We start from the raw sequence: 115,343 nt of genomic DNA, 5'->3' as shown, positions 1-115,343 counted from the left end.
TGTTAATAGCCTATGCTCATCAGGAAAGCTCAAGCTATCAACTAAAAGCTTGTTAATTTCACTACTCATAAACATTTTACCTTCCGAGATTTGGTGGATAGCCGAAATCAATTCCTTATGAGTATCCTTCTTAAGAATATATCCTTGTACACCTTCCTTTAGGATTTCTTTCACCAGATGTACCTCATCATGCTGACTTAAAACGATTATCTTTATTTTTGGAATGACTTTTTTAACAGCTCTTACTAAATCGAGCCCATCCATACCAGGGAGGTTATAGTCAGTTACCAGAATGTCAATATCCTGTTGTTTAAGATATAAAAGGGCATCTTCTGCGGTATTTTTCGTGGCTACTACTTCAAATTCTTCAACCCCTTCTAATAATGATTTTATGCCATCCATTAATATGACATGATCGTCCACTAATAGTATTTTCATCGGTGTCAGCTTATTTTCACCCGATAATATACGCCACTTTTTGAGAAATTGCATGACATAAAATTATCTTTCAGCACTATTAAATCACATCCCTTCTTCTGGGTATTTTTAGCTGACCTTTACGGTATCAACTTTTTGCTCAGCCTTTACAAAAGTGCTTATCGGTGATGTTAGAATGAAACTGGTACCTGTTCTGGTTGGGTTACTATCTATTTCTATTTGACCCTTCACCAAGTTTACTCTTGTTTGAATATTTCGCCAGCCATTTCCGTTACTGTTATATAGGTTGTTTGTGTCGAAACCGCGCCCATCGTCTTCAATTATTAAGACAAGCTCATCTTCATATTGATCTATTTGAAGGGTTATTTTATTGGCACTGGCGTACTTAAGTACATTATTCACCCATTCCTGAACTATTCTGTAAATAGCTACTTCAAATACCTCCGTAAATCTATTGCTGAGTTCGAAGCTGCTAACTTCTATTTTCACTTGGTTAGTTTTGTTGATACGTGAAGCAAATTCTTTAATTGCCGCTAATAAGCCTTCTTGAATAAGTGTCGCAGGCATAAGGTTGAAAGCAATTGATCGGATTTCCTTGTGCATTTCATCCAGTATATTCTCTGAGTGCTCATAGGTAGCGAGGTTATTAGCCGGGTTGTTTTTGTTAAACTGAGCAATATTTAATCGTAAAGCACTTATTAACTGGCCAAAGCCATCGTGCAAATCTTCCGCAAATCTTTTCCTTTCTGTTTCCTGAGAGCTGAGTGTAGCCTCAATTTGGGCTTCTTTAACTTTCAAATCTTTTTCTTTTATCAGTAATTGCTGCTTTCGTTTAGCTCTATTTCTAAAGAGTAGAAAAATGACCATCAATAAAACCAGAATAGCTACCAAGGCAATAATCATCAGTACCTTTCTTTGATTCTCTGCAGTTTGTTTAGCTATTTCTGCAGTCTGAAGCACTATTTGTTGCTCTTTTTTTTCAGTTTCGTATTTAGTTTCTATGTCTGCAATTGTTTCAATTTTTTCTGAATTGAGGATGGAGTCCGATAATATCATGGACTCTTTAAGTAGTTCATAAGCTTTTAGGCCATCCTTTTGCATAAAAAGTACTTTTGCATATCCTTCTTTTGCATCTCTTAACACCTGTAATGCACCTACCTCTGTTGAAATATCAATTGCTTGTTGAAAATGTATGGCTGCACTGTCTAGCTTATCTAATTTGCGATACTCCACACCAATGTTGTACTCGCATTCACTCATGAAACGGCTATCACCTATTTTTTTATAAATCGCATTTGCCTTTTTATAATTCTTTAAAGCTAATTCTGAGTTACCTATTTTAGAATTTAGCGAACCTAGGTTTTCATACGATTGACCTAAATTATTGAAGTTTCCCAATTTTTCTTTTAGTCTTACGGCCTCATCAAAATAGTAGATGGCAGAGTCATACCCTTTTCTTTCTGAGAAAACTGAACCTATATTATTATAACCACTTGCTATTTCTGAAGAGTCGCTAGTTGCTTGAGCGTTTTTTAAATATTGCTTAAAGTAGGTAAGGGCTTTATCATAATTTTTTTGACGAAAATGAACTATGCCTAGAAGGTTTACCGCCCTGCCGATGCCTGCGTAATCATTCAATTGCTCAAAATATTTCAAAGCAATTACTGCATTTTTAGTGGTGCTATCATATGAAGCTGCGGCTGAATAAGTAGTAGCTATATTCAAATAGCCTTTACCTGTATTTAATGAGTCGTTTAATTCTTTAAAAATTCTAAGAGATTGTCGGTGGTTATTAACGGAGCTATCGAATTCACTGGTAAAGTAGTGGTAAATACCTTTGAACTTATAGGCATTGCCTAAGCCTTCTTTATAATTTATTTTTTTAGCTAAAAGTATGGCAGAATCTGCTTTTTCCTTCATCTCTGGAGGGTTTCTCATACTTTTGTTCGCAAGCTCATTAAGTTGATCTACCTTATCTTTTGTATTTGATTGAGCGATTAAAGCAAGAGATAAAGTATTCATTAAAAATAGAAGGATGACTTTTTTCATATAAGCATGGATTTGGTTACTTCTGATAAGCATTATCATGAAATGCAAACCATTAAAATAGAAAAAGCACAGCATTAAATGCTGTGCTTCAATAATTTATTTTTTATTTTCTTTTAGAGCCTGCTACTTATATATATCCCATCTTGTCTATTGTTAATTAGTATCTCATCATTTTGAGTAAATGAAATTTCACTATTGCTGTAACTTTGACTACTATCAAAAGGTGGCTGTACTTTTATTGTTTTACAAGTAGTCTTGTTATTTTCGCAAATTTCTATGTAAAGCAATCCATCTGAAGATTCGAAATAAGCGTTCACAAATCGCCCATTTCTAGTTTCATAATCAAATATCTTGTAGGAGGCTGGTTCAGTTCCTTGTTCCATACTTTCGTACGTCACTCCATAGTCCTTGCTATAATTAAGGTAGTAAACCGCATTACCCAAAGGATTGAAGTTCTCAGTATAGCCTGTTGATCCGTCAGACATAATAGCCGAAGGGCCGTTTCCATTTCTTCCTGTTTTTTCATCTATCAATTGCCAATTAATTCCGTCCGTTGAAGTATAAGCCGATTGATTAAATTGAGGAATTCCAAAACCTGTACCTCCCAGGTTATAGATATAACCCTGAACGCCTAAGCCGTGAAATGTTCCATTACCATCTTTCACAATTAAGCCGGGTCTAGGTTGGTCTTCAGATTGTAGGGTCCAGTTAAGATAATCTGTACTAGTAAAGGTGCCTTTTTCAGTGTAAGCAATCACATGATTATCGTCTTGGTACATATTATTTATTTTCCCTAAATCAGTAGAATAGAATTTTTTGGCATCTATATCGTACCTCTTGTTATCTACATAGAGGTAGTTTCCTACTTTAAAAACGGTATTAGGGGATGATTTATTAATAGAGAAATCCAGGTAGGTAGAAACATTATTTTCTATTAAAATTAGTCCTCCTTCTTGTCTATTGCCGCCTTCTATAAAACCTTGGGTATATATGCCTTTGTCTGAAATGGCCATTGGATAATTTAGCTCAGATTGTACCATTTCTGCTCCATCCTGCCCACTTGTTTCGTAAAATGCTGGTTCTCCATAATAGGCATAAACCTGCACATATACTTTATCTCTGTCCATTATGATAGGACCCCTTGTTTGCAAATAAAACTGATACTCCTGAGGATAATATGAATAAGTTACCTGATTTGAAGGGCCTATCACCAAAAGCCCGCGTTGCCAGGCATAGGCAAAGTAGCCTTCACTATAGGCCTTTTTAATGTCCAGGCTATTATTAGAATTGCCTTTTAAAATTGAAAAATTAATCCCATCAGTTGACCTTTCAGTATATTCTTTGCTGGAAACATCAAATTCAGCTACTTTATTATTTCCAAGAAAGCCTATTTTTTCTCCGGAAATCCCTGCAAAACTACTGGCAGGGTCTAACACATTTTGTAAACCCGTGCTTATATAGGAGCCACCTTCAAAGATGTGGTAAGTAGCCTCGCCAATATTTGCATCATACTGGTAGGAAACCACCTTGCCAGAAGCAGTTAAGGCAAAAGCATTATCAGCATAAATACTGTTGGTAATGCCACCAGCAGGATCGAGCTCATATACTATTTTGCTATTTTGATCCCCATATAAAAATTTACCATCATTACTTATAAATGTATTAATTGGGTTTTGGTCTCCAATTGCACTGTATTTACCTGAAAGTAGCTCAAAACTCTGCCCACCATTTATTGAATAATAATGCGTAAAAAATGTAGTTTCCCCCTGATAACTGAAAATAATATATTGGCCATTTTCACTTGCTGTTATATGATCGGCCTCTCCAAAAGGACTAGCAGGCATTATTTGGGTGAGTTTGAGATTTTCTGCTCCACCGCTCAATTCATCGAACTTGTCTTTACATGAAGTAAATAGCACGGCTATAGTTAATAGTATCGTAAGTCTATTGGCGACTTTATAGTAAAATTTTTTCATTTGTCTACGCTTAATTTTTAACATAATAGTACCAGCTGTTATCCTTATATTTAGAAGTAGATTCTACAAAGAAGGCAAATCTACCCACAGAGGCTCCATTTTTAACTGTCTCAAGTGGGGCTAGTTTGTAGGGTAAATACTCATCATCTTCTTCCACCTTATTAAAGGTATTTCCATCAGTAAGAATGCTTCTTCCATTTTGGGCTCCCAGTATTTTGCCGTCCATTTCAACAAAGCCCGGAGAGAATTTTTCTGAAACGTTGAAGTTTTGATTACCCTTTTCCCAGGAGTCGGTTGTAGGATCGTAAATGTAATCCCCGAAGAATATTTTTCCTTCATAGCTAAAACCATGATTATAGAAACCTGGCCTTTCAGGATATTGCGCTTTTTCGGTCCACTCCTTTGTTGAGGGGTCATATTCCCAGAGGTAAAACATGTCACCAAGACCGAAGTAGCCTTTACCCGACATTGAAAGTCCTAAAACAGTTTTATTATATTCTTCTCTGAAGTCATAAGCACCTAAATTTAATACCTGAGCCACATTGAAAGGTGTATTGCCTATTTCAGACCAGCTATCTGTAGCAGGGCTATATTCATAAAGTATGGAGTTGTTCCCTACCAAATAACCTTTGTCTTGAATAGAGAAGCCAGCAAAGGCATTGAAATCTACCAAATTAGGAATATGGTTTCTTTCAGTCCAGGTGAAAGTGGCTGTGTCTAGCTCAAACCAATCGTTGTTCATTCCAAAGCCACTGAAAATCCTGCCGCCTATATTCAATATAACTCTGTGATGAGTAAAAGGAGAAGGAAATTCATCGGCATATGCTTTCCATACATTATTTTTAATGAAGTTTATTTCCTGACATACCTGCTCAGACCTATTTCCTGAAGCACTTACCACTACGCATATAGAGCCGCCAGAAAGGGCTTCCAAAGTGCCTAAATTACCGTTTACACTTTCAGTGCTACCTTCTCCGGTAAAACTCCACTCTGTTGAGTAGTCACCAATGTAACAATCACCGGGCTGATAAAATACTTCTACACCTCTTCGGCCTCGAAAAACAAAGGTGTTATTGAAAGCCGCTACATTGGCATTATTATCTCTGCTAACTATACTTTCCTTGCTAAGTGGCTCACTTAATAATGTACAGCTGTCTTCCTCCTTAAGAAAGGAACAGGCACTTAGTAGTAATATCGATAGTATGGTAAAAAGTGATTTCATAGATGTCTTAATTAAAAGGATTGCAGCTTGAATTAATTTGCCCTTGCTTGTCAAATACAAATTTTCCATTGCTGTAACTTTGGATTACGCCTATATCGCTGTTCTCAGCTTTTAGCTCAAAAGTGCCGGATACACATTCAGGATAGTCAAAGTTTATAAAGCTGATATAGCCTTCGGTAAAAGGATCAGCTCCTGCCAATTTCCCACTATTAAGCGGGTAATTGGTGTTTAAGGCAATGCCACTTATAGGGATAGTAAATTCTGCTTCTATTTCCGGAACTCCTACCTGGCTTGTGCTGCCTGCAGTAAATACTATATGTGCGCTGGAAGTATTAGGTGACCAATAAGAAATGGCCATTTGCCCGAGGCAAACATTTTCAGCATTTTTGTCAGCGCTGGCCCACCTTCCAACTGTGCAAGGTTTTTGGGTCTCAAGTTCTTCTTCGCAAGAAAGGAGGCTTATGAAGAGAATTGCAAGTAGGCTAAATTTTCTTAGAGTATCCATTTCAAATTATTTTAAAGTGTTGCAAAAGAAAGTGTCTACTCTAAAACCATATTGGACCCTGTTATAGCCAGAAACAAGTTTCACCCCTTCTTCAGTATAGTCACCGAAGGCTACTATATCTATTTCTGCATGAATTGATTGTGTAGGTTCACCATTTGAAAAAGAAGGATTGATCCCAAAATCGAGATAACATAATTTTTGAGCACTTGATACTAAAGGGATTTCAGCATAGGGTGTACTGCCTCTCGATGTATTAAATTTGGCTTCAGTGCCACTGGCATAAAATGCAAAATAATCTGTCGAGTAATTTCGGTATACTTCTTTACCCATGCTGTAACCTCTACTTCCATATTGTCCATATACCTTACTTAGGAATAGTTGATCAGGATTTTGCTGATAAGCAAAGGAAGCTTTTATGTGAGCATCAGACGTGGTAGATCGTTGTGGAACAGTCTCTAAAGCATTTACAGTAATACCAATTCCTACTTCTCCAATGAGACTATTCTCATCCTGTAGCTGTATGAGCCTTACATCCTGAGGAGTTTTAGGATTTTGAATGTCTACAATCAAAATGCCATTCTCAATACTTACACTAGCTTCAGGATTATTAATTTCTACCGTCCAGGTTTTAATGCATTCTTCTTCAGGATCTAAAGGAGCTAGTTCTCCTCCGCAGGAGTATAGTACTAGTGCTAAGCAGGCTATTATAAAAGAGTGTGTTCTCATGAGTCTAAAAATTATGACTCAAATTTCAGCAGACTTCTTATTATATATAATCCCTTTTCATTGGCATTTCTGTATACCCAGAAGTGGGTATAAATATTAGAGTTGGTAGCTAATCTTACTTGCTGGTTAATGCAGTAAGTAATGATCAATTATCACAGCTTTTATCTATTTAAACTTATTTCTGTTAGTGAATTTATTGCTTCTCTTTTTTACCCATTTTAAAAAGAGAAGGGACAATCCGCCAAGTAACACCGTGTAACTCCAATACTGATTTTCATCTAATTCAATAATTCCAAAGCGTGTTAGGAAAACGAGTATTATGCCTGCTAGTGAAACTAAAATACCAATGCCATTATCAAACTTAAGGTCTTTTTTTGATCGTATCGGTTTTGTTTTTTCTTCTAAAATTCGATCATCAACCTTTCTTACAATATATCTGATATCCTCTTCGGGTATAGATTTACTCTCTAAACTCTTCCTTATTTGATCGAATTCTAATTCTCCTTTTTGGATAGCATCAAAATAGCTGACAATTAATGCTTCTAAATTTCCCATTTCTATTATTGATCATGTTTTGGATACCTTATTTCAGCTTTGACCCTAATGTCATCAAGTAGCTCTATAAGGTCAAGACTATTTTGCCAGCTCCAAAGATCACTTTGGGTTTTACCTGCATGCAAACAATTGACTACTTCCTGTGCTTCGTAATTATAGCCATTGATACTTTGATCAAAAGTGAAATGTTCTTTATGTCCATTATCTAATAATAAGGTGAAATTGCTAGGAGCATGCCAGGGACTTTCAAAAATGATTTTTCCTTTGTCACCTTCTATGATAGCATTTACACCATTGGCACTTTTCATGGATGAATATAGTACAGCTAGCTTTTCATCATCATAACCAAAACTAATGCTGCAGTTTTCATCTACACCCGTCTTGCCAAAGCCGGCAAGTGCCTGAATTTTTGAAGGCTTCCCTAAAACATGATAAGCAAGAAAAACAGGATAAATGCCAATATCCATGAGTGAACCACCAATTAAATCTTTGTTGAATAACCTGCTGTCAGGATCAAACTTTGGCTTCATACAAAAATCTGAAGTGAGTAATTTAACATCACCAATAATGCCGTCATTAATAAGTTCCTTTGCTTTAATAATGTGTGGCATAAAGCGCGACCACAAGGCCTCCATCAGAAAAAGATTCTTCTCATTCGCTAGTTTAATCATTGCATTAACCTCTTTTGCATTTACAGCGAAAGGTTTTTCACAAATTACATGCTTGTTTTGGTTAAGACAGAGGATAGTATTTTCATAATGCAAGTTGTGCGGAGTGGCAATGTATATAATATCCACCTCGGTGTCTTTGGCTAAATCTTCGTAGCTGACGTAATACTTAGGTACTTTATGTTTTTCAGCAAATGCAGTGGCTGATTCTTGTGTTCTTGACCCAATAGCATATAGTTCTGCCTCATCAACTGCACTTAATCCAACCGCAAATTTACCAGCGATTTTGCCTGTGCCGAGTATCCCGAATTTGATTTTCTTAGCCATATTTTAAATTAACAAAAAAAGTCCGAGTAGTTACTACCCGGACTTTCAATCAATTGTTTGAGTATATCTTATTTCTGAAACTCTGCAATTGTCTTTTCAATGATGTCACAGCAATCGTGCAGTTGCTCTTCAGTCATTACCAAAGGAGGAGCGAATCTGATGATATTACCATGAGTTGGTTTCGCTAATAAGCCGTTTTCCTTCAAAGCAACACATAAATCCCAGGCAGTAGAACTATCTTCAGAATCGTTAATAACTATTGCATTTAATAAACCTTTTCCTCTTACCAATTTAACCAAATCAGTAGTTTCAATAAACTTATTTAAGCGCTCACGGAAAAGTTCGCCAAGTTTTCTGGCATTTTGAGCAAGATTTTCGTCCTTAATAACGTCTAGAGCGGTCACAGCTACTCTTGCACCTAAAGGGTTACCTCCAAAGGTTGAACCGTGAGTTCCCGGAGTAATTACCTCCATGATATGGTCATTAGCTAAAACGGCAGATACAGGATAGAATCCTCCTGAAAGTGCTTTACCTAATATTAATATGTCTGGCTCAACATAAGATGACTGCTTTTCACAATGTCCCTGGCAAGTACAATCTCCGCAAACCGCAAGCAAGCTTCCGGTTCTGGCAATACCAGTTTGAATTTCATCAGCCATAAAAAGAACATTATGCTCTTTACATAGCTCCTGACATTTCCTCATATAATCATTGTCAGGTCTGTAAACACCAGCCTCACCTTGAATGGGCTCTACTAAGAAGCCTACAATATTGTCTTCACCTTCTAAAGCATTCTTTAATGCTTCAGTATCGTTATAAGGTACTTTGATAAAACCAGGAGTAAATGGTCCGAAATTCTTTTTAGCTGTATCGTCACTTGAGAAAGATATTACTGTAGTTGTTCTACCGTGGAAGTTTTGCTCAGCAACAATTATTTTACCGCTGTTTTCCATGATACCATTTTTCTCATATGCCCATTTTCTGGCAATTTTAATGGCCGTTTCTACAGCTTCAGCTCCAGTGTTCATGGCTAGTACTTTGTCAAAACCAAAATACTCTGTCATGTATTTCTCGAATGGGCCTAATACATCATTATAGAATGCTCTTGACGTAAGTGTAAGGGTTGAGGCCTGTTCTTTAATTGTTTCTAAAATTCTTGGATGACAATGCCCTTGATTTACGGCACTATAAGCAGAAAGAAAATCATAATACTTTTTGCCTTCAACATCCCATAAGAAAACGCCTTCACCTTTCGACAATACAACAGGTAGCGGATGATAATTGTGCGCTCCGTGCTTGTCTTCCAGATCAATAGCTTCTTGGCTTTTCGTAATTTCTTGAATCATAAGTGTAAAATTTTAATTATCTTTGTGCTCTTCAATGCTTTCGAATGGTTCAAAACTAAGAAAAGCAGCTGTATTTTCTCATTTATTGAAAAAATAGTGTGCTATTTTCTTTGGTAGTTTTGTGATTGTCAAAATATTACCGATATTTGCAGACCAATTTCGAAAATCAGTTAAAAAAGCGACAACTAATTAATTATAGATAGATATGGCACGAGTTTGTCAACTAACCGGTAAAAGACCTCAGGTAGGAAACAACGTTTCTCACTCTAATAACAAGACTAAAAGAAGATTTTTACCAAATCTTCAGAAGAAGAGATTTTATATTCCTGAGGAAGATAAGTGGGTTACTTTGAAAGTGTCTGCTAGTGCAATCAGAACCATTAATAAGAATGGTATTACTTCTGTTTTGAAGAAGGCACGTGAAAATGGTAATGTAATATTATAATTTGCCGATAGTTTAACTAAGGGAAAAATTTAAGCACAATGGCTAAAAAAGGTAATAGAGTTCAAGTGATTATGGAGTGTACTGAGCATAAAGAAAGCGGTATGCCAGGAACTTCTCGTTATATCACCACTAAAAACAGAAAGAACACCACAGAAAGATTGGAACTTAAGAAGTACAATCCGGTGTTGAAAAAATATACTGTTCACAAAGAAATTAAATAACCATGGCAAAGAAAGTAGTTGCAACACTTAAGAATAAAGAAGCTAAAGGTTTCGCTAAAGTAATCAAAGCTGTGAAGTCGGAGAAAACAGGCGCTTACACTTTCCGTGAAGAGATCGTTCCTGTTGACGATGTAAAAGAGGCGATGAAGAAATAAGAAGCTTCATGGTTTTATGAATGAAATTATTAAGTCCCTCTATTAGTGGGACTTTTTTCATTTATAATAGCTGACAAGAATAACCACAACCATTATTAACCGTTTAAATGTGCTTGCAAGTGTACATTTAACTTTTTCAATCATATACTATGGGCATCTTAAATTTTTTCTCAAAAGATAAAAAGGAATCTCTCGATAAAGGGCTTGAGAAAACTAAAGAGAATTTTTTCACTAAGCTTGGTCGTACTGTTGTAGGTAAGTCCGAAGTTGATGAAGAGGTGCTTGATGAGTTAGAAGAAGTACTGATAAGCTCTGATCTTGGAGTGGGTACTACGGTAAAAATTATTGAAAGAATTGAAGAAAGAGTAGCCAGAGATAAATATTTAGGAACTCAGGAATTAGATAAAATTCTTCGAGAAGAAATTGCCGCTCTACTCTCAGAAAATAATACTGAAGACTTAAAAGATTTCGGTATTCCTTCAGGGGTTAAAAGGCCGTATGTATTATTGGTGGTAGGTGTTAATGGAGTGGGTAAAACAACCACTATTGGTAAGCTATCCGCTCAGTTTAAAAATAAGGGTTTGAATGTAGTGCTTGGTGCGGCAGATACTTTTAGAGCAGCAGCTGTAGATCAATTGATCATGTGGGGTGAGCGTGTTGGCGTACCTGTTGTTTCTCACGGAATGAATACAGATCCTGCTTCAGTGGCTTTTGATACCGTTAAAAAAGGTGTAGAAGAAAATGCCGATGTGGTTATTATTGATACTGCCGGAAGGTTGCATACTAAAGTAAATCTGATGAATGAACTTTCTAAAATTAAGAGGGTAATTCAGAAGTTTGTTCCTGAAGCACCACATGAAGTTTTGTTAGTTTTAGATGGCTCTACTGGTCAAAATGCCCTTATACAAGCTAGGGAATTTACCAAAGCGACAGATGTTACGGCTTTAGCTATTACCAAGCTAGATGGTACCGCCAAAGGTGGAGTAGTAATTGGTATCTCTGATGAATTTAAAATACCTGTTAAATATATTGGAGTAGGTGAAAAAGTAGAAGATTTACAAGTATTCAATAAAATGGAATTTGTAGACTCTCTCTTTAACCGAGCTAATTAAAGTGCCCTTAACGAGTCCTTTTCATAACACCTTTTTCTTTCCAGGCAATTCTGTACATCAGGTAGTAATTGAAAGTCCATCTGTTATTAAATTCTGCCTTACCAAATCCGGGAATGTCGTATGATCTGAATTCATCGGCATTGAAAATCTTTCTATTGATCTGTATTCTAAAGGTATATCCGGTATAAAAATTATTGAAAATATTTACGCGTAAGCCTGTAGTAAGTTCAAACCACCTGGCTCTTACATTGTCGTTAGTAAAGCTTTCAGTGTAATCTCCAAACACCCCGTCTGTACTATTTACGTTTAATTGTTCACTAAAATTAGCTGTGGCATATCTTATCCCTACAGTAAAAGTATTGTAGTCGGGGTCATATTTTAAGAAGTTGGCATCAAGTCCAATTCTGTAGAAGTTACCTTCATGGCTGTAGTCAAATCCTTCGCCAGTAGAACGATAGGCTGAGGTTCCGAAACTACCAGCAACGTAAACCCTGTGAATATCGATGTCTGCCTGAAACTCATAGCGCTCTCTTTTGCCACCAAATGCATCAATACCAAGGGCTACCAAGTCAGTACCTATCCTGATTCCGGTAGGGATGAAGAACTCCTTGGGAACTTTAGGTTTATACTCATTTACTTTAGTGGTATCTGGAGCTTGTTCCTGATTGTTTTGCTTCGAATTAGCGTTGTTCGATGAAGCATTCCTGGATTGAAGCTGAGCAAAAGAACTGCCACTAAATAAAAGACTACTGATTAATGTAAAACTTAATATTAGGCGCATTGATTGTTCTTCTTAAAGTGTCGTTAACGATAATCATGGAATCATAGGTTTGAAATATGGTGTCCAAGCCTACAAACTCAAAGTCAATCCCACATTCCGGTGAATCTACTCTTGTCCTTTTTCCATAGGTGAAACTTATGGTGTCACCACCTTCATTGTAATAGAAATAAAAATCAGTCTGACTACTTCCTGGATCAAGCGGTAAAATGAGATTAGCAGTTGTACTGTCTTTTATAAATACACTATCAGTTTGTGGGCTAATAATGGAGTCATAAGTTATCTCTGCCAGACTTTCTTCCTGGTTAAGGTTAGTTGTATAGGAGGAAAGCGTAACATAATTCACGGCTATGCTCCCACAGTTAGAGTCAACATCGCAGGCTATGACTGCGGCTATGAGTAAAATAATGATAAAATTTCGTATCAAATTCATTGGCTGCAAAGATATTACATATTCCGACAAGCAAAACTCAATCCAAAATATTTGAAGACAATTAAAAAGTGATGGAACGTTTCCTGCTTAATTTTGATTACCTTTGCAGCCCGAAATAATTTGAGCTTAAGCAATTGATTATAAGGTAATTTAAGGCTCATCTCTTTAGGCATAGAAAATAATTTACATGAAGACTAAAGGACTAAAAAAAGATAAGGTAAATGTTGTAACACTAGGTTGTTCTAAAAACCTGGTAGACTCTGAGGTGATGATTACTCAATTAAAGGGTAATGAGATTGATGTCACTCATGAGTCTGAAGAAGATGATAGCAACATAATCATAGTGAATACTTGTGGATTCATTGATAATGCCAAGCAAGAATCTATCGATACTATTCTGCGCTATGCTGATGCCAAAGGTGAAGGGATGATTGATAAATTATATGTAACTGGCTGCTTATCTCAACGCTACAAGGATGATCTTGAAAAAGAAATCCCAGCAGTAGATGCTTACTTTGGTACAATGGAATTGCCTTTGCTATTAAAGAAGTTCAATGCGGATTATAAGCATGAATTAGTAGGTGAGCGTGTAACAACTACAGCTAGTCATTTTGCTTACATGAAAATTGCTGAGGGATGTGACAGACCATGCTCTTTTTGCGCCATTCCGTTAATGCGTGGCAAACATGTTTCTCGTCCTATTGAAGAACTTGTAAAGGAAGCTAAGAATCTTGCTAGAAATGGTGTGAAAGAATTGCTGCTTATTGCCCAAGATTCAACCTATTATGGACTTGATATCTATAAGAAAAGAAATTTAGCAGAATTGCTTCGTCAACTATCCGATGTTGAGGGAATAGAATGGATTAGGCTGCACTATGCTTTCCCGACAGGTTTCCCTGAAGATATTCTAGATGTAATTGCTGAAAGAGATAATATTTGCAATTATTTAGATATGCCACTTCAACATGGTTCTACCCGCTTATTAAAAGAAATGAGGAGAGGTACAACCAGAGAAAAGCAGGAGGCTCTCATAAAGAAAATCAGAGAAAAAGTACCGGGCATAGCTTTAAGAACCACACTTATCGCAGGCTATCCGGGAGAAACAGTAGAGGATTTTCAGGAGATGCTGGATTTCGTGAAAGAAACTCGCTTTGATAGATTGGGTGTATTCCCTTATTCGCATGAAGAAAATACCCATGCTTATAATGCCGAAGATGATGTGCCTGATGAAGTGAAGCAAGAACGTGTTGATACCATCATGGAAGTTCAGGCGGCTATTTCTGATGAACTCAATCAGGAAAAAATAGGTAAGACTTTTAAAGTACTTATTGATAGAAAAGAAGGTGGTTATTTTATAGGTAGAACTGAGTTTGATTCACCTGAAGTAGATAATGAAGTGTTAATTGATGCCGAGAAACAATATGCCCGCATTGGTGATTTTGTTCAGGCTGAAGTAATTGATGCTACAGAGTTTGACCTATACGCAGAAATTAAATAAGGAATAACTAAACACTTTCTTCTAGATTACGATTTTATATATTTGAACATGAATCCAGCTAATTAAATGGCTTCATGAAAAAATATATTTATGAAGGTATCTTGTTTAGATTTTTCTGAGACGGGGCAGTTTGCCCCAATTTTTATTGACTTCATCCAGAAAAAAGAACCCCTAAAACCATTCTATCATCGCTATCCGGCAATCGCAGAATTTGAAGATCAGATAAAGGATAAAGCGCACGAAAGTATTAATAGAAATTTGTTGGTGGAGGTATTAAAGGAACAGTATACTTCCATTGAACACCTCGATGAATTAACAACTACACAAATAGAATCACTGGCTGATGAGCAGACTTTCACAGTTACCACTGGGCATCAGCTGAATATTTTTACCGGCCCTTTGTATTTTCATTACAAGATCATAACTGTTATTAATGCTTGTAAAAAGTTAAAGGCTCAATATCCTGCTTACAACTTTATTCCTATTTATTGGATGGCTTCTGAAGATCATGATATTGACGAGATAAGAAGTTTTCAGGTAAATGGAGAGAAATTTAAATGGGGAACTGAGCAAACCGGTGCAGTCGGAAGAATGCAAACGGAAGGCCTGTCTGAAATTGCTAAAAAGATAGATGCTGGTGATAAGCTTTTTCAAAAGGCTTATGCCAATGCCAGAAACTTAGCTGAAGCAACAAGAGCTTATGTACATCAACTTTATGGCAGTGAAGGTTTACTTGTACTTGATGCTGACCATAAAGCATTAAAAGCTGAGTTTAAGCAAGTCATTAAGGAGGATGTAACCAAGCATACAGCTAACGAACTAGTAGAAAAGCAATCTGATAAGCTTGATCGAATGGGCTATAAAAGCCAAACCTTTCCGCGAGAGATTAACTTTTTTTACTTGAAAGATAATTTAAGAAGTAGGATTGTTAAAGAAGGCGAAGGATATCAAGTATTAGATAGTGTTATCAAATTTTCTGAAGCGGAACTTTTACAAGAAATTGATGAGCATCCTGAAAGGTTTAGTCCTAATGTGATTTTAAGACCTCTCTATCAGGAAATGATTTTACCCAATTTAGCCTACACAGGTGGCCCAGCAGAGGTTGCCTACTGGCTTCAGCTTAAACCTGTATTCGATCATTTCAAAACAGCCTTCCCTATATTATTACCTCGAAATTTTGGGATGATCATACCTAATAAAATCCAGCATAAGCTTAAGAAGCTTAAAATGGCTGAGGGCGAAATTTTCATTGAAAAGGAAAGCCTAAAGAAGAACATCACTAAAAAGATCAGTGGTCAAAAACTTCATTTAAATGAAGAAAAGCAGGCACTTAATCAATTATTAGATGAGGTAAAGCAATATGCAGGTGAGATAGATTTCAGCCTTGATGAGATGACTGCGGCAGAGACTCAAAAAATGATCAATGGTCTTGATAAGATTGAGAAGAAAATGCTGTCAGCAGAGAAAAGAAAGCATACTGAAAAAATGAGGCAGATTGATGAAGTAAAAGATTTCCTCTACCCGGGAGGGGCACCTCAAGAGCGGAAAGAAAACTTCCTGTCATTCTATAGGTCAGACAAAAATTTTATCAAATCATTGTTACAGGCTTTGGAGCCTTTTAATTTGCAGTTTCACATCATGAGGTGGAATGGTTAATTATGGATAAGGAAACACTTAGGAGAGTTTATCTCGAAAAAAGAAAGACACTTACCAAAAAAGAGTATGATTTTAGAAATGGACTAATCACCAATCGACTGATAAGCTTTATCACCGAAAACCAATTTCATGCTATTCATGTGTTTCTACCGATTTCAAAAAACAGAGAAATAGATTTACGTCCCTTCATAAAGCAATTGCATAATGAGCTTCCTTCAGTTGATGTTGTTACCAGCATTTCTGATTTATCACAAGCCTCAATGTCTCACTACAAACTAGAAGCTGATACTCAATTGAAACTTAATAAATGGGGAATTCCAGAACCAGTTAATGCTGAGCCCTATGATATGGAAAAGATTGATTGTGTTTTGGTGCCTATGGTTATTGGGAGCAAAACAGGTCATAGAATAGGTTATGGTAAGGGTTATTACGACCAGTTTTTAAATAATTGTTCTGAAAATACAATCTTTGTAGGCTTAAACATTGGGCCACTTTTGGAAGGCGATATGTATGCAGAAGAACATGATATTGCCATGGGTTATATGATTACACCATTTCAGCTTTTTAAGATAAATAGCTAATTTATTCCACTCATCATTTAATACTTTGCTTCGTAGCAAATTACTTTCGAGCTTTGTGTACTCACTTTTTTGTATGCAAAATTCACCTAATTACGATTTATGAATAAAACCATAGCAATATGGTTTTTAAGTAGCTATGCTATTTTACTCTCTGGAAGCTTGCTCTCCATAGGGCATGATTTTTTGCATGCTACATCATCAGTTACAGGTATACATGAGCATGAAACTAAGTCGGTACAGTCTTCACACCATCATCACGGCCATGGTCATCATCACCATGTGAGCGACCATGGGAATCTTTTCAAAGAGCTGTTTACTATAACTGAAGAAGGAAAGGATGTCTTTACCAATATGGTTTTTGTTTCATTCTTTTATGAGCCCGTTTATAAGTATGTCTTTCTACTTGATTATCAAGAGCTGATTAAGTCAACTATTTACAGTAGAATCTATTTAAACCATTCAATACTTCCTTCAACACCTCCCCCAGATTTATAGTAGTTACTCATTCAATAAAGTATAGTTGATCACCTTAAGACCATTTCTGGTAGCTAAGGGAAGATTTGCTATGCACTTCAACTAATTAGATTATTAAAGATTGGCTATTCAAACTAAATCAGTTTAGCACAGAATAGCTATGCAAAAAAATATAAATGAATTATTTAAAGATAACTATACTACTGATAGGCATCTGTCTGCTTCCAGATGCGCTTCAGGCTCAAAATATAGAATTGTCAGGTTTTATTCAATCAGATAGTGGGGAGCCACTCTCAGATGTAAATATTCTTTTAAACGATGAAATTGGGACATCTACCAATAAATTCGGAGCTTATAAGATAGAACTTGAACCAGGTAATTACCAGATCAAACTATCTCATGTGGGTTTTGAATCGGTAAGCAAAGAGATAATGCTTACTGCTGATACTAAAGAGAACTTTACGTTGTCTGAATGCAGCATTCAATTGAAAGATGTAATGGTTTCTGTAGATGAGAAAAAGAACCTTCAAAAAATATCGAAAATTGATATTAATCTTAGGCCTATACAAAGTAGCCAGGAAGTACTCAGAATAATTCCCGGCTTATTTATAGCCCAACATGCGGGTGGAGGAAAAGCTGAGCAAATATTTTTACGAGGCTTTGATATTGATCACGGAACAGATATAACACTATCAGTAGATGGAATGCCGGTTAATATGGTTTCGCATGCCCATGGCCAGGGTTATTCAGATTTACACTTTTTGATTCCTGAAACTATTGAACAGGTTGATTTTAACAAAGGGCCTTACTATGCCGATCAAGGTAATTTTAATACGGCTGGTTACGCAGGCTTTAAAACCAAATCGTATTTAGATAAAAGCAGTGTAAAACTTGAAGGTGGACAATTCGGTACACTTCGAACTGTAAGTATGATTGATTTACTGGACAAGAAGGAAAAGCAGGATTTGTATTTTGCATCTGAGTTTTACTTGACCGATGGGTATTTTGAAAGTGATCAGAACTTTTCAAGAATAAACTTTATGGGAAAGTATTCTACTCGTTTAGCAGACAATAGTTTGATAGAAGCTTCTGCCTCAACTTTTACCAGCTCATGGGATGCATCAGGTCAAATACCTGTAAGAGCTGTCGAAAGTGGAATGATCAGCAGATTTGGAAGTATAGATGATACTGAAGGTGGTGAAACAAGCCGTACAAATCTCAATCTGCAATATTTGAAACCGATTGACGACCAAAGTAGTCTCAGCCATCAACTTTATTTGATCGATTATAAATTCAATCTGGTATCGAACTTTACTTTTTTCTTGGAGGATCCTATAAATGGAGATCAAATAACCCAAAGTGAAGCGCGGAAAATATATGGCTATAAAGGTTCATATGAGAGAGATGATCGCCTAGCGGGTGTTGATGTATTCACTACGGTTGGTGGCGGAATCAGGTATGACGATGTTAATGACATAAGACTTTCCAAAACAATAAACAGAAAGGAAGTACTATTTGATTATGCACGTGGAGACGTTGATGAACTAAATTTTAATGCCTATGTCTCTGAGAATATGCAGTTCAATTCAAGGTTCTCAGCCACTGCTTCGCTTAGATACGATTATTTTGTTTTCAACTATGTGGATAAACTTCAAACAAATTATGAAACACAAAGTGAAGAGAGAGGTATTTTGAGTCCTAAGTTGAATCTTAATTATAAGCTTAATCAAAGTGTGAATCTTTTTGCAAAAGGAGGAATTGGCTTTCATTCGAATGATACAAGAGTTGTAGTAGCTCAAAATGGTGAAGATATTTTACCAAAAGCCTATAGCAGCGATATTGGGAGCACGTTTAAGCCTTTTCCTAATATGACAGTAAATGCAGCTCTATGGTATTTATTTTTAGAGCAAGAATTTGTTTACGTAGGAGATGCAGGAATTGTAGAGCCGAGTGGACGTACCGAGCGAAAAGGAATTGGCGTATCTGTAAGGTATCAGCTACTTGATTGGCTCTATTTTGATACTGATGTCAACCTAACCGACCCAGTAGCACTTGATGAGGATGAAGGCAATAATAATATCCCATTAGCTCCAACTTTTACAAGCATTGGAGGTCTTAGTTTTGATTTTAAGAACGGTATCAATGGAAGCTTGCGTTATCGTTATCTTGATGACAGACCAGCTAATGAGGATAATAGCATCACAGCTGAAGGTTATTTCTTATTAGATGCTGTATTGAATTACACAAGACCTAGTTTCCAGATAGGTTTGTCGGTTGAAAATATACTTGATGAAGAATGGAAAGAAGCGCAGTTTGAGACGGAGTCGCGTCTTAGAAATGAATTAGAGCCAACTTCAGAAATACACTTTACACCTGGCACTCCATTTTTTGCCAGAGCAAGTCTGACCTATTTCTTCTAAACTTAAAGGGGCATTGTGGAGTGCCCCTTTTTTAATTCTTGCAGGCACATTTTTGAGCCATCTTTTTTTCGGCCTTATTAAAGGCGGTATTAAATGTACCACTTAATGTTGCTGGATTGATGTATTCATTGAGATCTGAGGCGCCATCTTGTTCAACAGATTGATAATTACTATTCGATGATTCAGATGGTATAGCCAAGGGGATAGATCTTGAGGAGATATTGAAAAAATATCTGGTAGAATTAGTATTAAGATCAATTAATGTAAAAGCCATTTTAAGCTGATCTTCTGTTTCATCTCGTAAATGAGGATAATTGTCCTCTTCATAATTGCTGAGGCTGTTATAGAACATTCCTGTTTGAGCATCTATCAAATCTACTTTCAGCAAATAACGAATACCTAATTCATCCCTCATTACAAGTTCATCTGTAGCTTCTTCTGAATAAAGTATTCTTGCCTTTTTCAAATCATATTCAAGCATTGGCTTGAATAGAACCGTACTACCACAATCACTTAGCCGGGCATTCAAATTTTCTGTAAAGGATATAAGACTACTATTTTTGATTAGAGAATTTTCTGAAACTACAATTTTGCTTTGCTGGATATTGGCCAAACAACCTAAACTTTCTTTGTATTTGGCACTTTGACATCCGAGGATGGAGAGTATTAAAATGTGCAAGGCTAATAGTTGTTTCATAAAGGTTCATTTTTCATTGAACTATCAATTATCATACCTGATGTGTTAAACGGATTAAACTTTATAAAACATGATGGGTTAGCAAAATCGTTTTTATCTTCGGACTAAGAATAGGAAAATATGCGAGCAATAATTATTGGAGCAGGAATTGGCGGTATAGCTACAGCAATCCGCTTAGCCAAGAAAGGCTATCAGGTGGATGTTTATGAGCAGAACACATACCCTGGCGGAAAGCTGACAGCTTTTGTACAAGACGGCTTTAGATTTGATGCTGGTCCCTCCCTATTTACTTTGCCGGAATTAGTAGATGAGCTTGTTTCGTTACAAGCACCCAATGTTGAGATAAGCTTTGATTATAAAAAACTGGATGAATCATGCAGGTATTTTTGGGATGATGGAGCGGAGCTTACAGCTTATACCAATCCTGAAAGATTTGGTAAGGAAGTAGAAGCCAAATTTGATATTCCGGCAAAAAAAATTGTTGAGTATATAGCGTCTGCTGAATTTAAGTTTGAAAAAACAGCTCGTATTTTTCTGGAAAAGTCCTTACACAAAAGCAGCACTTTCCTTTCGCCTCAAGTCATTCCCGCTGTTCTCAATATTTACAAAATGGGCCTTTTTGAGAGTATGCATCAACTCAATGAAAGGAAATTTAAAGATGAAAAGCTCACACAACTTTTTGATAGGTTTGCCACCTACAATGGCTCTAGTCCTTTTAAAGCGCCCGGCATATTAACGTCAATTGCTAACTTAGAATTGAACAGAGGTACTTTCTATCCAGAAGGAGGTATGCACGAAATCACCATGAAATTAGTTAAGGTGGCAGAAAGTCTGGAAGTGAAATTTCATTATAGCAGCAGAATTGATGAAATATTAATTAAGCAGCATCAGGCAGTTGGTGTTAGTTTAAATGGCGAGCAGCAACTTGCTGATTTGGTTGTAAGCAATATGGATGTTTATCCTACCTACAAAGAACTCATGGCAGATCAGCCTCAGCCAGAGAAGGTGTTAAATCAGGAAAGAAGTAGCTCAGCTGTTATCTTCTATTGGGGAGTTAATAGAAATTTTAAAGAGCTTGGCTTACACAATATATTCTTCAGCAATAATTACAAAGAAGAGTTCAAGCACATTTTTGACAGTAAAGATGTTTATGAAGATCCCACTGTTTACGTAAACATCAGCTCAAAACTTACTAAAACTGATGCCCCAGAAGGAATGGAAAACTGGTTTGTAATGGTAAATGTACCGGCAAATTCAGGTCAGGATTGGGACAAGCTGATTGATCAAATAAGAAAAAATGTAATTGAGAAGCTAAGTAAGCGTCTCAAGCTTGATATAGCTGAACATATCATTACAGAGCATATCTTGGAGCCAAGAACCATAGAAAGCAAAACCTCTTCTTCTGGTGGAGCCCTTTATGGTACAAGTTCAAATAGTAAGTTTGCTGCTTTTTTAAGACATCCTAACTTTCATCGGAAGATTAAAAATTTGTACTTTTCAGGAGGAAGTGTACATCCTGGGGGAGGCATTCCGCTTTGTTTACTTTCAGCTAAAATCATCGATGATTTAACACCTCATGCAAGCACTTAAAAATTGGCATAATTATTTGTGGACAAGGCCTTCAATTGGTGTGTGGATTATTTCTGCATTTTACTTTTTCGGAGCATTTGGTATTATGCTGGGTTTTGAGGAGTGGTTCGTTGCAAAAACGGCCTTTAATCTATTGCTATCCTTCCTATTGCTTTTAATATACCAGCGTGATTTGGATTTCCGATTGGTGATTTGCCTGGCAGCATGTTACATTATTGGTTTTGGAGCGGAGTTTTTGGGCGTTCAATACGGTCTTATCTTTGGCAGCTACCATTATCCTGATACATTAGGTCCTCAATTATTCAATGTGCCAATAATTATAGGTATTAACTGGTTTATAATAACTTTTTGTATTTGGAGCTTATTAAGTTCAATGAGGGTGAAAAACTTTAGCCGAGTAATACTTGCTACTGTTTTAACGGTAGCCATTGATGTTATTATTGAGCCTATTGCTGTTGCTTTAAATTTCTGGCAGTGGGAAAATAACCAGATACCGCTGCAGAATTACTTGGGTTGGGCCATCATTGCTTTTCTTATTTTCTGTATTTATTACTTTGTTCAAATACCAACCAAGAATAAACTAGCCAGTATGCTGTTAGTCTGGCAGCTTATCTTTTTCATTTCACTTAATTTTTGGTTTAGTTTTTAATAATTCTGGAAAAGATGCAACCATAAATTTTTTTTAGCATCTATAACTAAAAGAAACTAAACATTTACGCCCATTATGAAAAAGTTATTATTAGTTGTAGCCCTTTTTGTGCCTGTAATATTGATGGCACAAGATTCAGAAACCAGAAAATTAAACTCCTTTACAGAAGTACATGCCAGCCAGAGCATCAAAGTAACTTTGAAGAAAGGAAGCTCCAATTCAGCAGAAGTTATTACTAACGGAGATTTAGAGGATGTAATTACCGAAGTTTCAGGAGGAACATTAAAAATTGAGAAAGATCAGAACTGGAATATTGGTAGCAGTGACAGAGTTAGGGTTATCGTTACTTACACTGAAGAATTAAGTGAATTGAAAGCAACAAGCTCTTCCAGTATTTTGGTAGAGGACAGGCTTAAGTCAGATGATTTAGAATTAAAAGCTAGCAGCTCTGCAAGCATAAAAGTAGCTGCTGATGCAGCAGATGTAGAAATAGCAGTATCAAGCTCTGCTGATATTGAAGCAGACATTAATGCCCGCAAAGTTGATGCACGTGTAAGTAGCTCTGGCAGTTTAGAAATGAAAGGACAATGTGAAGACCTGAAAGCAGCTGTAAGTAGTTCAGGAGATATAAATGCTGAAGATTTTAATTGCAAAATTGCTGATTTAGCTACTAGTTCTTCTGGAAGAATTGAGGTGCATGTTGAAGAGCAAATGAGTGCTTCTGCCAGCTCATCAGGAAGAATTACCTATGGTGGCCAACCAAAAATTAAAAATATGAATTCAAGCTCTGGTGGTCGAATCCGCTCAGCTGATTAAGAAGTTTTCAAGTTGAACATGGAAACAGCTAAGCCTTATTTATAGGCATAGATTAATTTGTCATTCTGAACTTGATTCAGAATCTACTCAGGTAGAGACTACCTTTTAGAGCAGATTCCAAATCGAGTTTGGAATGGCATTTTTATTTAAAGTTGGTGTTATAAAGTTCTATACTTTCTTTGATTACTTTCAGCGCTTCAGCTTTATCAAAGAAGTCTTCTACTACAACTTCCTTATTCTCTAATTTTTTATAGTCTTCAAAGAAGCGTTGCATTTCTTTAGAAGTATGAGGAGGTAAATCACTAATATCATTCATGTGGTTTACAGCCATGTCATTTGCTGCTACGGCAATAATTTTATCATCAGCTTCACCTTGATCAATCATCTTCATCACACCTAAAACTTTAGCCTTTACCATGCAAAGTGGTGGCAATTCAATGGTTGATATTACCATGATATCCAGCGGATCTTTATCGTCACAATAAGTTTGTGGAATAAAACCATAGTTGGCTGGGTAATGTACGGAGCTAAATAATACCCTATCTAGTATTAAATAGCCAGTTTCTTTATCTAACTCAAATTTTCCTTTACTTCCTTTTTGTATCTCAATTACAGCATTCACATATTCTGGAGCTTCATCTCCATAATACACATCATGCCATGGGTTTCTTTTTGAATCTTGCATAATATAATTTTTTGCAAAAATAAGGCATACTATGTTAAGCGCCTATCATTGAAGGTTACAATTCTATTAACTTGCGGAATAATTAGAATTAATATGAGCAATCAATCTACAAACGGAGAAAAAATTAGAAGGATAAAATTTGTTGTGAAGGTTTTATTCTTTGCGGCAGCATTATTTCTACTGAGCTTCTACAGGGCGGAAATGATTGACTTCGGCATTCCGCTTCATTTCATAAAGGCATTGAGTCTCTATTTCTATGCCGATGTATTGATTTCACTAGTTCGCTTACTGGTGGTGTTCTTTTATATCAGGAAAAATAAATCGAAGAAGGGTATAAAGAATAATTTTGAATTAGGCATTAACCATATAGCTACCATGCTACATTCTATTATTCTGGTAGCTGCCATACTCTTGCTATTTGAAATTGACCCTATTGATTTAATTACCTCATTAAGTATTGTGGCGGCAGCAATTGCTATTCTATCGAAAGATTATATTTCAAATATGATCAATGGGATGATCATTATGTTTGCCGATGAATTAACCATAGGTGATGAAATTAAAATAGGTGATCAGAAAGGAAAGATTATTGATATTACACTTACCAATGTCCATTTAGTAAATGATGATGAAGACCTTATTTACATTCCTAACAGTATAATTTTCACCTCACAAATTCTTAATTATACAAAGAGGAGTGTCAGAAAGGTAAGTTTCGATTTTGACATGAAGAATGACAAACTGGAAGATATAGAATCGCTGGAGAAGTATATAGTTGAGTCTTTATCTGCTTATCATAAATTTATAAAGGATGATAGCTATAATCTCAAGATCATTAAAATAAATGAAAATTTTAGCGCTTTAAAGTTTCAGTTTATACTGCATAGGCAGTCCGGAGTGCGTGAAAAGGATATTAGGAGAATGGCACTGCGCAACGTTCTCAAATATAGAGGTCAAATTACTTCCTGAGGTCAAACAAAGACTAAACACTTCCATATTTAATCAGTTTACCTTAAGCAAACCCAAAAAAAATCGGACTATGAAAAATTTATTATTTGTATTGAGCTTCATGATTTTGGTAGCAGCCTGCTCCCCTTCTAAAAAGGAGAATCAGGATGATCAAAATATGAAAGAAGATACCACTGCAACCATGGAAACCAAGGAAGCTTCAGTTGACCCAAAATTGGTAAAAGTTTGGGAAACAGATACTGTGCTTACAACCAACGAATCGGTATTATATGATGCTGACGGACAAAAACTCTACGTATCTAATATTGACGGAAAGCCACTTGATAAGGATGGTAAAGGATTTATTTCCATTCTTAGCCTTGATGGTAAAGTAGAGAATTTAAAATGGGCTACAGGCTTAAATGCTCCTAAAGGTATGGGCATATTCGATGGACATTTATATGTGACCGACATCGACAGAATAGTAGCCATTGATTTAAAAACAGGTAAAATGACTAAAGAATGGAAACCTGAAAAGGCTGATTTTCTAAATGATATTACCGTATCTGACAATGCTGTTTATGCATCTGACATGGCCCTAGGCATGATTCATAAAATTGAGAATGGTGAGCTCAGCACTGTTGCTGAAGGCGTTGAATCTGTTAACGGTCTTTTAGCTAAAGGTGACTACCTAATGACCTTAGATAAGAATGGTCTGAGAGGTCTTGACCTTAGCACAGGAGAGTTTATGATGGTGAATGATTCAGTTACAGGAGGTGATGGACTAACCATGTTAAATGACGATGTGTACATCGCAAGTAGATGGAAAGGAGAAATTTATTATGTAATGGGTAATAAGGCGCACTTATTAATGAGTACTGATGGCCAGTCACAAACAGCTGATATTGGTTTGAATACTTCAGATAAGATGCTATATGTGCCGACCTTCTTTAGCAATAAGGTGGTTGCTTATAGAATAGAAGATTAAACCTGATTTATTTCAATATTTTGAAAGCCTTCTCAATTTTGAGAGGGCTTTTTTTATGAATAGGAATTAAAACCATTAATTTGAGAATAATTAAGGAAACAAAAGTTGGCTTGTTGCCACCACAATGATTATTGAATGATGAAAGTATTAAATTTTGTTACGGTATTAATTCTAGGTGTTTTCATGATTGGTTGTAATCTTGGAGAGGATGTCGATAAGGAAAGCTGCCAGAATTCTTCAAACAGCTGTGGAGAATTTGAAACTTGCTGTTCAGCAAGCCAGTGCAGATACTTATATGATGGTGAGGAGTTTCCTTGCGATGGAACAGATTGTGCTGAGGCTGCCAAAGAATTATCTGCTAAAATGTGCACACAGTAATACTACATGAAAATGGCTAAGCTAATGACAGTTGAGTAACTATTAAATAAAAAAGAGACTGATTGCTCAGTCTCTTTTTGTTTGCTGTGAGGGGAGGATTCGAACCTCCACGAAGTAGTTAGCTCCGACATCACGATAACTTAAGGGCTATGTCTTAACTTATCGTGAGTGCGCCAGAGTTTATCCTGAACCTCCACCCCCGAGATAGGAGGGCATGTCTGCCAATTTCATCACCTCACAATATTAATCCAAATAAATTGCTGTAGGGGGAGGATTCGAACCTCCACGAAGTAGTTAGCTCTGACTTCACGATAAGCAATTAAACAAAAGCAAAATAACTTATCGTGAGTGTGTCAGAGTTTATCCTGAACCTTCACCCCCGAGATAGGAGGGCATGTCTGCCAGTTTCATCACCCTACAAAATTAAGGCAAGTTGAAATCTCGATTACTTTGAGATCATCACTTAACAATTTTAAATAAAAACAGCACTTTTTGCTGTTCTGATATTTCAAAGGTAATAAAAACATCAATAGGTTAAATAAAATCTAATAAAAAGTATAAATAAATACAGATATGATAAATATATTTTATATTTGATGAGAATATGTTAAAACAAGACCCTGAAACATATGGAAAATTATCAACTTGATAATACGGATTTAGCCATCCTCAATATACTGATGCATGATGCCCGAAGGCCCTATACTGAAATTGCTGAAGAAGTGTTTGTTTCACCAGGCACAGTGCATGTGAGAATGCGTAAAATGGAAAAGCTGGGTATTATTAAGCAGGCACAGCTTCAGGTTGATCTGAGTAAGCTCGGTATGGATATCACGGCATTTCTGGGAGTCTACTTACAGAAAAGTTCTTTGTATGATAATGTGGTAACTGCTTTGAAGGCCATTCCTGAAATTGTGGACTGTCATTATACCACGGGAGCTTATTCCATGTTTGTGAAAATAGTTTGTAAGGATACAGACCACCTGAAAAACATATTACACGATAAAATCCAGCCTATTGAAGGGATTGAAAGAACAGAGACTTTTATATCTTTGGAAGAAAGCATCAATCGACCTTTGTCAATTAAATAAAAATGGCTCAACATAAAAAGGAAATGCCTAGATGGCTAGCTCGGATTCAGGAGCAAAGTTGGGAGCCTGAGATATTAATTTCAGGTATTGTGCTTTTGGCATTATTTCAACTACCGCCAAAGTTCATGGAGCTCAGAGAGTATTTAATCAAATTTTCATATCCAGTATTTTATACTGGAACAATTGATGATACCTTGACCAATGTGATGCGCCTTGCCGTTTATTGGCTGATTGTAGCGTTCTCTGCACACTTAATGTTCAGGTCTATTTGGGTAGCTTTTGTGGGGTTATCTTATGTTTATCCTGGCGGGATAAAAAAATCTAAGCTTTATTATGCCAAGCGATATATGAAGCATATACGGGCAGATCAAGATCCTCTTGATAAAATAAAGAAACTGGAGAGCTTATGTAGTTCAATGTTTGCTTTAGGTTTTTTATTTTTCATGATAGTTTTCGGCTTCCTTATAGCCTTTCTCATCATTACTGTTTTCTTTTTATGTATCGTTCAAATAGCTCCTGATTTTGCATACTACGGCATAATAGACAAAGTATTCATTAGCTTATTTCTCATTTATATAATTGACTTTATATCCTTAGGGCTACTGAAACGCATACCATACATATCAGCGATCTACTATCCTTTGTACAGGTTTCTGAGCTTTATAACACTTTCATTTCTTTATAGAGACGTTCTTTACCATTTCATCTCAAATCATAAAAAATGGAAGGTTTTTCTATTTGTCTTAATCTTTACCTCAATCTCCATTTTTGCTGATGTGGCATCTAGAAATAAATTTGATTTGCTAAATGATATCGAAATAAACAGGCTCACAAAGGATAAACAGGTGATGTTCACTGAGCATTATGAAAACTTGGCCAAAACAGATATAATTTATCGAATACAAATTGAAAGAGATATCATAAAAGATGACTTTTTAAAAGCATTTATTGCCCACAACTCAGTAAATGAAACTTTCAGAATGAAAGACTCGTGCTTTGTTAATGATACTGTTTATGCACTTAGATCATCTTTATCTGACTCAATTAAGTTAAGCTGTTTAAATAATTTCTATTTGCTTCAGGTTGATGACTCTGTCTTTACAAGTGATTACTATTTCATGAAGCATCCAAAAACAAATCAGCCTGGCTTGATGGCTTATTTAGATGTGTCGTATCTTGATAAAGGCATGCACAAACTTCATTTGCTTTACAGAAATACTCCCGAAAAAAGGGATAGTATTCCTTATTTGGAAAACGGGATTGTTGAATTTATAAAACAATAGCATGCTAAACTACATCGTCTGGAATCCGGATGGAATTATAATTGACTTAGGTGTTTATCAGTTAAGATGGTATTCTGTACTTTTTGGACTTGGCTTCTTGCTGGGCTATCAGTTTGTAAAAGCCAGATTCAAAAAGGCTGAATTAGATTTGAAGCTGCTTGATAACCTGGCTGTTTATTTAGTAGTAGGTACAATTTTAGGCGCCAGATTAGGGCATTGTCTTTTCTACGACTGGGAATACTTTTCTCAGCATCCTCTTGAAATAATTTTACCCTTTAGGTTCACACCAACATTTGAGTTTGTAGGCTTTAGAGGTTTGGCCAGTCATGGTGGCGGAGTCGGGGTAATTATTGCAATTATCCTATATGCACGAAAATATAAAATCAATACACTTTGGCTAATCGATACTATTGCGCTGGTGGTGCCATTGGCAGGCATATTTATTCGGTTGGGTAACCTCATGAATAGTGAAATAGTAGGAAGTGTTACCAATGTATCATGGGCATTTATATTTACAGATGTGGATGCACTTCCCCGACATCCTGCTCAAATTTATGAGGCCTTTAGTTATTTGCTAATTTTCGGTTTTCTGTATTGGTTAAAGAATCAGAAATTCAACAAGCCAGGTTTTATTCTGGGCTTTACCTTCCTACTGATTTTTATTGCCAGATTTTTAATTGAATTCGTTAAGGCGGATCAAGTTGAATTTGAAAGTACAATGGCTCTTAATATGGGGCAGTGGCTTAGTATTCCTTATATGTTGGCAGGTATTGCTATCATCATTTGGAGTCAAAAAAGGTCAAAGCAGATAACGGCTGATCAAACAGATCAGTAATTATTTATTTGTTAACCCATTATACAAACATTAAGCTGAGTTATTGGTAATTTTGTTGTTCTACTGAATTATGGAAGATACCAATCAATTAACAAAAACAGACACAGTCAAAACTGATAATCAAGAATATATTGAGGTAATAGGTGCTCGCGAGCACAATCTCAAAAATATTGATGTAACCATTCCTCGTGATAAGCTTGTTGTTATAACGGGCATAAGTGGCAGTGGCAAGTCAAGCTTGGCTTTTGATACCATTTATGCCGAAGGGCAGAGGAGGTACATGGAAAGTTTTTCGGCCTATGCACGTTCCTTTATAGGTGATATGGAGCGGCCTGATGTTGATAAAATTAATGGACTTTCTCCAGTTATTTCCATTGAACAAAAGACTACTTCTAAAAACCCACGATCAACAGTTGGGACAGTAACAGAAATTTATGATTTCCTTCGTGTATTGTATGCAAGGGCTGGTGAAGCTTTTTCTTATAAAACAGGTAAGAGAATGCAGCGCCAAACCGAAGATCAAATTATTGACCATTTAATTAATGAGTTTGATGGCCAGAAGTTAACCATACTGGCTCCTGTAATTAAGGGGCGTAAAGGTCATTACAGGGAATTATTTCAACAAATCAGAAAAATGGGCTTCACCAAGGCCCGGGTTGATGGAGTGATCCTTGAGATTGATGCGCGAATGCAAGTTGATCGGTATAAAACACACGATATTGAGATTGTTGTTGATAGGATAGTAGTAGATGAAAAAGATCGTTTCAGAATTACCCAATCTGTAAAAATAGCCTTAAAGCATGGTGAAGGTATCATGATGGCGCGCGACACTGATGGTAACATCAGTCATTTCTCTAAGAATCTGATGGATCCTGAAACCGGTTTAGCATACGAAGAGCCCGCGCCCAACAATTTTTCATTTAACTCACCTTATGGAGCTTGTCCTACCTGTAACGGATTAGGCAAAATAGAGCACATAACAGAGGAAACGGTAATTCCTGATCCTAATTTGAGCATTACCCGTGGAGGAATAGCACCTCTGGGTGAATTCAGGGATATATGGATTTTTAAGAAGATAGATGCCATCCTTAAAAATACGGATGTAAATATCTCCACTCCTTTAAATAAATTTCCTCGTGAAGTACTTGATGTAATTCTTTATGGTAGCAAACGCAAGGTTGAGGTAGCCTCAAAAAAGTATCCAGGCACTAGTTGGGCAACTGCCTTTGAAGGTATCATAAAATTTCTGGAGAAGCAGCAAGAAACAGGTACTGATAAAACCAGAGATTGGCTAAAGGATTTCATGATTATTCAGACATGCCCCGATTGTAATGGAGCAAGGTTAAAAAAGGAGTCCTTACATTTCCTTATTGATGGTAAGAACATCTCTGAGTTGGCAATGCTTAATATTGGTGAGCTGGCAGGGTGGTTTACTGGTTTGGAAGAACGGCTTACAGAAAAACAATTATTAATTGGTGTAGAGGTATTAAAAGAAGTACGCAAAAGAATCGGCTTCCTGACTGATGTTGGTTTGGATTACCTTTCACTTAACAGACCATTAAGAACCTTGTCGGGTGGAGAAGCACAGCGAATAAGACTAGCTACGCAAATAGGCACTCAGTTGGTAGGTGTTCTCTATATATTAGATGAACCGAGTATTGGTTTGCATCAGCGTGATAATATGAAGTTGATTACTGCCTTGAAAGACTTGCGCGACCTCGGTAACACTGTAATGGTGGTGGAGCACGATAAGGATATGATGCTGGCTTCAGATTTTATCTTAGATATTGGACCAGGTGCAGGTAGACATGGAGGTAAAGTAGTGGCACAAGGTAATCCTGATGAGTTTTTAGCCAGAGGGAGTAATACAGCCAAATACCTAAACGGTGAATTGGAAATTGAAACACCTAAAGAGAGAAGGAAAGGAAATGATAAACTCTTGGAGCTTAAGGGAGCTTCAGGCAACAACCTTAAAAATGTTAATGTAAAGTTTCCTTTAGGTACACTAATGTGTGTTACCGGTGTTTCAGGTAGTGGTAAGTCCACACTCATTCATGAAACCTTATATCCTATATTGAATCAAAAGTTTTATAGGTCAAAGAAAGATCCTATGCCTTATAAAGGGCTGAAGGGTTTGGAACATCTGGATAAGGTAATTGAAGTAGATCAATCACCAATTGGTAGAACGCCAAGGTCGAATCCAGCTACTTATACTGGCGTATTTACTGATATCAGAGCGCTTTTTAGTAATCTGCCTGAAGCCAAAATCAGAGGCTACAAGCCAGGCAGGTTCTCTTTTAATGTTAAGGGAGGGAGATGTGAAACATGTGAGGGTGCAGGAATGAAGCTTATTGAAATGGATTTCTTACCAGATGTACATGTGCCTTGTGAAACTTGTAAGGGGAAGCGTTATAATAGAGAAACCTTAGAAGTTCGCTTTAAAGGTAAATCAATCTCCGATGTGCTGGATATGACGGTTGAGCAGGCTGTAGAATTCTTTGAAAACCAACCTAAGATTTTGAGGAAAATACAAACACTTGCTGAAGTAGGTTTAGGCTATATCACAATAGGTCAGCATGCAACTACACTTTCTGGTGGTGAAGCGCAGCGGGTAAAACTGGCTACTGAACTATCTAAAAAGGATACTGGAAATACCTTCTATATTTTGGACGAGCCTACCACAGGCTTACATTTCCAGGACATCAATCATTTGCTTCTAGTACTACAAAAATTAGTGGATAAAGGCAATACGGTACTAGTAATTGAGCACAATATGGACGTGATCAAGGTGGCTGATTATTTAATAGACCTTGGGCCTGAAGGTGGTAAGGAAGGTGGTAACATTGTGTTTACAGGAACCCCAGAAGAGATCATCAAGAAGAAAGATAGCTATACTGGTAAGTACTTGAAATTAGAGCTTAAATAAGACAGCCCTAATCTCAACTTTTTAATCGCTAATATTGATAATAGCGATCACAATTATCGTAATCTATTGTGTTGACTTCTTTTAAATAATTGATGATACTTTCTGCCGTAGTGAGGTTTTGAATGGTGGCTTTTTCTAAAGGGAAATAGCTGTCATACACGGCAGGAATATAATCGTTAATACCTATGGTAATTTCCTCGTTATCGTTTACGATATTTCCATCCTCATCGTACATGGTGTAGGTATTTCCTGATTGCTCAAAATAAATACCTGAAATATGAAGGCCAGCTCCAGTTTCTCGGAAGAAGTCTTTTACTTCTTTAGCAGTCAGGGTAAAAATTACGCTTTGGTTATTGAAAGGATCCATATTGAATATTTCTAAAGCGGTAATATCTCCCTGATCAATATCTGCTCTAATGCCTCCACCATTTTGAAAAGAAGCATCTACGTTATAGTAATCTTTTAGTGCTGTTGTGTAAAAGCATCCAATCTCATCTCTGCTGAGATAGTTCGTTGCAAAGCCTACTACTTCCTCAAATTCTGGTGCGTTATTATAGTCCGCGATTAATTTGGCTAAGTCAGCATCTTCAGTATCAAAATCATTAAGGTTGATCATTTCTACTTCAGACTTGATGATTTTCTTATCCTCTATTTCCAGCTTCAGCTTACCTAATAAATATAAATTTGATCCTGCCTGAACAACAGGCTTTTCATTAATCTTTTCTTCAACTACCTGATGCGAATGTCCACCAATAACTGCATCGATGAAATCATTTTCTTCGGCCAATCTGATATCACTACTTGTGCCTAAATGAGTGAGTGCAATTACCAAATCTGAACCCTCCTGATCTTTGATGTCATCATATTGTCCTATCACATCATAGTGTCTCTGGAATTCAAGTTCCGTCACACGCCACGGGTGAGTTGATGGAATAATAGCACCTTCTTTTCCGAATGTTTCAACCAGACCAATGAAACTTATTTTTAATTCACCAACCTCTAATGTGCTATAAGCTTCAGGTTGAGGGACCCCGCTACTCAGCATATCGACATTTGCGCAGATCCATTTGAAATCAGCCTCGTTCATTCTTTCTTTTAATACATCAATCCCATAATCAAATTCATGATTACCCAGCACAGCAATGTCGAAACCGGTTTTGTTCATTAAGTCAATCATCGGAAATCCCTTTTGGCTATACTGGTCAACAATCGGGTTTCCGGAGAAAATATCACCAGCGCATACTAATAAAGTATTTCTACTTTCTTTTTCTTTATCTACCAGGTATTTCACTTTTGCGAAATTATCAATTTCTCCATGCTGGTCGTTGATGAAGAAAATGGTTAATTCTTGACTGCTATTATCAGCAACTGTATCATTCTCTTCTACCTTGTCGTTAACAACAACAATAACATTATCACTGTCGTCACAGGCATAAAATGTAAAGGAAAGGATTAGAAAGAGATATAAAAGGGATTTTAATGATCTTTTCATGATTTTCTAATAAGAAGCATAAAGATACTGAAGTATACCTTAGCTGGAGCAATTACCAATAAAAAAAGGCCATTTGTATTTACAAATGGCCTTTCGCTTTTGATTAGGATTCAATCATTTACATATGAATTGGTCTGTTTTCAGTAGCCGCTAAGCAAGCTTCTTTTACAGCTTCCATATAAGTTGGGTGTGCATGTGACATACGAGATACATCTTCTGCCGATGCTCTATATTCCATGGCAGTAACTCCAGCAGCAATCATATCAGCAGCACGTGCACCAATGATATGCATACCCAAAATCTCATCTGTTTCCTTATCAGCAATAACTTTTACGAGACCTTCTAAATCCATGCTCGCACGAGCCCTACCTAATGCTTTGTAAGGGAATGAACCCGTTTTGTATTTAGTTCCCTTCTCTTTTAATTCCTCTTCGGTATAGCCCACACCAGCAACTTCCGGCCAGGTGTATACTACATTAGGAATGAGTTTATAATGAATGTGAGGCTTCTGACCGGCCATGGTTTCAGCAACAAATACACCTTCTTCTTCAGCTTTATGAGCTAACATGGCACCTTTCACTACATCACCTATGGCATAAATATTATCAACTGAAGTTCTCAAGTGCTCATCAGTTTCGATTCTACCTTTGTCGTCAGTTTTTAAACCAACATTCTCAAGGCCCAAACCTTCTGTATAGGGCTTTCTACCTACAGAAACTAAGCAATAATCTGCCTTTATCGTTTGGCTTTCACCTTTGTCAGATTCAAAAGTTATTTCTACCTCTTTGCCCTTATCCTCAACTTTGGTTACTTTATGCTTTAACTTCACATCCATACCGAGCTTCTTCATGCTCTTCTTCATCTCTTTGCCCATAGTGCCATCCATAGTAGCGATAAGGCTGTCAAGAAATTCAATAACAGTTACATCAGATCCAATTCGTTTGTAAACAGACCCCAGCTCAAGGCCAATTACACCACCGCCAATCACTACCATGTGCTTCGGTACTTCTTTAAGCTCGAGCGCTTCCGTACTGCTGATAATTCTTTTCTTATCGAATTTGGCAAATGGCAGCTCTACTGGTTTAGAGCCAGTAGCGATGATCACTTTATCAGTAGAAATCTCGGAAGATTTACCTTTCGAATCAGTGATTTTGATAGTGTTTTTATCTACAAATGATCCCACACCTGTGTGAACGTCAATCTTATTCTTCTTCATCAAGAAAGCAATACCATCTACGTTCTGCTTTACAACGTCAGCCTTTCTTGCTATCATTTGCTTGATATCCACTTTTAAATTGCTAAGGCCAATGCCATGTTCTTTAAAAGTTGTTTCAGCATTATGATAGTGCTCTGAGGAATCAAGGAGTGCTTTTGAAGGAATACATCCTACATTAAGACAAGTACCTCCTAAAGTATCATATTTCTCGATTATGGCGGTTTTCATACCTAGCTGAGCGCATCTGATTGCTGCTACATATCCACCAGGGCCAGAACCTATTACCGTTACATCGTATTTACTCATTTTTTAGTGATTTTATGATTGACTGTATTAAGTATTAAGATTTAAAGTTGATTTGAACTTGAAAATCATATTTGATAGATGTTCTATCTCTGATTGTAGTTTGATTAAATCATCCTTACTTAATATGTTAACTTTATTTGCTATAATTAACTGTGTATCTAGTTCAAATAGAGAGCCTACTGCAATTGATAAAAAGTTATTAAAACTTTTATATCCACCTCTGCCAGCTCCTTCGGCAATGTTAGAAGGAATAGAAACAGCTGCTCTTCTGATTTGTGAAGCTAAACCATACTTTTCATTTTCTGGAAATGACTCAGTTACATCGTAAATCTTAGCTGATAAATCTACTGATTTAATCCAAATGTTAAGATCCTTATACCTATGCATTTAGAATGATCATAATACTTAATACAGCTAATCTTAATACAATTTATACTCCTAACAATAGCCTAGTCGGATCTTCTAATAGCTCCTTCACTCTATACAAGAAGCTCACTGATTCCTTACCATCAATTATTCTGTGGTCATAGCTAAGTGCTACATACATAATCGGTCTGATTTCTACTTCACCATTAATAGCTACCGGACGCTCAACAATATTATGCATTCCTAAAATAGCTGATTGAGGAGCATTGATGATCGGAGTTGATAACATAGATCCGAATATGCCGCCATTAGTGATGGTGAATGTACCACCTGACATTTCCTCGATACTTAACTTGCCATCTCTTGCTTTTTTAGCTAATCTGATTACCTCAGACTCAACTTCATTAAAGTTCAATTGCTCAGCATTTCTAATTACCGGAACTACTAAACCTTTTGGTGATGATACGGCTATCGACATATCAACAAAATCGTTGAAAACCATTTCATTACCATCAATTTGAGCATTTACAGCAGGCCATTCTTTTAATGCCATCGTACAAGCTTTAGTAAAGAATGACATAAAGCCCAGACCTACTTCATACTTTTCTTTAAACTGCTCTTTGTATTTTTTTCTGATGTCCATGATCGGCTTCATGTCAACCTCATTGAAGGTAGTTAACATGGCCGTCTCATTCTTAACGCTTACTAAACGTCTTGCCACTGTTCTTCTTAGGCTTGACATCTTTTCTCTGCGTTGATCTCTTTCGCCAGACGGAGCAGGTGCTGAGCTTGCAGTTTCTTTTCCGCTTTCTTTTGGTTTAGTGGACTCTTGAGATTTAGCTTGCTTCTCGGCATTTTCGGCATCCTCTTTTGTGATGCGACCATCTTTACCTGTGCCTTTTATATTCGAAGGATCAATACCCTTCTCTTTTAATATTTTGGCAGCGGCCGGAGAGGCATGGCCTGTAGCATAAGTTTCCTTATCACTATCTGATGACGATGCAGAGGTTGTTTCTTCTTTGCTGTCTGAACCAGATCCACTTGCATCTGATGATGGAGCGCTACCTTCAGTTACTTCAATTTTGCAGATAGTGGCACCAATTTCTATAGTATCACCCTCTTCAGCTACTATTTCTAATAGACCGTTGGCTTCTGCTGGTAACTCAAATGTTGCTTTATCAGATTCTACTTCAGCGATAATTTCATCCATTTCAACATAGTCACCATTCCCTTTTAACCAGGTACTAATAGTAACTTCTGTTATAGATTCACCTACAGTAGGAACTACCATAGTATGCATTTCACCTGTTTTGCTCGGTCCGTTGCTTGAAGAACTTTCTGATTTAGATGCTGAAGAGCCCTCTTCTTTTTTCTCTTCCTCTTTGTCAGAAGATGAATCAGAGCTTCCACTGCCTTCTTTTGCGTCTGTATCAATCTCGCATATGACAGCGCCTATTTCTACAGTTTCTTCTTCATCAGCTTTTATTTTAAGCACACCTGCAGCTTCAGCAGGTAGCTCAAAGGTAGCCTTGTCCGATTCGAGCTCGGCTATAATTTCGTCTTGCTCCACATAATCACCATCTTTCTTTAGCCAGCTGGCTATTGTTACTTCGGTGATTGATTCACCAACTTCTGGAACTTTAATTTCTAAACTCATTGTGTTTGTTGGTTGTGTATAAAAATATCTTTAATAAAATTATTATGCTTCTAAGTTAAAAGCTTTCTCTACTAGTGCTTCCTGCTCGGCCTTATGTACCTTCATATAGCCTGTTGCTGGCGAAGCACTTGCTTTTCTTGAGATAAGCTTGATGGAACCTTTGCTGGTTACTGTTCTTAGGATGTAAGCCCAATAGCCCATGTTCGATGGTTCTTCCTGTACCCAGCAGATTTCAACATCTTTGAATTTCTTCATAGCTTCATCTATCTGGTTCATCGGAAAAGGATACAATTGCTCTATCCTTATTATGGCAACATCTTTACGCTTGTCTGCTTGCTGCTTTTCTAATAAATCATAATAAACTTTACCAGAGCAAAGCAGTACTCTTTTTACTTTACTGTTGGTTACGTAAGAATCTGAATAAATCTCACAGAATGAACCTTCAGTAAATTCCTTTACTGGAGAGATCACTTTAGGATGTCTCAATAATGATTTAGGAGCAAACTGAACCAGAGGCTTTCTAAATTCCCATGTTGTTTGTCTTCTAAACATGTGGAATAGGTTGGCAGGCGTTGTAATGTTAGTAACAATCAAGTTTTGCTCTGCTGCCAATTGTAAGAACCTTTCCGGACGTGCATTAGAGTGTTCAGGACCTTGACCTTCATAACCATGAGGTAATAACATTACCAGGCCATTCATTCTTTGCCATTTACTTTCAGCTGAAGTAATAAACTGATCTATCATTACCTGAGCGCCATTAGCGAAATCTCCAAATTGCGCTTCCCAAACAACTAAGGCATTAGGGGTGGCCATGGCATATCCATATTCAAACCCTAGAACACCAAATTCTGATAAGAGTGAATTGAATATTCTGAATTTTTGATCCTGGTTGTTTTCAATGTGATCAAGGTTGCAATAAGCTTCATTGGTTTCAGCATCAAATAAATATGAATGTCTATGCGAGAAGGTTCCTCTCTTGACATCCTGACCGGACATACGAACTATATGGCCATCTAATAGCAACGACCCATAGGCTAGCAATTCAGCATCGGCCCAGCTAAGCATTTCGTCTTCAAAGAAGTTCTTTTTACGCTCCTTAAGAAGTTTGTCAATTTGCTTTAGTGGTTTAAAGCCTTTCGGAATTGTAGTTAAAGCTTCTCCTATTTTCTTAACAGTATCTTTTGAAATACCTGTTTCAGGAGAATGCAAGAAATCTTCAGGTTTAGAATATCTAAGCTGCTTCCACTCTTCCTCAATTTTTTGAGGTTTATAAGGTAAAGGCTTTTGCTTAACCTCATTAAGTCTGTCTTGCAGCTGAGATTTAAAATCTTTCTCTAACTCCTTGATGGTTTTAGTGTCTAAGTCGCCACGCTCAGTGAGCTTCTTAACATAAACTTCTCTCGGGTTAGCATGCTTTGCTATTTTATTGTAGAGCTTAGGCTGAGTGAATTTTGGCTCATCACTCTCGTTATGTCCATGGCGTCTGTAGCAAAGCAAGTCTATAAATATGTCCTTATTGAACTGCTGACGATATTCTACTGCCAAATTTGCAGCGAAGTTTACAGCTTCAGCATCATCACCATTTACATGAAGCACTGGTGCATCAATCATTTTGGCGATATCAGTACAATAAATACTAGATCTTGCGTCATCATAATCGGTAGTAAAACCTACCTGGTTATTAATTACGAAGTGAATAGTTCCACCTGTGCTGTAACCTTCTAATAATGACATTTGGGTAGTTTCATAAACTATCCCTTGGCCAGCTATGGCTGCATCTCCATGAATGAGTATTGGAATGACGGTTTTAGGATCACCGTGATATTCATCATCTATTTGAGCTCTGGAGTACCCAAGAACTACTGAATTAACAGCTTCCAGGTGAGATGGGTTAGGAGTAAGCTTCACATACATTTTATTACCAGCCTTCGTTTCAAGATGACTAGAGTAACCCATATGATATTTTACATCACCATCACCCATAGTAAGGTCCGGATCTGAGTTCCCTTCAAATTCGCTAAAAATTTGCTCATAGGTTTTACCCATGATGTTAGCCAAAACATTTAGTCGTCCTCTGTGAGCCATACCAATGACAACTTCTTTAGTACCAAGCTCTGAAGAACGATTAATCACTTTATCAAGAAAGGCAATAGTGTTTTCACCACCTTCTAAGGAGAATCTTTTCTGGCCTAAAAACTTTGTATGAAGGAAATTCTCAAATATTACAGCCTCGTTAAGCTTAGATAAAATTTGTTTCTTCTCATCTTTAGATGGCTGGTAATTACCTTTAGGTTTTTCTGCCTTGTCAATAAACCAATCCACAATCTTAGGATCACGGATGTGCATATATTCAAAGCCAATTGAACCTATGTAGACTTTATTTAATAAGTCTATAATATCTTTTAAACTTGACTTACCAATTCCTAAATCTTCGCCAACTGAAAAACTTTCTTTTAAGTCAGATTCAGTAAGACCAAAATCTTCTAATCCAATTCTGGCATCATGCGGACGTCTGTCTCTTACAGGGTTGGTTTTAGATTTCAAGTGACCTCTCATGCGATAGGCATGAATAAGGTTTCTTACCTGGGTTTCTTTAGATGATACTTTAGGTGAATCACCTGATGCGCCTGCACCGTTGTAATCTTTTTGTGAAAACTCAAAGCCCTCAAAAAACTTTTGCCAGCTTTGATCAACAGATTCAGGGTCATTCTTGTATGATTGATATAGCTCCTCAATGTAGTTACCGTGAGCATTAGCTATATAGGAATATTTATCCATTTGGCTTGTTTTGTGAATGATATGAACAAAAGTAACTGATTCAAAAATAACTTAAAAATTGCTTAAGCAATTAAGCAATTATAATTGATAATGAATCATTTAACTTATTATTAAGCAATAGTCCTAATAACTTTAAATCTTGAAAACTGTTGTGAAAATTACGCTAAACGTGATTAGTGATTTAACATGCCTATTGCATTAGCTTTACATTTAATTAATAATTTTTCAGCTAGGACCTGATTTTTAGTAATTTATGTTTACCTTTGCAGTCCAAAAAATGAAGGACGTGTTCCTTCGATTGCTAAAAATTAAATTAAATAATGGCAGTAAAAATCAGATTGGCCAGAAGAGGCCGTAAGAAAATGGCAATGTACGATGTAGTCGTGGCAGACGCCCGTGCACCACGTGATGGTCGCTTTATTGAAAAATTAGGTACTTATAACCCTAACACTCCAGTAGCTGCAATTGATATTGACAACGAAAGAGCGTTTCAATGGTTAATGAATGGTGCCCAACCAACCGATACGGTTAAAGCTATGCTTTCTTACCGTGGGGTGTTGTTGAGAAAACATTTGCAAATAGGTGTTGTGAAAGGAGCAATGACTCAGGAAGAAGCTGACAAAAAACTTGAAGCTTGGTTGAAAGACAAATCAAGTAAGATTGAAGGTAAAGAGAAGCAACTTGCTGACAAGGCTGCGGCTGATAAGAAGGCTAGACTTGATGCTGAAACTAAAGTTAACGAAGCTAGAGCTGAAGCTATTAAGAAAAGACAGGAAGAAGCTGACGCAGCGGCTAAAGCTGAAGAGACTGAAGCATCAGCTGATGAAGCAGAAGCTCCAGCAGCAGAAGCAACTGAAGAAGCTCCAGCAGCAGAGGCTAAAGAGGAAGCTCCGGCTGAAGAAGCATCTGAAGATAAGAAAGAAGATTAATTTAATAGGCCATGAAACAATCTCAATGCTTTGAATTGGGTGTTGTTTTAAGACCTCATGGCTTACACGGTGAAGTTTATATCTCGTTAGATACGGATTTCCCGGAAGATTATGCTGAATTGGAATCAGTATTCGTGTTGCAAAACGGAATGCTGGTTCCTTTTTTTATTGAGCACATTCAAGTTAATAATAAGCAGGCTCTGGTTAAGTTCGAGGATATTGACTCCAAAGATGATGCTAATACTATTAAAGGTTTAAGCCTGCATCTTCCTCTGGACCAACTTCCCAAATTGTCTGATGATCAATTTTACTTTCATGAGATTATTGGCTTCAAGCTGATAGATGAAAACAAAGGAGAACTTGGAACTGTGGGTCAAGTTTATGAAGCTGGCCATCAGGATTTAATAGGAATGGATTATAAAGGTAAAGAAGTGCTTATTCCAATAAATGATGAGATCATCAATAAAGTTGATAGAAACACAAATGAGATATTCATCACTTTGCCAGAAGGTCTGCTTGAGCTTTACCTGGAAGACTAAACCAAGTTGGTCATGAGAATTGATATCATTACTTGCTTACCGAAGTTACTTGAAAGTCCATTTGCTGATAGTATTTTAAAACGTGCTCAGGAAAGAGGTTTGGTTGAGATTCATGTGCATGATATCCGTGAGTATTCTACTAATAAGCACAGGAAAATTGATGATTACGCTTATGGTGGAGGTGCCGGTATGGTGCTCCAAATTGAGCCAATTGCCAGAATAATTGATGAACTAAAGGAACAGCGATCATATGATGAGGTGATTTTCATGACACCTGACGGTGAGCAGTTCGATCAGAATATGGCTAATGAAATGGCACTAAAAGGTAACTTAATAATGCTTTGCGGTCATTACAAAGGTGTTGACGAACGTGTTAGAGAGCATTATATTACCAAAGAGGTAAGCATAGGTGATTTTGTAATCTCTGGAGGAGAGTTGGCCGCTGCTGTAATGACTGATGCTGTTGTAAGGTTATTGCCGGGAGTTTTAAACGATGAAACTTCAGCCTTGACTGATTCTTTTCAGGATGGTTTGTTAGCTCCACCGGTTTACACAAGGCCTGCTGATTATAAAGGTATGAAGGTGCCTGAAGTTTTGCTTTCAGGGCATGAACAAAAAATTGAAGATTGGCGTTTCGCGCAGGCTGTGGCTAAGACAAAGGCACGAAGGCCTGATTTATTGAAAAAAGAATAATAATTTTTCGTTAAATGAGTGTGAAACAAGAAAATATCCTTATATTTGCACTCCATTTTTCGGACAAGAACTGTATCGCATAAAAGCAATAGCAATGAGTGATCTAATTAAAGAAATAGAAAACGAGTACAAAGAAGCAGTAAATAAACTTCCTGATTTCAAAGCAGGAGATACTGTTAATGTGCACGTTAAAATTAAAGAGGGTGACAAAGAACGTATCCAGAATTATCAAGGAACTGTCATCCAAAGAAGAGGTACTGGTAACTCAGCAACTTTTACTGTTAGAAAAATTTCTAGTGGTATCGGTGTTGAAAGAATATTCCCATTAATTTCTCCTGCAATTGATAAAATTGATGTGGTAAGAAGAGGTTCTGTTAGAAGAGCTAAACTTTATTACTTAAGAGGTAGAATGGGTAAATCTGCAAGAATCAAAGAGAAGTTGTAAGAACAACCTCAGGAAATATATTAAAAGGCTATTCGTTTTTTCGAATAGCCTTTTTTTTTCGCCCTATCTTTATTTTTTATCGATCATTATGCGCTTTTTCTAGATTTGGCATACATTTATACTAATGTTAAACAAGCTTTATCAATATATCCGTGCCTTTAGTTTGGATGTTGTAGCAGGTGCTGCCATCAGTGCGCGGTGGGTTGGTAACTACTTTAAAGTTGATATTCCTTCTGAAGCTTTGTTAGCCTTAAGTATCACAGTTTGGCTTATTTATACACTTGATCATTTGCTAGATGCCAGAAAAGTTGAACCCCAAAAGGCTTTTCTAAGACATGTTCTCCATCATAAAAATGCACCTCTACTTTTTGCAATGGTAGCTATGATGAGTGTGGTGCTCATTTTTACTGTGCAATATTTATCTACTGAGTTGTTTTGGCAGGGAATGCTTTTAGGAGCAATAGTTATTGGCTATTTGTTTTTTGTCCATCTAAGGAAGAAACCCTATTGGGGAAAGGAATGGTTTATTGCTATTGTTTATGCCTCTGGAATCTGCTTGCCTACACAAGCCTATTTAGGTGAATTTAGTGTTGATCTACTTTATTTTTGGTTACAATTCTTTTTTCTGGCAAGTATCAATCTACTTATATTTAACATGTTTGAGTATAAAAGTGATAAGCAGTTCGGTTTTAGCTCTTTTGCCACTGTAAAGGGACATGACTACACCCGTAGAGTTATTCTAGTACTATTTGTATTGTTCGTAATTGGTTGGTCAATTTCTTTCTACGTGATTAAATCTTCGGACTTTCTGGATTATCAAGCCATGTTAATTTTTATGGGTTCTGTTTTAGCCATGGTTCTCAGTAAGGAAACAATTTTACGTGAGGAAGAGTGGTACAGAGTAATTGGAGATATTGTTTTTGTACTTCCTTTAATTGAGATTCTTGCTACTTCAGATTAATGCCTGACTTTAACAGAATAGCTTCATTTTATGATCTGCTTAAAAAAATAGTTTTTCAGTCAAGCTTAGATAAGGCGTCTTTCTCTTTTCTTGAAGATATTCCTGAAAACTCACAGATTCTAATACTAGGAGGAGGCTCTGGTGCATTATTATCATATCTTAAAAAAAGCCAAAAAGTTATTTATATAGAAAAGTCATCAGCGATGATTGAACTGGCTGCAAAACGTAAGTTTAACTGCTCAATTGAATTTGTTGAGGCAGATATTATGGAATATAAATTCAATGCTAATTTTGACGCTATTATAACACCCTTTATTCTAGACTGCTTCAGCGAGACATCACTCTTAGTCTTTATGGATAAGCTAAAACATCAATTAAAAAATAATGGCTTATGGCTTCAGGCCGATTTTTATCCACAGAATAAAGTCCATAACCTTTTCATTAAGGTGATGTATGTGTTTTTTTGGATATCAGCAGGATTAAGAATAAAAGCCATTCCAGATTTTGAGAAGCTTTTTAAAAAAAGCCAGTTGCAGTTAATAAAAAAAGTGAGTTTCAAGCACGGATTTATACAATCCCGACTTTATCGGAAGATTGCCTAGCAACTTACTTTTGATTCTCCACATATCGTCTTAATTTTGCCCAATTTATTTAAGCCCGTCACCTAAAATAAAAAGAGCGAAATGCCTAGAGACAACAGCATCAAGTCAGTATTAATTATCGGTTCAGGTCCAATCATTATAGGTCAGGCCTGTGAGTTTGATTATTCAGGTTCTCAAGCAGCAAAATCGCTGAGGGAAGAAGGAATTGAAGTAACACTTATCAATTCTAACCCTGCCACTATTATGACTGATAAAGTAACAGCTGATAACATTTATCTGAAGCCACTTACTAAAAAGTCAATCATTGAAATCTTAGAAAAGCACAAAATAGATGCTGTACTTCCTACTATGGGAGGTCAAACAGCATTGAATTTGGCAATGGATTGCGAGAACGCAGGTATTTGGAAGAAGTACAACTGCCGCATGATCGGTGTTGATATGGATGCAATCGACACTACTGAAAACAGAGAGCTTTTTAGATTAAGAATGAAAGAATTGGGTGTCGGAGTTTGTGAAGGTGAAACGGCTACTTCCTTTTTACAGGGTAAAGAAATTGCACAACGTGTAGGTTTTCCGCTTGTATTGAGGTCATCATTTACTTTAGGTGGCCTGGGAGGTGCTATTGTTACTGACCCTGCCGAATTTGATAAGGCCCTTACTGATGGACTTCACTCATCTCCAATCCATGAGGTACTTATTGAAAAGAGTATTTTAGGATGGAAGGAGTATGAGCTTGAAATATTAAGAGATAACATAGGCAATGTTATTGTGATCTGTTCTGTGGAGAACTTCGATCCTATGGGTATCCATACAGGTGATTCCATAACAGTTGCTCCAGCGCAAACCTTACCTGATACAGTTTATCAGGAAATGAGGAATCTGGCTATTAAAATGATCAAAGGAATCGGTAATTTTGCCGGAGGATGTAATGTGCAGTTTGCTGTTAATCCTAAAACTGATGAAATTATTGGTATTGAAATTAACCCACGGGTTAGTCGTTCTTCTGCCCTGGCCTCTAAAGCTACGGGTTACCCTATCGCTAAAATAGCTGCTAAACTGGCCATTGGTTATAATCTGGATGAACTTAAAAATCAGATTACTAAAACTACTTCAGCGTATTTCGAGCCATCGCTTGACTATGTCATCGTTAAAATACCAAGATGGAATTTTGATAAATTTCAAGGTTCTGATAGAAGGCTAGGCTTCTCGATGAAGTCAGTTGGAGAAGCGATGGGCATAGGAAGAAATTTCCAGGAAGCGCTTCAAAAAGCTTGTCAGTCTTTAGAAATAAAAAGAAATGGACTAGGAGCAGATGGTAAGGAAGTAACTAAGCAAGATCAGATACTACATAGCCTGGAGTTTCCTAGCTGGAATAGACTGTTCCATATTTACGATGCTTTTAAATTAGGTATCCCTTTCAAAACCATTCAAAAACTAACCAAAATAGATAAATGGTTCCTTGAGCAGATTGAAGAACTATTAATTCTGGAAAAGGAAATCAGCAAATATACTGTTGACAATTTGCCGGAAGAGTTAATGATGAAGGCTAAGAGCAAAGGTTATGCTGATAGACAGATAGCGCATCTTGTAAAATGTCTTGAAAGTGAAATTTACAAGAAGCGTCATGAAATGGGTATCAAGCGAGTTTATAAATTGGTTGATACCTGTGCAGCAGAGTTTGAAGCCCAAACGCCATACTATTATTCTACCTTCCAGAAAGAGAATGAATCTGAAAAATCTGATAAGAAGAAGATTATCATCTTGGGTTCAGGACCTAACAGAATTGGGCAAGGGATAGAGTTTGATTACTCATGTGTTCATGGTGTTCTGGCTGCTAAGGAAGCTGGTTACGAAACCATTATGATCAACTGTAATCCTGAGACGGTTTCTACCGATTTTGACACAGCTGATAAACTATATTTTGAACCTGTTTTTTGGGAACATATTTATGACATCATTCTGCACGAGCAGCCTGAAGGTGTTATAGTTCAGTTAGGTGGACAAACAGCACTTAAATTAGCAGAGAAGTTAAACCGATATGGTATTAAAATTATCGGAACTTCTTTTGAGGCGCTTGATTTAGCAGAAGATAGAGGTTCATTTTCTAAGCTGTTGGCTGATAATGACATACCTTATCCGAAATTCACAGTTGTTGAAGACGCAGATACTGCAATTGAAGTGGCTGACGATATAGGCTTCCCTATGCTGGTTCGCCCATCTTATGTGCTTGGTGGACAAGGGATGAAGATAGTTATCAATGTGAAGGAGTTAGAAGAGCATGTGGTAGATGTGTTGAGAGATATCCCTAATAATAAAGTGTTGTTGGATCATTTTCTTGATGGTGCTATTGAAGCTGAGGCTGATGCCATTTGTGATGGGGAAGACGTCTATATCATTGGCATCATGCAGCATATTGAACCGGCTGGTATTCACTCTGGAGATTCTTATGCCGTGCTACCTCCCTATAACCTGGGAGACTTTGTAATGCAGCAAATTGAAACTTATACAAGGAGGATTGCGCTGGCTTTAGAAACTAAAGGCCTAATCAATATCCAGTTTGCTATAAAAAACGATACTGTTTACATCATTGAAGCCAACCCAAGAGCTTCAAGAACTGTTCCGTTCATTTGTAAAGCATATGATGAACCTTATGTAAATTATGCTACTAAGGTAATGTTGGGCGATAAGAAGGTTAAGGATTTCGACTTTAAGCCAACTAAGAAGGGCTATGCTATAAAAGAGCCTGTATTTTCTTTCAATAAATTCCCTAATGTGAACAAAGAATTGGGGCCTGAGATGAAGTCTACAGGAGAGGCTATCTATTTTATTGATGACCTAATGGATGATTTTTTCCTTAAAATTTACTCTGAACGAAACTTATACCTAAGTAGATAAGTTGAAAAAATGGAAGTAAAATCAAACTATTATTTTTGATTTGACGTATTGCTTTTAGTTATGTTTAAATTTTTATTAATACTATTTCTTATCGGCTATGTAGTTTTTAGATTAGGAGGTTTTCTATTCAGAATGCTAGCAGGAGGATTAGGGGCAAAAACAGCCTATCAACAAACTCATCAATCACGAAGTAATCAACAGAGCAAGAGAAAAACCAATGCCGATGGTGTTTCTATTGAATATGCTCCTGAAAATAAATCAAAAAGATCAGCCTCTAATTTTAAAGGAGGGGAATATATTGATTATGAGGAAATTAAATAATTGAAAATAACAGTTTAACTATGCGGAAAGCCTGTCAGATAAGAATTCTGACAGGCTTTTTTTATATTTTTTTACGTTTCGTATATAGGTATTTTAAAAAGTGACGTTAGAGAGGTAGGTGTATGGGTAATCATGTTTAACCTAAAAATGATTATTCAGATGGAAAAATTTAAAAATGCTTCCCAGAAATTGTATGCTAAACGACCTCTATTTTTCAATATAGGACTCGTTATAGCGCTTACCTTGTGCTTCGTGGCTTTCGAACACAAAGTTTATATTAGTGAATCAGACAGAATTCCATTGGAACCTGAACAGGGAACAATTTTTGTTTATGATCCTGTATCTACTGTTCAAAAGCCTAAGCCTAAGCCCCAAATTGATTTACCTCCAAAGAAGAATAAAGTTTTTGAAATAACAGATGAAAAGAAGGAGGTCGCTGAGAAGAACAAGCAAGAGGTAGATCTTGATTGGTTAGATGAGGCTATGGATGATGCTGGGCCTGGAGTAGAGACTGTTGTTATTGATAACTCAATTTATGATGGGTTTTCAATCCAATCAGGACCAGAATTTGAAGGAGGAACAGATGCATTCTACAAGTATATATCTGAGAATATCGAGTATCCACGAAGAGAACAAAGAATGGGTATTGATGGAAGAGTTTACCTTCAGTTTGTAATTGAGAAGGATGGGAGCCTTACCGATATACAAGTCATAAAAGGGATCTCTGAAGGTTTGGATAAGGAGGCTATTAGAGTGTTGAAATCTGCACCTAACTGGATTCCCGGGAAGAACAGAGGGCAAGCGGTAAGAGTGAGAATGACAATCCCGATCAATTTTCAACTACAGTAGACTGAAGTTACTTGTTTTATAAAGTTTACGAGAGGCAATCAATCAGATTGCCTTTTTTCGTAAATGGTCATCCAATATCTTTGCAGTTTCGTATCTAAAACGACTTATAAATAACAATTAATGAGTATCCAATCTATTCAGGAAAGTATCAAAACCTATCGAAGTGATTTATTAGAGCACCCCGTTTATTCGCAGATTACTTCTGTGGAGGAGGTTCGTGTATTTATGGAAATACATGCGTTTGCTGTATGGGATTTTATGTCATTACTAAAAGCTTTACAGAAAAAACTCACTTGTATTAGTCTTCCCTGGAAACCTGTTGCTTCTCCTTCAACTGCTCGTTTCATTAATGAAATTATTTTAGGGGAAGAAACAGACGTAAATCCTAAGGGAGAGGTCAAGAGTCATTATGAATTATACCTGGAAGCCATGAATGATTTAAATGCCTCAACGAACTCAATCACTTTGCTTTTAGATCATTGTAATTCTATTCCTGAGCTTTTGAATTACCTTGATGCCACATCTGATCTGCCAGATGGTATAAAGAAATTCTTAAGATTTAGTTTCGAGCTAATTGAGAATGGTAAGACCCATGAAATTGCCGCAGCTTTTACCTTTGGCCGGGAAGATTTAATACCCGACTTATTCACAAGCATTATTAAAGGGCTTAATCAAGAAAATGATGAGCTGGAAGCTTTAATTTATTATTTAGAAAGACATATTGAACTAGATGGTGATGAACATGGGCCTTTGTCACTCCGAATGATAGAGGAATTGTGTGAGGATGATGCCAAGAAGTGGCAAGAAGCAGAGATAGCCGCTATTAAGGCCTTGGAAGTCCGACAACATTTATGGAATGAAATCAGCCAAAAGATTGAGCAGTCTAAAATGACTGTATGATTTATTCACTTAGCATATTCCATTCCTTTAATTCTTTGTACTTTTGCGGTTCTATCGAGAATGAGACATGAGTACAATAGAACAGGAAATTAAGAAAAGACGCACATTTGGCATTATTGCCCACCCCGATGCAGGTAAAACAACCCTTACAGAAAAGCTTTTGCTTTTTGGTGGAGCTATTAGTACTGCAGGTGCTGTAAAATCTAACAAGATAGATACCGCTACCAAATCCGATTGGATGGAAATAGAGAAGCAGAGAGGTATTTCTGTGGCTACATCTGTTATGGGATTTGAGTACCAGGGAATGAAGATCAACTTACTCGATACACCCGGTCACCAGGATTTTGCTGAAGATACCTACAGAACACTAACGGCTGTGGATAGCGTAGTAATGGTAATTGATTGTGTGAAAGGGGTAGAGCAGCAGACCGAAAAGCTCATGGAGGTTTGCCGTATGAGGAATACTCCTGTAATCTGCTTCATTAATAAGCTCGATAGAGAGGGTAGAGATCCTTATGATCTTTTAGATGAAATTGAAGATAAGCTAGCTATTAATGTTAGGCCCTTGACTTGGCCTATAGGTATGGGTAAAACCTTTAAAGGCGTTTATAACCTCTTTAGTAAAAATCTGCTACTATTTAAGCCAAGTAAGCAGCAACTTTCTGCCGAAGGAGTAGAAGTAAAAGACCTATCAGATAGTATTTTAGAAGAATATACAGGCGATACCTTAGCCAACCAATTACGTGAAGATGTTGAGCTTATTGAAGGAGTTTATCCTGAGTTTGATAAAACTGAATACTTAAATGGTCAGGTAGCACCAGTATTTTTTGGGTCTGCCGTTAACAGCTTTGGGGTAAAGGAGATGCTAGATACTTTCATTAATATAGCCCCGGAGCCAAAAGGTAGAGAAACCGAAGAGCAGGCCGTAGAGCCTACTGATAAAGATTTCTCTGGTTTCGTTTTTAAGATTCATGCCAATATGGATCCTAAACACAGGAATAGAATTGCCTTTGTGAGAATATGCTCTGGTAAGTTTGAGAGAGGTAACAGCTATCTGAATGTCCGTCATGAAAAGAAATTCCGCTTTTCGAATGCTACGGCTTTTATGGCTCAAGATAAAGAAACCATTGATGAAGCCTTTCCTGGTGATATAGTAGGTTTATATGATACGGGCAACCTGAAAATTGGTGATACACTATCTCAAAATAATATCGGTCTTTTTAAAGGCATTCCTAGCTTCTCTCCTGAAATATTCAGAGAAGTGATTAATAAGGATGCTATGAAGACAAAGCAGCTTGATAAAGGCTTAAATCAGTTAATGGACGAGGGTGTGGCCCAGTTGTTTACTTTTGAAATGGGTGCTCGTAAAGTAGTTGGGGTTGTTGGTAATCTGCAGTTTGAAGTAATACAGCATAGGCTCAAGAATGAATATGGGGCATCCTGTACTTTTTCTCCAATGAATCTTTACAAAGCGTGTTGGATTAGTAGCAAGGATAAAAAGAAGCTTGATGAATTTGTAAAATCTAAATACAGACATATCGCGAAAGATAAAGACGGTAAGTTGGTATTTATGGCTGAAACTAAAGCTTGGTTACAAATGGTTCAGGATAACTTCCCGGACATTGAGTTTCATTTTACATCTGAATATTAAAATATTTCACTTATGGACTTTCAAGACTTTTTGCAATTAGTGATGTATGAAGACAACCACCTTCTTGTGGTTAATAAGCCTTCAGGGATGTTGGTACAGGGTGATCAGACAGGAGATACACCTCTATCTGAACACGCAAAAAAATATATTGCAGAGAAGTATAAAAAGCCCGGGGCAGTATTTTGTGGTACGCCACATAGGATAGACAGACCGGTATCCGGAACTGTAGTTTTGGCGCGTACTTCAAAGGCGTTGGAACGTGTCTCGCGCATGTTTCAGGAGAGAAAGGTAGACAAAACATACTGGGCTATAACAGAGAAGCGTCCGCCTAAACCAGAAGATACCATAACACATTGGCTAAAAAAGGACAATAACAAAAACTTTACCCATGCCCATGTGAGTAATAATAAAGGTGGACTTGAGTCAACACTTGAATATCGACTCATTAGTGCTCAAGGTGACAGAAATTTGATTGAAATAAAGCCTATTACAGGCAGACCACACCAAATTCGAGTACAACTGGCAAAAATAGGCTGCCCTATTATCGGAGATGTAAAATATGGCTTCCCAAAGCCTACAAAAGACGGCTCAATTGCCTTACATGCGAGAGCAATATCCTTTGAGCATCCTGTAAAGAAAGAACCCTTTAATGTAGTGAGCCCTATTCCTAAAGCTTTTGTTTGGTCTCATTTCGAGCACATCACAGAATAAAATAGTAGACCGTTGATGTAAAAACGGTTTTGTATCTTGAGAAGAAAGGGGAACTTATGTCAAAACTTAATAGGTATGACAAAGTACATTCTTTTCTTCTTTCTTTTTATGAGCACGCTCTTGGTGCATGCTCAATCACTTCCAAAGGCTGATTCTACAGCTGTGATGCAAATCATTACTGATGTGTTCGATGGCATGCGACAGGGGGATAGTAGTATGATTTCTCAGCATTTGCATAAAGATATTGTCATGCACTCGGTAGGTATACAGCCAGGTGGAGGCACAAAAGTATTTACAGAGAGTAATCCTCAGGCATGGCTTGATGCTGTAGGTAAACCTAAAGAGCAAACCTGGGACGAAAGAACCGCTAATTACAAAATGAATCTTACAGAAGGATTGGCCATAGTTTGGATGGATTATGGTTTTTTCATTGATAAAGAGTTTAGCCACTGCGGTGTTAATTCATTTCAACTGCTAAAGGAAGCTGGAATTTGGAAAATTATTTATATAATTGACACAAGAAAGCGACAAGACTGTAATATTTCTGCCTTCTCTGAGACTAACCAATAAACAACTATAAACTAAACTATTATTACTATGGAAAATCAAGAAGTACAAAATAACTCAGCGCATCCTATTAAATGGGGTGTAATAATGGGAGTGGCATCTGTGATTATCAGCTTATTGATCTATGTTATAGATGTTACCTTATTTGTAAAGCCATGGGTCGGGTTCTTATCTTTAGCAGTTGGTGCAGCTATCATCGTATACTCAGGATTTGATTATAGAAAGCAATTAGGAGGTTTTATGTCCTATGGAAAAGCATTTATGCATGCATTTGTAGTGCTTTTAGTAGGAGGCTTTATAGGGGCAATCTTCAGATACTTATTATTTAATGTGATTGATCCAGAGGCATCTCAGGTATTAGTGGATGCAACTATTGAAATGACTATGGGAATGATGGAGGCCATTGGCGCATCTGGAGATACAGCGGCTATGGATAGAGCTGCTGAACAAGCCAGAAACTCCTATACACTTTCAGGTATTGCTATGGGGTATTTATGGGGAATCATCTGGTATGCTATTATTGCCGCTATAGTTGGCCTTATTACCAAAAAGAAGAATAAAGAATTAGATTTCTGAGAAGAGATCAAGTAAATAACTAATTATAAAGGACTGTTAACTGGAAGTCCTTTATTTTTTCATTCTGTTTTTTAGTACCACCACCATAAATCTACCATAGACAAACATAATCGCGGGAATAAACACTATGATAAGTGTGGTTTTGGTAGATTTTGAGAACTGTTCATAATAGTCTGAAAAATACAACGTCATGAATCCCATTATTAATACTGTCTCACTAATGGCAGCTTTAATGATTTCCCTTTTCATAAATTATGAAGTTTTGGCTTTGTAATAACTGATGATTGCCTTAATCAATCTTTGAATGCTCAAGGCCGAGAAAAATATTAGAATGAAGAGCATTGATTTCGACTGATTTACTTCAAACTCGGTGAAGGTTCCTGAGGTAAGAACTGTAAGACACATAAAAGCCATTAATAAAACTCCAATGGCTTCTTTAATTATTTTTAATTTCATTTTCCAATTAGCTTCTTAGTTTCTAATTATTGCCAAATTAATTAATTTCGGCAAATGTTTAAAAAGTTACAGAAGCGATGGAATCTTAAAAATGGTTGGCAGGTATTAGTGGTGCTTCTGGTTTTTGCATGTACAGGTTTTACAGTCATGTTTTTAAAGGAACCAATCCTTTCTGTTATTGCTCCAAAGGAAGATAGAACTTGGGCCTTCACCACTATCTACTACGTCCTTATTCTTCCTGTCTATTTTGCGATACTACTTTTTTATGGTTTTATCTTTGGGCAGGGGAAATTCTTCTGGGCCTTTGTTAAGAAGACTTTTAGGAGATTTAGAAAATAAAAAAGCCGATCTGGTTTCCCAAATCGGCTTCTACTTAAATATTTAACTAAACTTATTCTTGAATAACTTTCTCTGCTAGAACTGTGATTGTATTATTCAAAACCTCAACCACACCACCTTCTACCATCATGCTGGCTTCTGATTTGTCCTGCACATAGCTTAACTCACCTTTAGCCAGTGAACTGATTAAAGGAGCGTGATCTGTTAAAACCTGAAAAGCACCATCACTTCCTGGAAAGGTTGCTGAATGAACCGAACCTTTAAATACTTCTTTTTCAGGTGTTATTATTTCTAAGTACATAACGCTTATTTATCTTAATTAAGCTTCAGCTAGTAATTTCTCTCCAGCTTCGATAACTTCTTCTATAGTACCTTTCAAGTTGAAAGCTGATTCTGGCAGGTGATCTAACTCACCATCCATAATCATGTTAAAACCTTTAATGGTATCTTTAATATCAACAAGCACACCTTTCAATCCAGTAAACTGCTCTGCTACGTGGAAAGGCTGAGATAAGAATCTTTGTACTTTTCTTGCACGGTATACAGTCTGTCTATCTTCTTCAGATAATTCATCCATACCTAAGATAGCAATGATATCTTGCAATTCTTTGTAACGCTGTAAAATCTCTTTTACTCTTTGTGCTGTATCATAGTGATCACCTCCAACGATGCTTCTTTCCAAGATTCTAGAAGAAGATTCTAATGGATCCACTGCTGGATAGATACCTAACTCAGCAATTTTACGAGACAATACGGTTGTTGCATCTAAGTGCGCGAAAGTAGTTGCCGGAGCAGGGTCAGTTAAATCATCCGCAGGTACGTAAACTGCCTGCACTGAAGTAATTGATCCGTTCTTAGTTGAAGTAATACGCTCCTGCATAGCACCCATTTCTGTTGCTAGTGTTGGCTGGTAACCTACCGCTGAAGGCATACGACCTAATAGGGCTGATACCTCAGAACCTGCTTGCGTAAAACGGAAAATGTTATCAATAAAGAATAGAATATCTTTACCAGTTTCGTTGCTGTCTTTATCACCATCTCTGTAATACTCAGCAAGTGTAAGTCCTGAAAGAGCAACTCTAGCACGAGCACCTGGAGGTTCGTTCATCTGACCGAACACGAAAGTAGCTTTGGATTCCTTCAAGGCTTCTTTATCAACCTTAGAAAGATCCCATCCACCTTCTTCCATTGACTTCATAAATTCGTCACCATATTTTACAATGCCTGACTCAAGCATCTCACGAAGTAAGTCATTTCCTTCACGAGTTCTTTCACCCACACCTGCAAATACAGAAAGACCACCGTGGCCTTTGGCAATATTGTTAATTAACTCCTGAATTAATACGGTTTTACCTACACCGGCACCACCGAACAATCCAATTTTACCACCTTTTGAATAAGGCTCAATAAGGTCGATTACTTTAATACCAGTATAAAGTACTTCAGAAGAAGTTGATAAATCTTCAAATCTTGGAGCATCTCTGTGAATTGGTAAAGATGTTTTTCCTTCAGGTTGGTCAATACCATCGATGGCTTCACCAATTACGTTGAAAAGTCTACCTTTTATATCTTCACCAGTTGGCATTGATATTGGTGCACCGGTGTCTTCCACTGCCATACCTCTGGTTAAACCTTCAGTACCGTCCATGGCGATAGTTCTTACTCTATCTTCACCTAAATGCTGTTGACATTCCAGTACGATTACTGTGCCGTCAGATTTTTTTACTTTGAATGCATCTAAAATATTTGGAAGTTTTGCGCCTTCTGCTTCAAAACTCACATCTACTACCGGGCCAATTACTTGGGTAATCTTACCAATATTTGCCATATTTAATTAATTATAATAAAAATGAATGCTCTTTTCTTTCAGGGTGCAAATCTAACCCTAAAAAGATTTATAACAAAGTTTTTTTCTTATGCTTCAAGCAAAAAACGATTGTAAAACAACTTATTAGAGTTGTGGTACTCTTCCGTTTATGTAAATGTCTCAACATTCTTAAGTTATTAAAGTTTCAAGTCTTAATTTAGATCAAAAGGTGTATATACATATATTCCATTACCTAGATTAATTTGAAGCCGTTTAACCTAAATAATTAATTATGATACCGAAAAATACCAAATGGATTTTAGCCTTTATGGCTCTCATTACATTTAGCATTGAAGGCAATGCTCAACTATTTAACAAAAAAAAGAAGAAGAAAGAATCTGTTAAATCAGAGCAAAAGTCAAATTCACCCTTTAAAAAGTATAGTGAAGTAATTACTAAAGAAGCTGAGTCTGATGAAGGCTTATTTACTTTTCACAAAGTAGGAGCTAAACATTATTTTGAAATATCTGACGATTTATTAGAAAAGGAAATTTTAATTGTTTCAAGAATCTCAGGCCACGTGAAGGGGTTAAATTTTGGAGGAGCTGGTATGAAATCCAGACCTCAACAAGTCATTAGGTTTCAGAAAAAAGACCATCAACTCTTACTTAGGTCTGTATCATATAATTCCGTTGCGGATGAGAATGATCCTATTTACTTATCGGTTAAGAATAATAACTTCGAACCAATAATCGAGAGTTTTAAAATCGAGGCTTTAGGAAAAGATTCCAGTTCTTATGTTATTAATGTTGATGATTTCTTCACAACAGATGTGCCTTTGATTGGGGCTCTTTACGATTCACAAAGAAAAGCATTTAAGATAAGTACAGTTGATAAAAGCAGATCAGTCATTGTACATGGGAAAGCATTTCCAGAAAATGTTGAAATAAGGCATATCTTAACCTATAAAGGTTCTGAACTTCCAGATAATCAATTGACTGGAGCCTTGTCAATTGAAATGAATCAGTCAATGATTTTACTACCTGAGAAGCCTATGGTTCCTAGAAATTTTGATGAACGTGTGGGATATTTCTCTATCCGCCAGATCAATTACTCTAGCGATGCTCAGAAAGCTGAATCTGATAGATTTATTACTAAATGGAGATTAGAGCCATCAGATTGGGACGCCTATAATAAGGGAGAAGCTGTTGAGCCGGTAAAGCCAATTGTTTATTATATAGACCCAGCTACACCTAATCAGTGGAGAAAATATATCAAACAAGGAGTAGAAGATTGGCAAAAAGCTTTTGAGAAAGCAGGATTAAAAAATGCAATTATTGCCAAAGATGCTCCTACAAAAGAAGAAGATCCAGATTGGAGTCCAGAGGATGTACGTTATTCAGTAATCAGATACATAGCTACCGATATTCAAAATGCTCAGGGACCACATGTGCACGATCCTAGAACGGGTGAGATACTCGAGAGTGATATTTTATGGTATCACAACGTGATGAATCTTTTAAGAAATTGGTACTTTGTTCAAACGGCTGCTGTAAATCCTGAAGCTCAGAATATTAAGTTTAAAGATGAGCTGATGGGAGAATTGATACGCTTTGTGGCAGCTCATGAAGTAGGGCATACTTTAGGTTTACCTCATAACATGGGTTCGAGTGTTGCTTACCCAATTGATTCACTGCGCTCTCCTGAGTTTACTTCCACTCATGGTGTAGCTCCATCTATAATGGATTATGCGAGGTTTAATTATATAGCACAGCCAGAAGATGGTATCAAAAACTTCTTCCCAAAAATAGGAGAGTATGACGACTGGGCTATTAAATACGGCTATAAACCTATTCCTAATATTGATTTACCAGAAGAGGAAGAGCCGATATTGAACGAGTGGATTTTAGAGAAAGCAGGTAACCCTGTATACCGCTATGGCAGACAAAGAAGAGATCCTATTGACCCTACAGCGCAGACTGAAGATATAGGAGACGATTCTATGGAAGCTTCAGAATTAGGTATTGCTAACCTTAAGCGAATAGCCCTAAAACTTATGGAGTGGGGAACCGAGCCGGGCGAAAATTATGATGATCTGCAGGAACTTTATAATAATGTTGTAGGTCAATATAATCGCTATATGGGTCACGTAACTTCAAATGTGGGTGGTGTTTATGAGTACTACAAAACCTCAGATGAAGATGGAGCTGTTTATACGCATGTTGATGAAGAGAAACAGGCAAGAGCTATTGCCTTCTTAAACAAGCAGCTTTTTGCAACACCAGAATGGCTAATCGATCCTGCTATTCTTTCAAGAATAGAAGAGGAAGGTATAGTAGACCGAATTAAGGCCTTGCAGACAAGAACTTTTTCACGCTTACTTGATGGTAAACGTGTAAAACGGATTTTGGAGAATGAGGCACTAAATGGTGCAAATGCATACACAGCTGTTGAAATGATGACTGATCTGAGAAGAAGTGTTTTTTCAGAATTACGGTCAGGTAAGGAGATAGATACTTATAGAAGAAACCTTCAAAAGAACTTTGTAGAAGAATTGGGTAATTTATTAAATACGGACAATGATGACCTGCGAAGTACAGATATACCCTCTATTGCGAAAGGGAATTTGACCTTATTAAAAGTAGAGATCAATAGAGGAATAGGACGTCAAAGTAATACAAGCTCTAGGTTCCACCTTCAGTACTTATCAGATAGGATAGATCAATTATTAAATCCTAAAGGCTAATAGATCATTAGGATAAAACAGAGAGAAAGGGAGTTGAATAACTCTCTTTTTTATTGTCAAAATTTGTTGCACTTCTATTAAAGTAGGAAGCTGAGCTTATAAATACCTCAAAGGCTACATTTAATTCAGGTACATGTTAATTGTTTGCTTTTCCTCCCCTTTGGGCTTCAATAATTAATGTGGAGAGCATATTTTCTTGGTTAATAACACTTAGATAAGCATTAGAATTATTGGATAGAGTCTTTAAACTCTGGTCATTTTCGTTTTGAAAGCTAAGTAAGGATAAATGAACCTGCTCTTTAGAGTGACTATTGACTAATTCTACAAGGTGGCTAGTGGCTCTTACCGCTCCATCTGTGACCAATATAACACGGTTATTTCCTTCCGTTTTATAATTTGAAAGTGCTTCTTTAAAAGCGAGCTTCATACCTTCAAGTAGGTTGGTGGAGCCTCCTGGCTTCAACTTATCTATTTTCTTGCTGATGTATTTCTCTTTCGTTGCTGAGCTGGGTTTAACTACTTTCTTTGCTTCTCCTGCATAAGTAATGACAGTGATTTCATCCTCAGGCCGCATGATACCAATTAGTTGTTTGAGGGCTGTTTTTACATGCTCCAATTTATTTTGTTGGGCCATAGAGGCTGAAATGTCTAGTACAAATATCAAATTATTGAAAGCATAGCCATCTAATGAATTGCTAGCGGTTGTTGGCGCTACTGCTTGGAAATCATTCTTTGTTTTTGGGTGGTAACTTATGCCTTTTAAGTAATAGGGAAGGAAGACTGGCCTCAAATTATCAGTCTTATTTTCGAAGTACCGAGGGTGTGTGTTTGCATTGAAGCTTTTTAACAATGCCATGTCCACTACCTTATTGTAAATGTCTATGATGTCATTGAGGCTTTGATCGTTTCGGATATCAATATAGCTTGTGTCTTTATTCTTGGTTAAAAACGAAGTTGCCGTCCTCTTTATCCATTTATAAGCATTGTCTGGATTGTTACCTCTATTTTCACTTAACCTTAATAAGCCCTCAAGATTCTGCTCTTTTTGAGCAGTAAAAATCTTAAGTTCATTATTTAGCTTTTCTAGCTCTACCAGTTTTGTCTCCATTCTAAAATTAGAAGACCGATTTGAATGGTGGATCACCCCTTCAGCTTGGTCAATAATTGGGAGAATAGATTCCCCTAAATGTACCCATGGATTATTTGAACTATCCTTTAGTAGGGTATTTGGATGTAGTTGTGAAAGTAATTCAGTTCTAGCTTGATGTGTAAGTTTTAGTTCTTGTTTGTATGCTTGAATGACTTGATGCGTTTTGGTGAACTTATTTTCAAAGGTTTTATCCAGAATAATACTGCTGAGTTCAAAGGCACTTGCTCTCAAACTATTGATGCTGCTAATTAGCTGAGTATTTATTATAGTAATATCCTTTAAGCTTTCTCCTAAATTTGAAAGTTGACCAGTGTTAGCTAGGTCAGGTCTTTTGCTTCCTGAGTTGATATAATCAGCTAAGCGGATAAGGTGTTCAGTAGCTCTTTCTTCTGCTGGGCTTAAAAGTGCTTCTTCAACTTTGTACACTCTTTCAGTCAACCAGTTTATAAAGTCGATATGTTGATTGGCCTCCCTAATATATAGATTGATTTTCTCTTGCTGTGGACTTATAGGGTAGTCCTCTTGAGGAGCAGAGTAGGCCTTAAAAAATGCGTATATGACAAAAAGTACTGTCCAAGCATGCTTGTTCATGTGTTGGGGAGAATCAGAATTAAATATCTAATAGAAATGAGCCTAAGTAAATTTATTTTACAAAGTGAGTAATAAGTAAGCCTTAACCTTCATATTCGAAAGTGCCATACTCGCCTTTAATGGTCACTTTCTTCTTATTTGCCTCTTCAACTCTTCCTACTATCTGCGCATCGATATTAAATGCTTTAGAAATTTCAATTACTTGCTGCGCATCTTTCTCGTCTAGGTAGATTTCCATACGATGCCCCATATTAAAGACTTTGTACATCTCCTGCCAGTCGGTGCCTGATTCTTGCTGAATCATCTCAAATAAAGGAGGGGTGTCAAATAAGTTATCCTTAATTACGTGTAGACCTTCAATAAAATGCAAGACTTTGGTTTGAGCTCCACCACTGCAATGAACCATCCCATCAATTTTACCAGGAAGTTGCTCTAATACTTTTTTAATAACTGGAGCATAAGTTCTTGTTGGAGATAGTACCAATTTACCGGCATCTAAAGGTGTTCCTTTAACCGTATCGGTTAATTTCTTTGATCCCATATATACCAATTCGTTTGGCACGCTTTGATCAAAACTTTCAGGATATTTCTTTGCTAAGTAATTATTGAAAACATCATGTCTGGCAGAGGTAAGTCCATTGCTACCCATGCCACCGTTATATTCATTTTCATAGGTTGCTTGCCCGTAGCTTGCTAAACCAACAATTACATTTCCCGCTTTAATATTATCATTAGAGATAACATCCTTTCTTTTCATCCGTGCAGTAACGGTACTATCAACTATAATAGTTCTTACCAAATCGCCAACATCAGCTGTTTCACCACCCGTGCTTAAAATGTTAATTCCGTTCTCACGAAGCATTGCAAGCACTTCTTCCGTTCCATTAATAATGGCTGATATCACTTCACCAGGTATCAAATTTTTGTTTCTACCTATTGTGGATGATAGAAGGATATTATCTGTACATCCTACACAAAGCAAATCATCAATATTCATGATAATAGCATCTTGTGCAATGCCCTGCCAAACAGATATATCCCCAGTTTCTTTCCAATACAGATAGGCTAAAGAAGACTTGGTGCCAGCCCCATCGGCATGCATGATGGTGCAGTAATCATCATCACCTGCGAGCATATCAGGCACGATTTTACAAAAGGCCTTAGGAAAAAGCCCTTTATCAAGGTTTTTAATTGCATTATGCACATCTTCTTTAGAGGCGGAAACACCTCGCTGGTTATACCTGTCACTCATGAATGTAAAATTTTATCAAAAGTAAGTCGATTGAAGAAAGTAAGCAATCTTAGTAGCATTTATAAAAGAGATTCAATTTTTCATAAAACAATAGTGGCATATATATTTTAACTAAATTTGATTTCAATTGTAAAGCCTATGATCCTAGCCGCCAGCATGCAAATACCCATACTTACTGATATAGTGGTAATCCTCGGATTATCCATAGCAGTAATATTAATTTTTAGAAAACTGGGGGTGCCTTCCATTATTGGTTTTTTAATAACTGGAGTTATAGCCGGGCCTTATGCTTTTCAATTGATTGGCTCAACAGAGGGAGTTCAGGTGTTTGCTGAAATTGGCGTCATACTATTACTTTTTATCATAGGCATTGAATTTTCTATTAAAAGTCTGGCAGCTATTAAGAAGTCAGTTTTTATTGGGGGTAGCTTCCAGGTTTTTGTAACCATATTAGTGATGGCTTTACTAGGAATGGGAATAGGTCTCCCCTGGAATCAAGCTATATTTTTAGGCTTTATCTTTAGCTTAAGCAGTACAGCTATTGTGCTTAAGATATTGCAGGATAAGGGCGAAATGAGTACTCCCCATGGTAAAACAATTCTCGCCATTCTTATTTTTCAAGATATTATTGTAGTGCCGATGATGCTCTTCACACCACTATTAGCGGGCCAATCTACCAATATTTGGTTCGAGATTTTGATGATGTTTTTGAAGGCTGGCCTATTAATAGTTTTCGTATTAATAAGTGCAAGGTATTTAGTGCCTCGCTTATTTTATCAGATTGCGAAAACAAAAAGTAAAGAGCTTTTCATTATTGTTACTGTACTCATTTGTTTTTCAGTAGCTTGGTTAAGCGCTGAGTTAGGTTTGTCTTTAGCTTTAGGAGCCTTCTTGGCAGGCTTAATTATTTCCGAATCAGAGTATAGTCATCAAGCAGCAAGTAATATTCTGCCATTCCACGAGCTTTTTACAGCCTTTTTCTTTGTGTCAATAGGTATGTTGCTAGATATCTTTTTCGTGGCTGATCATTTGCTATTGATAGCGGGATTGACTGCGATAACCATTCTTATAAAGGGAGGTATTTCCACTTTTGCAGGATTTGTATTAGGATACCCTATCCGATCAGCAGTGAGAATTGGCTTTTCTTTATTCCAGGTAGGGGAGTTTGCCTTTATTTTAGCAACTGTGGGTATTACCTATGGACTGCTATCAGAGTCTATCAACCAGTATTTTTTATCTGTTTCTCTCTTTTCCATGGGACTTACCCCATTTTTCATCAAGTTATCTGAGGATGTGTCTGATAGACTCTCCAATAATAAATTGGCCACCAAATTTAGTAATCAGACCCAGAAAGTATTCTTTTCTTTCTCGGATAAAAATATGGATGTTGATAAAGCTGAACATCAATTAGAAAATCATATCATAATAATTGGCTTTGGCTTAAATGGACAAAATGTTGCAAAGGCCGCTAAGCATGCAGGCATACCTTATGTAATATGTGAATTAAATACAGACACGGTAAAGAATTACAAAAAACAAGGAGAGCCTATTATGTATGGTGATGCTGTGCAAGGTGAAATATTAAAAACGCTTCATGTCCAAAAAGCTAAAGTAGTAATGGTGGCTATTTCCGATAAGGATGCCACACAAAGTATTGTATCAAATGTTCGCCAGTTTAGTAGCACAGTACATGTAATTGTAAGAACTCGTTTTATTACTGAAGTAGAGCAGAATCTTCGTTTAGGTGCCGATGAGGTGATACCTGAAGAATTTGAAACTTCAGTAGAAATATTTACCAGGGTACTTAATCAATATTTTGTACCACAAAAAGTAATCAAAAGCTTTATTCGACAGCTCCGAGCTGATAATTATGAAATGTTCAGAGGGGTTATGAAAAGAAGCCCATTACAGAGATTAACTCAGGAATTCCCTAATTTGACTACGGCCTCATATCTTATAGAGAAAGATCATGATGATATAACTAAAAGGCCTGTAGGTATTACTAATGTGAGGCAAAAATTTGGCGTTACGGTGATTGGTATCAAGCGAGATAATAACGTTAATACACAAATAGGACCGGAAACCACACCTTTAATGGGGGATACCATATTTGTGTTTGGCAAACCCGAAGATTTAGAGCATTTTTATGAGAAAATAAGCATTCAATAAATAGCTCATTTTTAATAGAATATCAATTTAAATAATACCATTGGAAAATAAGCAATTAGTATCTCTTGCTAAACAGTACGGAACGCCATTATATGTATATGATGCAGATAAAATGGCTGAGCAGTACAATAGGTTAAATGACGCTTTTCATGGCGTAAACTTAAAAATAAAATATGCAGCCAAAGCATTAAGCAATATCTCTGTTTTAAAATGGATGAAACAGCAAGGTGCTGGCCTTGATGTAGTTTCTATTCAGGAGGCTCATCTGGGTATAAAGGCAGGATATGAGCCTAAAGATATATTGTATACTCCCAATTGTGTTTCAATTAATGAGATAATAGAAGCTGTTGATTTGGGTTTGATGATCAATATTGACAATATATCAATACTCGAGCAGTTTGGTCATAAATATAAAGATAGTGTCCCTTGCTGTGTAAGGTTAAATCCTCATATCATGGCTGGCGGAAATTCTAAAATTTCAACAGGTCATATCGACTCAAAATTCGGTATTTCCATTTTGCAGATGCGCCATTTATTGAGAGTTATCGACACCTATAATATAAATGTTGTAGGACTGCACATTCATACAGGTTCTGATATTCTTGATTCAGAAGTTTTTCTTCGTGGTACTGAAATAATTTTTGAAGCAGCCGAAGATTTTCCTGATTTAGAGTTTATTGATTTCGGAAGTGGTTTCAAGGTGGCTTACAGAGCTGGTGATGTAACCACAGATATAGAAAGCCTAGGGAAGGAGCTAAGTAAAAGATTTAAAGATTTTTGCATACAACGTGGTAAGGATTTGGAGTTGTGGTTTGAACCGGGAAAATTCCTTGTGAGTGAATCTGGTTATTTCCTTGCTTCAGTAAATGTGATCAAAACTACACCTGCAACGGTTTTCGTAGGTATTGATACAGGCATGAATCATTTATTGCGTCCTATGATGTATGATGCTTACCACTCAATAGAAAACATATCAAATCCTTCTTCTACAGAAAGGGTCTATACGGTGGTTGGCTATATTTGTGAAACAGACACCTTTGGTACGGATCGCAAGCTATCTGAAGTCAGGGAAAATGACATCATCGCTATTAAAAATGCAGGTGCTTATGGTTTCTCAATGGCATCAAACTATAATTCACGTTTTAGACCTGCTGAAGTATTGGTTCAAAATGGAAAGGATTACCTCATCAGAAAGAGAGAGGAAATGGATGATCTTTTAAAGAACCAAATACTTGTTGACTTTGAATAGTATGACCAAAATTTACTCATTGTTGTTCCTGACAGTCTTTGCTACACAAAATGTGAGTGCGCAGGACGATGATTTTCAGAAAAGAATATTCTTTACAACAGGAGTTGGTGGTTCTTATGTTAATGTAATTGATCAGGGTATTTCACCTCTTTTATACAGCGGAGTTGGTGGTGCTGCACAGTTCGGACATATTGAAGATAGGGAAAAAGGTTACTCTCAATCATACGGAAGATTCGATTTTAACTTACTTGATTCTGAAACAAGTGGTGCTACCATTTATTCTTATAAAGCCGAAGGTAGTTATCAGCATTACTTTAAAAGCTTGGGGAATGACGAAGGTAAATGGCGGTTTTATACAGGCTTCAGTACTCACTTTAAGTGGGTGTTGAGAGATCATACTTCTTTTACTAATAATAGCCAACATATAGAAACTCGCTTCTCTTTGGCACCATCTGCCATGCTCAGAAGACCTTTTGAATTATGGTCAAAAAGTTTTGAATTAGGTTTGTTTACACATTTACCTCTTATTACTTATGCAAATAGACCCCTTTTCGCCTCAACAAAATTCCCAGCACTTGTTAATAATGAAGATCCTGCCTGGTATGACTATTTAACCAATGGTAAAGTATATAGCTGGGGAAAGTATTTCAATATAAGGACACAAACTTATCTTAATTACTACTTTAAAAACGGAAATGGCCTAAAGCTCGATTATTATTGGTCATACGATTCCTTGAAAGATGTTAACCCTATTAAAACGGGCGAACACGCTATCATCATAAGCACCTTGTTTAAATTATGAAGTGTAATAAATTCTATATCATCCCTTTTTTGGTAATTTTATTAAGTGCTTGTGAACGTGCTTTTATTAAGGAAAACCCTGAACCAAATAATGCAGAGGTTTTTGATCACCTATGGGAAACGGTAGATCAAAAATATTCCTTCTTTGATGATAAAGATATAGATTGGGATAGGGCTAAATCTTTATATCGAGGTGATGCTGTAAGAGCAAGAAACTCTATTGAATTATTCAATGCCTTAGCCGATCTATTATTTGTGCTGGAAGATGGTCATGTTAATCTCTCGGCAGGTATAGATTTGTCTCGAAATTGGGAGTGGTACCTGGATTATCCGCCAAATTTTAATTGGGATATAATAGAACGAAACTACTTGCTTCCAAGTGAAGATTATCAGATTTCCGGTCCGCTGCACAATACTATTATTGATTCTGTAGGATATATATACTATGAAAGTTTTGGTAACTCTGTGTCTACATCTTTACTTGATTACATCATTTTAAAATTTGAGGAAGAACAAATCAATAGCTTAGAAGGGCCAGTCGCAGGTTTAATTATTGATATTAGAAATAATGGAGGTGGAAGTATCTCCAATGCTTTTACCATAGCCAATAGATTCGCTGGCGACAAAACAAAAGTGGCTGATTGGTTTTATAAAAATGGTCCTGCTCATGATGATTTTACTAAGGCTGAAGAGAAATTCATAGAGTTTGATGGGGACGAAGAGTATAAGTTTAACAAGCCTATCGTAGTACTTACAAATAGGAGTAGTTATTCATCCGCTAACTTCTTTGCAAGCATGATGAGTTTCATTCCTAATGTAACGCTTATGGGTGACCAAACCGGAGGTGGAGGTGGACTTCCCATCAACAATGAGCTGCCAAATGGATGGCGCGTTCGTTTCTCATCTACGCGCACTATTGATGCTCGGGGCAATAATATAGAGTTTGGTGTTGCTCCAGATGTCAAACTAGATCTCGATTCTGCCGATCTTCAGAACGGAAGAGATACTATGATTGAAGCTGCAATTGATTTAATTAAGAACTAGGTAAGTTTCAAATTGTACTATTCCTATAGAGTCTGATTTACTGTAATGCATTAAAGGTATTTGATTTCCTGAAAAGCTAGCTCCTATTTAATTTAATATACTTGGGTAAATAAGTGGTGAATCCTGCAATTCGTGATAATATTGAGGTAATGTTGTGTTAACTATTCAACAAAATAGCATTTTTGTTTAATGAAATACGAATAATGTATAACATTCTATTTTCTCTAAAGGACAGTTATAATTTTGAAATTCTTAAAGGCATTATTTGACAAAAATAAGATTCAAAAAATAAACCTCTTTTTTATCCACAAATAGAGAAAGTTATCCACATAATTTTAACTTAATGCTATAAGTTCTTGTAAATCAGTAATTTAAGTACTTAGTGTTTAAGTTGGTAATTGTGGACAAACCAAATTGATTTTGATCACTTCGTATTTTTAAAGTGGTGATAAACAGTAGTTTCTGTTTATTCTTATTCGATTTGCTGTCTTATAAGTTTCTTGCGGTAGGCATTAAAAATTCTTGATTTGCTCACGAAGCCTACGTACCTGCCTTCATCAATAACAGGTAAGTTCCACGCTCCTGTTTTTTCAAATTTTATCATAACAGCTTGCATGCTTTCTTTGCTGCTTACAAAAGTGGGCGGTTTGTGCATTAATGTTTCAATAATGATACTTTTCCGTGATTCAGTATCGAACATTATTTCTCTTATGTCATCCAATGTAATGATGCCCAGTAGCTCTTTATTGTCGTCTACAACGGGGAATATATTTCTCTTTGAATGCCTAACCAGATTAACCAGCTCACCTAAATTGGCTTTTGGGTTTATGGTGAGTAAGTCTGTTTCAACTATTTTATTGAGGTCTATAAGGCTTAATACTTGCCTGTCCTTGTCATGATAAATTAGATCGCCTTTCTCTATAAGGGGTTTGGTGTAAATCGAATACTTCTCAAAGTAAGAGATGGTGCTATATGATATGGCAGATACTATCATTAATGGTACGAATAAAGTATACCCACTAGTTATTTCTGCAATTAAGAATATGGCGGTCAATGGGGCGTGTAGAACTCCACTCAAAACGCCACTCATTCCTACCAATGTGAAGTTGCTGGTGCTGATCGGGTCTGTTAAGCCCATTAGATTTATCAGGTAGGCAAATAAGAAGCCTGTTATACCTCCGATGAATAACGAAGGTGCGAAGATTCCCCCGCTTCCACCAGAGCCAATAGTTAGAGCAGTAGCCGTAGGTTTAACTAAAATAACAGCAGCAGTAAATAGAATGAAAAAGACAATAGAATCAATTTCACCGAAAAACATACTGTTATTAAAAATCTGCTGGTGTTGTCCATTTAGCAATAGTTTAATGGTGTCGTAGCCCTCACCATATAATGGTGGTAAAATAAATATCAGAAATCCGAGCCCAATGCCACCAATTAGTGCTTTGCTAATATCTCCTTTTACATTGTGTAGAATAGATTCCACGTGATTGGTTACCCTGGTGAAATAAAGTGAAACTAAACCGGTGAAAATTCCTAAAAAGATATAGAATGGTGTTTCGCTGGCATGGAAAGTATCAGTAAGTGTAAAACTAAACAGTACATCATCGCCCAGTAAAGTAAGAGATACTAAAGCTCCACACACTGAGGCTATCAATAGCGGAATAAAGGAATTAATGGTTATTTCCGAAAGAATAACTTCTATGCTGAAAATTACACCTGCAATTGGAGAGTTAAATATTGCAGAAATAGCTCCTGCCGATCCGCAGCCAATGAGTAAAGTCCTTTTCTTATAGTTGAGGTGTACGAGTCTGCCAATGTTCGACCCAATAGCTGATCCTGTAACAACAATTGGTGCCTCCAGTCCAACTGAGCCTCCAAAGCCAACGGTAAGCGCACTAGTGAGCATCCGTGAAAAAGTTTTTGTACGTTTTACAATACTTGACTTTTTAGAAATACTGTAAAGGATATCGGTAATGCCATGTCCGAGTTTCTCCTTTAAAATATACTTGCTAAGAAGTACGGTTAGTAAAATACCAATAAGCGGATAACTAAGATAGAGGTAGTTTTCTATGTTCTCCTTGAAATTGTGAGTAAGATACTTCTGAATGATATGTACGGACTCCTTTAGAGTTACGGCTGCTAAACCTGCCACTATACCAATTATACCACTTATTATAATAGTGAAATTTTTGGTGCTAATGTGCTTAACCCGCCATATAAGAAACTTTAGAAGTAGCTCATTAAATCGCATGGCGCAAAGGTAATTATTCTCTGAATTTTGTGTAACAGATAGCTATTTCTTTTCAGATGAATGTGTTAAAAAGTGTATTGGGTACACTAAGTAATTTGATCTGTCGATAATTCTGCTTTCATCGGCTTTGGAGAGCTTGCCATCGATTTTCTTTTGATTTTTCACAACCATTTGTGCGTGTTGCTTGTCTCTTACGTTAGCTTTGTGAAATAACTAACATTTTATGGACAGGTATAAGATTGTTTTTGTGTGTAGGGAAACTCCGAACTCCATTGAAGGGCTGAAAGGCTTTTCAAAAGGAGAGTACTATGAAGGAAGATCATTCAATGGGCTCTATGAGGTAAATGCTAAGTGGGGTTCAGGTGCTGAGAGCAAATTAATAAGTAAAAAGTTATTCGATGATTATTTTGAGTTGATTGAAAATGAGAGTCTGGTAAAGACGCCAGCATAATTTCATTTACGATGTTGATGACAGAAAAAGGGAGTGCATTTTAATGTACTCCCTTTTTGTTTTAATGAGCCGCTTTATTTCATGTTTTAATAAGCAAATATCCAGCTGGATGATGTTGCTTGCTTTGATTCTAATCAGCAGTATGTCATGAATAGAATTTATTAAGCTTTTGTGAGGAATGAATGTTGACCCGGTCCATTTTGTAGAAATAAAAAAAAGCCATCAAATAGTAGACTTGATGGCTTTTTTGGCTCCTCTTCTTGTACCGATAGCTATCGGTACAAACCAAGGATTAATATCTGAGAAGGAGTTTTTCCTTCATTTCAGGGAATTGTTTTAAGTTTTGAATGTATTTTTTGCTTTTCATATGTTTGATATATCTTTCAATAGCAAGCGCGTGCTTTTTTGATGAGCATTCAATTGTTATGTAAACTTCCCAGTCATTTGCAGCTGCCGTGAATTTACCTTTTAGAGCCATTTGATGGTATTCTATTCTTTGATTCAAGTCGGCAGTATACCCTATATAGAATTTATTAAGCTTTTGTGAGAAAAGGATGTAGACGTAATGCATGTTGTGGAAATAAAAAAAAGCCATCAAATCGTAGACTTGATGGCTTTTTGGCTCCTCTTCTTGGGCTCGAACCAAGGACCCTCTGATTAACAGTCAGATGCTCTAACCAACTGAGCTAAAGAGGAATTTCCCTTTTGGGAATGCAAACATAGCAGGTGGTTTAATATTTTGCAAATACCTCACGAAAATATTTCAAAAAAAATCTCACTAAAAACACTATGTCCTCAGATGTCTATTAAAAAACATCTAAAAACGACATAATGACGGATTGTTTTTAGAATATTCCCCAAAATAAGACAATATGTCATCTTTTTATGTGTTGAAATCAATTTTTCACAAATGGTATACTTTTTACTATCTGTGATATAGAAATAGAAAAATTAAACCTTAAAAACATAAATATTATGACACTTATTAAATATAACCCAAGATTTACAGGAGCAGATGACAGAACATTTTCTAGCTTTATTGACAAGTTCTTTAATGACTCATTAAGAAATGTTCAGTCGGAACTTACTTCTTTCAATCCTCAAGCAGATATTGCTGAAACAAAGAAAGAATTCGAGATAGAATTGGCGGTTCCGGGAATGAAAAAGCAGGATTTCAAGATTGATATTGAAAACGACAGGCTTACAATTTCAGGAGAAAGAAAACAAATTGAAAAAACAGATGATAAGAACTACCACAGTGTAGAGACCTATTATGGTAACTTCAGCAAATCATTTTATCTTCCTGAAAACATAAAAGAAGATAAAATTGAGGCTTCTTATCAAGATGGTATTTTGAAAATTGTAATTCCTAAAGATGAGAAAAAGGAATTGGTGAAGACCATTCAAATCAAGTAATTGCAATTCATGTAAAAAGGGAGGTTTAAATGGCCTTCCTTTTTTATTTGAGAAATAATTTCTTCAACCCAGACGTTTTTGATGCGTAAATAATTTATTAACAAAATAGAATAAGCATGATGAATAAAAAGCAATTTATTTTAGGTGTGTTGCTAGCGTCACTCTTGAGTGCATCGTTGGTTGTTGGTGGGTTTATCTATTTTAACCCTACGCAGAATAGTAATAAGTCATTTGATGAAATACAGGGTAGTAATGCGAAATTCTCCAGTTATGTAAATACGGATGACTACAATGTGCCTGAAGGCATCAATTTTATCTATGCAGCTGAAAAGGTTACTAAAGGAGTTGTTCATATAAAGGCTGAAGTAAAACAAAACGTGCAAAGAAGTAGATCGCCATTTGAAGAATTTTTTAGAGAGTATCATGGAGGTTCTACATATCCAAAGGAAAGACAAGCACAATCTTCAGGCTCAGGTGTAATTATTTCACCGGATGGCTACATTGTTACCAATAATCATGTAGTTGAAAATGCTTCAAAAATTGAGGTGGTTTTATGGGATAACAGAGAATATTCTGCTGATGTAATTGGTACCGATCCTAACAGTGATGTAGCCTTAATTAAGATTGATGAAAATGATTTGAACTTTGTGGAATTCGGAAATTCTGATAATACGCAGATAGGAGAATGGGTTTTAGCTGTAGGTAATCCTTTTAATCTTACCTCTACTGTAACCGCTGGTATTGTTAGTGCAAAAGCCAGAAGTATCAATATATTAAGTGGCAGAAATCGATATGGTGTGGAATCATTTATTCAAACTGACGCAGCTGTTAACCCAGGAAATAGCGGTGGCGCATTGGTTAATCTTAAAGGTGAGTTGATTGGTGTAAATACAGCGATTGCAACACCTACAGGCAGTTATGCTGGTTATTCTTTTGCGGTCCCTTCAACTTTGGTTGAGAAAGTAGTAAATGATTTAAAAGAATATGGTATTGTTCAAAGGGCTATACTAGGAGTAAGTATTGTTGATGTGAATGATCCTAGATTACCGGAAGACATAAACTTAAATAATGGAGTATACGTATCGGGTTTGACTCCCGGAAGTGCGGCTGAGGAAGCTGGAATTCAAAAAGGAGATGTTATTGTTGAGATAGAAGGTACAGAGGTCAAAAATGTAGCAGAGCTGCAAGAGCTTGTAGCCAGAAACTCTCCTGGTGATAAAATTTCTGTTACTTATATAAGAGAAGGTAAAGAGCAAACAGTTAATGCCACATTAAAAAACCTTCAAAACAGTATGGAGATTGTAAAGGCTGATGAAGCAAAAATTTTGGATGGAGCCACTTTCCAAGATGTTTCTGAAGAAGATATGGAAGCCCTAAATATTGATGGTGGCGCCAAAGTAGTTGATGTACAAAAAGGAAAATGGCAAGAGATAGGTCTTAAAGAAGGATTTATCATCACAGCAATTGATAAAGTGAATATTGCGAATGCTGCCGAACTAATTAGAGTATTGCAAACCAAGCGTGGTGGAGTTTTGATTGAAGGCGTATATCCTGACGGCACAAAAGCTTACTTCGGGATGGGGGTGCAATAGTGCTAATTCTTTGAATATTAAAATTTTGAATTAAAAAAGGCAAGCTGTTAAAGCTTGCCTTTTCTTTTGAATCAGCTAAAAAAAACTCATTTTTGTGAAAATTTCTTTCACGACACCAAAAACTGGAAAAGTGAATAAAAATAAAAGAACTAATCTATGAGTATTAAACAACAGTACGGAATTACTGAAGCCCTTAAAACTTTGGGTATTACGGAATCTATTGGCGGTACCTCTACAGGTGGCGATTGGATGCTTTCTGATAACTTCATTGAAAGTGTTTCTCCGGTAGATGGGGAACTTATCGCTAAGGTATCAATAACTACTAAAGAACAATACGAGCAAACGATTGCCAAAGCTGAAGAGGCATTTGCCTTCTGGAGAGATCTGCCGGCTCCTAAAAGAGGAGAAGTAGTAAGACAGTTTGGGGTAAGACTTAGAGAACTTAAAGAACCTTTAGGTAAGCTTGTTTCTTATGAAATGGGTAAGTCTTTCCAAGAAGGACTAGGTGAAGTTCAGGAGATGATCGATATCTGTGATTTTGCTGTAGGTTTATCTCGCCAACTTCATGGTTTAACAATTAAGTCTGAAAGACCTGATCACCACATGCAGGAGCAGTGGCATCCATTAGGTATTACAGGAATTATATCAGCATTTAACTTCCCTGTTGCAGTTTGGAGTTGGAATACAGCTCTTGCCTGGGCGGCTGGTAATGTTTGTGTATGGAAGCCATCAGAAAAAACACCTCTTACAGGTGTAGCTTGTCAGAACCTTATTGCTGAAGTGCTTAAGGAGAATGATATGCCGGAAGGTATTTCTTGTGTGATCAATGGAGACTACACTGTTGGTGAATGGATGACCAACGATCAGCGAGTGCCGTTAATTTCTGCCACGGGTTCTATCAGAATGGGTAAAATTGTTGGGCAGACAGTGGCGGCAAGATTAGGTAAATCTATTCTTGAGCTTGGTGGTAACAATGCTATGATTGTAACACCAGATGCTGATCTTAAAATGACTTTAATAGGAGCTGTATTTGGTTCAGTTGGTACTGCTGCACAAAGATGTACTTCTACTAGAAGACTAATTGTTCATGAAGATATTTATGATGATTTAGTGGGTAAAATCAAGAATGCTTATTCACAAATTAAAATTGGTAACCCATTAGATGAGAATAATCATGTTGGTCCATTAATAGATAGCAAAGCTGTTGAAGCTTACCAAAATGCTATTGAAGAGGCTAAAAAAGAAGGCGGAAAGGTTTTAATTGAAGGTGGCGTTCTTTCTGGTGAAGGCTATGAAAGTGGTTGCTATGTGAAACCTGCACTTATTGAAGCTGACAACAGCTTTAAAATAGTTCAGGAAGAAACTTTTGCTCCAATCCTTTATGTGATGAAATATAGTGGAGGTGTTGAAAACGCTATTGCTTTACAAAATGGTGTTAAGCAAGGCTTATCTTCAGCTATTATGACAAATAATATGAGAGAAGCTCATTACTTCTTATCAGCAAAAGGTTCTGACTGCGGTATCGCTAATGTAAACATTGGTACTTCCGGAGCAGAAATAGGTGGCGCCTTTGGTGGTGAGAAAGAAACTGGCGGTGGCAGAGAGTCTGGTTCTGATGCCTGGAAAGCCTACATGAGAAGACAGACTAATACCTTAAACTATGGAACTTCGCTTCCATTAGCACAAGGTATTAAGTTCGATATCTAAATTTTTTACGAAATGCACCTGAATTTTCAGGTGCATTTTCTATATTTAAATTGCTAAATAGGAAATAATACTATTTATTTAACTTTAGTTTATAAAAAAAACTACTAACCATAATCATATGAGCGCATATCAATCTGTAATGTTAATTGACGACAATGAAATTGATAATCTTATCAATCAAAAAATGGTGGAGGCAGCTGGCTTGTCAAAATACATTTACACGCATACAGGAGCTAAAAGCGCTATAGAGTTCTTAAAAAATATAGAACAGCTTGAAAGTGGAGTAGTGGAAAGTGTACTACCAGATATTATCTTTCTTGATATTGATATGCCGTTAATGGATGGCTTTCAATTTCTTGAGGAGTTCAATAAATTAAAAGATACTACACGAACAAAGTGTAAAATTGTAATGCTTACCTCTTCCATCAATCCTCAAGACGTAAGCAAGTCTAAAAAATATGAGTCTGTTAAGAAATACCTTAACAAACCATTATCTCAGGAAAGTTTAAAAGAGCTTTCTATATAAAAAGCTCTTCTAAATTCTACTGAACCATTTTGGCAATTAGATGCTCATCCACCTTAATGAGCATTGTAGGGCTAAAGTGCTGATCTGGAGTGAGATTATTAAATTTCTGACCTAGTTCAGCAATCTTTTCTTCTTTGTTTCTTTTTGATTCACTTAAAGAGATCTTCATCATTTTATTCAAAAGCTGAATATTCATGCAATTATCCTTTCCGATAATTCTGATTTGCCTTTGAATACTATTAATAAGCTGATTAAATAACTCGTAATCTTTCTGTAGGCAATATTGAAGAGCCAACAACGTTTTTACTTCAAGTTGAGCATTTTGATACTTTTTAAGACTCACTTCATTAAGTAAATTATTCAACCAGCGTGATGCCTCATCATATTTTCCGTCATAATAGCAGCTCAAAGCCCTGTAGCAGATGTAGCTTATGTACTGTGGAATATCATCTTTATCCGGCTCATAATCCTGGAAGATTACGCTATTCTCTTCAGATAGCTTTTGTTTCTCAGCTAAACGCTGATTTCTCTTAATCTTGGTGATAAGAAATTGAGATGGATAAGTGTAAAGGCTGAAATTTGATAAAAAGGTAGAACAAGATTCATTCACCAGTTCAAAAAAGTCTTCCGACTTGCGATAAAGCTTGTAATGGTTATAGTATTCAAGCTTAAGAAACTCATAAACTAGCTTGAGATGAAAATAGATAGAATCAAGATTATACATCTCGAAAATTTCATCGGCCTTCGCTAAAATGTCTTCTATAGGTTCAAGCTCAATGTTCTCTTCATCTTCTTCAACAAAAAGCCTGTGGAAGATATTCAAACAGTTTTGATAAATATATAATCTGTGTGATTCATACAAGGCACAAACGTTGATCATTTCCTTGTTTAAAAGGATAAGTTCTAATCTGTTAGTATCATCTCCTGTTAATGAATAAGTACCAAATTTTATGAAATAGCTGCTTAATAAATCTTCGGCTTTGTCAACAGCAAGCATGTAAGCTACATGTCTGTTATATAGCTGGCTATATTCAAAATACTCATCAGTGTTTTGATGCAGCTTTTTAAGCGCTTTGTATACTATTGTTAATTCGTTAGAAAGGTCATAATCGATAAGCTCTTTTTCTAACTTTTTCAAAGTAGCAATGGCTATAGCTTTCTTTTTTGTAAAAAGAATTTCATTAATGTTGGCTACTTTTTTAAGAATATCTGTTCTTGGATTTTCCATCTGTTGAAGCAGATACTCTTCAATTTTTTGATTTAACCTGGACCTTAATGTGTAGTAAGCGTTTGTATTGACATCAAGCTCTGTCATTATTGCGTTATCGCTTGATGAACTCTCCCTCATTGATTTAAGAAGATAAGCAGATTTCTCTGCCCCGCCTTCCGCCAGCGAATCGTATATCGCTAGGTAGTCATTGTCAGAGAGTTGCATTATAATATTCTTAAGTTTAGCCATCGACTTAAATTTTACTACCCCTAATTAAGTGTTAATACAAATGAAAGATACTTATTTCGGGTAAATTCACATAAAAAAAATACATTTTTTAGATAAAACCTTACATGCTTGTTTAAAACTCATGATAAAGTCTTCAACTAAAATGTGTGATAAATCAATTGTTAGATAGTTATAATTTAAGACAGGAACTAATTGTTAGCCTATATTTAAAGTGATTTCCGACTATTAAATCAGAATTATCCACTTTAATTCAATTTGATTACAAATAAAAATAGCTACCCATTTCTGAGTAGCTATTGTGGAGCATATCGGAGTCGAACCGATGACCTCTACGCTGCCAGCGTAGCGCTCTAGCCAGCTGAGCTAATGCCCCTTTAATCAAATCGTGTCGGCAAAAGTATCAAAAAAATCTAATCTTAAAAATACCTTCTCGCTTTCCTGAACTTTTTTGTATAATAATCGGTGTGAATGTTGGCTTCTATCACGCCCAAACTGGAGGAAGCATGAATGAAACGTACGTTGTCAGGTCCCCTTACTTCAGTTACAAGCCCTACATGTGTGATCTTTCTTCTGCGCTTACCCATGGCAAAAAATACCAGATCACCTTCTTCGAGTTTATCGAATTTCACTTTTTTTCCTTCCTTACTTTGGTCTTTTGATACTCGGGGTATGTTTATGCCTGCTGATTGGAAACTTACAAATAATAAGCCTGAGCAATCCATTCCTGTTCTTTTGGTTCCTCCCCATTTGTAAGGAGTTCCTATATACGAACGAGCGGTACTTATTACAGCATCTATTTTTCTTTGACGAATTTTAGCTTTCTTTCCTCCGGCACATGCTGTAAGAATAGTAAGACACAGTATATAAAAAATTGCTCTAGCGGAATATAATTCTTTATTTTTGTGTTCTTGCATCTGATAAAGTCTAACGTAACATTTATGGAAACCATTGCAAATCAAAGCATTTTTGAAGAACTAATTGGCATAGTAGGGAAGGAAAATGCCTTTACTTTAGATGAGGACAAATTCAAATATTCACATGATGAAACTGAGGATTATTCATTTATGCCTGATTTGGTGGTGAAACCTGCTACCCCTGAGGAGGTAAGTGCTGTCATGAAAAAATGTAATGAACATTTGATTCCTGTTACGCCAAGAGGTGGAGGAACTGGTTTAAGTGGTGGAGCCTTACCTACTGAGAAAGGAGTAGTCATTAGTATGGAGCGCTTCAATAGAATTATAGAGATTGATGAATTGAATCTTCAAGCGACAGTAGAACCTGGAGTTATCACTGAAACTTTTCAGAATGCAGTAAAAGAAAAGGGTCTTTTTTATCCTCCTGACCCATCAAGCAAAGGCACATGTTTCTTAGGAGGCAACCTGGCAGAAAATTCCGGTGGACCTAAAGCCGTAAAATATGGTGTTACGAGAGATTATGTACTCAACATGGAAGTGGTACTCCCTACAGGAGAAATTATATGGACTGCCGCTAATGTTTTGAAAAATAGTACGGGTTATAATCTCACCCAACTCATGTGTGGGAGCGAAGGTACACTTGGCATCATTACTAAAATAGTTTTCAAGCTAAGGCCATATCCAAAAAAAGATGTCACCTTATTGGCACCTTTTACTTCAAACGAGGAGGCTTGTCGGGCCATAGCCGCTATTTTCAAATCAGGTGTTGCTCCTTCAGGAATGGAGTTTGTTGAACGCGAGGCTATTGAGCGCACGCAGAAATATTTGAAGGAAGAGATGGGTGAAAATGTAGTTGTTGATTTACCCGTTAATATTCAGGCCCATTTACTCATGGAGCTCGATGGTAATGATGATGAGGTTTTGATGCGTGATGCCGAAACTATACTTGAAGTCCTTGAAGATTTTGATACTGGAGAAGTACTCTTTGCAGATAACCAATCAAGAAAAGATGAGTTGTGGAAACTCAGGAGGAATGTAAGTCCGGCTGTAAACGCCTATTCTTTAACCAAAGCAGAAGATGTAGTGGTGCCAAGAGGTAACTTACCTGCTCTAATAGTAGCCATTAAGGAAATAGGTAAAAAATATGGTTTTAATTCTGTTTGTTATGGACATGCCGGTGATGGAAATCTCCACATCAATATTATGAAAGAGCAGCTTTCTGATGAATATTGGAATAATGAGGTGAATGAAGGTATCAAAGAAATATTCATAAAAGTAGTTGAATTAGGAGGTACCCTTTCTGGAGAACATGGAATTGGAATTGCCAAGAGACCTTATATGCCTCTTGCTATGCCTGAGATTAATCTTGAATTGATGAGGGGTATTAAAAAAGTTTTTGATCCTAATTCTATACTGAACCCCAAAAAAATATTTTGATCTAAGGTGTAACCTTTTGAGCTGTTTTAGGTTCATGAAAGTATTACTATTAATAATGCATGTACTGTTCTCCATAAATGGATATACTTTTATCAAAATTACGGCTAAAGATTAATCAGGATATTTTTTTAAAGGATCCTGAAACTACCGAACTAGGAAATCATATTCTGGAGTCAGGTTTAGAAATGATTGATCAACTGGGGTTAGAAAGTTTTACGTTCAAGAAATTAGCGGTACAGTTGCAAACTGCTGAGAGCTCTATTTACAGATATTTTGAGAATAAGCATAAGCTGTTAATCTATTTCACCAATTATTACTGGGCACTACTGGAGTATTTTGTGGTATTTAAAACAAATAATTTGATATCGGCAGACGATAAGTTGAGAATTGCCATAGATATTTTGTGTAATCCTACCCAATTGAATGATGAAGGTATAGCTCTCTCATTAAATAAGCTTAATCGAATTGTAATAGCAGAGTCTAGCAAATCATTTATGACTAAAGCTGTTGATTCTGAAAATAAAGCAGGGTTTTTTGAAGCTTATAAAAATATAACAAAAAGACTTAGCCAGATTATTACTGAAATAAATACTGACTATCCTTATGCAAAAACCTTAGCAAGTACTTGTATTGAAGGTATGCTTCACCAACAGTATTTTGCCCAACATATGCCGGCTTTAACTGACTTCAATAATTTTGATAAAAGCCAGAGAGCAGACATTTTCTATCAAATCATAAAAAATAATATCAACCACTAATGGCAGGAGAATCCACCGATAGGCCTTTTAAAAGATTTCTTGATCTGCTAAAACCAGAGAAGGATCTAATACTGATCATTTATATATATGGTATTTTTGCTGGTCTGATCAGTTTGACATTACCATTAGGTATTCAAGCCATTATAAATTTTATAATGGGGGGTGAAGTGAGTACTTCATGGATTCTGTTAGTAGTACTTGTAATCATAGGTATTATTTTGGCGGGTGTGCTTCAAGTAAAGCAATTGAGTATAACGGAGACCCTTCAGCAAAAGATTTTTGCAAAAGCATCATTCGAGTTTGCTTATAGAATACCTAGATTCAATTTGAGCCAGGTAAAAAACAAGTATTTGCCGGAGCTTATTAACAGATTTTTTGATACTGTTTCTGTACAAAAAGGGCTTTCCAAAATCTTGATTGATTTCTCAACAGGTGCTTTGCAAATTCTTTTCGGATTACTGGTACTCTCTTTTTATCATCCTTTTTTTATAGTATTCTCTTTCTTACTGGTCATACTGGTTTTTCTAATTGTGAGGTTTACCGTGCCTCGTGGATTAAGGACTAGTTTAGATGAGTCACATCATAAATATGAAACAGCTCATTGGCTGGAAGAGCTTGCCAGAAATGTAGAGACATTTAAGATGTCAGTAGATTCTGAATTGCCTTTAAAGGTTAATGATGACCATACCGAGAATTATCTTAAGTCAAGACAAAAGCACTTCGGTGTTTTGGTTTCACAGTTTTGGTTGATGATAGCCTTTAAAGCATTAGTTGCGGCAGGCTTACTTTTAATTGGTGGTATCTTGGTTTTTGAGCAACAAATGAACATTGGCCAGTTTGTAGCTGCTGAAATTATTATTATAAACATTATTAACTCTGTAGAGAAGCTAATAACCACTATTGAAACCATATATGATGTATTGACTTCAGTTGAAAAAATGGCTGCTGTTACTGATATTCCTCTCGAGGAATTTATGACAGGAAATAAGAAGATACAGGATGACGAGCCTATTTCAGTTCGTTTAAGCGGGTTGACTTTAAAGGATAATGACCACGTATTTCTCAAAAATTTAGATTTACATATTCGGCCAGGGGAGAAAGTTTGCTTAAGTGGACCATCCAATGCAGGGAAAACAATATTGCTTCAGTTTATTGCTGGGTGGTATTCCGAATATTCAGGTAATATCATGATTAATGATTTGCCTTTAAACGACTTAAACCTTACTGATTTAAGAAGAAATATAGGAGATTGTATGGCTACTGAAGGCTTATTTCAAGGAACCATTGAAGAAAATATTCAAATAGGTTCTCCTGAAAGTACCTTTAAGGAGATTCAAAGAGCCACTGAAATTTCAGGTTTATCTGAATATATGCGTAGCAATAACATTGGCTACCAAAAAATAATGTATCCTGGAGATAAAACTTTTCCAAAGCGTGCCAAACAGCAAATTCTTTGGTCAAGGGGTATAATAGGTAATAAGCAGCTAATTTTATGGGAAGATACTAGTGGTCAACTATCCCATAATGAAAAGCTGCATTTTGTAAATTATTTATTGGGTAAAGACCTGAAAGCTACGGTAATAGTGGTGAGTAATGATCTGTCAATCGTGCAGAAATGTGATAGGGCAATTGGTATGGAGAACGGAGAAATTATTCACGATGTTGATGCTGCAGATGTAAAAGATATTAGATGGTTCAGGTATAATTGTTTGATGAGAGATGCTTAATATTAGTCCATTCGGTATAAAAGACAAGGTTAATACAGATAAGTACCGCTCATTCGGTTTATTTGCAAAAAAGGAACCTTCCAAAAAGTTATCAAAACTTTTAGTGATAACTGCTGGCTCATTAATTCTGCTTTCATTTCTTCCATGGACTCAAAATATCAGAGGTTCAGGTTTTGTAACTGCATTAGATCCTTCTACCAGACCTCAAAATATAAATTCCTTGATTGATGGCCGGGTAGAAAAGTGGTACGTGCGTGAAGGTCAATATGTTGAAAAGGGGGATACCATTATATTCATTAGTGAGATAAAGGATAATTATTTCGATCCTAAGCTGATTGAGCGAACTGAAAACCAGCTTTCGGCTAAAAGACAATCGCTTGATTTTTACGATGAAAAGATTGATGCACTTGATACACAAATAGATGCCATTGAGCAAAATAGAAAGCTTAAGTTGGAGCAGGCACGAAACTATGTGAAACAAGCAAAGCTTAAAATTGCTGCAGATAGTATTGATTATGAAGCTGCTATTTTAAGCCTGGAAATTGCCGAAAGACAGCTGAACAGACAGCAGGAGTTATATGAAGAAGGCCTGAAATCACTAACTGATCTTGAAACCAAAAGAGTAAAACAGAGAGAGGCTCTTGCTAAAAAGATTAGTGCTGATAGTAAGTTATTAAGTAGTAGGAACGAGCTACTAAATGCCAAAATATCTCTTAACTCTGTTTACAACGAGTATACTGATAAGCTACAAAAAGCTCGCTCCGATCAGTTTGCTACACAATCGGCTTATCAGGAAGCCAGAGTAGAAGTTGAGAAGATGGAGAATCAACTTGCGAACTATCAGGTAAGGGTAGGATATTATTATGTGCGCGCACCTCAATCGGGTTATATTACGGAAGCTGTTACAACTGGTGTAGGTGAGAATATTAAAGCTGGAGATCCATTAATTACCATTATGCCTTCTGACATTACTTTTGCAGTTGAAATGTATATTCCACCAAGAGATATGCCTTTAATGCATGTTGGAGAAGAAGTGAGAATCATTTTTGATGGATGGCCTTCCATCGTTTTCTCGGGTTGGCCAATTATTAGCTATGGTACCTTTAGCGGAGAAGTGGTAGCTATTGATAGAATCATTAGTAAAAATGGAAAGTACAGAGTACTTGTAGCTCCTGCTGGGGAAGAAGGTAACTGGCCTGATGCCTTAAGAGTTGGTAGTGGAGCTAATGGTTTGGCATTACTTAATAACGTGCCTATCTGGTATGAAATCTGGAGACAAATCAATGGCTTTCCACCAAACTATTATCTCCCTGAAGGAAAGGAAGGAGACAGTATGAAAGCAGATAAAAAGAAATGAGAAAAGTAGTTTTCATATCATTTATCATAAGCCTTTTTTTATTTCCTGAGCAAATTAGGGCACAGGTGGCTGATTCTTCCTTCGTTTTAAAAGAGCAAGATTACCTTGAATTGGTATTAGCCAATCATCCTTTAGCTAAGAAAGCAGAGAACTTAGTAGAATATGGTGAGTTTTCAGTATTGGCTGCCAAGGGTGGTTTTGACCCTTATCTATTCTCCAAAAACAAACAGAAGTATTACGAAAATAAAAACTATTACCTGCTCAGTAATTCCGGAGTAAGCTTGCCAACACGCCTTGGTATATCTGTTCAAGCTGGTTACGATTGGAATGAGGGTGAGTATATCAATCCAGAAAATAATTTGCCTGAAACTGGACTGTGGTATGCAGGAATAAGCGTACCTGTTTTACAGGGTTTATTATTCGATGAAAACAGAGAAGCGCTTCAAAAGGCTTTTGTAGATAGAAAGTATTATGAAAATGAAGCACAGCTTTTACTGAACAATGTTTTGCTTGAAGCAAGTAATTATTATTGGACGTGGGTACAAAAGCAATATCAGAAAAGTATAATTGAAGAGGCTTATGCGTTTGCAGAGACCAATTTCAAAAACTACAAAACAGCTTACGAACAAGGCGATAAACCCGCTATTGATACTTTAGAAGCATATATTCAATTGCAGAACTTTTCTGTTCAGCGCCAACAGTTGTCAAATGAGCTTGAAAGTGCCCGCTTAACTCTTTTTACTTATTTATGGGAAGAATCGATTAGCCCTTTGGAAGAGCAAAGCTTGAGAGCACCTTCTTTCGAGAATATTTCTATTAATCATCTTGATAGTCTCAGAACTAATCTTCCTCTTTTTGTGGAGGATCATCCTGAGTTGAGAAAGTACGATTTAAAAATTAATAAGCTGCAAGTTGAAAACAGGATGAAAAGGGAGAAGCTTAAACCCAAGCTTGATTTATCTTACAACATTCTACAAACACCATCTACCAGTTTTAGTGAAATCCGTGGATTAGATAATTATAACTGGGGACTGAGTTTTAGTTTTCCTCTGTTTTTAAGATCAGAAAGAGGGGCCTTGAAAATGAACAATATTAAGCTGGAAAACACCAATTATGAATATCAGCAGAAGCGACTTTCAATAAAAAATAAGGCTCGTCAATACGAATTTGCTTTTAAGAACATTACTGATCAGCTGAATACTTATGAATCGGTTGTTACGCAATATAAGCGACTACTAAAAGCAGAACTTAGGAAATTTGAAATAGGTGAGAGTAGTATATTTTTGATCAACTACAGACAACAAAGTTTAGTAAGTGCTGAAATGAAGCTAATCGAACTGAAGGCTAAATACAATATGTATTACCGCCAATGGCTGCACAGCTTAGGTGCTAAGCCTGAATTGTGGATGGCTCAATAAGCCATAAATTTTACCTAAATTCGCGGCATGTGCGGAATTACCGGAATTTTTGCTTTCAATGAAATTGGCAGGTTTAACCTTCCCAATTTAAGCCGAGCTACTGAAGCTTTAGATCATCGAGGCCCTGATCATCAGAACATTTATGTTGATGAGTTTGTCGGCTTAGGTCACAGAAGACTATCCATCATAGATTTAAGTAATGCAGCCAATCAGCCCATGAGTGCTGAAAATGGTCGTTATCAATTAATTTTTAATGGAGAGATTTATAACTATCTGGAGCTAAAGAAAGAGCTTACAGCTTTTGGAATAAATTTCGATACAGAAAGTGATACAGAAGTATTATTGCAACTGTTAATTCACGAAGGGAAAGCAGCACTGAATAAGCTTAATGGTTTCTTTGCTTTTGCTTTTTATGACTTGCAAAAGGGAGAGATGTTGGTGGCAAGAGATCGTTTCGGTATTAAACCACTTTATTACTATGAGGATGAGGATAGGTTTCTTTTTGCTAGTGAAATGAAAAGTATTCTTCGATATGGTATAGCACCTCAAATTGATCATAATGCACTATACACCTACCTGCAGCTAAATTACTTACCAGCGCCAAAATCTATGATTAAAGGTGTTGAAAAATTAATGCCAGGCGAGCTGCTGATTGTTAAAAAGAAGCAGGTTGAGAAAGAAACATATTATAAGCTATCTGATACATTTACCGATCCTTTTAATGGTAATTATGATGATGCAAAAGCTGTTTTAAGAGAAAAACTTGAAGCTGCTGTTCAAAAGAGGTTAGTAGCCGATGTTCCTTTAGGAAGTTTTTTGAGTGGTGGAGTTGATTCTTCCATCATAGCTACTTTGGCTAAAAAGCATCATCATGATTTGCATACTTACTCCATAGGTTATTCAGATAACCCTTTCTTTGATGAAACAGAATATGCGGAAGCTGTAGCAAAAAAGATAGGAAGTAAGCATAAGGTATTTAGGCTTAGTATAAATGACCTGCAAAATTACTTACCGGAAATGCTCAGCCACTTTTCAGAGCCATTTGCTGACAGTTCGGCTTTGCCTGTTTATGCCCTGAGCAAACTTACAAGAGAGGAAGTTACGGTATCACTTTCAGGTGACGGAGCCGATGAGCTTTTTGGTGGTTATAACAAACATGCTGCGCTTTATAAATTATGGAATCAAGGGGCCAAGGAGAAGCTGGTGAGCAGTTTTGGTTCATTATGGAAGACATTACCACAATCGAGAAATAATCCCGTTGGTAATTTATTCCGACAGCTTCATAAGTTTTCAGAAGCTTCTCAGCTTGAAGTTGATGAACAATATTGGCTATTGGCTAGCTTGCAATCAGCTCAATCTGTCACCAATCTGTTGTCAGATAATGTATTAGATGCCATTGATTATGAAGCTTTCGATAGCTGGAAGCAAGATTCTCTGTCATCTATGAATACAAAGTCCATTAACAGCGCTTTACAGACCGATCAGTCATTAGTGCTGCAAGGAGATATGCTACCAAAGGTAGATTTAATGAGTATGGCACATGCATTAGAAGTGAGAGTCCCTTTCCTTGATCATGAGGTTGTAGCTTTTGCTAATAGTTTACCTGATAACTTCAAAGTAAACGGTAAAATGAAAAAGCGAATCCTTCAGGATGCTTTTAGGGAAGAATTACCTTCGAAAATTTATAACCGACCAAAACATGGCTTTGAGGTTCCGTTATTGGGCTGGATGCAAAAAGAATTGAAAGCTGATATTCAACATAAATGGTTGGCCGATGACTACATTGAAAGCCAGGATATATTTGATGTAGCAGGTGTTAAAAAGCTGAAGCTGAAGTTATTTTCAAATAATCCGGGAGATAGCCATGCGCATGTTTGGGCACTTATCTGCTTTCAGGAGTGGTATTCGAACTATATTGAGAGTTAATGAATAAAAGTATAGGGCGCTGTTGTAGCACCCTATATATGTATTTTACTACTACTCAGGTTGAGGTGTAGTTCTCAGGTATGGCTTTATCACCTTATGTCCTTTCGGGAATTTAGCGGGAATATCCTCATCCTTAATGGAAGGTGAAATTACCACATCCTGTCCTTGTACCCAGTCGGCAGGTGTGGCTACACTATGCTTCGCTGTTAGCTGTAAAGAATCAATCACCCTTAGTATTTCAGCAAAATTCCTCCCAGTACTAGCCGGATACGTCAAGCTCGCTTTAATTTTTTTATCAGGGCCGATAAAGAATACTGAACGTACTGTTGCATTAGCATCGGCATTCTCATGTATCATATCGTAAAGCTTGGCAACTACTCTTTCCGGATCAGCAATAATTGGAAAGTTTACAGTAGTGTTTTGAGTTTCATTGATGTCTTTAATCCAGCCCTGATGCTCAGCTAAAGTATCAATACTAACAGCCAATACTTTCGTATTACGTTTATCAAATTCTGGTTTCAATTGGGCAGTTCTTCCTAATTCGGTAGTACAGACAGGTGTATAATCGTTTGGATGTGAATATAGAATACCCCAACTATCACCTAACCATTCGTGAAAATCTATTTTACCTTCAGTAGTTTCTACCTGAAAGTTTGGTGCGTTATCTCCAATTTTTAAGCTCATAATATTTTAAGTTTAATTATATGCTTGATAACTCCTTACAAAGAAACAGGTTGTTATTTGGCAATAGATATTTTCTGATTCATTATAGAGATTATGAATGAACCCATCCTTGTGCTTTGGCATGGGCCTCAGCTTCAGAAGTATCTTTTATGAGTAAAAGGGGTACTTTATATTTCTCAAAATCAGCAATGACTACCGGATCAATAGCGTCATGCTTTTTTATTTTCCGAATGTATACTGTTTTAATACGTTCTTTAAATTCGATTAGGGCTTTATGATAAATTAGAGGGTCGAGCTGACCATTATCACCAATTAGAATGAAATGCATATTAGGATATAAATCCATCAGCCTACGGATTTTCTGAAGTTTATGTTGATGGCTTCCACCGCCAGTAAATAGTAAATCTTTAATGCCTGACTTAAATTCCTGTAAAAGGAATGGCCCCTTTGGGATATTTCTTACTTTGAAGAAATCATCCAGAAAATCATATAAATTCCACTCGCTACTACTCACATAAAAAAGTGGATTTTTTCCTTCATGGCTCAACTGCTGATAAAACTCAGCTACTCCTTCGAAAGGCAACCTCGTTTTGGAATTCTTAGTCATTATTAGCCTAATCTTTCTAAAAAGTTGGGTGGCATGCGATACCAATATGGTATCATCAATATCTGATATCACTCCGAATTGGGGTGTTTCATTTTTAATGAGAAATTTCCCTGAACGACTGCATTGCTCAACACCTTCGGAATCACAAATTGAAAATCGGGCCGTGTGCCAACCTTCTTCAAAGGAAGATTTAGTTGTTACCCATTTACTAAAGTAGCCCAGTTCATCACAATGCACTGTAAAGGTTTCGTCATTTAAGTGTATGTCAACCTTTTCTTCAGGCAAAGGTGTACTTAAATAACGCGCCAACATTACTTTAAAGTTTTTGCGCTTTTTATCATCTGCCTCAGAAATAAAGTCAGGTCTGTCTTCTAATACCTGGCCTTTCAGATAAATTCTGTTCAAATGACCATAACCACGATAAGGAATAATCGTAGGAGGTGAAATAATCCCTAATAGCCGTTTAAAGTAAACAGCTAATCGTATATTGAGTGATCTAAAAATAGCTTCTAATTTTTTTGTAAAAAGTTTAGTTTGAATTCCATATTTAAAGAAAGCACTTAAGTAACCAGAAGCAGTCTTTGTCTAATTGTCTCATGGACTCCATGTAAATGTAATATAATGAAGAACAACCATATTTTGTTTGTAATAAACCCTAAGTCTGGAGGAAATGATAAAACCGGACTTGATAAGTTCATCGATAAAGTGTGTAAAAAGCAGGAAGTAGACTTTAAGCTTTTTTATACAACAGGTGAAAATGATCTTGAGAAGATTAAGAAATCTATTTCTGAACACTCGCCAAAAATTGTGGTGGCTTGTGGAGGTGATGGTACGGTAAATATGGTAGCTAAAGCCCTACTCAATACTGATTTAATTTTGGGCATAATGCCATTGGGCTCTGCCAACGGAATGGCAAGCGAGTTTGAAATCCCTGAAGATGAAGAAGATAGTTTAGATATTATTTTAACCGGAGAAGCAAAGGCGCTAGATGTGGTTCAGATTAATAATGAACATATTTCTTTGCACCTCAGTGATGTTGGCTTCAATGCCAAAATGATAAAGGAGTTTGAGGAGGAGCAAGGCAGAGGAAAGCTTGGTTACGCCAAAGCTTTTTTCAGATCGATATTAAACAGAGAGAGTGAAACCTATACCATAAAAACAGACCAAGAAAATTTTGAGGTTACTGCCGAAATGCTGGTTTTTGCCAATGCTTCCAGTTATGGTACCGGGGCGGTGATAAATCCTGATAGTGATTTAAATGATGGCTTATTTGAAGTGATAGTTTTTAAGCCTATACCCTTATCTGATTTTCCTTCACTTACTTTCGAATCATTTTTTGGTGATATTAAAGACTCGCCCTATGTGGAAATTCATCAGATGGAATCTGCTACCATTATTTGTAAAGAACAACAGTTGCTTCAGGTTGATGGTGAATTAATGGGAGAAGTAGAAGAAATTGAGTTGAAAGTGCTGCCTGCCGCTTTAAAGGTTATAAGGCCATAAAAAAGCCACCTCAAAGGGTGGCTTCATTCATGCACTTAATTAATACTTGATTTACAGTTCCACTGAAAGTGAAAGATTATCTCCTCCAATTAACTCTACATCTTCTTTAGTAGCTGAAATCTCTAATAAGTTTCCATCTACATTGTAAGAGGCTACATATAAATCGTATTTGCCAGCTTCGAGAAACGATAGAGTAAATAGTCCTTCATCATTTACATTGGCACTTGTAACAGCATTGGCAAATATTAAACCGTCTTCATTTTCTTCTATTTCTGATACATCATAGGTGTCATCAGCATAAGCATACACTACCAAGTTGTCAGCATTATCATAATTTACTAACTCACCTTCAATCTGAGCAGCATTATTATTTTCAACCAACCTTAATGTAGGCTTTAATATAAACTGACCAGAAGCACCTGCCTCAACTACAGATTTTCTTATATCGAAATCAATAGTTACTGCCGTTACTCCACCATCAGGAATGGTAAAACCTCCAGTAATTTTATAACCACTTTGAGTACCACTTGGCACTTTTAAGATTTGTCTGGTGCTATCATCATAAGTGATATAGTTAGCATCAGGAGTTGATTCATCAGTATTGGCTACAAGCCCGAGTCTTACTTGTCCGTAAGCGCCACTTGTTAATTCTGCCTCATCAATAAAGAAAGTTTCTCCACCTTGAAGCGCTAGTAGATTTATTGATTGAGGCTCTTCATAAGCCTTAATGGTTTGCCAGCCATCTGGTCCTGATACTTCTACATTGTTAAAAGTGATGGTAACAGCCGCTACATTATCTCCTTCTACTGGACCATCTGTTAAATAGAGTGAGGCTGTGCCTTTTCCTGTATCATCAGAAGTACAGGCTAAAGCGGTTAATAAAGTGAAAATTGAAAAAATACCTAATTGTCTCAAATTCATAATTTAAACGTTTGATGTACCGATTTAAACACCAAAATTACCTTGATGTTGTTTTAATCGATGCTTAATAAGCGTTAATCCTTATATATGTAAGGTTTATCGTATACTTAAATAATTTAAGGTAATAAAAAAGGCCGCTCAATTTGAGCAGCCTTTCATTCTTAAAAGTAGTTAGTCAGCTTACTTTTTATAGTTATCGATTACTCATTTAGATAAAGCTTTGGTGATTCTATCTTCTTGAATCACGACATCTTTCATTAGAAGGTTATATGGGAATTCTTTATGTTTTTTAGAGTCTTTAAATGCTTCTAATATTTTATATAAAGAACTCGCTTTGATAAGAGAAAGATTTAACTCGTATTCTAAGTTGCATTCTGAAACAAAGTCGTCACTAAATTCAGGAGCTATTAAGAGAGATTTGATAATATTATAACTGTTCTTTTCAGCCAGTTTGATATATGATTTTAATTGACGAGATACGGTACTGAACTTATTGTAACCCTTATCTTTGCTGGTTTTACACTCTACTAAAATGAGCTGTCGATTACCAAGATTTAATAAAATATCAATTTTATCTTTGGCAGTATTCATTTCTAGTTTAAGCTTTTCATCTACATTGAACTTTAGCTCACTAAATATCTTTTTAGTTAAGTCTTCAAACTGTAATCCGATATCAGCTTCAGGAATATTTAATCCATTTTCTTTTAAACCCTTTATATCTCGAAAAGCAAATAGCTCATAATTTTCTAAGGAAAGATTCTCTGAATCCTTATATTCTTCCAGTATGTTAAATACTTCATTCCCTCTTGTTTTGATACCTTGTGAATCACAGAATTTAGTCAAGTTTTTATCTGATATAACTTCTAAAACGTCACGCGGCTTTATATTATAGTCCAATAAATATTCGCTCTTAAGAACATTATTATCTTGCAATTCGAATTCTGCTTTTAGCAATTCATTGGTTTTAGGCAGAATAGTATCTAAATCTTTTAGTAATTTTTCATAACCTTCAATGGAAATTCCTACCCTTTCATCTCTATCAATTTCTTCAAAGTAACCTACTAAATTTTCTAATTTCTCTTCGATAGTGCTACCCTTAAGGCTTTGGCCTGTCTTTAGTCCTTTTTCAAATAGTTCGTTAATGAAATTTTTCTTTTCAGTAAGAGAAGTACCTTCTTTGAAAATGTCTGTACTTAATAAACTTTTAAAAGGAATTCCTTCTTTGATAATTTTTTTGATCTTTATTTCTACACTTTCGTCTTTCCATTTTATGTTATGCTGACGACAGGCTAGGTTAATTTGAGGCTCCCTTAAGCACTTAAGTACCCTTCGATAATACTTGTCTGCGACATCTTTATTTCTTACTCTTCTTAATATCCTTACTATCTCATCAGCAACATATACCATGTTGTATTTCTTAGAGTAAAAGATTACACCAATGTTCTTAAGTTCATTAATGATAGCCTCCGTTTCTTTTTTCTCAGCAGGAATAATCATATAGTTAATGAGCTTAATTTCTTCTTGAGATAGTTCTAGTTCGGTGCTAAGTGTTAATAGAATTGAAAGCTCGTCAGACGTAATCTTAGTTTCAAGGTTATTATCAACATCATTGGTATAAGCAGTTTGAAGGCAATTCTTGTAGATTTGATAATCTCTTAATCTTGAATTATCAATGCCGTCTGCACCATTCTCAATTGATTTTTCTAGTTCTTTAACTTTCCTCTTTAAATTCTTGAGTTCATTTTCATAAAGCCTAGATAACCACTCAGCTTTCATTATACAGTTTCCATCTCTAATAATTATATCAATAAGAATATCGAGCTGGGTATTCGTATCCTTAAATTCAGCCTTTACATAATGAGCAAATTCCTCTTTTACTAAATTGAATACTTTAGCAATATTGAGATTGTCGATATTTTTTAATTCTTTATCAGATTCACTAAGAATTTGATCTATTTCTTTTCTGTTAATTGGACTTTCGGAGATGATAGAATCTAAAATCTTTAAAAATGAATTCTTCTCAAAAGAGTTAAGATTATCGAGGATTTGGCTTAGTTTCATAGTTTTTTAATGGCTGAACAGTGAATGTAAATAACAATTTAACAAAAATATATTGGCCTGAAAATTTGAACATAAAAAAAGGCTGCTCAATTTGAGCAGCCTTTCATTCTTAAAAGTAGTTAGTCAGCTTACTTTTTATCGTCATCATTAACTTCTTCATACTCAACATCATCAACGCCATCTGTAGCATCTCCGCCACCAGCGTTAGCGTCTGCACCAGCTGCGCCTTCAGCACCGCCAGCTGCCTGCTGAGCCTGATATATTTCTTGAGAAGCAGCCTGCCAAGCGTTATTTAAACCTTCCATAGCAGTATCAATAGCTGCTACATCTTGAGTTTTGTGCGCTTCTTTCAGCTTATCTAAAGCTTCGTTGATAGCAGTTTTGTTTCCATCAGATAACTTATCACCGAACTCCTTCATTTGCTTCTCAGTTTGGAAGATTAAAGAATCAGCCTGGTTGATTTTATCGATTTTTTCTTTTTCCTGCTTATCGGCTTCAGCATTAGCCTCAGCTTCTTTTCTCATTTTTTCGATTTCTTCTTCTGACAATCCTGAAGAAGCCTCAATTCTAATTTTCTGCTCTTTACCAGTACCTTTATCTTTAGCAGATACATTTAAGATACCATTGGCATCAATATCGAAAGTTACTTCAATTTGAGGTACACCTCTTGGTGCTGGTGGAATACCATCTAAGTGGAATCGACCAATCGTTCTGTTGTCTTTCGCCATAGAACGCTCACCTTGAAGTACATGAATTTCTACTGATGGCTGGTTGTCAGATGCAGTACTGAAAGTTTCAGACTTCTTAGATGGAATAGTAGTGTTAGACTCAATTAATTTAGTCATTACACCACCCATTGTTTCAATACCTAATGACAATGGCGTTACATCAAGAAGTAAAACATCTTTTACCTCACCAGTTAATACACCACCTTGAATAGCAGCACCAATAGCAACTACCTCATCAGGGTTAACACCTTTGGAAGGCTTCTTGCCGAAGAACTTCTCAACTTCTTCCTGAATTCTAGGGATTCTTGTTGAACCACCTACTAAAATTACTTCGTCAACCTCGCTTGCAGAGATACCTGCATCTTGTAAAGCTTTCTTTACAGGATCCATTGATCTTTTCACTAAATTATCAGCTAATTGCTCAAACTTAGCTCTACTTAAGCTTCTTACCAAGTGCTTTGGTACACCATCAACAGGCATAATATATGGCAAGTTGATTTCTGTGCTTGTAGAACTTGATAATTCAATCTTAGCTTTCTCAGCAGCTTCTTTTAATCGCTGAAGTGCCATCGGATCTTTCTTAAGATCAAGACCTTCATCATTTTTGAATTCATCTGCTAACCAGTTGATAATGATTTGGTCGAAGTCGTCACCACCTAAGTGAACATCACCATTAGTTGATTTAACCTCGAAAACGCCATCACCAAGTTCTAGTATTGAGATATCAAAAGTACCACCACCTAAATCGTAAACAGCGATAGTTTGATCTTTATCTCTTTTATCTAAACCGTAAGCAAGCGCTGCTGCTGTAGGCTCGTTGATAATTCTTTTAACTTCTAATCCGGCAATTTGACCTGCCTCTTTAGTTGCTTGTCTCTCAGCATCGTTAAAGTAAGCTGGAACAGTAATTACTGCTTCAGTTACTTCTTGACCTAAATAATCTTCTGCTGTTGACTTCATTTTCTGAAGGATCATAGCAGAAAGCTCCTGAGGTGTATAATCTCTGTCGCCTATTTTTACTTTAACAACATCATTGTTGCCTGCTTCAACTTTGTAAGAAGCCATTTTTTTCTCGTCAGAAACCTCAGAGAATTTTTTACCCATAAATCTTTTCACTGATGATACAGTGTTGTGAGGGTTAGTGATGGCTTGTCTTTTAGCAGGATCACCTACTTTGCGCTCTCCTTTTCCATCGTCCAGGAAAGCAACTATAGAAGGTGTAGTTCTTCTACCTTCGCTATTAGGGATAACAACCGGTTCGTTACCTTCCATTACGGCAACGCAAGAGTTTGTTGTACCTAAGTCTATTCCAATAATTTTTCCCATTTCTATATATTTAATTCAGTTTTTGATTCTTTTTTCCCATTAAGAACAATGGGTGTGCCAATAGGATTTGGACAAATACTTTCTGACATTCTGACATTTGAAGCTTCGTATATATTAGATTTGTCAGGATGATTTTCTAAAATTGTGTCATTAAAGTCATCATTTTAAAATTATTAATGACATTTCAGAAAACACACGAGCTAACGAAAAATTCAAGTCATAATTTAGATATTGTGGTAATAGCTGAGAACATAAGAACTCCTGAGAATTTAGGAATGATTTTACGTGTTTCTGAAGCTTTTGGCGCAGGCAAAGTATGTTTTGTGGGGAGTAAATCTGTTGATTTTACCACCAAGGCAAAGCGGGCTTCAAGAAACACTCACAATACAATAGCCTTTGACTTTTATGAGAATGGTAAGAATTTACTCGTTGAGCACAAGGAAGAGGGTTTTAAAATATTGGCACTTGAAATAACCAGTAATAGTAAATCTATTGAATCTTTTGAGATAGGGGGAAGTAAAAAGCTGGCACTTATAGTTGGGTCTGAAAGAAATGGCATCTCGGAACAGCTGCTGGAAAAGGTAGATGCTACCTTTCATATTAAAATGTTTGGGCAAAACTCATCTTTAAATGTGGTCAACGCCTTATCTGTGGCATTGTACCAAATCACTTCAAATAGCTAATTTAAACAAAGCGTTGGGTTTCAGAGTTGCTATTATTTTAACCTTAACCTATGGAACCTGGAAACGCCCAAAGCAGGTATTTTTTAACAAGCCTATCTTTAAAGATATTTCTAATTGGCAGTATTTGTCTGTTGCTTTATTTTGGTAAAAGTATTTTTATTCCCTTATCAGCGGGCTTATTGCTTTCCTTTATTCTGCTTCCTGCTGTCAGGCTGTTAGAGAAAAAAGGAATAAACCCATCAGTTTCAATCGCGCTGGTTATTGTCTTGTTGGTTAGTGTATTAGGTACCATACTTTATCTTTATGGAAATCAAATAGTTACCATAATTAAGGAGTTTGAGTCTTTTCAAAAGAAACTCTTCAATACAGTGTCTGATGTAGTCAATTTTATCAATAGTCAATTTGATCTGAAGAATAAACTGGAAACACCGGAGGTTATTCGTGAAGCGAAGGAGCTGATCAAGAAGGGTGATTATGATTTGGTAGGAACGGTTGTGAAGAAAGTGCTTACCTCATTAGGTAATGTTTTAATTATCATTGTTTTTGCCATTCTTTTTCTCTCTTACAGAAAAGGTTTGAAAAAGGCTATAAAATCTTTTGGAGCTGGTTTTAAAGAAAAGGAAGATCTTGGTATTGCTGTTAATGAAGCTTCAACTGTAGGCAGAAATTATGTGTTAGGCGTAATGCTTTTGATCGTTGTACTGACGGCACTAAATACAACTGGTCTACTTATTATAGGGATAGATTATCCATTGTTTTTCGGGTTCTTGCCAGCAGCCTTGTCGATCATTCCTTATTTCGGTTCTATAATTGGAGCATCTGTTGCAGTAATCTATGCATTTTTCAATTATGACTCAATGTTCTATCCACTGAGTGTTATAGGCTTATTCTGGCTTAGCCAGATTCTGGAAAGTAATTACCTCAACCCTAAAATTGTAGGAGGTAATCTTAAAATTAACATTCTATTTGTCATCATCTTTTTGCTAACTGGCCAAATGCTCTGGGGCCTACCAGGTTTAATTCTGGCAGTTCCTCTGATGGCTATTTTCAAAATATTCTGTCAGCATTTCCCACCTCTAAAACCAGTAGCGCTGCTCATAGGTAGTGAAGTCCACGAGAAATCCGTGGACCAACCTAACATTGTGATTAAGTTTGTGAAGAAATTATTTAAGCAAGGTTAAGCTTTATATTCTGTAAACTATTGCATTGATGTGCATACCTGCACCTACTGATGCCAGTACAATATCATCATGCTCTTTGACCGAGTGATTGTCAAGATCACCTCTTAACAGCCTGTCGAGCATTACAGGAACAGTAGCAACAGAATTATTCCCATATTCCTGAATGGTCATAGGCATCATCTCTTCAGCGGATAAAGGGATGTTATAAAGTTGACCGAGCTTTCTTAAAATGGCAGCATCCATCTTTTCATTAGCCTGATGGATCAATACTTTTTTAATATTCTCCAGAAATATACCTGATCGCTTTAAGGCTACTTGGATGCCTGCGGCTACTTCATCCAAGGCATATTCATAAATTTTGCGCCCTTTCATTTTAATATATCGTGCATCTTTTGGCAAATCAGTATTGTAAGACGGACCCATAGCTAAATAGTCTAATTCTTCATTAGCGTCTGTTCTATTGGCGAAACCAAGAATTCCTTTTCTATCGTCATCATAAGAAGCAGATACAATAGTTGCACCAGCTCCATCAGAAAATATCATACTGTCTCTGTCATGAGGATCAACACAACGGCTTAAAGTTTCTCCACCAATTACCATGATATTCCTGCAGAAGCCACTTCTAATCATTTGATAGGCCTGAATAACTCCTTGTACCCAGCCAGGGCATCCGAAAAGAAGGTCGTAACAAACAACATCAGGGTTTTTGATTTGAAGCTTGTTTTTTACTTTGGCCGCCAAACTGGGCATGTTGTCTATTCTATTAGTTTCATGTTCAATATCGCCAAAGTTGTGCGCGTAAATGATGTAATCAAGCTCTTCTTTATCTATTGAACTATTCTCCAATGCTTTTTCAGCTGCTCTGAAGCCCAAATCAGAATTTAGTTGATCATTATCAGCATATCTTCTCTGTTTGATTCCTGTTATTTTTTCAAATTTTTTGATAATCACCTCATTAGGGACATCAAAGGGCTCCCCATTTTCTTGCAGAAAAGAGTGATTCAGGAAGTCTGTGTTATCAACTATATTGGTTGGTATGTAAGAACCAACACCATTGAAAATTACATTAGGAGTTTTCATATATAATAGTTTAGTCTATTTGCTATTCGATTTATATCATTCTTACAGCATCCCAACAAGCATCTGCTGCTTGTTCAATGCGCTCAGAACTTAATTTTTGTTTATGATCTATTTGAAGTTTGGCTAGTGAGGTAATAGGTCCATATGTCATGGATATGATGGTATAAACCGGCATGTCTTTCATTGCTTTGGCTCTTTTGGCTTCAATAAAAAACAACATAACCGGAGACATGATCATAAAGCTTTCCTCTCTTGTAAGCTTGCTCATATAAGAAGCGTATCTATGCTGTTCAATGAATTGAAATTCTTGCGGATGCTTCATGAAATAGTTGATGAGATTCATCCAAAGATGCTTGAAGCGCGCTTCAAAGCTGGCAGTTTCTGTATAACCTTCCAACATGGCATGCATTACGCGTCTTTTAATTTCAAGAAAGAGGCTATTGATTAGAACTTCCTTATTGTCGAAATATCGGTAAATAGTTCCCGCTCCCACACCAGCTTTTTCGGCAATCATTGATATAGGAGTTCCGTGAAAGCCATATTCAGAAATGCATTCAAGCGTGGTTTCTAGAATTAAAGTCTTTTTGTCAATCTTATTTAATGTAGCGGAATGAACGTTCATTCCGCCAATGTCAAAAGAAATTCTCTTTTTTCAAAACTGACTTTAAATTTCTAATAATAAGTGGGTTATAATTTGTTGGTATTGTATAATTTGAAGTCTTTAATTCTTTCTCCAGGTGTTTTTTCGTTTTACTGATTTTACATCTTTTCCTTTATACTCATTCCAGGTCTGTTGAGATTGAGAAACTCTGGTGGTGGGCGTGCATGATGACATGATAAGAAGTAAAGTAAAAATGAATATGAGTGCTTTAGCCAAATAATGCTTCATAATGAAATATTGATTTATTCATTCATGAAACGCTGAGGTTGCTGGAATGATTCTGCTAATCGATGCAGATGTAAGTCTTATCGATATTTTAAGTTGGTTCATCTGCTTCAAGAGGCTGTTACAATGTGTGCTATTATGATGATTTACCTTTATGTAAAATGCAATTGGTAATTAAGAACCAATTGGTTTATCTTTGTTGCCACACAAATCGAAAATTAGTGTATGGCTTGGTTTAAGCGACAAAACAAAGGAATATTAACACCTACTGAAAATAAGAAAGAAGCGCCTGACGGCTTATGGTATAAAACGCCTAATGGAAAGATTATCCATATGCGGGAGTTAAAGGAAAATGCCTATGTAAGTCCTGAAGATGATTATCATGTAAGAATTGGCTCAAAGGAATATTTCGAAATTCTTTTTGATGACAATAAGTTCACTGAGCTTGATAAAGATATGACCTCTGGTGATCCATTAGATTTTGTGGATAGCAAACCGTATCCTGCCAGGATTAAGCAAACGCAAGAAAAAACAGAGCTTAAAGATGCTGTGAGATCTGCTCATGGTAAAATGAATGGTCAACCAATTTGTATTGCCTGTATGGATTTCTCTTTCATTGGCGGCTCAATGGGCTCAGTAGTTGGTGAGAAAATTGCCAGAGCTATTGATTATTCCATCAAAAAGAAAGTACCATTTCTAATGATTTCTAAATCCGGTGGTGCCAGAATGATGGAAGCGGGTTTCTCTTTAATGCAGATGGCTAAAACATCCGCTAAGCTAGCGCAGCTTTCAGAAGCAAAAATACCTTATATTTCTTTATTAACTGACCCAACTACAGGAGGTGTAACGGCATCCTATGCCATGCTAGGCGATTTCAATATTGCGGAACCAGGTGCGCTCATCGGTTTTGCAGGTCCAAGGGTTATTAGAGAAACCATTGGTAAAGATTTACCTAAAGGCTTCCAAAGTGCTGAGTTTGTTAAAGACCATGGTTTCCTGGATTTTATAGTTGACAGAAGACAGTTAAAGAGTAAACTAACAACTTTACTCAAAATGCTGAGTTAACAGTAAACATAGATGATATTATATAAGGTGACTTTGGGTCACCTTTTTTATTTAATCTCACTTATTATTTTTCGTGCTCTGGATTTATAACCCGCTGTACCGTATTCATAATTGGCTTCTAAAAGTAGCGCTAGTTCGTTAAGTAGTTCTGGGTAAGGTTTTGCTAAATTACTAACTACAGTCATTGCAAAAACTTGAATAGCTACGGCTTCCTTTTTATCCTCCAATATTTTGAAACAAAAATCAATCAGCTTACCGTGATATGCTTTCGGAATAGGTTGAATTTGAAGTAGTCTAAGAATATTTCTTTTAAGACTATCCTCATTAGTATTGAATAGTATTGAGATTAATCTTTCAATATGTGGTGCAAGGCAAAATTGATCGAGCGAGGGAAAAGCCATCAATACCCATGAAATCCTTTGTCTAAGCCTTAAATCCTCGGAAAGAAATTCATCAATAACCAAATCAACAGATGCTGGTTGTTTATATAGGCTTCGTGCTAATCGAACTCCATCTTTTTCGGTGAAATTTTCTGGTGTCAATATTTTGTCTCGAAGCTCTTCTACAACCATTTTTCAAATGTTTGTGTCTCAATTAGTGAACCTAAATTATAAATAACCTTATGAAAAGAATACTTTCTATCATCCTTTTATTTATTTGTTTGTCTATGGCTTTTCAATGTGAGAATGATGGTACTTCTGAAATGGTAGAAGCTGAGATAATATTCACTGGTTTGGTAGCTGCCGATGGTTGCGGTTGGTTGCTCGAAATTAACGACCAAAGTTTTAGTCCAGTCGAGCTTCCTGAAAGCTTCCAAAAAAAGAATATTACAGTTCAGGTAATGGTTAAATACCTTGATTCTGCTTTCCAATGTGGGATGTCTCCTGATAATAAAATTCCTCAGGTTGAAATATTAAAAATTAAACACCTTTCAGAATAATTGTCATCACTCATTGTTAACTGCCTTTTTGCTGCGTAGCTTTGATTATGCGGCTTATTAAAAAACCGGTTTTATGTAATTACTATCTCACTTATCGCTGCAATGCTAGCTGTTATTTCTGTGATATTTGGGAAAAGCCAAGTCCTTATGTAAAGTTTGATAACCTGAAACAAAATCTTTTGGGCCTAAAATCCTTAGGCGTTAAAGTAATTGACTTTACAGGCGGTGAACCGCTACTGCATCAAGAACTTCCAGAATATTTATCCTATGCGAAGTCGCTCGGCTTCATGACAACGGTAACAACTAACTGTTTGCTGTATCCAAAAAAGGCGGAGCAGCTGAAAGGTAACGTAGATATGCTCCACTTTTCACTTGATAGTTTTGACAAAGAGGAGCATGATACAGGTAGAGGAGTGGCCTGCTATGATTTCGTTATGGAATCTATCCAAATAGCTAAGCGGTTAGGTGAACGACCAGATATCATCTTTACAGCGATGAATAGCAATATTGATCAAATTGAAGATATATATCTTCAAATTTGTCTACCCAACAATCTAGTCTTGATAATTAATCCGGTATTTGGTTATAACGATATTGATGATGGTGGAGCATTATCTGAAGATAACTTAGACAGGCTTTCGGCTTATGGAAAAATGAGAAACATCTATTTGAACGAAGCTTTTATTGATTTAAGAAGAAATGGAGGGAATAAAGTTGCCGATCCGGTATGTAAAGCAGCTAGTTCAAGTATAGTGATTTCACCATTCAACGAATTAGTAGTTCCGTGCTACCATCTTGGTAAAAAGAAATTTCCCATTGATAACAATTTGGTTCAATTATATAATTCAGCCGCAGTTCAACAACATATTTCTTTGGAAGGTAGAATGCCGGAATGTGAGGGTTGTACTATTAATTGTTATATGCAACCCTCTTTTGCGGTTGAAATGAATCAATATTTTTGGAAGGCGCTACCATCTACCCTAAAGTATAATAGCATGAAGGGAACATGGAAAAGCATGCTTAAATAAATTAGTAAATGAGCTAACTTTTTTAAGAAACATCTTGTTACAGTACCGATTTGCAAAAATTAATAGTCTGTGCTTACGCTTTTGTCTATTATCTAATATATTTGCACTTCAATTAATTGAATAGAAAGAACAAAACTAAAAGGAGTTCATGACATCAGTAATCATAACCTCAGTCCTTGCCTTTACAGTATTAATCCTGATTTTGGTATTTATACTATTGTTTGCCCAATCAAAATTAGTGCAAACAGGCCCGGTTAATATTTATGTAAATGGCGATGAGGAGAATCCTATCGTAACAAAAGCAGGTTCTACCTTGCTTTCAACCCTGTCAAGTGAAAGTGTTTACTTGCCATCAGCTTGTGGTGGAGGTGGTACTTGCGCTATGTGTAAATGCGTTGTTGAAGACGGTGGTGGTGAAGTATTACCAACCGAAGAAGGCCATTTAAGTAGGGCTGAAAAGAAAGACAATGTAAGACTTTCATGTCAGGTAAAAGTAAAACAGGATATGCACATTCGAGTACCGGAAGAGATATTCGGTATTAAGAAGTGGGAGTGTACTGTTAAATCTAACTATAACGTATCTACTTTTATTAAAGAGTTTGTAGTACAGTTACCTGAAGGTGAAAATCTTGATTTCGAGTCTGGTGGTTACATTCAGGTTGATGTACCAGCTATTACTTGTGAATTCAAAGATATGGACATCACTCCTCATCCTGATTTAGGACATAAAGATGATATCTTCCAGGAAGACTGGGATAAATTTGGCCTTTGGGATTTAGTGATGAAAAATGATGAGCCAATATTTAGAGCTTACTCTATGGCTAACCACCCTGCAGAAGGTAACATCATCATGTTGAATATCCGTATTGCTACTCCACCATGGGATAGAGCAAACAACAAATGGATGGATGTTAACCCAGGAATCTGTTCTTCTTATGTGTTTACTAGAAAACCAGGTGATAAGGTTACTATTTCTGGTCCTTATGGTGAGTTCCATATTAATGAATCAGATGCTGAAATGATTTATATTGGTGGTGGTGCTGGAATGGCTCCATTACGTTCTCATATTTTCCACTTATTTCACACTCAGGGTACTGATAGAAAAGTATCTTACTGGTATGGTGGTAGGTCTAAAAGAGAGCTTTTCTATGTAGATCACTTTAGAGATATTGAAGAGAAGAATCCTAATTTCCAGTTTAATATCGCACTTTCTGAACCTTTAGAAGAAGATAATTGGAAAGTGAAAAAGGATTTAGATGATAAAGAAGGTGATGGTTACTTAGGTTTCATTCACCAGGCACTTTACGACAATTACTTAAAGAATAAGAAGGAGCCGGAAGAAATTGAATATTACTTATGTGGACCTCCATTGATGAATTCAGCTGTGCTTAAAATGCTAGATGAATTAGGCGTTCCACCTGAGAACATTAGATTTGATGACTTCGGAGGTTAATCAAATAACAAATGAATTGAAAAGGAGACTTATTTATAAGTCTCCTTTTTTTATGTCTAATAATTACTAATACTTAGTTCTTATCTTCATTTCTCTTTTTCTGACGCTTTCTCCATAAGAAATACCCTATTAAGATTAAAATAGGAAGCACTATGTAGAGAATAATGTCAAAGGTTGAGTTAATTAAAAGAGGCTCACTATCTGCAGGGTTAGGTACCCCTTGTGGTATTTGTACTAATGAATAGATCATAAATTCTGCTTCAGTTTTATAAATTATCTATTTACATAACAAAATATATCCTTAATTGATTTACAAATAAAATACCGGTCTTTAGGGGAAATACAAATCTTTACCATTGAACCGTCTCTTTATTCTATCAAAAAATTCTGAAAAAAATCAATAAAAATAGTATGCATGCATACTATTTTTATTATATTTGAATCAATGAAACGAGAGGAAGCAATAGATTATAATATAAAGGCGGCCTGGCATGCGATTTCACGTATGTATAACCAGCAGGCTATTCAATATGGTATAACGACTTCTATTGGTTTTGTGTTGCTTAACATCAATACGAATGAAGGAACGCCAGCTACTAAAATTGCTCCTTTAATGGGGCTTGAAAGCAGGAGTTTAACGCGTATGCTTAAAAGTATGGAGGATAAAGGCTTGATTTATAAAAAGCCTGATCCGGAAGACAAGCGTTCCGTGAGAATCTTCCTAACGGATTTAGGAATAGAGAAAAAAGCTATTTCAAGAGAAACTGTGAAGGCTTTTAATGAAGAGGTTTTTAAGAGGCTTGATAAAGAGAAGCTGACTGCTTTTTACGAAACCATTAATACCATAAATCAAATAATTGAAGAAGATACTATTTATCAGGCTAAAGAAACGGCCCCTGATAAATTATAAGATAACAAATAATTAAAACAGAAACGCTCATTTAGTGCAATCGATTTACTACAATCAGAAAACTTAAACTGAGCATTTTTTTGGACCACTAAAAACAAAACATACACATGAAACGAGTCATCAGAAAAGTAGCAGTGCTAGGTTCTGGAATCATGGGTTCCCGAATTGCCTGTCATTTTGCCAATATTGGCGTTGAGGTGCTTTTGCTTGACATTGTGCCAAGAGAGGTTACAGAAGAGGAAAAGAAAAAAGGTTTAACGCTTGAATCGCCTGTTCTTAGAAATAAGATAGTGAATGAAGCTTTTGAAGCTGCAAAGAAAAGTAAACCTGCAGCACTTTATCATAAAGACTTTGCCAAGAGAATTACCTTAGGCAACTTCGATGATAACATGAAGGATATCAAGGATTGCGACTGGGTAATCGAAGCTGTAGTTGAAAGATTAGATATCAAAAAGCAGGTTTTCGAAAATGTTGAAAAACATAGAACACCAGGTACCATTATTTCTTCCAATACTTCGGGTATTCCTATAAATATGATGCTTGAAGGTAGAAGTGAAGATTTCCAGAAGCATTTCCTAGGAACTCACTTTTTTAACCCACCGCGTTATTTAAAGCTTTTAGAAATCATCCCAACGAAAAAAACAGATCAATCAATTGTTGATTTCTGTATGCATTATGGTGATTTATTTTTAGGTAAAACAACTGTTTTATGTAAAGATACTCCTGCTTTTATTGCTAATAGAGTTGGGATCTACGCAATCCTAAAGGTGGTTGAAACCATGCAGAAAATGGGCTTAAATATCGATCAGGTAGATAAGCTTACTGGGCCTGTAATTGGTAGACCAAAGTCAGCAACATTCAGAACTTCTGATGTGGTTGGGCTTGATACTTTAATAAAAGTGGCTAATGGTCTTTATGAAAACTTACCTAATGATGAGAGTAGAGATACTTTCAAACTTCCAGATGTTATTAACAAACTGGAAGAAAATAAGTGGTTAGGTGATAAAACTGGTCAAGGTTTTTACAAAAAAACTAAGAAGGATGGCAAGACAGAAATTCTTACGTTAAACCTTGATACTTTAGAATATGAGCCAAAGCAAAAAGCAACCTTTGCCACTTTAGAACAGACTAAGCAAATCTCAAATTTAAAAGAGAGATTTCCTGTACTTTTAAATGGTAAAGATGAAGCAGGCGAATTCTACAGAGATTCATTCTTTGGTTTATTTAAATATGTAACGAACAGAATTCCTGAAATTTCAGACGAGCTTTTCAGAATTGATCAGGCTATCTGCACCGGTTTCGGATGGGAAGTTGGACCTTTCGAAACATGGGATACCGTTGGCGTTGAGAAAACTGTTAAGAAAATGGAGGAGATGGGTTATAAGCCGAATCAATGGGTTTATGACATGTTGGAGTCTGGTGCAAAATCATTCTACAAAGTAGAAAAAGGAATTAAGCATTATTATGATATCGATAACAAATCATATAAAGCTATTCCAGGAGAAGAAGAATATATCAGCTTAGAAAATCTTAAGCAAAGTGGTAAAACTATTTGGAGTAATGCGGAAGCTAACATCATCGATCTTGGTGATGAAGTGATTTGCGTTGAATTCCAGTCGAAGTCTAACACTTTAGGTGGCGGTGTAATTGAAGCCATCAATAAAGGTATTTCACTTGGTGAAGAAAAGTACAAAGGCGTTGTAATCGCTAATGAAGGATCAAACTTCTCATTAGGTGCTAACCTAGGTATGGTATTTATGTATGCCATCGAGCAGGAATATGACGAACTGGATTTCATGATTCGCTCATTCCAAAATACCATGATGCGTGCCAGATATTCAGCAGTTCCTGTTGTAGTAGCACCACATAATATGTCACTGGGTGGTGGTTGTGAGCTTACTATGCATGCTGACCACGTACAGGCTTCTGCCGAAACTTATATCGGTTTAGTTGAAGTAGGTGTTGGCGTTATCCCTGGTGGTGGTGGAACTAAAGAGTTTGCCTTAAGAGTAGCAGACAGCTTAGAATCAGGTGATGTAGAATTAAATGCACTACAAAATGCATTTATGAACATCGCAATGGCAAAAGTTGCTACTTCCGCTGAAGAAGCAAGAGATATGAATATTCTCAGACCTTCAGACGATATCAGTATCAATAGAGAAAGACAAATTGCTGATGCTAAAGCCGCTGCTTTAAGACTTCATGCTGAAGGATATACAATGCCTAAGCAAAGAGAAGACATTAAGGTTCAGGGTAAAACAGGTATTGCACTTTTCATGGCTGGAGTTAACGGAATGAGAATGGGTAATTACATCTCAGATCACGATAAGAAAATCGCTGAGAAATTAGCATACGTAATGTGTGGTGGAGACTTGTCTTATCCTCAGGAAGTTTCGGAACAGTATTTACTGGATTTAGAAAGAGAAGCATTTTTATCACTTTTAGCTGAGAAGAAAACTCTGGAAAGAATTCAGTCAGTATTACAAGGTGGTAAACCACTAAGAAATTAAGATTTAGCAATTAAGAATTAACAATGAATGCATCTTGAAAGATGCTCATTAAAAAAATAAAATTATGGAAGCAGCATATATAGTAGCAGGTTACAGATCTGCAGTTACTAGAGCTAAAAAAGGAGGTTTCCGATTCTATCGACCTGATGATTTGGCCTCTGACGTAATAAAGCATTTGGTCTCTCAAGTAGAGGGAGTTGAAAATAAAATGGTTGATGACCTGATTGTAGGTAATGCTGTTCAGGAAGCTGAGCAGGGTATGCAAATGGGTAGAATGATTTCTTTACTGGCATTAGGTAAAGAAGTGCCTGGTCTTGTAATAAACAGATACTGTGGTTCAGGCTTAGAAGCTATCAACATGGCAGCTTCTAAAATTCAGGCTGGATTTGCTGATATCATCATAGCTGGTGGTACAGAGTCTATGTCATTAGTGCCTATTATGGGTTATAAAACAGCATTGAATTATAAAATAGCTACTGAAACACCTGATTATTATACCTCTATGGGACTTACAGCTGAACAAATTGCTCAGCAGTGGAAAATTTCCAGAGAAGATCAGGATGAGTTTGCTTACCAATCGCACATGAAAGCTCTTAAAGCACAAGAGGAAGGCAAATTTGACGATGAAATTGTTCCAATAGATGTAACAGAAACCTACGTTGAGGATGGTAAGAAAAAATCCAGAACTTATACTGTAGCAAAAGATGAGGGGCCGAGAGCCGGAACCAGTACTGAAGTACTAGGTAAACTGCGTCCTGTATTTGCACAAGGTGGATCAGTAACAGCTGGTAACTCTTCACCAACTAACGATGGAGCCTCTTTCGTGATGGTAATGTCTGAGAAAATGGTAAAAGAGCTTAACGTAAAACCTATTGCAAGAATGGTAGGCTTCGGTGTAGCAGGTGTAGAACCAAGAATAATGGGAATTGGACCTGTAGAAGCAGTGCCGAAAGCATTGAAGAATGCTGGTCTTAAGCAAAATGACATTGACTTAATAGAACTAAATGAAGCATTTGCAGCTCAATCATTAGCTGTTATTCGTGAACTTGATTTAGACCCAAGCAAACTTAACGTAAATGGTGGAGCTATCGCTTTAGGACACCCATTAGGATGTTCAGGTGCTAAACTTTCAGTTCAAGTTCTTAATGAGCTCAAACGTACAAATGGTAAATACGGAATGGTAACAGCCTGTATTGGTGGTGGCCAGGGTATTGCCGGAATCTATGAAATGGTTTAAATACAGAATAAAGTAGCTAGTATCAGGTATTTAGTATTTGTTACTAGCCACTGTTTTTCTAAGGACGATGCATAATTATAAGGAATTAAAGGTTTGGCAAAAATCAAGAGCGCTAGTAAAAGAGGTATATGATTTTTTGAAACAGCTTAATTCCGATGAAAAATACGGATTGGTCGCTCAAATTAAACGCTGCGTAATTTCTATTCCTTCAAATATTGCAGAAGGAGCAGGAAGAGAAACGAAAAAAGATTTCAACAGATTTTTAGATATCACGTTGGGATCAGCATTTGAATTAGAGACTCAGGTAATTCTACTTTTCGACCTTGAGATGGTAGATAAAACCGAATTTGACCGTGTTAATGCATCAATTCAAGAAGTGCAAAGAATGATTCTTGGGTTGAAAAACAGTATGAGATAAATTTTTAAATACTAAAATCTAGGTACTAGATACTAACTACTAAAATATAATATTATGTCAACAGCAACAGATAAAAAATTAGCCACTATGGGTGGTGAGTTTCTTATTAAAGAAACAAATGCACAAGACGTTTTCACTCCTGAAGAGTGGACTGAGGAGCAAAAAATGATTGCTCAAACTTGTAAAGACTTCTTAGAGCAAGAAGTTTATCCAAGATTAGATGAAATAGATGATGTTAAAGGTAATCCTGATTTAATGCCATCTCTGATGGATAAGTCTGGTGAGCTAGGTCTTTTAGGTACTTCAGTACCAGAACAATACGGTGGCTTTGGTATGGATTTCAATACCTCAATGTTAGTAGCCGAGGTTATTGGTGCAGGGCATTCATTTGCAGTGGCATTATCGGCACACACTGGTATCGGTACCTTGCCTATTCTTTATTACGGTAATGATGAGCAGAAACAAAAATATTTACCAAAATTAGCTACTGGTGAGTGGAAAGCTTCTTATTGCTTAACTGAACCTGATTCAGGATCAGATGCAAACAGCGGTAAAACAAAAGCCAAATTGACTGACGATGGTAAGCATTACTTGATCAACGGTCAGAAAATGTGGATCACCAATGGTGGGTTTGCCGATGTATTTATCGTTTTTGCAAAAATTGATGATGATAAGAATCTTACGGCATTCATCGTAGAAAAAGAGCATGGTGGTGTAACGATGAATGAAGAAGAAGCTAAGATGGGTATTAAGGGCTCTTCAACTCGTCAAGTATTCTTTAATGATACAAAGGTTCCGGTTGAGAACATGTTGTCAGAAAGAGAAAATGGCTTTAAAATAGCTGTTAATATCTTGAATATTGGTAGAATTAAGTTAGCCGCTTCTACAATAGGTGCTTGTAAAGGTGTAATTGCCAATGCTGCTCAATATGCCACTGAAAGAAAGCAGTTTGGAACCTCAATAGGTAATTTCGGAGCTATTAAACATAAGCTAGCTGAAATGGCAACGAGAACTTTCGTTTCAGAATCTGCGGCCTACAGAGCAGGTCAAAATATTGATGATGCATATGCAGCAATGGTGGCTGATGGTATGCCTGAGGCAGAAGCAAAACTTAAATCAGTTGAAGAGTTTGCTATTGAATGTGCTATCATGAAAGTTCATGGTTCTGAAGTATTGGATTACGTAGTAGACGAAGGTGTTCAAACTTACGGTGGTATGGGTTTCTCTGCTGATGCTCCTATGGACAGAGCGTACAGAGATGCACGTATCAATAGAATATTTGAAGGTACTAACGAAATTAATAGAATGTTAACGATTGACATGCTATTAAAGAGAGCCATGAAAGGTAAGTTAGACCTTATGACTCCTGCTATGAATGTACAGAAGGAGTTGACATCAATCCCTGATTTTGGTGCGCAAGAAGAAGACGGTCTATTTGTTAAAGAGAAGAAATTAATTGCTAATCTTAAGAAAGCAGGTTTAATGATTTCTGGAGCTGCCGTACAAAAATACATGCAGAAACTATCAAACGAGCAGGAAATCTTAATGAATCTTGCTGACATGTTAATTGAAGTTTATGCTGCAGAATCTGCTATGTTGAGAACTGAAAAGTTAGTTTCTCAAAAGGGAGAAGCTGCATGCGAGCAACAAATTAATATGACGAAGCTTTACATGCACAGAGCTGCTGAAGTAGCTAATAAGGCAGGTAAAGAAGCGATCTATGCATTTGCGGAAGGAGATGAGCAACGCATGATGTTATTAGGGCTTAAGCGCTTTACTAAAATTGAGCCTGCTAACCTGAAAGAAATCAGACGTTCTATAGCAGATGCAGTATTAGAGAAAAAGAGTATTGAAATTTAATTAGGTTAATAAACTCCGTTCATTTAGCCTTGGTTGTATTATATGATCAAGGCTATTTTTTTATTGACTGTTCATACTATTTGATGAAATACTTTCTATTAACCTTTAAAGAACGACTATATATACCTTATTGTGAGTTATTTGTAGAATAACTGTTGCAACATCTTAAAAAATCTATTATGTTTACAATATCTTATATAAGTCAATGACTTTGTAAGGTTTTGGTTGAAATAGAAAGGCAGCTGGGGAGCTGCCTTTCACTTTTTATAAGCTATTTAGTTTTTCAACCATTTTTTCCTTAAGCTATTTTCATTTTTAGATCTTTCTTTTCTCTCCTTAATCTCCAAAGAGCCGTAAAAATTATTCTTCTCTAAGATTTCTTTTTTCTCAATAACGATCTGTTTTAGTCTTGATTTACGCCATAAGGTTAAATTTAAACCGTTTTCGATATTCAAGCATGAATCTATTCCATTGGAAACAGCATGGCCATCTATACTAATAATTTCATCTCCAATCCTTAAATTCTTTTCTGCGGGGCTATCAGGAGCATAAGAGATTATTTTAATTCTATCGTTTTCCAGGTTGTATTTTATACCAAGCTTTCTGTTTAATATGTTTTCATTGGGTGTAGGGATAAGGTCAAAACCAAAATGGTTAATAAGCTCTTTTAACTCGTTTTCTATAGGTTCAGTACCATAAATATACTTATCTGCGTAGGTGTCTAAAGAATGTCTTATAACTTCTTCAGCCATTGTCAAATAATCTTCTGGGCTGTAGCCTAATCCTTTCTTGTAGTAATTCTTCCATAATCCTTTTATAACATCTTCAAGGCACTTATCGCCATTAGTTGCTAACATTATTTTTAAATCCAATAGGAGGGCTATTATTGCTCCTTTTACATAGATGGATACTTTTCTGTGTGGAGTGCCTGCTTCATATCCATCAACCCATAAATCTTGAGATGACTCTGCTACTGAGCTGTTGAATCTACCGTAGTTCTCGAAGTGCCTTTTCAGTAGTTTATTAAGCTCATCTAAATACCATTTTACACTTTTAACCTTACTACGGACTAAAAAAAGATCACCATAGTAAGTGGTTACACCTTCAGCTATATAACCAGTGGTAAAGTAATTCTCAGTTTGAAAATTATAAGGAAACATCTCTTTAGGCCTAATCCGAATGATGTTCCAGTAGTGGAATAATTCGTGCGAACTAATACCTAAGAAATTGTCATACAAATCTTGAGTTTCGAATTCATTGTCAGGCCCTAATATGATTGAAGTACTACTCAAATGTTCAACACCATGATAGGCTTTATGTGGTAATATTTGAAAAAGGAAGTGGTAATCTTCGGTTTCCATTTCCTCCATCATTTCTAATTGTTCATGGGTAAATTTCTTAAAGTCTTTTACTATCTGATTGCTATTATTTGTTAAGTCAACATTGCCATGGAACCAAAGATGAAAATTGGTATTGTCAATAGAATACTTGAGATGTTGAAGTGATTTTGCTGCAATTACAGGGCTATCGACTAACTCATAGAAATTTTTAGCTTCTAGTACCTTGCCTGTTTTCTTTAAGCTACTTGCTATAGTCCAGTTATCTGGTATTGTTAGATGTACTTCACACTTATCATTTATGCTCTCATGCGTATATAGAGTGCAGTTTATGAAGTTTAAATACCAAATATCCTCATCTACAAAAGTGCTTCCGCCATCTATAATATGTATATAAAATTCATATCGCACCTCAAACTGTTCTAATCCTTTGGTTTCTATAGCCCAGCTGTCCTTGCTTACTTTAGTAGACTTAATCTGTCTGCCATCATTATCGTGTGCTGTAAGAGAGCGAACGTATTTAGAGAAATTACCTAATTGATATCTGCCAGGTCGCCATGCAGGAAGAAATACTAGCGTTTCGTCTGCCTGTGAGCTAAGGTTAAAGTGAGAACGAACCTGTAAAAATTCACTATGTGGATATTTCTGGCTAAAGTAGTATTTGGTAGTCATTTAAAAATATTAAGTTTTAAGCCTTATATTTACACTTTGTAATACAAAAAGTTTAATCAGAACAGGCAAGTTAACTACTCATGAGTTAATTAGCTGAAAGAGAGTAGAATAATTTATTGGCAAACATTTTAATTAACATTTGGCAATTCTGATTAAACTAATTAAATTTGCAGCCCTTAAAGAAAAGTCAGAAGCTTTAAGGAAACGGAATAAATTGAAATTTTAAATTTTATGAGTTCCGATTTTAGGCCGAATAAATGCCTCTAAAGGGCATAATGGCTTTTAAGGATTCATAAAGCATTTAATAAATAAGAAAGATATGAAACGTACATTTCAGCCTTCGCAGAGAAAGAGAAAAAATAAGCATGGCTTCAGAGCAAGAATGGAGTCAGTTAATGGCAGATCAGTTTTAGCAAGAAGAAGGGCTAAAGGTCGTCACAAGCTTACTGTTTCTGACGAAAAAGGAAAGCATAGAAAATAAGGCTTCGGTCTTTGATTAGATGTCTGCAGCTAGTTCAGACAACTTAAGCAAACACCCTTTTTCTTTTAAAAAAGAAGAACGTCTTAAGAGTAAAAAACTCATTCAGGAGCTCTTTTCCGAGGGCTCCTCTTTTTATTTGTACCCATTCAAAGTTATATGGGCAGTACAGTCAAACAGCTCAGATTCTGTTAGCAAGCACAAAATTTTAATTTCCGTTCCTAAAAGGAAATTTAAAAGAGCTGTTGACCGAAACTCTGTCAAACGAAGAGTTCGAGAGGCCTATCGCCTAAATAAAGCAATCATATCTCCCGAGGAAGTTAACAAAACATTTCACATTGCTTATATTTACACTGCTGATAAAATTTTGCCTCAGTCGGTAATTAGCAAAAAACTAATTGCTACGCTTGGTCGTTTGAAGCAAAACCTTGATAATTGATTCGTCCTTCTTGCGTTAACCTTCTGAAGGGCTAAATAAAAAGAAATACACTTGATGAAATTGCAGAGAAAAATTGGTATTGGTCTCTTGATTGTAACTGTCTTCGCACTTTTCTCTTTCCGAGCCAAGCTATCTGACAGATACTTCGAAATAATAAAAAACCTAGATATTTTCACTACACTGTATAAGGAGTTAAATACTTTTTATGTAGATGAAATCAATCCCTCCGAATTGTTAGGTATAGGAATAGATGCCATGCTTAATTCTCTTGATCCTTACACCAACTACATTCCTGAGGATCGTATTGAAGATTACCGAATTATGTCGACTGGTCAATATGGGGGCATAGGTACAGCTGTAGGTAGGTTCGATGGCAAAACGGTTGTTTTAATGACCTTTGAAGGCTCACCTGCTGAAGAGGCGGGTATAAAAATTGGTGATGAAATTTTAGAAATCAACAATAAGGAAACCACTGACCTAGATACAGATGAGGTTAATACGCTCTTAAAAGGTCAGATAGGTACTGCTCTTTCCGTCACCATAAAAAGGACAGGTGAGAAAAAGGATTTATCCTTCACCATAAAGCGAGATAGAATAAATATTGAGAGTGTACCTTATTCAGGTATGGTGAGTGAAGATGTAGGTTACATCCGTTTAACTGAATTTTCAAACGGAGCAGGAGCGGAGATACGTTCGGCATTAATTTCTTTAAAAGAAGAAGGAGCAAAAAAAATCATTCTTGATCTAAGAGGAAATCCTGGAGGGCTTTTGAATGAGGCTATTGAGGTTTCGAATATTTTTATTCCTAAAGGGAAAGAGGTTGTAAGTACGAAAGGTAAAATTGAGGAGTGGAACAAGACGTATACCGCAAATAAAAATCCGGTTGATATTCACATTCCGCTAGCTGTATTAATCAGCAACGGAAGTGCCTCAGCTTCTGAGATTGTTGCAGGGGTAATGCAGGATTATGATAGGGGTGTGTTGATTGGTCAAAAAAGTTTTGGTAAAGGTCTTGTTCAGGCAACCAGACCACTGAGTTATAACAGCCAGCTAAAACTTACCACTGCTAAATATTACATTCCAAGCGGAAGATGTATTCAGGCAATAGATTACAGCCACAGAAATGAAGATGGTAGCGTGGGTAAAATACCAGACTCACTAAAAAGTGAATTTCAAACTGCTGCGGGCAGGCTAGTGTATGATGGTGGAGGTGTTTCTCCAGATGTAGAAGTTCAGGGTTTTAACTATGCACCTATCACTATTCAGCTGATTAAAAATGGCTTCATTTTTAATTTTGCAACTGAATATTATTATAGCCATCAGCAGGAAGTTCCCGACCCAAAAACTTTTGAAGTTGATGACAAGCTATTTAATGAATTTAAGAATTGGCTCGAAGGCAAAAACTACAATTATGAATCCGATACCGAGAGAGCAATTGCAGAATTGATTGAGGAAGCGAAAAATGATAAATATTACAACTTCTTAGAAGAGGAGATTACTTCTGTAAAGTCCGAAATAGAAGCACATAAGGCAAAGGACATTGAAGCTTTTCAAGATGAAATTCGCCAGGCACTCAAGGAGGAAATAATGGCAAGGTATCATAAAAGACAAGGAATGATTCAATCATCATTTGAAACAGATGAAGAAGTTAATGAAGCTATTAGAGTGCTTGATGATTCTGGTTTTTATGAGTCTTTATTAGTTTCTAAATAATGGAGTTTTATCTACTCTTATTGCTGGCAGGTGTATTAGGAGGTTTAATCTCAGGACTTCTAGGAGTTGGCGGTGGTTTAATCTATGTGCTATTTCTGCCAATGGCTTTCAGCTATATTGGGATTCCAGAACAGGAAATTGCTCAATTCACAATTGCTAATTCGTTAATGGGGACCTTTTTTGCCGCCTCTTTTGCAACCTTTAACCACATCCGTAACAAAGAATTTTATTATAAGGCAATTCTTATAATAAGTTCAGCAGGGATAGTTACTGGTCTGCTTACGTTAAAGTTTGTTGTTAATACATCATTCTACGCACAAGATGAATTTAATGTAGTTATTATTATTCTGATGTTAGTGATGCTATTTACAACACTCAGAAATGCTAAACGACAAAGTAGTTTTGTGGAACAAACAACTAAAACTAAAAGAGTATTCACATTAACTGGTACTTTTTCTGGAACAGTGGCTGCATTATCAGGGCTTGGTGGTGGAATTGTGATTATTCCTTTTCTTAATCAGGTTTTAAAATTCGATATAAGAAAAGCTAAAGCTATATCGCTAGGGGTTATCGTAATTACTTCATTATGCATGGTAATTTATAATGCATTTCAAACCCCGGAAACAGATGTTGATCAGGTTAGCGCTGGCTACTTAGTTTTTGGTATCTCAGTTCCGATTATTATAGGAACCTTAATAAGTGCCTCTTATGGTGTAAAGCTTAGTCGTAAAATACCATCATCAACAATAAGCTATTTATTTGCAGGCTTTGTTTTAATTGTAATGGTTAAAAAGATTTTTGAATTGATATGAGCTTAGTACTAAGCATAGATACTTCAACTTACATATGTTCAGTTGCCTTGCATGAGGATGGCATCATTAAAGCAGAGGCAGATTTATATCTGGAGAAAAGTCATTCTGGTTCTTTAACTCAACTTATTGAACAGGTACTATTACATGGTGATTATCAAATGGAAGATATTTCAGCTGTTGCCGTGTCTAATGGTCCTGGCTCATATACAGGTTTAAGAATAGGGATGAGTACTGCAAAGGGGCTTTGTTTTGCACTTGATGTTCCTTTAATAGGTGTTTCTTCTTTGGATGCAATGGCCTTACAAGTTAGTAAGTTCATACTAGAAGGAAGGAGTCAACTCCTCGTTCCAATGATAGATGCTAGAAGAATGGAAGTGTTCTATAAATATCTAGAACCAGATTTAACCGAAGTTCAGAAGTTGGGGAACCTCATTCTGGAAGAAGACACTTTTGATAAACTTCTTTCCGAGAATGATGAGATTATCCTATTTGGTAATGGAGCTGAAAAGGCAGCAGAACTATATCAAGATAAACGAAACTTAAAAATAATTGAGGGCGTTACCCCTAAGGCTAAATTTATGGGTGATTTGGCTTTTAATAAATTTCAAAGACAGGAGTTTGAAAGCTTAGCCTACTTTGAACCAAATTATGGGAAAGAATTTTTTTCACCTAAGTCGAAGAAAAAGCCGTTTGTTAATTTGAGAAGTTAAGAGATGAGTGAGATAATTAATAAAGTAGCAAAAAGTCCTTTAGTCACAATTGATTTAGAGGAGATGATAGATAAGCAAACTGCCCGCAAATCAATCGATTTGTCCGATCAACTTTTTCAAGGGTTGATACTTCGCGAAAAAGATTTCCGTCAATACATAAAGTCAACCAACTGGGATGAGTATAAGGATGCTTATGTCAATGTTTTTTGCTCGGCAGATGCCATAATTCCAAATTGGGCTTACATGCTAGTCTTATCCAAACTATCAGGCATTGTAAAATTGGCCATTTATGGAGATGATGTTGAGTTAGAAAAGGAAATTATTAGATTTAATATAGCCAATATCGATGTCTCACAGTATGAAAATGGAAAATTGGTAATCAAAGGTTGCTCAGATCTTAAACATCCTGAGTTTGCTTTTGCTGAAATCACAAACCATTTAGTGCCGGTAGCTTCGTCAATTATGTATGGTGAACCATGCAGCACCGTGCCTATTTACAAAAAGAAAAAATAACCCGACTATATAACTTCTTGATTACTAGGGTATAGTTAATATTGCTAGAAAAAATCATTAAAAACTTTGCAAATAGTTATTGCGGGGGATAAAAAAGGGGTTACCTTTGCACTCCCGAAT

At 36.4% G+C, this 115,343-nt stretch carries 106 protein-coding genes and 2 tRNA genes (1 of these 108 running past the window's edge); 68 read left to right on the top strand and 40 right to left on the bottom strand.

Features of this window, described 5'->3' with window-relative positions; translation table 11 throughout:
- From JKP34_RS00540 to rocD, 9 genes are all read right to left on the bottom strand, one after another.
- A protein-coding gene (locus JKP34_RS00540; protein WP_201916612.1) for a response regulator crosses the window boundary here: on the bottom strand, window positions 1-438 show its 5' portion. It extends 180 nt beyond the left edge of the window; the window shows 438 of its 618 coding nt (coding positions 1-438); its start codon is at window positions 436-438; its stop codon lies off the left edge, out of view.
- Window positions 439-546: 108 nt separating this feature from the next.
- A complete protein-coding gene (locus JKP34_RS00535) occupies window positions 547-2,487 on the bottom strand; it encodes a tetratricopeptide repeat-containing sensor histidine kinase (RefSeq protein WP_201916610.1) in 1,941 nt (646 codons plus the stop codon).
- Window positions 2,488-2,600: 113 nt separating this feature from the next.
- A complete protein-coding gene (locus JKP34_RS00530; RefSeq protein WP_201916608.1) occupies window positions 2,601-4,463 on the bottom strand; it encodes a hypothetical protein in 1,863 nt (620 codons plus the stop codon).
- A 10-nt stretch (window positions 4,464-4,473) separates the two neighbouring features.
- Window positions 4,474-5,685 (bottom strand): Kelch repeat-containing protein, encoded by a 1,212-nt coding sequence (locus tag JKP34_RS00525; protein WP_201916606.1) that lies wholly within the window; start codon window positions 5,683-5,685, stop codon window positions 4,474-4,476.
- 7 nt (window positions 5,686-5,692) lie between these two features.
- Window positions 5,693-6,190 (bottom strand): hypothetical protein, encoded by a 498-nt coding sequence (locus tag JKP34_RS00520; protein ID WP_201916604.1) that lies wholly within the window; start codon window positions 6,188-6,190, stop codon window positions 5,693-5,695.
- Between the two features lie 6 nt (window positions 6,191-6,196).
- The gene (locus tag JKP34_RS00515; RefSeq protein ID WP_201916602.1) at window positions 6,197-6,916 is read right to left on the bottom strand and encodes a hypothetical protein; all 720 of its coding nucleotides are present in this window, start codon (window positions 6,914-6,916) and stop codon (window positions 6,197-6,199) included.
- Between the two features lie 165 nt (window positions 6,917-7,081).
- Window positions 7,082-7,471 (bottom strand): hypothetical protein, encoded by a 390-nt coding sequence (locus JKP34_RS00510; RefSeq protein ID WP_201916599.1) that lies wholly within the window; start codon window positions 7,469-7,471, stop codon window positions 7,082-7,084.
- Between the two features lie 5 nt (window positions 7,472-7,476).
- Window positions 7,477-8,466, bottom strand: a complete 990-nt coding sequence (locus JKP34_RS00505; RefSeq protein ID WP_201916597.1) for a Gfo/Idh/MocA family protein — start codon at window positions 8,464-8,466, stop codon at window positions 7,477-7,479.
- A 68-nt stretch (window positions 8,467-8,534) separates the two neighbouring features.
- Window positions 8,535-9,812 (bottom strand): ornithine--oxo-acid transaminase, encoded by a 1,278-nt coding sequence (rocD, locus tag JKP34_RS00500; RefSeq protein WP_236664855.1) that lies wholly within the window; start codon window positions 9,810-9,812, stop codon window positions 8,535-8,537.
- A 205-nt stretch (window positions 9,813-10,017) separates the two neighbouring features.
- Between rocD and rpmB the strand changes: the two genes are divergently transcribed.
- From rpmB to ftsY, 4 genes are all read left to right on the top strand, one after another.
- A complete protein-coding gene (gene rpmB, locus JKP34_RS00495) occupies window positions 10,018-10,257 on the top strand; it encodes a 50S ribosomal protein L28 (RefSeq protein ID WP_201916595.1) in 240 nt (79 codons plus the stop codon).
- Window positions 10,258-10,295: 38 nt separating this feature from the next.
- Window positions 10,296-10,478 carry a 50S ribosomal protein L33 gene (rpmG, locus tag JKP34_RS00490; RefSeq protein WP_201916593.1) on the top strand — a complete coding sequence of 61 codons (183 nt, stop codon included), beginning with the start codon at window positions 10,296-10,298 and terminating at the stop codon, window positions 10,476-10,478.
- A 2-nt stretch (window positions 10,479-10,480) separates the two neighbouring features.
- Window positions 10,481-10,633, top strand: coding sequence for a DUF4295 domain-containing protein (locus JKP34_RS00485; RefSeq protein ID WP_201916591.1), 153 nt, complete (start codon window positions 10,481-10,483; stop codon window positions 10,631-10,633).
- 149 nt (window positions 10,634-10,782) lie between these two features.
- The gene (ftsY, locus tag JKP34_RS00480) at window positions 10,783-11,745 is read left to right on the top strand and encodes a signal recognition particle-docking protein FtsY (protein ID WP_201916589.1); all 963 of its coding nucleotides are present in this window, start codon (window positions 10,783-10,785) and stop codon (window positions 11,743-11,745) included.
- Window positions 11,746-11,752: 7 nt separating this feature from the next.
- Here ftsY and JKP34_RS00475 read toward each other — a convergent pair whose 3' ends face one another.
- Window positions 11,753-12,526, bottom strand: coding sequence for a DUF6048 family protein (locus tag JKP34_RS00475; RefSeq protein ID WP_201916587.1), 774 nt, complete (start codon window positions 12,524-12,526; stop codon window positions 11,753-11,755).
- The gene (locus JKP34_RS00470; RefSeq protein WP_201916585.1) at window positions 12,492-12,956 is read right to left on the bottom strand and encodes a DUF6452 family protein; all 465 of its coding nucleotides are present in this window, start codon (window positions 12,954-12,956) and stop codon (window positions 12,492-12,494) included. Before JKP34_RS00470 ends, JKP34_RS00475 begins: the two co-directional genes overlap by 35 nt.
- A 187-nt stretch (window positions 12,957-13,143) precedes the next feature.
- On the opposite strand from JKP34_RS00470, the gene rimO reads away from it, so the two are divergent.
- From rimO to JKP34_RS00445, 5 genes are all read left to right on the top strand, one after another.
- Window positions 13,144-14,454 (top strand): 30S ribosomal protein S12 methylthiotransferase RimO, encoded by a 1,311-nt coding sequence (gene rimO, locus JKP34_RS00465; RefSeq protein WP_201916583.1) that lies wholly within the window; start codon window positions 13,144-13,146, stop codon window positions 14,452-14,454.
- Window positions 14,455-14,544: 90 nt separating this feature from the next.
- Window positions 14,545-16,110, top strand: coding sequence for a bacillithiol biosynthesis cysteine-adding enzyme BshC (gene bshC / locus JKP34_RS00460; protein WP_201916581.1), 1,566 nt, complete (start codon window positions 14,545-14,547; stop codon window positions 16,108-16,110).
- A gap of 2 nt (window positions 16,111-16,112) precedes the next feature.
- A complete protein-coding gene (locus tag JKP34_RS00455; protein WP_201916579.1) occupies window positions 16,113-16,691 on the top strand; it encodes a 5-formyltetrahydrofolate cyclo-ligase in 579 nt (192 codons plus the stop codon).
- Between the two features lie 99 nt (window positions 16,692-16,790).
- Window positions 16,791-17,186 (top strand): hypothetical protein, encoded by a 396-nt coding sequence (locus JKP34_RS00450; RefSeq protein ID WP_201916577.1) that lies wholly within the window; start codon window positions 16,791-16,793, stop codon window positions 17,184-17,186.
- A 155-nt stretch (window positions 17,187-17,341) separates the two neighbouring features.
- The gene (locus JKP34_RS00445) at window positions 17,342-19,585 is read left to right on the top strand and encodes a TonB-dependent receptor (protein WP_201916575.1); all 2,244 of its coding nucleotides are present in this window, start codon (window positions 17,342-17,344) and stop codon (window positions 19,583-19,585) included.
- A 31-nt stretch (window positions 19,586-19,616) separates the two neighbouring features.
- Here the strand turns inward: JKP34_RS00445 and JKP34_RS00440 are convergent, their stop codons facing one another.
- Window positions 19,617-20,282 carry a hypothetical protein gene (locus JKP34_RS00440; RefSeq protein ID WP_201916573.1) on the bottom strand — a complete coding sequence of 222 codons (666 nt, stop codon included), beginning with the start codon at window positions 20,280-20,282 and terminating at the stop codon, window positions 19,617-19,619.
- A gap of 120 nt (window positions 20,283-20,402) precedes the next feature.
- Here JKP34_RS00440 and crtD point away from each other — a divergent pair, with 120 nt between their 5' ends.
- The 3 genes from crtD to JKP34_RS00425 all read left to right on the top strand — a co-directional run bounded on the left by crtD (window position 20,403) and on the right by JKP34_RS00425 (window position 23,337).
- Window positions 20,403-21,872: a 1-hydroxycarotenoid 3,4-desaturase CrtD gene (gene crtD, locus JKP34_RS00435; protein ID WP_201916571.1), complete on the top strand. Its 1,470-nt coding sequence runs from the start codon at window positions 20,403-20,405 to the stop codon at window positions 21,870-21,872.
- Window positions 21,859-22,521 carry a carotenoid biosynthesis protein gene (locus tag JKP34_RS00430; RefSeq protein ID WP_201916569.1) on the top strand — a complete coding sequence of 221 codons (663 nt, stop codon included), beginning with the start codon at window positions 21,859-21,861 and terminating at the stop codon, window positions 22,519-22,521. Before crtD ends, JKP34_RS00430 begins: the two co-directional genes overlap by 14 nt.
- A gap of 75 nt (window positions 22,522-22,596) precedes the next feature.
- Window positions 22,597-23,337: a head GIN domain-containing protein gene (locus JKP34_RS00425; protein WP_201916567.1), complete on the top strand. Its 741-nt coding sequence runs from the start codon at window positions 22,597-22,599 to the stop codon at window positions 23,335-23,337.
- Window positions 23,338-23,479: 142 nt separating this feature from the next.
- On the opposite strand, the gene JKP34_RS00420 is transcribed toward JKP34_RS00425, so the two are convergent.
- A complete protein-coding gene (locus JKP34_RS00420) occupies window positions 23,480-24,022 on the bottom strand; it encodes an inorganic diphosphatase (RefSeq protein ID WP_201916565.1) in 543 nt (180 codons plus the stop codon).
- Window positions 24,023-24,115: 93 nt separating this feature from the next.
- Between JKP34_RS00420 and JKP34_RS00415 the strand changes: the two genes are divergently transcribed.
- From JKP34_RS00415 to uvrA, 7 genes are all read left to right on the top strand, one after another.
- Window positions 24,116-24,991 (top strand): mechanosensitive ion channel family protein, encoded by an 876-nt coding sequence (locus JKP34_RS00415; RefSeq protein WP_201916562.1) that lies wholly within the window; start codon window positions 24,116-24,118, stop codon window positions 24,989-24,991.
- A gap of 70 nt (window positions 24,992-25,061) precedes the next feature.
- On the top strand, window positions 25,062-25,958 hold the full coding sequence (locus JKP34_RS00410; protein ID WP_201916560.1) for an SMP-30/gluconolactonase/LRE family protein: 897 nt from the start codon (window positions 25,062-25,064) through the stop codon (window positions 25,956-25,958).
- Between the two features lie 135 nt (window positions 25,959-26,093).
- Window positions 26,094-26,336 carry a hypothetical protein gene (locus tag JKP34_RS00405; RefSeq protein WP_201916558.1) on the top strand — a complete coding sequence of 81 codons (243 nt, stop codon included), beginning with the start codon at window positions 26,094-26,096 and terminating at the stop codon, window positions 26,334-26,336.
- A gap of 629 nt (window positions 26,337-26,965) precedes the next feature.
- Window positions 26,966-27,427, top strand: a complete 462-nt coding sequence (locus JKP34_RS00400; RefSeq protein WP_201916556.1) for an Lrp/AsnC ligand binding domain-containing protein — start codon at window positions 26,966-26,968, stop codon at window positions 27,425-27,427.
- A 2-nt stretch (window positions 27,428-27,429) separates the two neighbouring features.
- Window positions 27,430-28,710 carry a hypothetical protein gene (locus JKP34_RS00395; RefSeq protein ID WP_201916554.1) on the top strand — a complete coding sequence of 427 codons (1,281 nt, stop codon included), beginning with the start codon at window positions 27,430-27,432 and terminating at the stop codon, window positions 28,708-28,710.
- Between the two features lies 1 nt (window position 28,711).
- Window positions 28,712-29,545, top strand: a complete 834-nt coding sequence (lgt, locus tag JKP34_RS00390; protein ID WP_201916552.1) for a prolipoprotein diacylglyceryl transferase — start codon at window positions 28,712-28,714, stop codon at window positions 29,543-29,545.
- A gap of 70 nt (window positions 29,546-29,615) precedes the next feature.
- Window positions 29,616-32,471 carry an excinuclease ABC subunit UvrA gene (gene uvrA, locus JKP34_RS00385; RefSeq protein WP_201916550.1) on the top strand — a complete coding sequence of 952 codons (2,856 nt, stop codon included), beginning with the start codon at window positions 29,616-29,618 and terminating at the stop codon, window positions 32,469-32,471.
- Between the two features lie 28 nt (window positions 32,472-32,499).
- Here uvrA and JKP34_RS00380 read toward each other — a convergent pair whose 3' ends face one another.
- The 5 genes from JKP34_RS00380 to JKP34_RS00360 form a co-directional block, all read right to left on the bottom strand.
- On the bottom strand, window positions 32,500-33,963 hold the full coding sequence (locus JKP34_RS00380) for a bifunctional metallophosphatase/5'-nucleotidase (RefSeq protein WP_201916548.1): 1,464 nt from the start codon (window positions 33,961-33,963) through the stop codon (window positions 32,500-32,502).
- A gap of 118 nt (window positions 33,964-34,081) precedes the next feature.
- Window positions 34,082-35,485 carry a dihydrolipoyl dehydrogenase gene (lpdA, locus tag JKP34_RS00375; RefSeq protein WP_201916546.1) on the bottom strand — a complete coding sequence of 468 codons (1,404 nt, stop codon included), beginning with the start codon at window positions 35,483-35,485 and terminating at the stop codon, window positions 34,082-34,084.
- A gap of 27 nt (window positions 35,486-35,512) precedes the next feature.
- Complete coding sequence (locus tag JKP34_RS00370) at window positions 35,513-35,872, bottom strand: four helix bundle protein (RefSeq protein ID WP_201916544.1); 360 nt, start codon at window positions 35,870-35,872, stop codon at window positions 35,513-35,515.
- A gap of 43 nt (window positions 35,873-35,915) precedes the next feature.
- Complete coding sequence (odhB, locus tag JKP34_RS00365; RefSeq protein ID WP_201916542.1) at window positions 35,916-37,508, bottom strand: 2-oxoglutarate dehydrogenase complex dihydrolipoyllysine-residue succinyltransferase; 1,593 nt, start codon at window positions 37,506-37,508, stop codon at window positions 35,916-35,918.
- A gap of 42 nt (window positions 37,509-37,550) precedes the next feature.
- On the bottom strand, window positions 37,551-40,286 hold the full coding sequence (locus JKP34_RS00360) for a 2-oxoglutarate dehydrogenase E1 component (protein ID WP_201916540.1): 2,736 nt from the start codon (window positions 40,284-40,286) through the stop codon (window positions 37,551-37,553).
- 320 nt (window positions 40,287-40,606) lie between these two features.
- On the opposite strand from JKP34_RS00360, the gene JKP34_RS00355 reads away from it, so the two are divergent.
- From JKP34_RS00355 to JKP34_RS00290, 14 genes are all read left to right on the top strand, one after another.
- On the top strand, window positions 40,607-41,215 hold the full coding sequence (locus JKP34_RS00355; RefSeq protein WP_201916538.1) for a 30S ribosomal protein S16: 609 nt from the start codon (window positions 40,607-40,609) through the stop codon (window positions 41,213-41,215).
- Window positions 41,216-41,226: 11 nt separating this feature from the next.
- Window positions 41,227-41,754: a ribosome maturation factor RimM gene (gene rimM, locus JKP34_RS00350; protein ID WP_201916536.1), complete on the top strand. Its 528-nt coding sequence runs from the start codon at window positions 41,227-41,229 to the stop codon at window positions 41,752-41,754.
- A gap of 12 nt (window positions 41,755-41,766) precedes the next feature.
- Window positions 41,767-42,447 carry a tRNA (guanosine(37)-N1)-methyltransferase TrmD gene (gene trmD, locus JKP34_RS00345; RefSeq protein ID WP_201916534.1) on the top strand — a complete coding sequence of 227 codons (681 nt, stop codon included), beginning with the start codon at window positions 41,767-41,769 and terminating at the stop codon, window positions 42,445-42,447.
- A 94-nt stretch (window positions 42,448-42,541) separates the two neighbouring features.
- Window positions 42,542-42,892: a 50S ribosomal protein L19 gene (rplS, locus tag JKP34_RS00340; protein WP_201916532.1), complete on the top strand. Its 351-nt coding sequence runs from the start codon at window positions 42,542-42,544 to the stop codon at window positions 42,890-42,892.
- Between the two features lie 124 nt (window positions 42,893-43,016).
- Window positions 43,017-43,853 (top strand): hypothetical protein, encoded by an 837-nt coding sequence (locus JKP34_RS00335; RefSeq protein WP_201916530.1) that lies wholly within the window; start codon window positions 43,017-43,019, stop codon window positions 43,851-43,853.
- The gene (locus JKP34_RS00330) at window positions 43,853-44,455 is read left to right on the top strand and encodes a class I SAM-dependent methyltransferase (protein WP_201916528.1); all 603 of its coding nucleotides are present in this window, start codon (window positions 43,853-43,855) and stop codon (window positions 44,453-44,455) included. Before JKP34_RS00335 ends, JKP34_RS00330 begins: the two co-directional genes overlap by 1 nt.
- Before the next feature lie 81 nt (window positions 44,456-44,536).
- Window positions 44,537-47,350 carry a carbamoyl-phosphate synthase large subunit gene (carB, locus tag JKP34_RS00325; protein WP_201916526.1) on the top strand — a complete coding sequence of 938 codons (2,814 nt, stop codon included), beginning with the start codon at window positions 44,537-44,539 and terminating at the stop codon, window positions 47,348-47,350.
- A 60-nt stretch (window positions 47,351-47,410) separates the two neighbouring features.
- Window positions 47,411-47,671 (top strand): DUF4834 family protein, encoded by a 261-nt coding sequence (locus JKP34_RS00320; protein WP_201916524.1) that lies wholly within the window; start codon window positions 47,411-47,413, stop codon window positions 47,669-47,671.
- A gap of 159 nt (window positions 47,672-47,830) precedes the next feature.
- On the top strand, window positions 47,831-48,520 hold the full coding sequence (locus JKP34_RS00315) for an energy transducer TonB (protein ID WP_201916522.1): 690 nt from the start codon (window positions 47,831-47,833) through the stop codon (window positions 48,518-48,520).
- A gap of 120 nt (window positions 48,521-48,640) precedes the next feature.
- Window positions 48,641-49,420: a DUF3050 domain-containing protein gene (locus JKP34_RS00310; RefSeq protein WP_201916520.1), complete on the top strand. Its 780-nt coding sequence runs from the start codon at window positions 48,641-48,643 to the stop codon at window positions 49,418-49,420.
- Window positions 49,421-49,487: 67 nt separating this feature from the next.
- Window positions 49,488-51,071: a peptide chain release factor 3 gene (locus JKP34_RS00305; RefSeq protein WP_201916518.1), complete on the top strand. Its 1,584-nt coding sequence runs from the start codon at window positions 49,488-49,490 to the stop codon at window positions 51,069-51,071.
- Between the two features lie 12 nt (window positions 51,072-51,083).
- Window positions 51,084-51,782, top strand: coding sequence for an RluA family pseudouridine synthase (locus JKP34_RS00300; protein ID WP_201916516.1), 699 nt, complete (start codon window positions 51,084-51,086; stop codon window positions 51,780-51,782).
- Window positions 51,783-51,857: 75 nt separating this feature from the next.
- On the top strand, window positions 51,858-52,352 hold the full coding sequence (locus tag JKP34_RS00295) for a nuclear transport factor 2 family protein (protein ID WP_201916514.1): 495 nt from the start codon (window positions 51,858-51,860) through the stop codon (window positions 52,350-52,352).
- A gap of 27 nt (window positions 52,353-52,379) precedes the next feature.
- Window positions 52,380-52,925 carry a DUF4199 domain-containing protein gene (locus JKP34_RS00290; RefSeq protein WP_201916512.1) on the top strand — a complete coding sequence of 182 codons (546 nt, stop codon included), beginning with the start codon at window positions 52,380-52,382 and terminating at the stop codon, window positions 52,923-52,925.
- 252 nt (window positions 52,926-53,177) lie between these two features.
- On the opposite strand, the gene JKP34_RS00285 is transcribed toward JKP34_RS00290, so the two are convergent.
- Window positions 53,178-53,381: a hypothetical protein gene (locus JKP34_RS00285; RefSeq protein WP_201916510.1), complete on the bottom strand. Its 204-nt coding sequence runs from the start codon at window positions 53,379-53,381 to the stop codon at window positions 53,178-53,180.
- 54 nt (window positions 53,382-53,435) lie between these two features.
- Here JKP34_RS00285 and JKP34_RS00280 point away from each other — a divergent pair, with 54 nt between their 5' ends.
- On the top strand, window positions 53,436-53,720 hold the full coding sequence (locus JKP34_RS00280) for a DUF6787 family protein (RefSeq protein WP_201916508.1): 285 nt from the start codon (window positions 53,436-53,438) through the stop codon (window positions 53,718-53,720).
- Between the two features lie 52 nt (window positions 53,721-53,772).
- Here the strand turns inward: JKP34_RS00280 and atpC are convergent, their stop codons facing one another.
- Window positions 53,773-54,021, bottom strand: a complete 249-nt coding sequence (gene atpC, locus JKP34_RS00275; RefSeq protein WP_201916506.1) for an ATP synthase F1 subunit epsilon — start codon at window positions 54,019-54,021, stop codon at window positions 53,773-53,775.
- An 18-nt stretch (window positions 54,022-54,039) separates the two neighbouring features.
- On the bottom strand, window positions 54,040-55,548 hold the full coding sequence (gene atpD / locus JKP34_RS00270) for a F0F1 ATP synthase subunit beta (RefSeq protein ID WP_201916504.1): 1,509 nt from the start codon (window positions 55,546-55,548) through the stop codon (window positions 54,040-54,042).
- A gap of 271 nt (window positions 55,549-55,819) precedes the next feature.
- On the opposite strand from atpD, the gene JKP34_RS00265 reads away from it, so the two are divergent.
- Window positions 55,820-58,273, top strand: a complete 2,454-nt coding sequence (locus JKP34_RS00265) for a zinc-dependent metalloprotease (RefSeq protein WP_201916502.1) — start codon at window positions 55,820-55,822, stop codon at window positions 58,271-58,273.
- A gap of 136 nt (window positions 58,274-58,409) precedes the next feature.
- Here JKP34_RS00265 and JKP34_RS00260 read toward each other — a convergent pair whose 3' ends face one another.
- Together JKP34_RS00260 and JKP34_RS00255 are read right to left on the bottom strand one after the other, a co-directional pair.
- Window positions 58,410-60,014, bottom strand: a complete 1,605-nt coding sequence (locus JKP34_RS00260) for a vWA domain-containing protein (protein WP_201916500.1) — start codon at window positions 60,012-60,014, stop codon at window positions 58,410-58,412.
- Window positions 60,015-60,096: 82 nt separating this feature from the next.
- Window positions 60,097-61,266, bottom strand: coding sequence for an AIR synthase-related protein (locus JKP34_RS00255; protein WP_201916498.1), 1,170 nt, complete (start codon window positions 61,264-61,266; stop codon window positions 60,097-60,099).
- A gap of 138 nt (window positions 61,267-61,404) precedes the next feature.
- On the opposite strand from JKP34_RS00255, the gene JKP34_RS00250 reads away from it, so the two are divergent.
- From JKP34_RS00250 to JKP34_RS00235, 4 genes are read left to right on the top strand one after another with little or no spacing between them, the layout of a single operon-like run.
- The gene (locus tag JKP34_RS00250) at window positions 61,405-63,435 is read left to right on the top strand and encodes a cation:proton antiporter domain-containing protein (protein ID WP_236664854.1); all 2,031 of its coding nucleotides are present in this window, start codon (window positions 61,405-61,407) and stop codon (window positions 63,433-63,435) included.
- A gap of 40 nt (window positions 63,436-63,475) precedes the next feature.
- Window positions 63,476-64,684, top strand: coding sequence for a diaminopimelate decarboxylase (lysA, locus tag JKP34_RS00245; protein ID WP_201916496.1), 1,209 nt, complete (start codon window positions 63,476-63,478; stop codon window positions 64,682-64,684).
- 1 nt (window position 64,685) lies between these two features.
- Window positions 64,686-65,486 (top strand): hypothetical protein, encoded by an 801-nt coding sequence (locus JKP34_RS00240; protein WP_201916494.1) that lies wholly within the window; start codon window positions 64,686-64,688, stop codon window positions 65,484-65,486.
- Window positions 65,483-66,529, top strand: a complete 1,047-nt coding sequence (locus tag JKP34_RS00235; protein WP_201916492.1) for a S41 family peptidase — start codon at window positions 65,483-65,485, stop codon at window positions 66,527-66,529. The genes JKP34_RS00240 and JKP34_RS00235 overlap by 4 nt, the downstream gene beginning before the upstream one ends.
- A 472-nt stretch (window positions 66,530-67,001) precedes the next feature.
- On the opposite strand, the gene JKP34_RS00230 is transcribed toward JKP34_RS00235, so the two are convergent.
- The gene (locus JKP34_RS00230; RefSeq protein WP_201916490.1) at window positions 67,002-68,780 is read right to left on the bottom strand and encodes a chloride channel protein; all 1,779 of its coding nucleotides are present in this window, start codon (window positions 68,778-68,780) and stop codon (window positions 67,002-67,004) included.
- Between the two features lie 223 nt (window positions 68,781-69,003).
- Between JKP34_RS00230 and JKP34_RS00225 the strand changes: the two genes are divergently transcribed.
- On the top strand, window positions 69,004-69,231 hold the full coding sequence (locus JKP34_RS00225) for a hypothetical protein (protein ID WP_201916488.1): 228 nt from the start codon (window positions 69,004-69,006) through the stop codon (window positions 69,229-69,231).
- A 292-nt stretch (window positions 69,232-69,523) separates the two neighbouring features.
- Here JKP34_RS00225 and JKP34_RS00220 read toward each other — a convergent pair whose 3' ends face one another.
- Window positions 69,524-69,877: a GIY-YIG nuclease family protein gene (locus JKP34_RS00220; RefSeq protein WP_236664853.1), complete on the bottom strand. Its 354-nt coding sequence runs from the start codon at window positions 69,875-69,877 to the stop codon at window positions 69,524-69,526.
- Window positions 69,851-69,927, bottom strand: a tRNA-Asn gene (locus JKP34_RS00215). The genes JKP34_RS00220 and JKP34_RS00215 overlap by 27 nt, the downstream gene beginning before the upstream one ends.
- A gap of 279 nt (window positions 69,928-70,206) precedes the next feature.
- Here JKP34_RS00215 and JKP34_RS00210 point away from each other — a divergent pair.
- The 4 genes from JKP34_RS00210 to JKP34_RS00195 all read left to right on the top strand — a co-directional run bounded on the left by JKP34_RS00210 (window position 70,207) and on the right by JKP34_RS00195 (window position 74,472).
- Window positions 70,207-70,647 carry an Hsp20/alpha crystallin family protein gene (locus JKP34_RS00210; RefSeq protein ID WP_201916484.1) on the top strand — a complete coding sequence of 147 codons (441 nt, stop codon included), beginning with the start codon at window positions 70,207-70,209 and terminating at the stop codon, window positions 70,645-70,647.
- Window positions 70,648-70,763: 116 nt separating this feature from the next.
- Complete coding sequence (locus JKP34_RS00205) at window positions 70,764-72,239, top strand: Do family serine endopeptidase (RefSeq protein ID WP_317193638.1); 1,476 nt, start codon at window positions 70,764-70,766, stop codon at window positions 72,237-72,239.
- A gap of 156 nt (window positions 72,240-72,395) precedes the next feature.
- Window positions 72,396-73,946 (top strand): L-piperidine-6-carboxylate dehydrogenase, encoded by a 1,551-nt coding sequence (amaB, locus tag JKP34_RS00200; RefSeq protein WP_201916482.1) that lies wholly within the window; start codon window positions 72,396-72,398, stop codon window positions 73,944-73,946.
- 118 nt (window positions 73,947-74,064) lie between these two features.
- Window positions 74,065-74,472, top strand: a complete 408-nt coding sequence (locus tag JKP34_RS00195) for a response regulator (protein WP_201916480.1) — start codon at window positions 74,065-74,067, stop codon at window positions 74,470-74,472.
- Window positions 74,473-74,488: 16 nt separating this feature from the next.
- Here the strand turns inward: JKP34_RS00195 and JKP34_RS00190 are convergent, their stop codons facing one another.
- The 3 genes from JKP34_RS00190 to JKP34_RS00180 form a co-directional block, all read right to left on the bottom strand.
- Window positions 74,489-75,931 carry a hypothetical protein gene (locus JKP34_RS00190; RefSeq protein ID WP_201916478.1) on the bottom strand — a complete coding sequence of 481 codons (1,443 nt, stop codon included), beginning with the start codon at window positions 75,929-75,931 and terminating at the stop codon, window positions 74,489-74,491.
- Window positions 75,932-76,230: 299 nt separating this feature from the next.
- Window positions 76,231-76,304: transfer RNA gene (locus JKP34_RS00185), tRNA-Ala, on the bottom strand.
- A 43-nt stretch (window positions 76,305-76,347) separates the two neighbouring features.
- Window positions 76,348-76,845 carry a C40 family peptidase gene (locus JKP34_RS00180; RefSeq protein WP_201916476.1) on the bottom strand — a complete coding sequence of 166 codons (498 nt, stop codon included), beginning with the start codon at window positions 76,843-76,845 and terminating at the stop codon, window positions 76,348-76,350.
- Window positions 76,846-76,869: 24 nt separating this feature from the next.
- Here JKP34_RS00180 and JKP34_RS00175 point away from each other — a divergent pair, with 24 nt between their 5' ends.
- The 6 genes from JKP34_RS00175 to asnB all read left to right on the top strand — a co-directional run bounded on the left by JKP34_RS00175 (window position 76,870) and on the right by asnB (window position 85,468).
- A complete protein-coding gene (locus JKP34_RS00175; RefSeq protein ID WP_201916474.1) occupies window positions 76,870-78,282 on the top strand; it encodes an FAD-binding oxidoreductase in 1,413 nt (470 codons plus the stop codon).
- A 77-nt stretch (window positions 78,283-78,359) separates the two neighbouring features.
- Window positions 78,360-79,040 (top strand): TetR/AcrR family transcriptional regulator, encoded by a 681-nt coding sequence (locus JKP34_RS00170; RefSeq protein ID WP_201916472.1) that lies wholly within the window; start codon window positions 78,360-78,362, stop codon window positions 79,038-79,040.
- Window positions 79,040-80,767: a peptidase domain-containing ABC transporter gene (locus tag JKP34_RS00165; protein ID WP_201916470.1), complete on the top strand. Its 1,728-nt coding sequence runs from the start codon at window positions 79,040-79,042 to the stop codon at window positions 80,765-80,767. The genes JKP34_RS00170 and JKP34_RS00165 overlap by 1 nt, the downstream gene beginning before the upstream one ends.
- Window positions 80,760-82,124 (top strand): HlyD family secretion protein, encoded by a 1,365-nt coding sequence (locus JKP34_RS00160; protein ID WP_201916468.1) that lies wholly within the window; start codon window positions 80,760-80,762, stop codon window positions 82,122-82,124. The genes JKP34_RS00165 and JKP34_RS00160 overlap by 8 nt, the downstream gene beginning before the upstream one ends.
- Window positions 82,121-83,542, top strand: coding sequence for a TolC family protein (locus tag JKP34_RS00155; protein ID WP_201916466.1), 1,422 nt, complete (start codon window positions 82,121-82,123; stop codon window positions 83,540-83,542). Before JKP34_RS00160 ends, JKP34_RS00155 begins: the two co-directional genes overlap by 4 nt.
- Window positions 83,543-83,569: 27 nt before the next feature.
- Window positions 83,570-85,468 (top strand): asparagine synthase (glutamine-hydrolyzing), encoded by a 1,899-nt coding sequence (gene asnB, locus JKP34_RS00150; protein WP_201916464.1) that lies wholly within the window; start codon window positions 83,570-83,572, stop codon window positions 85,466-85,468.
- Window positions 85,469-85,519: 51 nt separating this feature from the next.
- On the opposite strand, the gene JKP34_RS00145 is transcribed toward asnB, so the two are convergent.
- Together JKP34_RS00145 and JKP34_RS00140 are read right to left on the bottom strand one after the other, a co-directional pair.
- Window positions 85,520-86,152 (bottom strand): peroxiredoxin, encoded by a 633-nt coding sequence (locus JKP34_RS00145; RefSeq protein WP_201916462.1) that lies wholly within the window; start codon window positions 86,150-86,152, stop codon window positions 85,520-85,522.
- A gap of 91 nt (window positions 86,153-86,243) precedes the next feature.
- Window positions 86,244-87,164, bottom strand: a complete 921-nt coding sequence (locus JKP34_RS00140) for an App1 family protein (protein ID WP_201916460.1) — start codon at window positions 87,162-87,164, stop codon at window positions 86,244-86,246.
- A gap of 216 nt (window positions 87,165-87,380) precedes the next feature.
- On the opposite strand from JKP34_RS00140, the gene JKP34_RS00135 reads away from it, so the two are divergent.
- Complete coding sequence (locus JKP34_RS00135) at window positions 87,381-88,262, top strand: diacylglycerol/lipid kinase family protein (RefSeq protein ID WP_201916458.1); 882 nt, start codon at window positions 87,381-87,383, stop codon at window positions 88,260-88,262.
- Window positions 88,263-88,313: 51 nt separating this feature from the next.
- Here JKP34_RS00135 and JKP34_RS00130 read toward each other — a convergent pair whose 3' ends face one another.
- From JKP34_RS00130 to dnaK, 3 genes are all read right to left on the bottom strand, one after another.
- A complete protein-coding gene (locus JKP34_RS00130; protein WP_201916456.1) occupies window positions 88,314-89,183 on the bottom strand; it encodes a DUF4382 domain-containing protein in 870 nt (289 codons plus the stop codon).
- Between the two features lie 204 nt (window positions 89,184-89,387).
- The gene (locus JKP34_RS00125) at window positions 89,388-91,244 is read right to left on the bottom strand and encodes a hypothetical protein (RefSeq protein ID WP_201916454.1); all 1,857 of its coding nucleotides are present in this window, start codon (window positions 91,242-91,244) and stop codon (window positions 89,388-89,390) included.
- A 128-nt stretch (window positions 91,245-91,372) separates the two neighbouring features.
- Entirely contained in the window at window positions 91,373-93,298 is a 1,926-nt protein-coding gene (dnaK, locus tag JKP34_RS00120) for a molecular chaperone DnaK (protein WP_201916452.1), read from the bottom strand.
- A gap of 176 nt (window positions 93,299-93,474) precedes the next feature.
- Between dnaK and JKP34_RS00115 the strand changes: the two genes are divergently transcribed.
- Together JKP34_RS00115 and JKP34_RS00110 are read left to right on the top strand one after the other, a co-directional pair.
- Window positions 93,475-93,981, top strand: a complete 507-nt coding sequence (locus JKP34_RS00115; protein ID WP_201916450.1) for a TrmH family RNA methyltransferase — start codon at window positions 93,475-93,477, stop codon at window positions 93,979-93,981.
- Between the two features lie 50 nt (window positions 93,982-94,031).
- Window positions 94,032-95,162, top strand: a complete 1,131-nt coding sequence (locus JKP34_RS00110) for an AI-2E family transporter (protein WP_201916448.1) — start codon at window positions 94,032-94,034, stop codon at window positions 95,160-95,162.
- A 3-nt stretch (window positions 95,163-95,165) separates the two neighbouring features.
- Here JKP34_RS00110 and JKP34_RS00105 read toward each other — a convergent pair whose 3' ends face one another.
- The 3 genes from JKP34_RS00105 to JKP34_RS00095 form a co-directional block, all read right to left on the bottom strand.
- Window positions 95,166-96,242, bottom strand: a complete 1,077-nt coding sequence (locus JKP34_RS00105; protein ID WP_201916446.1) for a 3-oxoacyl-ACP synthase III family protein — start codon at window positions 96,240-96,242, stop codon at window positions 95,166-95,168.
- Window positions 96,243-96,273: 31 nt separating this feature from the next.
- Window positions 96,274-96,864 carry a TetR/AcrR family transcriptional regulator gene (locus tag JKP34_RS00100; RefSeq protein WP_201916444.1) on the bottom strand — a complete coding sequence of 197 codons (591 nt, stop codon included), beginning with the start codon at window positions 96,862-96,864 and terminating at the stop codon, window positions 96,274-96,276.
- 99 nt (window positions 96,865-96,963) lie between these two features.
- Window positions 96,964-97,131: a hypothetical protein gene (locus JKP34_RS00095; RefSeq protein WP_201916442.1), complete on the bottom strand. Its 168-nt coding sequence runs from the start codon at window positions 97,129-97,131 to the stop codon at window positions 96,964-96,966.
- A 222-nt stretch (window positions 97,132-97,353) separates the two neighbouring features.
- Here JKP34_RS00095 and accD point away from each other — a divergent pair, with 222 nt between their 5' ends.
- A complete protein-coding gene (accD, locus tag JKP34_RS00090; protein ID WP_201916440.1) occupies window positions 97,354-98,193 on the top strand; it encodes an acetyl-CoA carboxylase, carboxyltransferase subunit beta in 840 nt (279 codons plus the stop codon).
- Between the two features lie 47 nt (window positions 98,194-98,240).
- On the opposite strand, the gene JKP34_RS00085 is transcribed toward accD, so the two are convergent.
- Entirely contained in the window at window positions 98,241-98,765 is a 525-nt protein-coding gene (locus JKP34_RS00085; protein ID WP_201916438.1) for a hypothetical protein, read from the bottom strand.
- Window positions 98,766-98,815: 50 nt separating this feature from the next.
- On the opposite strand from JKP34_RS00085, the gene JKP34_RS00080 reads away from it, so the two are divergent.
- The 3 genes from JKP34_RS00080 (at window position 98,816) to nqrF (ending at window position 101,614) form a co-directional block, all read left to right on the top strand.
- Window positions 98,816-99,133: a hypothetical protein gene (locus tag JKP34_RS00080; RefSeq protein WP_201916436.1), complete on the top strand. Its 318-nt coding sequence runs from the start codon at window positions 98,816-98,818 to the stop codon at window positions 99,131-99,133.
- 47 nt (window positions 99,134-99,180) lie between these two features.
- On the top strand, window positions 99,181-100,161 hold the full coding sequence (locus JKP34_RS00075) for a radical SAM protein (protein ID WP_201916434.1): 981 nt from the start codon (window positions 99,181-99,183) through the stop codon (window positions 100,159-100,161).
- Window positions 100,162-100,309: 148 nt separating this feature from the next.
- Window positions 100,310-101,614, top strand: coding sequence for an NADH:ubiquinone reductase (Na(+)-transporting) subunit F (nqrF, locus tag JKP34_RS00070; protein WP_201916432.1), 1,305 nt, complete (start codon window positions 100,310-100,312; stop codon window positions 101,612-101,614).
- A 73-nt stretch (window positions 101,615-101,687) separates the two neighbouring features.
- On the opposite strand, the gene JKP34_RS00065 is transcribed toward nqrF, so the two are convergent.
- Entirely contained in the window at window positions 101,688-101,864 is a 177-nt protein-coding gene (locus JKP34_RS00065; protein ID WP_201916430.1) for a hypothetical protein, read from the bottom strand.
- 195 nt (window positions 101,865-102,059) lie between these two features.
- Here JKP34_RS00065 and JKP34_RS00060 point away from each other — a divergent pair, with 195 nt between their 5' ends.
- The 5 genes from JKP34_RS00060 to JKP34_RS00040 all read left to right on the top strand — a co-directional run bounded on the left by JKP34_RS00060 (window position 102,060) and on the right by JKP34_RS00040 (window position 108,549).
- Window positions 102,060-102,524, top strand: coding sequence for a MarR family winged helix-turn-helix transcriptional regulator (locus tag JKP34_RS00060; protein ID WP_201919244.1), 465 nt, complete (start codon window positions 102,060-102,062; stop codon window positions 102,522-102,524).
- A 107-nt stretch (window positions 102,525-102,631) separates the two neighbouring features.
- Window positions 102,632-105,034 carry a 3-hydroxyacyl-CoA dehydrogenase/enoyl-CoA hydratase family protein gene (locus tag JKP34_RS00055; RefSeq protein ID WP_201916428.1) on the top strand — a complete coding sequence of 801 codons (2,403 nt, stop codon included), beginning with the start codon at window positions 102,632-102,634 and terminating at the stop codon, window positions 105,032-105,034.
- 64 nt (window positions 105,035-105,098) lie between these two features.
- The gene (locus JKP34_RS00050) at window positions 105,099-106,271 is read left to right on the top strand and encodes an acetyl-CoA C-acyltransferase (RefSeq protein WP_201916426.1); all 1,173 of its coding nucleotides are present in this window, start codon (window positions 105,099-105,101) and stop codon (window positions 106,269-106,271) included.
- Between the two features lie 67 nt (window positions 106,272-106,338).
- The gene (locus JKP34_RS00045) at window positions 106,339-106,689 is read left to right on the top strand and encodes a four helix bundle protein (RefSeq protein WP_201916424.1); all 351 of its coding nucleotides are present in this window, start codon (window positions 106,339-106,341) and stop codon (window positions 106,687-106,689) included.
- A 54-nt stretch (window positions 106,690-106,743) separates the two neighbouring features.
- The gene (locus JKP34_RS00040; RefSeq protein WP_201916422.1) at window positions 106,744-108,549 is read left to right on the top strand and encodes an acyl-CoA dehydrogenase family protein; all 1,806 of its coding nucleotides are present in this window, start codon (window positions 106,744-106,746) and stop codon (window positions 108,547-108,549) included.
- Window positions 108,550-108,824: 275 nt separating this feature from the next.
- On the opposite strand, the gene JKP34_RS00035 is transcribed toward JKP34_RS00040, so the two are convergent.
- Window positions 108,825-110,558 (bottom strand): M61 family metallopeptidase, encoded by a 1,734-nt coding sequence (locus tag JKP34_RS00035; protein WP_201916420.1) that lies wholly within the window; start codon window positions 110,556-110,558, stop codon window positions 108,825-108,827.
- Window positions 110,559-110,877: 319 nt separating this feature from the next.
- Here JKP34_RS00035 and rpmH point away from each other — a divergent pair, with 319 nt between their 5' ends.
- Genes rpmH through JKP34_RS00005 form a run of 6 tightly spaced genes read left to right on the top strand, consistent with a single transcriptional unit; the run spans window position 110,878 to window position 115,223 of the window.
- Window positions 110,878-111,039: a 50S ribosomal protein L34 gene (rpmH, locus tag JKP34_RS00030; RefSeq protein WP_201916418.1), complete on the top strand. Its 162-nt coding sequence runs from the start codon at window positions 110,878-110,880 to the stop codon at window positions 111,037-111,039.
- Window positions 111,040-111,058: 19 nt separating this feature from the next.
- Entirely contained in the window at window positions 111,059-111,475 is a 417-nt protein-coding gene (locus JKP34_RS00025) for a ribonuclease P protein component (RefSeq protein ID WP_201916416.1), read from the top strand.
- 54 nt (window positions 111,476-111,529) lie between these two features.
- Window positions 111,530-113,188, top strand: a complete 1,659-nt coding sequence (locus JKP34_RS00020) for a S41 family peptidase (RefSeq protein ID WP_201916414.1) — start codon at window positions 111,530-111,532, stop codon at window positions 113,186-113,188.
- Window positions 113,188-114,000: a sulfite exporter TauE/SafE family protein gene (locus tag JKP34_RS00015; RefSeq protein ID WP_201916412.1), complete on the top strand. Its 813-nt coding sequence runs from the start codon at window positions 113,188-113,190 to the stop codon at window positions 113,998-114,000. The genes JKP34_RS00020 and JKP34_RS00015 overlap by 1 nt, the downstream gene beginning before the upstream one ends.
- The gene (gene tsaB / locus JKP34_RS00010) at window positions 113,997-114,710 is read left to right on the top strand and encodes a tRNA (adenosine(37)-N6)-threonylcarbamoyltransferase complex dimerization subunit type 1 TsaB (RefSeq protein WP_201916410.1); all 714 of its coding nucleotides are present in this window, start codon (window positions 113,997-113,999) and stop codon (window positions 114,708-114,710) included. The genes JKP34_RS00015 and tsaB overlap by 4 nt, the downstream gene beginning before the upstream one ends.
- A gap of 3 nt (window positions 114,711-114,713) precedes the next feature.
- A complete protein-coding gene (locus JKP34_RS00005; protein ID WP_201916408.1) occupies window positions 114,714-115,223 on the top strand; it encodes a DUF2480 family protein in 510 nt (169 codons plus the stop codon).
- The last annotated feature ends 120 nt before the right edge of the window (window positions 115,224-115,343 follow it).

Origin of the sequence: Marivirga atlantica (assembly GCF_016734805.1) — a bacterium.
Taxonomy (GTDB): domain Bacteria; phylum Bacteroidota; class Bacteroidia; order Cytophagales; family Cyclobacteriaceae; genus Marivirga; species Marivirga atlantica.
Note: the sequence above shows the minus strand (reverse complement) of the source record. Positions and strands in the feature narration are given on the sequence as shown.

Coding starts and splice junctions, on each gene's coding strand:
- JKP34_RS00035 (WP_201916420.1), bottom strand. CDS start 110,558: ATGACTACCAAATACTACTTTAGCCAGAAATATCCACATAGTGAATTT.
- JKP34_RS00285 (WP_201916510.1), bottom strand. CDS start 53,381: ATGAAATTAAAAATAATTAAAGAAGCCATTGGAGTTTTATTAATGGCT.
- JKP34_RS00050 (WP_201916426.1), top strand. CDS start 105,099: ATGGAAGCAGCATATATAGTAGCAGGTTACAGATCTGCAGTTACTAGA.
- JKP34_RS00395 (WP_201916554.1), top strand. CDS start 27,430: ATGGCTCAACATAAAAAGGAAATGCCTAGATGGCTAGCTCGGATTCAG.
- rplS (WP_201916532.1), top strand. CDS start 42,542: ATGAGTGATCTAATTAAAGAAATAGAAAACGAGTACAAAGAAGCAGTA.
- JKP34_RS00535 (WP_201916610.1), bottom strand. CDS start 2,487: ATGAAAAAAGTCATCCTTCTATTTTTAATGAATACTTTATCTCTTGCT.
- JKP34_RS00250 (WP_236664854.1), top strand. CDS start 61,405: ATGATCCTAGCCGCCAGCATGCAAATACCCATACTTACTGATATAGTG.
- JKP34_RS00475 (WP_201916587.1), bottom strand. CDS start 12,526: ATGCGCCTAATATTAAGTTTTACATTAATCAGTAGTCTTTTATTTAGT.
- atpC (WP_201916506.1), bottom strand. CDS start 54,021: ATGTACTTAGAAATAATAACACCTGAAAAAGAAGTATTTAAAGGTTCG.
- JKP34_RS00095 (WP_201916442.1), bottom strand. CDS start 97,131: ATGAAGCATTATTTGGCTAAAGCACTCATATTCATTTTTACTTTACTT.
- JKP34_RS00195 (WP_201916480.1), top strand. CDS start 74,065: ATGAGCGCATATCAATCTGTAATGTTAATTGACGACAATGAAATTGAT.
- JKP34_RS00100 (WP_201916444.1), bottom strand. CDS start 96,864: ATGAACGTTCATTCCGCTACATTAAATAAGATTGACAAAAAGACTTTA.
- JKP34_RS00255 (WP_201916498.1), bottom strand. CDS start 61,266: ATGAGTGACAGGTATAACCAGCGAGGTGTTTCCGCCTCTAAAGAAGAT.
- JKP34_RS00175 (WP_201916474.1), top strand. CDS start 76,870: ATGGAAACCATTGCAAATCAAAGCATTTTTGAAGAACTAATTGGCATA.
- JKP34_RS00380 (WP_201916548.1), bottom strand. CDS start 33,963: ATGAAAAGATCATTAAAATCCCTTTTATATCTCTTTCTAATCCTTTCC.
- JKP34_RS00165 (WP_201916470.1), top strand. CDS start 79,040: ATGGCAGGAGAATCCACCGATAGGCCTTTTAAAAGATTTCTTGATCTG.
- rimO (WP_201916583.1), top strand. CDS start 13,144: ATGAAGACTAAAGGACTAAAAAAAGATAAGGTAAATGTTGTAACACTA.
- JKP34_RS00405 (WP_201916558.1), top strand. CDS start 26,094: ATGATGAAAGTATTAAATTTTGTTACGGTATTAATTCTAGGTGTTTTC.
- JKP34_RS00440 (WP_201916573.1), bottom strand. CDS start 20,282: ATGAAACAACTATTAGCCTTGCACATTTTAATACTCTCCATCCTCGGA.
- lgt (WP_201916552.1), top strand. CDS start 28,712: ATGCTAAACTACATCGTCTGGAATCCGGATGGAATTATAATTGACTTA.
- JKP34_RS00485 (WP_201916591.1), top strand. CDS start 10,481: ATGGCAAAGAAAGTAGTTGCAACACTTAAGAATAAAGAAGCTAAAGGT.
- JKP34_RS00470 (WP_201916585.1), bottom strand. CDS start 12,956: ATGAATTTGATACGAAATTTTATCATTATTTTACTCATAGCCGCAGTC.
- JKP34_RS00430 (WP_201916569.1), top strand. CDS start 21,859: ATGCAAGCACTTAAAAATTGGCATAATTATTTGTGGACAAGGCCTTCA.
- JKP34_RS00020 (WP_201916414.1), top strand. CDS start 111,530: ATGAAATTGCAGAGAAAAATTGGTATTGGTCTCTTGATTGTAACTGTC.
- JKP34_RS00370 (WP_201916544.1), bottom strand. CDS start 35,872: ATGCATAGGTATAAGGATCTTAACATTTGGATTAAATCAGTAGATTTA.
- JKP34_RS00075 (WP_201916434.1), top strand. CDS start 99,181: ATGCGGCTTATTAAAAAACCGGTTTTATGTAATTACTATCTCACTTAT.
- rpmG (WP_201916593.1), top strand. CDS start 10,296: ATGGCTAAAAAAGGTAATAGAGTTCAAGTGATTATGGAGTGTACTGAG.
- JKP34_RS00425 (WP_201916567.1), top strand. CDS start 22,597: ATGAAAAAGTTATTATTAGTTGTAGCCCTTTTTGTGCCTGTAATATTG.
- JKP34_RS00305 (WP_201916518.1), top strand. CDS start 49,488: ATGAGTACAATAGAACAGGAAATTAAGAAAAGACGCACATTTGGCATT.
- rpmB (WP_201916595.1), top strand. CDS start 10,018: ATGGCACGAGTTTGTCAACTAACCGGTAAAAGACCTCAGGTAGGAAAC.
- JKP34_RS00310 (WP_201916520.1), top strand. CDS start 48,641: ATGAGTATCCAATCTATTCAGGAAAGTATCAAAACCTATCGAAGTGAT.
- odhB (WP_201916542.1), bottom strand. CDS start 37,508: ATGAGTTTAGAAATTAAAGTTCCAGAAGTTGGTGAATCAATCACCGAA.
- JKP34_RS00505 (WP_201916597.1), bottom strand. CDS start 8,466: ATGGCTAAGAAAATCAAATTCGGGATACTCGGCACAGGCAAAATCGCT.
- JKP34_RS00525 (WP_201916606.1), bottom strand. CDS start 5,685: ATGAAATCACTTTTTACCATACTATCGATATTACTACTAAGTGCCTGT.
- JKP34_RS00450 (WP_201916577.1), top strand. CDS start 16,791: ATGAATAAAACCATAGCAATATGGTTTTTAAGTAGCTATGCTATTTTA.
- JKP34_RS00015 (WP_201916412.1), top strand. CDS start 113,188: ATGGAGTTTTATCTACTCTTATTGCTGGCAGGTGTATTAGGAGGTTTA.
- JKP34_RS00520 (WP_201916604.1), bottom strand. CDS start 6,190: ATGGATACTCTAAGAAAATTTAGCCTACTTGCAATTCTCTTCATAAGC.
- JKP34_RS00105 (WP_201916446.1), bottom strand. CDS start 96,242: ATGAAAACTCCTAATGTAATTTTCAATGGTGTTGGTTCTTACATACCA.
- JKP34_RS00115 (WP_201916450.1), top strand. CDS start 93,475: ATGACATTTCAGAAAACACACGAGCTAACGAAAAATTCAAGTCATAAT.
- JKP34_RS00025 (WP_201916416.1), top strand. CDS start 111,059: ATGTCTGCAGCTAGTTCAGACAACTTAAGCAAACACCCTTTTTCTTTT.
- JKP34_RS00065 (WP_201916430.1), bottom strand. CDS start 101,864: ATGATCTATTCATTAGTACAAATACCACAAGGGGTACCTAACCCTGCA.
- JKP34_RS00110 (WP_201916448.1), top strand. CDS start 94,032: ATGGAACCTGGAAACGCCCAAAGCAGGTATTTTTTAACAAGCCTATCT.
- JKP34_RS00180 (WP_201916476.1), bottom strand. CDS start 76,845: ATGCAAGAACACAAAAATAAAGAATTATATTCCGCTAGAGCAATTTTT.
- JKP34_RS00415 (WP_201916562.1), top strand. CDS start 24,116: ATGAGCAATCAATCTACAAACGGAGAAAAAATTAGAAGGATAAAATTT.
- JKP34_RS00320 (WP_201916524.1), top strand. CDS start 47,411: ATGTTTAAATTTTTATTAATACTATTTCTTATCGGCTATGTAGTTTTT.
- JKP34_RS00240 (WP_201916494.1), top strand. CDS start 64,686: ATGACCAAAATTTACTCATTGTTGTTCCTGACAGTCTTTGCTACACAA.
- JKP34_RS00060 (WP_201919244.1), top strand. CDS start 102,060: ATGAAACGAGAGGAAGCAATAGATTATAATATAAAGGCGGCCTGGCAT.
- JKP34_RS00145 (WP_201916462.1), bottom strand. CDS start 86,152: ATGAGCTTAAAAATTGGAGATAACGCACCAAACTTTCAGGTAGAAACT.
- JKP34_RS00360 (WP_201916540.1), bottom strand. CDS start 40,286: ATGGATAAATATTCCTATATAGCTAATGCTCACGGTAACTACATTGAG.
- JKP34_RS00355 (WP_201916538.1), top strand. CDS start 40,607: ATGGCAGTAAAAATCAGATTGGCCAGAAGAGGCCGTAAGAAAATGGCA.
- trmD (WP_201916534.1), top strand. CDS start 41,767: ATGAGAATTGATATCATTACTTGCTTACCGAAGTTACTTGAAAGTCCA.
- JKP34_RS00005 (WP_201916408.1), top strand. CDS start 114,714: ATGAGTGAGATAATTAATAAAGTAGCAAAAAGTCCTTTAGTCACAATT.
- JKP34_RS00510 (WP_201916599.1), bottom strand. CDS start 7,471: ATGGGAAATTTAGAAGCATTAATTGTCAGCTATTTTGATGCTATCCAA.
- JKP34_RS00335 (WP_201916530.1), top strand. CDS start 43,017: ATGTTAAACAAGCTTTATCAATATATCCGTGCCTTTAGTTTGGATGTT.
- JKP34_RS00045 (WP_201916424.1), top strand. CDS start 106,339: ATGCATAATTATAAGGAATTAAAGGTTTGGCAAAAATCAAGAGCGCTA.
- JKP34_RS00135 (WP_201916458.1), top strand. CDS start 87,381: ATGAAGAACAACCATATTTTGTTTGTAATAAACCCTAAGTCTGGAGGA.
- JKP34_RS00280 (WP_201916508.1), top strand. CDS start 53,436: ATGTTTAAAAAGTTACAGAAGCGATGGAATCTTAAAAATGGTTGGCAG.
- JKP34_RS00295 (WP_201916514.1), top strand. CDS start 51,858: ATGACAAAGTACATTCTTTTCTTCTTTCTTTTTATGAGCACGCTCTTG.
- JKP34_RS00265 (WP_201916502.1), top strand. CDS start 55,820: ATGATACCGAAAAATACCAAATGGATTTTAGCCTTTATGGCTCTCATT.
- JKP34_RS00410 (WP_201916560.1), top strand. CDS start 25,062: ATGAAAAATTTATTATTTGTATTGAGCTTCATGATTTTGGTAGCAGCC.
- JKP34_RS00330 (WP_201916528.1), top strand. CDS start 43,853: ATGCCTGACTTTAACAGAATAGCTTCATTTTATGATCTGCTTAAAAAA.
- JKP34_RS00400 (WP_201916556.1), top strand. CDS start 26,966: ATGGAAAATTATCAACTTGATAATACGGATTTAGCCATCCTCAATATA.
- JKP34_RS00260 (WP_201916500.1), bottom strand. CDS start 60,014: ATGAACAAGCATGCTTGGACAGTACTTTTTGTCATATACGCATTTTTT.
- JKP34_RS00315 (WP_201916522.1), top strand. CDS start 47,831: ATGGAAAAATTTAAAAATGCTTCCCAGAAATTGTATGCTAAACGACCT.
- JKP34_RS00085 (WP_201916438.1), bottom strand. CDS start 98,765: ATGGTTGTAGAAGAGCTTCGAGACAAAATATTGACACCAGAAAATTTC.
- JKP34_RS00125 (WP_201916454.1), bottom strand. CDS start 91,244: ATGAAACTAAGCCAAATCCTCGATAATCTTAACTCTTTTGAGAAGAAT.
- JKP34_RS00205 (WP_317193638.1), top strand. CDS start 70,764: ATGATGAATAAAAAGCAATTTATTTTAGGTGTGTTGCTAGCGTCACTC.
- crtD (WP_201916571.1), top strand. CDS start 20,403: ATGCGAGCAATAATTATTGGAGCAGGAATTGGCGGTATAGCTACAGCA.
- bshC (WP_201916581.1), top strand. CDS start 14,545: ATGAAGGTATCTTGTTTAGATTTTTCTGAGACGGGGCAGTTTGCCCCA.
- JKP34_RS00040 (WP_201916422.1), top strand. CDS start 106,744: ATGTCAACAGCAACAGATAAAAAATTAGCCACTATGGGTGGTGAGTTT.
- JKP34_RS00235 (WP_201916492.1), top strand. CDS start 65,483: ATGAAGTGTAATAAATTCTATATCATCCCTTTTTTGGTAATTTTATTA.
- JKP34_RS00455 (WP_201916579.1), top strand. CDS start 16,113: ATGGATAAGGAAACACTTAGGAGAGTTTATCTCGAAAAAAGAAAGACA.
- JKP34_RS00230 (WP_201916490.1), bottom strand. CDS start 68,780: ATGCGATTTAATGAGCTACTTCTAAAGTTTCTTATATGGCGGGTTAAG.
- rpmH (WP_201916418.1), top strand. CDS start 110,878: ATGAAACGTACATTTCAGCCTTCGCAGAGAAAGAGAAAAAATAAGCAT.
- lpdA (WP_201916546.1), bottom strand. CDS start 35,485: ATGAGTAAATACGATGTAACGGTAATAGGTTCTGGCCCTGGTGGATAT.
- JKP34_RS00080 (WP_201916436.1), top strand. CDS start 98,816: ATGAAAAGAATACTTTCTATCATCCTTTTATTTATTTGTTTGTCTATG.
- JKP34_RS00420 (WP_201916565.1), bottom strand. CDS start 24,022: ATGCAAGATTCAAAAAGAAACCCATGGCATGATGTGTATTATGGAGAT.
- accD (WP_201916440.1), top strand. CDS start 97,354: ATGGCTTGGTTTAAGCGACAAAACAAAGGAATATTAACACCTACTGAA.
- JKP34_RS00160 (WP_201916468.1), top strand. CDS start 80,760: ATGCTTAATATTAGTCCATTCGGTATAAAAGACAAGGTTAATACAGAT.
- nqrF (WP_201916432.1), top strand. CDS start 100,310: ATGACATCAGTAATCATAACCTCAGTCCTTGCCTTTACAGTATTAATC.
- uvrA (WP_201916550.1), top strand. CDS start 29,616: ATGGAAGATACCAATCAATTAACAAAAACAGACACAGTCAAAACTGAT.
- JKP34_RS00530 (WP_201916608.1), bottom strand. CDS start 4,463: ATGAAAAAATTTTACTATAAAGTCGCCAATAGACTTACGATACTATTA.
- JKP34_RS00055 (WP_201916428.1), top strand. CDS start 102,632: ATGAAACGAGTCATCAGAAAAGTAGCAGTGCTAGGTTCTGGAATCATG.
- JKP34_RS00300 (WP_201916516.1), top strand. CDS start 51,084: ATGGACTTTCAAGACTTTTTGCAATTAGTGATGTATGAAGACAACCAC.
- JKP34_RS00130 (WP_201916456.1), bottom strand. CDS start 89,183: ATGAATTTGAGACAATTAGGTATTTTTTCAATTTTCACTTTATTAACC.
- JKP34_RS00190 (WP_201916478.1), bottom strand. CDS start 75,931: ATGGCTAAACTTAAGAATATTATAATGCAACTCTCTGACAATGACTAC.
- rimM (WP_201916536.1), top strand. CDS start 41,227: ATGAAACAATCTCAATGCTTTGAATTGGGTGTTGTTTTAAGACCTCAT.
- JKP34_RS00515 (WP_201916602.1), bottom strand. CDS start 6,916: ATGAGAACACACTCTTTTATAATAGCCTGCTTAGCACTAGTACTATAC.
- JKP34_RS00170 (WP_201916472.1), top strand. CDS start 78,360: ATGGATATACTTTTATCAAAATTACGGCTAAAGATTAATCAGGATATT.
- JKP34_RS00225 (WP_201916488.1), top strand. CDS start 69,004: ATGGACAGGTATAAGATTGTTTTTGTGTGTAGGGAAACTCCGAACTCC.
- amaB (WP_201916482.1), top strand. CDS start 72,396: ATGAGTATTAAACAACAGTACGGAATTACTGAAGCCCTTAAAACTTTG.
- JKP34_RS00290 (WP_201916512.1), top strand. CDS start 52,380: ATGGAAAATCAAGAAGTACAAAATAACTCAGCGCATCCTATTAAATGG.
- atpD (WP_201916504.1), bottom strand. CDS start 55,548: ATGGCAAATATTGGTAAGATTACCCAAGTAATTGGCCCGGTAGTAGAT.
- rocD (WP_236664855.1), bottom strand. CDS start 9,812: ATGATTCAAGAAATTACGAAAAGCCAAGAAGCTATTGATCTGGAAGAC.
- dnaK (WP_201916452.1), bottom strand. CDS start 93,298: ATGGGAAAAATTATTGGAATAGACTTAGGTACAACAAACTCTTGCGTT.
- JKP34_RS00155 (WP_201916466.1), top strand. CDS start 82,121: ATGAGAAAAGTAGTTTTCATATCATTTATCATAAGCCTTTTTTTATTT.
- ftsY (WP_201916589.1), top strand. CDS start 10,783: ATGGGCATCTTAAATTTTTTCTCAAAAGATAAAAAGGAATCTCTCGAT.
- asnB (WP_201916464.1), top strand. CDS start 83,570: ATGTGCGGAATTACCGGAATTTTTGCTTTCAATGAAATTGGCAGGTTT.
- JKP34_RS00445 (WP_201916575.1), top strand. CDS start 17,342: ATGAATTATTTAAAGATAACTATACTACTGATAGGCATCTGTCTGCTT.
- tsaB (WP_201916410.1), top strand. CDS start 113,997: ATGAGCTTAGTACTAAGCATAGATACTTCAACTTACATATGTTCAGTT.
- carB (WP_201916526.1), top strand. CDS start 44,537: ATGCCTAGAGACAACAGCATCAAGTCAGTATTAATTATCGGTTCAGGT.
- JKP34_RS00210 (WP_201916484.1), top strand. CDS start 70,207: ATGACACTTATTAAATATAACCCAAGATTTACAGGAGCAGATGACAGA.